This is a genomic window from Pseudomonas sp. zfem004 (assembly GCF_032621715.1).
GTDB classification, from domain to species: Bacteria; Pseudomonadota; Gammaproteobacteria; order Pseudomonadales; family Pseudomonadaceae; genus Aquipseudomonas; species Aquipseudomonas sichuanensis.
In genome coordinates this window covers 1-112251 of record NZ_JAVYJF010000009.1, presented here as the reverse complement: position 1 = coordinate 112251, position 112251 = coordinate 1, and the positions used below count along the sequence as shown (strand labels likewise).

The following is a 112251-nucleotide window of genomic DNA, read 5'->3' as shown; positions in this document are numbered from 1 at the left end:
ATCTATGAAGGTTTCGATACCGGGGATGCAGCGCGCAGCCAGGAACGCCTGGGTCGAGGGCCAGTGATAGGGCGGCTGGTAGCGCAGCCAGAGCAGGTGCACACCGCCCGGGCGCAGGGCGCGGCGGACGGCGTGGAGGGAGCAAAGGCGGGTCATGGGGCAATGCCAGTTGAGCCAATTGGGGTCGCTACGCGACCCTTCGCGGGTAAACCCGCTCCCACAAGTACAGCGCTCGATTCAGACTTTGCGCGATCCTGTGGGAGCGGGTTTACCCGCGAAGGGCTGCAAAGCAGCCCCAACTAACTGACTGGCATTAACCCAAAGGTCGCCTTTTTCACATCGACAAGGCTTAGAAGTCGTCTTCGACTTCGCCGTCCTTGACCTTGAACTCACGGTTCTGCAGGTAGGCGTTGCGGATGAAGATGTACTTGTCACCCTGAATCAGCTTCTCGGCAGGCAACAGGCTGGCGCGGGTATCGATCACGTCCAGCGCGAAGATCGAGTTGCGCGTCGGCACGTGGTCGATATAGCGGTAGGGTTCGGTGTAGGTGTCCGGGTACTTGGCCAGGCCGTCACGCACGGTGCTTGGGCCGAGCAGCGGGATGACCACGTAGGGGCCGCTGGGCACGCCCCAGTAACCGAGGGTCTGGCCGAAGTCTTCGTCGCTGCGCTGCAGGCCCATCTTGGTGCCGACATCGAAGAAGCCGCCCAGGCCGAAGGTGGTGTTGACGATCAAACGAGCCGTGTCGATGCCCGCCGCACGCGGCTTGAGTTGCAGCACGTTGTTGGCCAGGTTGGTCACATCACCCAGGTTGCGGAAGATGTTGTGGATGCCATCTTCGAGGAACTGCGGGGTGACGGCCTGGTAACCCTGGGCCAGGGGCTTGAGGGCGTAGGTATCCAGCACATCGTTGAACTTGAAGATCGGTCGGTTGACCGTCTCCCACGGGTCGTCCTCGGTGGCCGCCTGGGTGGCTGCCACGGGCGCCAGCAACAGGCTGGCGCAGACACAGGCCTGGGTGAGTCGCTCGATCACTCCGGCACCGATCCTACGCATAGATGTTTCTCCATCGGATTTCACGGCGGCAACGGCCCTCGGCGCGCTGCGAACAAGGCGCCAGTATAATGGCTCGCTGGCTGATAAACAGCTTTACATATATTTGCTCAACATTTTGTGAACAACTGTTGCAGTCATCGCACGGTAACAAACGCCCGATAGCCTGCAGGGTATTTCAGGGAAGTTGCCATGCAAGACGCACCCGCCTTTACTGCCGTGCTGTTCGGCCTGCGTGGCTGCCTGGTCCAGGCCAGCAACGGCAGCCCCCTGCCCGCCCCCGGCGCCCTGGCCTTGCTGGCCAGTCTGCGCGCCCGGCAAGTGCCCTGCATCTGGCTCGACGAGGTCAGCCCCAGCGCGAGCAAACAGCTGACCCGCGTACTCCCTGACTGGCTGCCGGGCCTGCCCGGCAACGGCTGCAAATGGCCGGCGCCCGATGCCTGCTGGCACGCCCTGATGGCCCTCGAAAGCCAGCGACTGGACGGCTGCGTGCTGATCAGTGGCGAACCGCTGCTGCTGCAGTCGGGCCTGAACGCCGGGTTGTGGACCGTCGGCCTGGCCGCCTGCAGCCCGTCCTGCGACCAGGCCTCAAGCCAGTGGCAGGCCATGACCCAACAGGAGCAGGAGCGTGCCCGCGGCAAGGCCACGCTCGAGCTGTTCGGCCTGGGCGTGCATTCGGTCATCGACCATCTGGAGTCCCTCGACACCTGCCTGTCGGACATCGCCCTACGCCGACACAAGGGCGAGAAGCCCTGACACATCCGCGTTGATACGGGTCATGCAAAGCACCGGCAGGTGGATTACGCTAGAGGTCAGGCACGAACCTTTACCATTGCGCCGAGGTCCATGCCTTGCCAAGCCATTGATGGAGAACGAACAATGCCTGCCCGCGAACTGCAAGAGCGCCTCAACAGCCTGCGCGAGCAACTGGACCGCAACGTGCCGCTTTCGGAAGAAGAGCTGGCCAACCTGCATGAAGAAGCCCGGCAGATCGAGGCTCAACTGAAACTCGAGGAAGCCACGCCGGACAACAACTTGGTGGATGGCGTGAACCTCGCCATCGAGCGCTTCGAGGCCGACCATCCCGACCTGACCGCCACCTTGCGCAGCATCGTCAATTCGTTGCACAGCATGGGGATCTGACCCCTCAAATCGATCGGGGCTGCGTTGCAGCCCATCGCGGGCAAGCCCGCTCCCACAGGTACAGCGCAGGCCGTGAAGGTGCGCGATACATGTGGGAGCGGGCTTGCCCGCGATGGGCCGCAGCGCGGCCCCGATTTACTGACGAACCAAGCGCAGGTTCTGCGGGCTGATCGCCCGCGTGCTGCGGTAAGGGTTGATGTCCAGCCCACCCCGGCGCACATACCGCGCATACACGGTCAGGTGCTCCGGCTGCAGCAGCTTCTTCAAATCCAGGTAGATGCGCTCCACGCACTGCTCATGGAAATCGGCATGCTGGCGGAAGCTGATCAGATAGGTCAGCAAGCTGGCGTGATCCAGCGCCCGCCCCTTGTACTCCACCACCACACTGCCCCAGTCCGGCTGGCCGGTCACCGGGCAGTTGGACTTGAGCAGGTGGCTGTGCACGGTCTCTTCCACCACACGCTCTGCGGAGCAGCGCAGCAACTCGGGCTGTGGCTGTTCGTAGTTGCTGATGGTGATATCCAGCGCATCGATGCATTGGCCCGGCAAGGCGGTCACACCTTGCGCTTCGACCTCGGCCAGGGTGCGCACCTTGACCAGCACCGGCTTGCCGGCGGCACCGGACAGGTCTTTCTCAAGGCAGGCCTGCAGCTCGGCCAGCGACGCGAACACGGTCTGGTTCAGCGAGTTGAGGTACAGCTTGAACGACTTCGATTCGATGATGTTCGGCGAGTCGCAGGGAATGGCGAACTCGGCGATGGCCACCACCGGTTTGCCCGACGGCAGCAGCCAGGACAGCTCGAAGCAGTTCCAGAAATCCACGCCCTGCCACGGCAGGGCGTCGCCGCTGACACCAAGCTCGGCCCACTTGGCCAGGCGCGGAATGGGGAACAGCAGCTCGGGGGTGTAGGTGGCGATGTATTCGCTGGACTTGCCCAGCGGGGAGTGTTCGGCAGCGGGATGCATGGAAACTGACCTGAAGGTTCGAAAATGCCCCTAGTCTACCGGTTTTACACCCCGCCTTGGAGCGCAAGCTACTCGATGGTCAACGGGCCGACCATGCCGGCCTGGTAGTGCCCAGGTACGTTGCAGGCGAACTCGATGGGCGCCGAGCTGCGGAAGGTCCAGGTCAGCTCGGCGCGCTGGCCGGGCTGCACCAGCACGGTGTTGCCGCCGCCGTGCACGTGGCCGCCCTGGCTCATCTGGCCGTGGTCCATCTGGCCATGGTCCATGCCCTCGTGGTTCATGCCGGCGGTGAAGATCTTGCCCTGCATCGCCACCATTTCTTTCTGGTGCTCGGCATGCATGGCCTTGTCACCCAGGTTGAACTCGTGGGGCAGCTTGCCTTCGTTGATCAGTACGAAACGTACCGTTTCACCGGCCTTGACCTTGAGGCTCTTGGGCTCGAAGGCGATGTCCTTGAGCACGACCTCGACGGTACGGGTGGCCTTGGCTGCCGGCGCCGGTTCGCCGAAGGCAAAGTGCTGTGCTTCGTCGGCGAAGGTGGGCAGGCTGACCAGCGCAAGGGCGGCGGTGATGAACAGGTGCTTCATGTTAACTCCGGTAACTGCAGCGAGAATGAGGCCATTTTGGAAAGCGCCGGCTGGCAGCTGGCTGACAGGAAGATTACAACTTTGTCAGCTTGGGCGAGGCAGCGGATCGTCACGTATGATTTCGAGCACTGTCTTTGTGGGAGCGGGTTTACCCGCGAATGCTGCAGTGAATGCACCGACGCATTCGCGGGTAAACCCGCTCCCACAGGGCCCGAGAGACCCTTCAGAACTGTGGACACCCATGAAACTACTGATCGTCGAAGACCAGGCCAAGACCGGCCAATACCTGGCCCAGGGCCTGAGCGAGGCCGGTTTCAACACCGAGCTGGCCGGTGACGGCGACACTGGCCAGCACCTGGCGCTGACCGGCGACCACGATCTGCTGATCCTCGACGTGATGCTGCCCGGGCGCAATGGCTGGCAGATACTCCAGGCGGTGCGCCAGGCGGGCCTGGCCACCCCGGTGCTGTTCCTCACCGCCCGCGATGCCGTCGAAGACCGCGTGCACGGCCTGGAGCTGGGCGCCGACGATTACCTGGTCAAGCCGTTCGCCTTCTCCGAGCTGCTGGCCCGCGTGCGCAGCCTGCTGCGCCGCGGCGCCAGCGCCAGCCAGGACACCTGCCTGATGCTCGCCGACCTGCGCCTGGACCTGATCCGCCGCCGCGCCGAACGCTCGGGCCAACGCATCGACCTGACAGCCAAGGAGTTCGCCCTGCTCGAACTGCTGCTGCGCCGCCAGGGCGAGGTGCTGCCCAAGTCGCTGATCGCATCCCAGGTGTGGGACATGAATTTCGACAGCGACACCAATGTCATCGAAGTGGCCATCCGCCGCCTGCGTCTGAAGATCGACGACAGCCACGCCACCAAGCTGATCCACACCGTGCGCGGCATGGGATATGTGCTCGAAGAGCGCCAGGACTGATGCGCCGCCTGTCCCTCGGCGGCCGCCTGGCCCTGCTGTTCGCCGCCTGCACCGCCAGCGTCTCGCTGGGCGCCGGGCTGTTGTTCAGCCGCGCCAGCGAACAGCACTTCGTCGAACTCGACCAGCAGTTGCTCAGCGGCCGGCTATCATTGATGCGCAGCCTGCTCGAGGGTGTGGCCACGCCTGAGCAGCTGCGCTCACGCCTGCCCCTGTTGCGCGACGAACTGAGCCACCAGTCCGAGCTGGCCCTGCGTTTGCGGGGCGCCGACGGCACAACCTGGTTCGACAGCCGTCCCGGCCTGCCGGACGAACCGCGCGACGCGGGCCTTGCGACCCTGCATACCAGCGGCATCGACTACCGCAGCCTGAGCACCGCGCTGGCAGACCACCAGCCAAGCGCCCCGCAGCTAACCCTTTTCCTCGATATCACCCATCACCAACACTTCCTGCAGAGCATGCAGCGCCTGATCTGGCTCACCGTCGGCCTGTCCGCGCTGGCCACCGCGCTGCTCGGCGCCTGGGCCGCGCGCCGCGGGCTCAAGCCGCTGCGGCAGATGGGCAAGGTGGCCGCCAGCGTCAACGCCCGCTCACTGACCACGCGCCTGCCGCTGGCGCAGTTGCCCGAAGAGCTGGCCGAGCTGGGCGCCACGGTCAACGCCATGCTGCAGCGTCTGGATGACGCCTTCCAGCGCCTGTCGGCGTTCTCTGCCGACATCGCCCACGAGCTGCGTACGCCGCTGTCCAACCTGCTCACCCACACCCAGGTCACCCTCACCCGCCCGCGCAGCCTCGAGGAATACCGCGAAGCGTTGCACGGCAATCTGGAAGAGCTGCAGTGGATGGCCCAGCTGGTCAACGACATGCTCTACCTGGCCAAGGCCGACCACGGCCTGCTGATGCCCAGCCGCCAGCCACTGGACCTGGCGGCGGAGGTGGATGCATTGCTGGAGTACTACGCGCCGCTGGCCGAAGACGCCGAGGTGCGGCTGCTGCGCGAGGGGGCGGCGCACACCGAAGGTGACCGGCACATGCTGCGCCGGGCCCTGTCCAACCTGCTGGACAACGCCCTGCGCTTCACCCCTGCCGCAGGCGAGATCCGCGTGACGCTGGAGCCCGGGCTGCGCATCTTGGTGGCCAATCAGGGGCCGGCAATTGCGCCAGCCTTGCTGGAGCGGTTGTTCGACCGTTTCTATCGGGCAGACCCGGCCCGCCAGGAAGGCAGCAGCGAGCATGCAGGGTTGGGCTTGGCGATCACCCGCTCGATCGTGCAGGCGCATGGGGGAAGCATCAGGGCAGAGTGCGCGGATGGTTGGACGCGGTTTGTGATCGAGCTACCTGACAGACCGTGAACCGGGGCTGCTTTGCAGCCCATCGCGGGGCAAGCCCGCTCCCACAGGACTCGCGCAAGCCTGCCTTTGTGGGAGCGGGCTTGCCCCGCGATGACAACTTGAAGCCTTACTCGTAGCGCAACGCCATCGCCGGCTCGATCTGCGAGGCGCGATACGCCGGGTAGATCGTCGCCAGGAAGCTCATCACCAGCCCCGCCGTGCAAATCAGCGCCACATCGCCCCACTGCAGCTCGGACGGCAGGCTGCTGATGAAGTAGATGTCGGAGGTGAAGATGTGTTGGCCACTGACCCGCTCCAGCCAACCGACCACCGCGCTGACGTTCAACGCCAGGGCCACCCCGAGCACACCACCGAGCAAGGTGCCGACGATGCCGATCAGGCTGCCCTGGACCATGAAGGTGCCCATGATCTGCGCAGGGGTGGCGCCGATGGTGCGCAGGATGGCGATGTCCGCGCCCTTGTCGTTCACCACCATCACCAGGGTGGCGATGATGTTGAATGCCGCCACCGCGATGATCATCATCAGCAGCAGGCCGATCATGGTCTTTTCCATTTTCATGGCGCTGAACAGACTGCCCTGGGTGTGCGACCAGTCATCGGCGCGGTAAGCATCACCAAGGCCTGCGGCAATCGCCTTGGACACCTGCGGCGCGGCATACAGGTCATGCAGCTTGAGGCGCACGCCCTGCACCTGGCCCGGGGCCCAGCGCTGCATCTCGCCGGCGTCGGCGATGTGGATGTAGGCCTGGGAGCCATCCAGTTCGGCGCCCACCTTGAAGATGCCGACCACGGTCAGACGCTGCATGCGTGGGGTGATGCCGCCCGGTTCCTTGCTGACTTCGGGGACGATCAAGGTCAGCTTGTCACCGGTGTTGAGGCGAAAGCGCCGGGCCGTCAGCTCGCCGATGACCACGCCGTAGTCACCCGGCTGCAACGCCTCAAGGCTGCCCTGGACGATATGCTGGGTGACGATGGAGACCTTGCCTTCCTCGGCCGGGTCGATACCGGCAACCTGGATCGGCTGCATCGCCCCCCGGTACGACAGCATGCCTTCCATTTCGGTGATAGGCGCGGCGGCCATCACCGCCGGGTTGGCTTCGGCGCTGCCGGCGACCTTGCGCCAGTCATCCAGCGGCTGCACCCCCAGGATGGCGGCATGCGGCACCAGGCCAAGCACGCGCGAGCTCATCTCGCGCTGGAAGCCGTTCATCACCGACAACACCGTGATCATTGCCAGCACGCCAAGCGACAGCCCGATCATCGAGGTCATGGAGATGAACGAGATGAAGTGGTTGCGACGCTTGGCACGGGTGTAGCGAGCACCGATGAACAAGGACAAGGGTCTGAACATGAACCGGGTTACCCAATATAAATGTGAACCGGGGCGCCTCAGGGCGCCCCGCGCAGGCGATTCAGATCGCCACCAGGCGCCCGTCTTCCAGGCTCAGCACGCGATCCATCTGGCGCGCCAGGTTGAGGTCGTGGGTCACCACCAAAAATGCGGTCTGCGACTGCGTGGACAGCTCGCGCATCAGTTCCTGGATACCCACGGCGGTATGGTGGTCGAGGTTGCCGGTCGGCTCGTCGAGCATCACCAGGCCCGGGCGGTTGACCAGGGCGCGGGCGATCGCCACACGCTGGCGCTCACCGCCGGACAATTCGGCCGGCTTGTGATTCAGGCGATGGCCCAGGCCGACGCGCTTGAGCAGTGCTTCAGCACGCTCGCGGGCCTCGGCGATCGGCGTCTTGCCGATCAGCAGCGGCATGCAGGCGTTCTCCAGCGCGGTGAACTCTGCCAGCAGGTGGTGGAACTGGTAGACGAAGCCCAGCGCGCGGTTGCGCAGCAGCCCGCGGGCACGCTCGCCGAGGGCCGAGAGCTCTTCACCAGCCAGCCAGACACTGCCCTGGGTCGGGGTGTCGAGGCCGCCCAGCAGGTTGAGCAAGGTACTCTTGCCCGAGCCCGAACTGCCGACAATGGCTACCCGTTCACCCGGGTGCAGCTCAAGGTTCAAGCCGGACAGCACCTGGACCGACTCCGGGCCCTCGTCGTAGCTCTTGCCCAGGTTGCGGCAACTCAACACGGCTTTATCACTCATGCGCGACTCACTCATAACGTAGCGCCTCTGCAGGCTGGGTGCGCGAGGCACGCCAGGCCGGGTACAGGGTGGCGAAGAAACTCAGGACCAATGCCGCACCGCAGACCATCCACACATCCTGTGCCTGGAGCTGCGAAGGCAGGTAATCGATGAAGTACACGTCGGCATTGAGGAACTTGTGCCCGATCAGCGTCTCGATGCCGGCGATCGCCGCACTGACGTTGAGCGCGCCGAGGATGCCGACGACCGCGCCGATCAAGGTACCTACCACACCGATCACCGTGCCCTGGACCATGAAGATGGCCATGATCTGGCCCGGCGTCGCGCCCAGGGTACGCAGGATGGCGATGTCGCCGCGCTTGTCGTTGACCACCATCACCAGGGTGGAAATGATGTTGAACGCCGCCACCGCCACGATCAGCAGCAACAACAGGCCGATCATGGATTTCTCCATGCGGATGGCCTGGTAGAGGTTGCCGTGGGTGCGGGTCCAGTCACGCGGGTAGAACTCCTGTTCGCCCAGCTGCTGGGCGATGGCCCAGGCGGCACGTGGGGCCTGGAACAGGTCGTCGAACTTGAGGCGAATGCCCTGGACCTGGTCGGGTTTCCAGCGGTGCAGGCGCGACAGGTCGGTAATGTTGGTGAGGCCGAGATAACCGTCGATCTCGCCGGCGCCGACGTGGAAGATGCCGACCACGGTGAAGCGCTTCATGCGCGGGAACATGCCCGCTGGCGTGACGCTGACTTCGGGGGCGACGAAGGTCAGCTTGTCGCCGATGCCGACGCCGAGCTTCTGCGCGGCCTTGTCGCCGATCATGATGCCCCACTCGCCCGGTGCCAGCTTGTCGAGGCCACCATCGAGCACGAACTTGTCGATGATCGACACTTCACGCTCGTGCGCCGGGTCCACGCCATTGAGCAGCACTTTCTGCACCTTGCCTTCATGCGTCAGCAGGCCCTGCATCTGGGTGAACGGCGCAACCGCCAACACCTGCGGATTCTGCTTTACTTTGGAGGCAAGGCCCTGCCAGTCGTCGAGCGGCTGGCCGGTCTCCAGCGTGGCATGGGGGATCATCCCCAGCACGCGGGTACGCATCTCGTGATCGAAGCCGTTCATGACCGACAACACCACGATCATCACCACCACGCCCAGGGCGAGGCCGATCATCGAAGTGAGTGAAATGAACGAGACAAAGTGATTGCGACGTTTGGCACGGGTGTAACGCGTACCAATGAATACGAAAAGAGGTCTGAACATGTCGGGGCTTGTTCGGATGAAAGGGAACGTCCTTGTGGCGATGCGCCTACGGCGGCTTTACACTCGGACCACCGCCGTAACCTTGGGTTCGCCATGACGACATTAGACGAAGAAGATCGCCGCGAATACTACCGCATCGAAGATCGGATCGCACTTCAAATCAGCCCCCTCAGCGCGGCCGAAGCCCTTGAGACAGAACTGTTGCAGGATGATTCAGAGCTGTTCAACCTGCTCAGCGAACTGCACTTGTCCGACTTCGAGTCGCAGCACCTGCTGCGCCAGCTGAGCGAAAAGGACCGTACCCTCGCCGCCTTCCTGCGCGCCCAGAACAAACGCCTCGACCTGCTCAGCGCCGTGGTCGCGCAAACCCTGCTCGGCGAAGTCGGCCAACCGCAGCCGGTGATCATTTCCGAAGGCGGCATCGAGTTCGCCCAGCGCCAACAGATCAGCGCCGGCACGCGGGTGAAAGTGAAGATGGTGCTGATGCCGCGCGCCCATGGTTTGCTCCTGCGTGGCCGCGTCACCCATTGCGACCCGCGCCCCGATGGCAGCTTCGAGGTGGGCACCGAATTCATCGACATGACCGACGCCCAACGCCAGCTGCTGGCGCGCTACATCCTGCAGCGCCAGCAACAGCAACGGCGCCAGGCACTGGAACAGAACAACCCCGCCTCCTGAGCCATCTTCTCTCTGATTTGAAGGAACGAACGTGACCCTGATCTATGGCCATCGCGGCGCCAAGGGCGAAGCCCCCGAGAACACCCTGACCAGCTTCCGCCAATGCCTGTCCCACGGCGTGAACCGCTGTGAACTCGACCTGCACCTGTCGGCCGACAACGAACTGATGGTGATCCACGACCCTACGCTCAAGCGCACCACTGGCCGGCGCGGCAAGGTGGTCGAGCACGCGGCTGCCGACCTGGTCACCTACGACGCGCGCCAGGGCGGCCCGGGCCATGTGCAGCCTTGCACCATCCCGCGCCTGGAAGAGCTGTTCGAGAAATGCCCGTTCGAGCATTGGCAACTTGAAGTGAAGAGCGCCTCGCGCACCCGCGCCGCCACCACCGTGCTGGCGATTCGCGAACTGGCCCAGCAGCATGGCCTGCTGGACAAGGTCACCATCACCTCGAGCTCACGGGAAGTGCTGGGCGCCGCCCAGGAACTGGTGCCCGACGTGAAGCGCGGCCTGGTGGCCGAATACGCCTGGCTCGACCCGCTGAAGGTCGCACAGAACTACGGTTGCGAGATGCTGGCGTTGAACTGGACGCTGTGCACCCCCGAGCGCCTGATCAAGGCACAGCGCCAGGGTTTGCACGTGTCGGTGTGGACGGTCAACGAACCGGCACTGATGCGCCGGCTCGCTGATTTTGGCGTGGACAGCCTGATTACAGACTTTCCCGGTTTGGCCAAGACCACCCTCGGGTAGGGCTGAAATCGGTCTCCCCGACCGGCTCAGGCCACCGGCCGGAGCCGCTCAAAAAAGCCGGTTCAGGCCGTCGTAGGCAGCTACCCGATAGGCTTCGGCCATGGTCGGGTAGTTGAAGGTGGTGTTGACGAAGTACTTCAGATTGTTCTGCTCACCCGGCTGGTTCATGATCGCCTGGCCGATGTGGACGATTTCCGAAGCCTGGTAGCCGAAGCAGTGCACGCCGAGGATTTCCAGGGTTTCGCGGTGGAACAGGATCTTCAGCATGCCTTGCGGCTCACCGGCGATCTGCGCGCGTGCCATGCTCTTGAAGAAAGCCTTGCCCACTTCGTACGGCACCTTGGCCTGGGTCAGCTCCTGCTCGTTCTTGCCGATCGAGCTGATCTCCGGAATGGTATAGATGCCGGTAGGCACGTCATCGACGAAGCGCCAGCTGCCGTTGTCGACGATGCTGCCAGCGGCGGAGCGGCCCTGGTCGTGGGCGGCACTGGCCAGGCTCGGCCAGCCGATCACGTCGCCGGCGCCGTAGATGTTCGGCACGCTGGTGCGGTAGCTCTTGTCGACTTCGATCTGGCCACGGCTGTTGACCTTGATACCGATGTTCTCCAGGCCCAGCTTGTCGGTGTTGCCGGTACGGCCGTTGCACCACAGCAAGGCGTCGGCCTTGATCTTCTTGCCCGACTTCAGGTGCAGGATCACCCCGTTGTCCAGCCCTTCGACCCGGTCGTACTCCTCGTTGTGGCGTACGGTGATGTTGTTGTTGCTGAAGTGGTAGCTCAGCGCCTGGGAGATTTCCGAATCGAGGAAGCTCAGCAGTTGGCCACGGTTGTCGACCAGCTCCACCAGCACGCCCAGGCCGCTGAAGATCGAGGCGTATTCGCAACCGATCACCCCGGCACCGTAGACGATCAGCTTGCGCGGGGTGTGGCTGAGGCTGAGGATGGTGTCGCTGTCGTAGACGCGCGGGTGGTGGAAGTCGATGTCGGCCGGGCGGTAGGGGCGCGAGCCGGTGGCGATGATGATCTGCTTGGCGTTGAGCTTCTCGACCACACCGTTGGGGCAGACCACTTCGACGGTTTGCTCGTCGGCGAAGCTGCCGGTGCCGGTGAACACGTCGACGCGGTTACGGGCGTAGTAGCCGGTACGCGAAGCGACCTGCTTGCTGATCACCTTCTCGGCGCTCTTGAGCACGTCGGGGAACGAGAACCAGCGCGGTTCGCCGATGGCGCGGAACATCGGGTTGGTGTTGAACTGCATGATCTGCCGCACGGAGTGACGCAGCGCCTTGGACGGGATGGTGCCCAGGTGGGTGCAGTTGCCGCCGACCTGGCGACGGCTGTCGACCATGGCCACCTTGCGCCCTGCTTTGGCGGCGTTCATTGCCGCGCCTTCTCCGGCCGGGCCGGAACCCAACACCACTACGTCGTAGTTGTAGACAGCCATGCGTACTCCTTCAGAACTGGCCCGCCGGCCGGCTGGCCGCGGGGCGCGATCATGTCGCCTTAGCGCCATGAGAAAATTCGGGTGCAGTCTAATCAAGCGTGAACGCCGCGCACATTAACCCTTGGTCGCGTCGTAGGCCACTTTTGCCTGCACTACATGTGGTTTCACCGAATCCATGGTGGCGATCATCCGTGGCTTGCCTTTCATTCGCCTTTCAGCGCCCGCTCGAACGCCGGGGTGGAACGGGAGACGAAGCCACCTTCGGCCCGAGTCACCAGCACCGCGGCGATACCTTGGGCAATGGCGAAGTCCCAGCCCTGCTGCGGCCCCAGGATCAACAACAGGGTCGAGTAGCCGTCGGCCAGCAAGGCCGAAGCGTCAAGCACGGTCACCGAGGCCAGGTCATGTTCGACCGGGCGCCCGAGGCGGGCATCGAAGGTGTGCGAAAAGCGCTGGCCATTGTCCTCGAAATACTGCCGATAGTCACCCGAGGTCGACACCGCCAGCCCTTGCACGGCAATGACCTGGCGGGCGACCTGACGATCTTCGCGGGGCAGCTCCAGGGCCACCCGCCAGGGGCTGCCATCGGGCTTGCGGCCCACGGCCTTGAGCTCGCCGGTGGCCTCGGCGAGGAAGCTGTCGATGCCCATCTTTTGCAGGTGCGCGGCGATCAGGTCGACCGCATGGCCGGCGGCGATGCTGTTGAAGTCCAGCTCGATCGGCGCGTCCTTGCACAGGTTTTCGCCCTCGATGCGCAAGTGGCGGTAGCCGACCCGCTGACGGGCCAGGGCCAGCGCCTGGGCGTCGGGCACCTTGAGTTGGCGGGCTTGCGGGCCGAAACCCCAGAGGTCCAGCAGCGGCTCGACGGTGAGGTCGAAGGCGCCCTGGCTCTGCTCGGCCAGATGCTGGCCGAAGGTGACCAGTTCGAGCATGTCGGCATCGACGGGCAGGCACTGGTTGGCCGGCAGCTGGTTGAAGCGGCTGACGGTGGAGTCACCGCGGTAGGTGGAGTAATGCGCGTCGATGGACTGCAGGATGTTTTCGACGGCCGCCTGCACCCGCTCCGGCGCCGGGCCGCCGGCCTGGCGCACGTACTGGATGCTGTAGCTGCTGCCCATGGTCGGGCCGCCGAAGCGTTCGAGGGTGGGGCCCTGTTCGCAGCCAGCCAGGAGCATCAGGATGGACAAGAGTGCTGCGCGCAAATTCAAGTTCTCGACGGATTGCACTGGCCTCTTCGCGGGTAAACCCGCTCCCACAGGTTTGCCGTCACTTCAGCCTTACGGTATCCCTGTGGGAGCGGGTTTACCCGCGAAGAGGCCAGCATGGACGACACAATACCCGGCCAAAAAAAACGGGAACCCGAAGGTTCCCGTTTTTTCAACGCATTACAAGCGGATCAGCGTGGAAACGCTGGCGGGTTCACACCGGCCATGTCTTCCATCACACGAACCACCTGGCAGCTGTAGCCGAACTCGTTGTCGTACCAGACGTACAGGACAACGCGGTTGTCGCTGCAGATGGTCGCTTCAGCGTCGACCACACCGGCGTGGCGCGAACCGACGAAGTCGGTGGAAACCACTTCCTGGGAGCTCACGTAGTCGATCTGCTTGTGCAGCTCGGAGTGCATGGCGGTCTGGCGCAGGTACTCGTTGAGTTCCTCGCGGCTGGTGGCCTTCTCAAGGTTCAGGTTGAGGATGGCCATCGACACGTTTGGCGTCGGAACGCGGATCGCGTTGCCGGTCAGCTTGCCCTTGAGCACTGGCAGTGCCTTGGCGGCTGCGGTGGCGGCACCGGTTTCGGTGATGACCATGTTCAGCGGCGCGGCACGGCCACGACGGCTGCCCTTGTGGAAGTTGTCGATCAGGTTCTGGTCGTTGGTGAACGAGTGAACGGTTTCGACGTGGCCGTTGACGATGCCGTACTGGTCGTTGATGGCCTTGAGCACCGGCACGATGGCGTTGGTGGTGCAGGAAGCAGCGGAGATGATCTTGTCATCGGCGCTGATGTCGCCATGGTTGATGCCGTGCACGATGTTCTTCAGCGCGCCCTTGCCCGGTGCGGTGAGGATCACGCGGGCAGCGCCCGGGCAGGCCAGGTGCTGGCCCAGGCCGTCGGCGTCACGCCATACGCCGGTGTTGTCGACGATCAGCGCATCCTTGATGCCGTACTGGGTGTAGTCGACTTCGCTCGGGCTCTTGGCGTAGATCACCTGGATCAGGTTGCCGTTGGCGGTGATGGTGTTGTTGGCTTCGTCGATGGTGATGGTGCCATCGAACGGGCCGTGCACCGAGTCACGACGCAGCAGGCTGGCGCGCTTGACCAGGTCGTTTTCGGCACCCTTGCGCACGACGATGGCGCGCAGGCGCAGGCCGTCGCCACCACCGGTCTTTTCGATCAGGATCCGCGCCAGCAGGCGGCCGATACGGCCGAAGCCGTACAGCACGACGTCGGTGCCCTTGCGTGCGGAGGCGTTCTGCTGACCGACCACATCGGCCAGCTCTTCACGCACGAACTGCTCGGCAGTGCGGCCATTGCCTTCCTGCTTGAACTTGTTGGCCAGCTTGCCCAGGTCAACCGAAGCGGCGCCCAGTTTCAGCTCGCTCATGGCCTTGAGCAGGGGGAATGTCTCGTGGACGGACAGTTCGGTTTCGTCGGTCTGACGGTGACGCGCAAAGCGGTGGGCCTTGAGAATCGAGATAACCGAACGGTTGATCAGGCTGCGGCCATAGATCGAGCTCACCACATTGTTGTTGCGGTAGAGCTGACCGATAAGCGGGATCATCGCTTCAGCCAGGGCTTCACGATCGATCCACTCACCAAGACACTGGTCGGGCTTCTGAGTCACGGTAACCTTCCACATGTAGGGGAACAAAAAAGGGGCTACATTATGACGCCCCGCGGCGTATCGGGCAATGAGCGCCTGTCGCCGGCCACAAGCCCCGTCGCCACGCCCTTTCGAGCCTGACAGCGCGCCCGCTCACCGGTACAATCGACCTCTTTGCCGCAACGCTTGGAGTCCGATCTCCCGTGTCAGTTCTGCGCCTACCGCAAATGTCGGCCACGGCCGGCAAACACACCTGGGGCAACCTGCCCGGTGCCGCCTTGAGCCTGGCCATCGCCGAAGCCGCCAGCAGTGCCGGCCGCTTCACCTTGCTGCTGACCGCCGACAGCCAGGCCGCCGATCGCCTGGAGCAGGAGCTGCGCTTCTTTGCCCCGGACCTGCCGGTGCTGCCCTTCCCCGACTGGGAAACGCTGCCCTACGACCTGTTCTCGCCGCACCAGGACATCATCTCGCAGCGCATCGCCAGCCTGTACCGGCTGCCGGAGCTGGACCACGGCATCCTGGTGGTGCCGGTGACCACCGCCCTGCACCGCCTGGCCCCCACGCGCTTCTTGCTGGGCAGCAGCCTGGTGCTGGACGTGGGCCAGAAGATCGACGTCGAGCAGATGCGCACGCGCCTCGAGGCCAGCGGCTACCGCTGCGTCGACACGGTCTACGAGCATGGCGAGTTCGCCGTGCGCGGGGCGCTGATCGACCTGTTCCCCATGGGCAGCAAGCAGCCGTACCGCATCGACCTGTTCGATGACGAGATCGAGACACTGCGCACCTTCGACCCGGAGACCCAGCGCTCGATCGACAAGGTCGACTCGGTACGCCTGCTGCCGGCCCGCGAGTTCCCCATGCACAAGGACGAGGTGACCCGCTTCAAGGCCCGCTTCCGCGAGCGCTTCGATGTGGACTTCCGGCGCAGCGCGATCTTCCAGGACCTGACCAGCGGCATCATCCCGGCCGGCATCGAGTACTACCTGCCGCTGTTCTTCGAAGAAACCTCTACCCTGTTCGACTACCTGCCGGCGGACACCCAGGTGTTCTCCCTGCCGGGCGTGGAGCAGGCCGCCGAACACTTCTGGAGCGACGTACGCGGGCGCTATGAAGAGCGCCGCGGCGACCTCAGCCGCCCGCTGCTGCCGCCGGCCGAGCTGTTCATGCCGGTCGAGGACTGCTTCGCCAAGCTCAAGCAGTGGCCCCGCGTGGTGGTCAGCACCGATGACCTCGAGGCCGGCGTGGGCCGCGAGCGCTTCCCGGCACGCGCCCTGCCCAACCTGGCCATCGAGGCCAAGGCCAACCAGCCGCTGGCGGCGCTGTCGAACTTCCTCGAGCAGTTCCCGGGCCGCGTGCTGTTCACCGCCGAGTCCGCCGGCCGGCGCGAAGTGCTGCTGGAGCTGCTCGAACGCCTGAAGCTGCGCCCGCAGACCGTCGAGGGCTGGGCCGACTTCATCACCGGCAGCGAGCGCCTGGCGATCACCATCGCCCCGCTCGACGACGGTCTGCTGCTGGACGACCCGGCCGTTGCCCTGGTGGCCGAAAGCCCCTTGTTCGGCCAGCGCGTGATGCAGCGCCGGCGCCGCGACAAACGCGGCGAGGCAGCCAACGACGCGGTGATCAAGAACCTTACCGAGCTGCGCGAAGGCGCGCCGGTGGTGCACATCGACCATGGCGTGGGCCGCTACCTGGGCCTGGCCACGCTGGAAATCGACAGCCAGGCCGCCGAGTTCCTCACCCTTGAATACGCCGAAGGCGCCAAGCTTTACGTGCCGGTGGCCAACCTGCACCTGATCGCCCGCTACACCGGCAGCGACGACGCCCTGGCACCGCTGCACCGGCTGGGTTCGGAAGCCTGGCAGAAGGCCAAGCGCAAAGCCGCCGAACAGGTGCGCGACGTCGCCGCCGAACTGCTCGACATCTATGCCCGCCGCGCCGCGCGCAAAGGCTACGCCTTCGCCGACCCGGCCGCCGACTACGCCACCTTCAGTGCCGGCTTCCCGTTCGAGGAAACCCCCGACCAGCAGAACGCCATCGAAGCCGTGCGCGAGGACATGCTCGCCGCCAAGCCGATGGACCGCCTGGTGTGCGGCGATGTCGGCTTCGGCAAGACCGAAGTGGCCATGCGCGCGGCGTTCATCGCCGTGCACAGCGGCCGCCAGGTGGCGGTGCTGGTGCCGACCACCCTGCTCGCCCAGCAGCACTACAACAGCTTCCGTGACCGCTTCGCCGACTGGCCGGTGACGGTCGAGGTGATGAGCCGCTTCAAGTCGGCCAAGGAGGTCAGCGCCGCTGCCGCCGACCTCGCCGAAGGCAAGATCGACATCCTCATCGGCACCCACAAGCTTTTGCAGGACGATGTGCGCTTCAAGGACCTGGGCCTGGCGATCATCGACGAGGAACACCGTTTCGGCGTGCGCCAGAAAGAGCAGCTCAAGGCCCTGCGCAGCGAAGTGGACATCCTCACCCTGACCGCCACGCCGATCCCGCGAACGCTGAACATGGCGGTGTCGGGCATGCGCGACCTGTCGATCATCGCCACCCCGCCGGCGCGTCGCCTGTCGGTACGCACCTTCGTCATGGAGCAGAACAAGAGCACGGTCAAGGAAGCGCTGCTGCGTGAGCTGCTGCGCGGCGGCCAGGTGTACTACCTGCACAACGACGTGAAGACCATCGAGAAGTGCGCCGCCGAACTGGCCGAGCTGGTCCCGGAAGCACGCATCGGCATCGGCCACGGGCAGATGCGCGAGCGCGAGCTCGAACAGGTGATGAGCGACTTCTACCACAAGCGTTTCAACGTGCTGATCGCCTCGACCATCATCGAAACCGGTATCGACGTGCCCAGCGCCAACACCATCGTCATCGAGCGCGCCGACAAGTTCGGCCTGGCGCAGTTGCACCAGCTGCGCGGCCGGGTTGGCCGCAGCCACCACCAGGCCTACGCCTACCTGCTGACGCCGCCGCGCCAGCAGATCAGCGCCGATGCCGAAAAGCGCCTGGAAGCCATCGCCAACACCCAGGACCTGGGTGCCGGCTTCGTCCTGGCCACCAACGACCTGGAGATCCGCGGCGCCGGCGAGCTGCTCGGCGACGGCCAGAGCGGGCAGATCCAGGCGGTCGGTTTCACCCTGTACATGGAAATGCTCGAGCGCGCGGTCAAGGCCATCCGCAAGGGCAACCAGCCGAACCTCGAGCAACCGCTTGGCGGCGGCCCGGAGATCAACCTGCGCCTGCCGGCGCTGATCCCCGAGGACTACCTGCCGGATGTGCATGCGCGCCTGATCCTCTACAAACGCATCGCCTCGGCGGCGGACGAGGAAGGCCTCAAGGACCTGCAGGTCGAGATGATCGACCGCTTCGGCCTGCTGCCCGAGCCGAGCAAGAACCTTATGCGCCTGACCCTGCTCAAGCTGCAGGCGGAAAAGCTCGGCATCAAGAAAGTCGATGCCGGCCCCAATGGCGGCAAGCTCGAGTTCGAGGCGCAAACCCCGGTCGACCCGCTGACCCTGATCAAGCTGATCCAGGGCCAGCCCAAACGCTACAAGTTCGAAGGTGCAACCCAGTTCCGCTTCATGGTGCCGATGGAACGCCCCGAAGAACGCTTCAATACTCTGGAGGCGCTGTTCGAGCGCCTGACCCCACAGCCAAACTAAGGAAGTTCCATGCGTGCCATCCGTTGCCTGACCCTGCTGCTGGCGTTGTTCGCCCCGACCGCCTTCGCCGCCGGCCCCTATCAGGTGGAAATGATCCTGGTGCGGCAGAACGCCGTGCCGGCGATCACCAGCCCGTTCGCCCCGGAAGACTGGAGCGCCGGCGCGCCCCGCCTGGAAAAAGCCGCCGAGCGCCCGGCCGGCCTGGGTGACGAAATCACCCGCCTGCAGGCCACCGCCGACTACACCGTGCTGTTGCACAAAGCCTGGCAGCAGGACGGCGAGACCATTGCCCTGAGCGCCGGCAACGAGCAGTTCGGCCACTTCCCCATCGAAGGCAACCTGAGCATCAAGGAAGATCGCTTCATCGCCGTCGACGCCAACTTCTGGGTCAACCAGCTCGACAGCAATGGCAGCGTGCTGCAGAGCGAACAGCTCAAGCAGAGCAACAGCAACATGAAGGCTGGCCAGCTGACCTTCCTCGACGGCGGCCACCTGGCCGTGCTGATCAAGGTATCGCCTGCCGGCATGCGCAAGATGCCGCTGCCGGACCCGGAGATGATGGAGCAGTGAGGTGAGCGAAAGCGATGCGCAGTTCCTCGTCCGTAATCACGACGGCTGGACGTTCGCGTTCGACCGCGGGGCACTGCAGCGCGGCCTGAAGTATGCCGAAGAGGGCAGAAGCGAGATCGTGTCGATCCTCGACATGACCATCCGCGCCGAATGCCATGGCTCCGCTGGCCGCGTCTATTACCAGCGGATCACGCTGGACATGACCGAAGACGGCCTGACGTGTGACGGTACCTGTTCATGCCCGGTAGGCGGGAACTGCAAGCACTGTGCAGCGGCCTTGTTCGTCCTTGGACGCGGCGCCGAGCATGTCGAAGGTGACCAAGTACTCCCGGCGGCCCACTCGCCAGCCGCGGCGCACTCGCTGGACTTGCCGCCCGAGCTTGCGCACTGGGTGGAGGCGCTCGAGGTACCGGCGACGCCCGCCAGCGAGCCGGCCAAGCGCAAGGGCCCAGCGCTCTACTACCTGCTGGATATCGATCACGGCCGGTGCATGCTCAGCGTGTTCAAGGGCACGCGCCAGGCCGACGGCACCTTGAAACTGACACGCCCCGGCTCGATGTCGGAGCTGATCTATTACACACCGCGCTATGTGACTGACGAAGACCTGCGCACGCTGCGCCTGATCGATGCCATGAGCAAGGATTACGCCCTGCCCATTGCCCGCCTGGAAGGCAAGAAAGGTGCGGACCTTTATGAGTACGCGCTGGCAACCGGCCGGCTGCTGTACAGCGAACAGCAGACCCCGCTCGCCCCAGGGCCCGACCTGCATGCCGATTTTCGCTGGGTGCGGCTGGACAATGGCAGCTACCGCGGCGCCTGGCACCATGAAGACAAGGCGCACTGGCTGGCATTGCCACTGGAACCGCTTTTCTACGTAGACCCGCAAACGGGACAGACCGGCAAACTGCTGCATGATCTCGACCCGTTCATCGCCAGCCAGCTGGCCAGCGCCCCCACGGTCCCGGAACACCTGATCGTGCCCCTGAGCCACCGCCTGAACGCCCTGAATCGCCAGGTACCGACGCCCACGACGGTGCGCAGTGAGCAGATCGAGGACATCCAGCCCACGGCGCGCCTGACCCTCGGCAGCCTCGAATACAGCGCCTACACACCCAAGACCGGGCGCATGCAGCGGCAGATGCAGCACCGCGCCGCGCTGTCGTTCGATTACGATGGCCTACGCACCAGCGGCAACGACAGCAAGCCGCTGACCCGCCTGGTCGACAGCACCAGCCAGCGTATCCGCCGCCAGCCCCAGGCCGAGCAGGCGCTGCGCAATGCGTTGCGCGATGCCGGCTTCAAACCCGCCACCCGCCAGAGCAAAGCGCTGCCCGACAGCGCCGGCGAGATGTATCAGCTGGCCGATGACGAAGCCTGGCTGCGCTTTGCCCGCGAGGGCCTGCCGCGCCTGCGCGAAGCCGGCTGGGCAGTGGATGTGCACCGCGATTTCGCCTTCAATTTGCACGAGGTCGACGACTGGTACGCCACCATCGACGAAGCGCCGGGCCATGAATGGTTCGATCTGGAACTGGGTATCGTGGTCGAGGGCCAGCGCCACAGCCTGCTGCCGATCGTCCTGCAGTTGCTGCGCAGCAGCCCGGAACTGCTGCGCGCCAGCGAGCTGGCACGGCGCAGCGACGACGAACACCTGCTGATCGACCTCAACCGCGCCCGCCACGACAGCCCTGCCCTGCGCGTCGCCCTGCCCTACGGGCGCATCAAGGCGGTGATGGGCACCCTCGGCGAGCTGTACCTGCACGAAGACGCCGTAGGCCCGAGCCTGCGCCTGGAGCGCGCCGACGCCGCGCGCCTGAACGACATCGAACACCTGCCCCTGCTCTGGGAAGGTGGCGCCCAGGTGCGCGACCTGGGCCGGCGCCTGCGCGACGCCCGCGACCTGCAGGTGCAAGCACCCAAAGGCCTCAATGCCACCCTGCGCCCCTATCAGCAGCAAGGCCTGAACTGGCTGCAAGCCCAGCGCGAGATGGGCACCGGCGCCATCCTCGGCGACGACATGGGCCTGGGCAAAACCCTGCAGACGCTTGCCCACCTGCTGCTGGAGAAAGAGGCCGGGCGCCTGACGCAACCAGCCCTGGCGGTGATGCCCACCAGCCTGGTGCCCAACTGGCTCGACGAAGCCCAGCGTTTCGCCCCCGAGCTACGTGTGCTGGCCCTGCACGGCCCAGGCCGCAACAAACATTTCCCCACATTGGGCGACTACGACCTGGTGCTGACCACCTACGCGCTGGTACCCCGCGACCTTGAACACCTCAAGCCGCAGCCCTGGCACCTGCTGGTACTGGACGAGGCGCAGAACATCAAGAGCAGCACCAGCAAGGCTGCCCAGGCCGTGCGCGAGCTGCAGGCCACCCAGCGGCTGTGCCTCACCGGCACGCCCATGGAAAACAACCTGGGTGAGCTGTGGTCGCTGTTCCATTTCCTGATGCCCGGTTGGCTGGGCGACAGCAAGCGCTTTACCCAGGACTACCGCACCCCGATCGAACGCCACGGCGACACCGAGCGCATGGCCCACCTGGCCAGCCGCATCCGCCCATTCCTGCTGCGCCGCACCAAGGAACAAGTGGCCACCGAGCTGCCGGCCAAGACCGAGATGGTCCACTGGGTCGAGCTCAGCGACGCCCAGCGCGACACCTACGAGGCGGTAAGGGTGGCGATGGACAAGAAGGTCCGCGACGAGATCGCCCGCAATGGCGCGGCGCGCAGCCAGATCATCATCCTCGACGCCCTGCTCAAGCTGCGCCAGGTGTGCTGCGACCTGCGCCTGGTCCAGGGCACCGAAAGCAAGGGCAACTTCGCCGACAAGGGCAAGCTGGGCAGCCTGCTGGAGATGCTCGAGGAGCTGCTCAGCGAGGGGCGCAAGGTCCTGCTGTTCTCGCAGTTCACCTCGATGCTGGCGCTGATCGAGTTCGAGCTGGAGAAACGCGGCATCCGCTACAGCCTGCTGACCGGCGATACCCGCGATCGCCGCGCCCCGGTGCAGCAGTTCCAGAACGGCGACAGTGAGGTGTTCCTGATCAGCCTCAAGGCCGGCGGCACCGGCCTGAACCTGACCGCAGCCGATACCGTGATCCACTACGACCCGTGGTGGAATCCGGCCAGTGAAAACCAGGCCACCGACCGCGCCTATCGCATCGGCCAGGACAAGCCGGTGTTCGTGTTCAAGCTGATCACTCGGGGTACGGTTGAAGAGAAGATCCAGCAACTGCAGCAGGAGAAGGCAGCGCTGGCGGCCGGGCTGCTCGATGGTGGCCAGGCCGGGCAGTGGCGGTTGGGGGATGAGGAGATCGACGCGCTGTTCGCACCGCTGCCGGGCAAGCGCGGGCGTTAATCTGGGTTAGCCAGTGCCGGCCCTTCGCGGGGCAAGTCGCATCGGCGCACCGCCGCTCCCACAAGCCCTTGAGCTCGACACTGTCCCCGTGGGAGCGGCGGTGCGCCGATGCGACTTGCCCCGCGATAAGGCCGGCGAGGTCAATCGACCAGTTGTGCCTCTTTCAACGCACCCAGCGCCTCCAGCCAACGCGGCTGCTGGCGGTAATCGGTGCATGCGAAGCCCTGCCCGCGCATGCGCGCGATGCGCGGCGACGGCTTGACCTTCATGCGCTGCGCTGCGCTCAGGGCCAGCTCCGCCGCCGCCCGGTCGTTGCACACCAAGCCCATGTCGCAACCGGCGCTCAAAGCCGCTTCGATACGGCTAGCGGCATCGCCCACCACATGAGCGCCCGCCATCGACAGGTCATCGCTGAAGATCACCCCATCGAAGCCCATCTCGCCACGCAGGATGTCCTGCAACCAGCGGCGCGAGAAGCCAGCCGGCTGGTTGTCTACCTGCGGGTAGATGACGTGGGCCGGCATCACTGCCGCCAACTGGCCGCTGAGGCGGCTGAACGGCACCAGGTCTGCGGCGCGCAGTTGCTCCAGGCTGCGCTCATCGACCGGGATGGCAACGTGGGAGTCGGCCTCGGCCCAGCCGTGCCCGGGGAAGTGCTTGCCGCAGGCAGCCATGCCGGCGGCATTCATGCCACGGATGAAGGCCCCGGCCAATTGCGTGGCACGCTCGGGGTTACCTTCAAAGGCCCGGCTGCCCACTACGGCGCTGCGCTGATGGTCGAGGTCGAGCACCGGCGCGAAGCTCAGGTCCAGGCCAACCGCCAGGACTTCAGTCGCCATCAACCAGCCGCATTGCTCGGCCAGGTACTCGACGTTGTCGTTGTCGGCGATCGCGCGCATGGCCGGCAGGCGCACGAAACCTTGGCGCAGACGCTGCACCCGGCCGCCTTCCTGGTCCACTGCAAGGATGAGTTCGGGGCGCACGGCACGGATCGACGCGCACAGCTCGCGCACCTGGCGCGGGCTGTCGATATTGCGGGCGAAGATGATCAAGCCGGCCACTTCGGGCTGGCGCAGCAGATGGCGGTCTTCGGCGGTCAGCCATTTGCCGGCGATATCTACCATCAGAGAGCCTTGCAGGCTGGCGGTCATAGCGAGTCCTTCATTGAAGATTCAGGGAGGCCCAGTACGGGCAAGCGGCCTCGTCTATCCGTACCGGGCAATGGGCGGGTACGCGATCGAACAAGGCAAGCAAATCGTCGTTGCGCAGGCGTACACAGCCATGGGACAGCGGAGTGCCCATAGGTTCAGTGTCGGGTGTGCCATGCAGGTAGATGTAACGCTGGAAGGTATCGACCGGACCCAGCCGGTTGTAACCCGGTTCGCAGCCGCTGAGCCAGAGGATGCGCGTGAGGATCCAGTCTCGATCGGGAAACTGCGCTTGCAGCGCCGGCGACCAGACTTCACCCGTCCAGCGCCGGCTGCTGAGCACCGCGCCCTCCGGCAAGCCGCTGCCAATCTTGGCGCGCACCTGATGCAGGCCACGCGGCGTGCACCCGGAGCCTCTGCGCTCTCCTGCGCCATTGAGCGCCGTGGAAATCGGCAGGCGCAGTTGCAATACGCCATGGGCGAAGCCATAGAGGCATTGATCAGCGAGGGAAATGTGCAGGAAATCGAGGTCGGGCATGGCGCTAGCTTATCTGAAGCGCCCTGCTCCGCCCAGTGTGTCAGGCCTTGGCCGGGGCGCTGGTTTTGCTGCGTGGGCGCAGCTGTGCGGCAGCCATGGCCTCGTCGGTGACGCCCGTGTCGGCGCGCATGCCGGCTGCCAGGAACGGCACCATCAGGCGCATCACCTGCTCGATCGAGGTATTGATGCCGAAGTCGGTCTCGGCGATGGCGCGCAGGGCCTTGATCCCGGACATGCTGAACGCCGCAGCACCCAGCATGAAATGCACACGCCAGAACAACTCCAGCGGAGGAATGCGCGGGGCCGCCTCGTTGACCAGCAGCATGTAGCGGCGGAACACCTTGCCGTACATGTCTTCCAGGTAGCGCCGCAGGTGCCCCTGGCTCTGGCTGAACGCCAGGCCCAGCAGGCGCATGAAGATGGACAGGTCGTTGTTGCTGCGCGGCTGTACCGCCAGGGCCTGCTCGACCAGCATCTCCAGCAGCTCTTCAAGCGAAGCCTTGTGCTCGGGGCGCGCCTGGTGGCGCTCCAGCTCACGTTCGAGGCTGGCGCAGAACGGCCCGAGGAACCGCGAGAAAACCGCCTGGATCAGGGCCTTCTTCGAACCGAAGTGATAGTTCACCGCCGCCAGGTTGACCCCTGCCTTGCTGGTAATCAGCCGCAATGAGGTTTCCGCGAACCCGCGTTCCGCGAACAGCTGCTCCGCCGCATCGAGGATGCGTTCAACGGTTTCCGATTGGGCCATGACTACTCCGCCTGACAAACAGTTGTTTGAAACATACGTTTCAGGCCTGCTGATGTCAAGGCTCGGTGACCGGGCAGTCGCCATTTAAAAGCGCCAAGGCACAAGCTGCAAGCGCCAAGATGCGCGGGGCTTTTGATCTTTCTTGCTGCTTGCAGCTTGCAGCTGGCAACCCACTGTATATAATCCCAGTCACTGTATAAAAAGACAGAGTCCTCGCCCATGCTGAAACTGACGCCACGCCAAGCCGAGATCCTGGCTTTCATCAAACGCTGCCTCGAAGACAACGGCTTCCCTCCGACCCGCGCCGAGATCGCTCAGGAACTGGGCTTCAAATCGCCCAATGCGGCCGAGGAACATCTCAAGGCACTGGCACGCAAGGGCGCCATCGAGATGACCCCAGGCGCCTCGCGCGGCATCCGCATCCCCGGCCTGGAAGCCAAGGCCGAAGAGAACGGCCTGCCAATCATTGGCCGAGTCGCCGCAGGTGCGCCGATCCTCGCTGAACAGCACATCGAAGATTCCTGCAGCATCAACCCTGCATTCTTCCACCCCCGCGCCGATTACCTGCTGCGCGTGCACGGCATGAGCATGAAGGACATCGGCATCTTCGACGGCGACCTGCTCGCCGTGCATACCACCCGCGAGGCCCGCAACGGCCAGGTGGTGGTCGCGCGCATCGGTGACGAAGTAACCGTCAAACGCTTCCAGCGTGAAGGCAGCAAGGTCTGGCTGATTGCTGAAAACCCGGAATTCGCCCCTATCGAAGTTGACCTGAAAGAACAGGAACTGGTGATTGAGGGCTTGAGCGTCGGCGTCCTGCGCCGCTGATCGAGGAGGCGTCATGCAGCCGTTCACCACTGCACCGCAACAAGTCCAGTTGCCACTGTTCGAGGCATTTTTCGCCAATCCGGTCTTGCCAGGTTTCAAGGCCCGCGAGCAGCCGCGCAAAAGCCACCAGCCCGAGCTGTTCAGCGAACTGGCTCTGCGCGGCGCCCCCGGCCATTGCCAAAGCCTGTTGGCGCCTGTCTTGCGCGAGCTCAGCGAAGAAGACGACAGCCGCTGGCTCACCCTGATCGCCCCGCCCGCCAGCCTCACGCAGGCATGGTTGCGCGATGCCGGCCTCAACCGCGAACGCATCCTGCTGCTTCAGCCAGGCAGCAACCAGAACGCCCTGCAGCTGGCTTGCGAAGCATTGCGCCTGGGCCACAGCCATACCGTCGTCAGCTGGCTGGGTAGCGTGAGCAACAGCGCTCGGCAACAGCTGCTGCGCGCCGCCGCCAGCGGAAAAGCACAAAGCCTGAACATCCGCCTTGGCTGATGTTCAGGCTTTGCCTGTCATCTGTTTGTAGCCGTGAACCTCTAGCGTGGCTCAGTGAAGGACTCGTGGCCCTTCATCACGCTCGAAATCGCCCTCTACCAAGCGACCGGCCATTTGCACACCGACACTGAGCATGGCCTTGGCCACTTCCACATGCTGTCCTTGCAGGAATGCCTTGGCATCCTCGGAGAAATCCAGGGTTACCAGGGAACCTTCATCCTCGGCGCGGCGCAGCTCGATCCGGCCATCAGGCAACTCGACAATTTCTAGAAAGGACGTTGACATACTTGGGGCCTGCTTTTCACGAAAGGCCGATAGTGTATCAGCCATGATTGCTGTCAGCACTCACTCAGCGCGTCGCGGAATCGTCTCACCAAGCCCTTCAAGTTCTTGCGCCACTCTTCAAGCTCTTCTTGCGAGAGCTCTAGCGGCTCGGCCTCATCCAGATTGACCGCCTGGATCAACGGCTGGGTAACGTCGGTTTTCGCGCTTTTCTTCGCGACCGGCGGTCGGAACAAATCGGCATAAGCTGCAAGCAGTCGAGCCAGCCAGGTTTCCGGCTGCCGTGCCAGTTCCAGCATCTCTGCCATCTCCGGAATTGCCACGCTCTGCAGCACCTCATCGTTGAGCAGCAGCTCGGCCCGTGCCGCAGCCGCCTGTGGTAGGCGGTAGTAACCCGCGATCTCGTGGCACAACCCCAGCAACGCGCCATACAGGTGGAACAACGCCGCCTCGCGTTCGGCCTGGACCAAGCCCTGGGCGTTCATGGCACCGCTTGTGGTGGCCTTGGCCATGGACTCCAGCGCAAGGCCGGCAAAGAACAGTTTCTGATTGGTGCGGGTGTAGAGTTCCTGGGCCATTTTCGATGACCTCCCATGGGCAGCAAGGCGATGCTGCAGTGTCGGGGATTGGCAAGCATTACCGCAAGCACAAACGATCGCGGGGCAAGCCCGCCCCCACCAAGCAGTGGGAGCGGGCTTGCCCCGCGATTAGGCTGCGCTCAGATCAGCGCTTGTCTTCGACCTTCCATGCCTTGCCGTCGTAGAACGCCTTCCAGCCAGTCGGCTTACCGTCGACTTCAGACTGAACGTACTGCTCCTTGGTCTTGCGGCTGTAACGGATCACTGCCGGGCGGCCTTCGGGGTCTTTTTGCGGCGCTTCGCAGAGGAAGTGGTATTTCGGATCGATCTCGTGCTTGTGCGGCACGATTTCCAGCACCAGCGGCGCACGGGTTTCGCGGTTCTTGGGGAACTGGCTGGCGGCCAGGAACAGACCCGAGGCACCGTCACGCAGCACGTAGGTGTCGTCGACCTTCTCGCACTTGAGCTCGGGCATGTCCACCTTGTCCATCTTCGGCGGCGCCGCCTCGCCGCTCTTGAGCAGCTTGCGGGTGTTCTTGCACGTTGCGTTGGTGCAACCGAAGAACTTGCCGAAACGGCCGGTCTTGAGCTGCATCTCGCTGCCGCACTTGTCGCATTCCAGGCTCGGCCCTTCGTAACCCTTGATGCGGTAGCTGCCCTCTTCGATCTCGTAGCCGACGCAATCCGGGTTGTTGCCACAGATGTGCAGCTTGCGCTTCTCGTCGAGCAGGTAGGCGTCCATCGCGGTCGAGCAGATAGGGCAGCGATGCTTGCCACGCAATACCAGAGACTCGGACTCACCTTCGTCGTCGGCAGCGATCTCGTCGCCTGGCACCAGGTTCACCGTGGCCTTGCAACGCTCTTTGGGTGGCAGGCTATAGCCCGAGCAACCCAGGAACACGCCGGTGGAAGCGGTACGGATCATCATCGGCCGCCCGCATTCCTTGCACTCGATATTGGTTGGGGTCGGCTGGTTGGCACGCATGCCATGCTCGCTGGACTCGGCGGTCTGCAGCTTCTTGCTGAAGTCACCGTAGAACTCGTCCAGCACGTTCTTCCAGTCACGCTCGCCCTGGGCCACGTCGTCGAGGTTTTCTTCCATGCCTGCGGTGAAGCCGTAGTCCATCAGGTTGGAGAAACTCTCCGACAGGCGCTCAGTGACGATGTCGCCCATCTTCTCGGAGTAGAAGCGGCGGTTGTGCAAGGTCACATAACCGCGATCCTGAATGGTCGAAATGATCGCGGCATAGGTCGATGGTCGGCCGATACCACGCTTTTCCATTTCCTTGACCAGGCTGGCTTCGGTGAAGCGCGCCGGTGGCTTGGTGAAGTGCTGGCTAGGGTCGATCTGGATCAGCTTGAGCGCTTCGCCCTGCGCCATATCTGGCAGCACGTCGTCTTCGCCTGGCTTGCTCTGCTGCGGCAAGACGCGGGTGTAACCGTCAAACTTGAGGATGCGGCCTTTGGCACGCAGCTCGAAATCGCCAGCCGCCACGGTAACGCTGGTGGACAGGTACTGCGCCGGCGGCATCTGGCAGGCCAGGAACTGGCGCCAGATCAGTTCGTACAGGCGCTCGGCATCACGCTCCATGCCGGTGAGCTTGGTCGGGTGGGTGTTGACGTCGGACGGGCGAATCGCCTCGTGCGCTTCCTGGGCCCCTTCCTTGCTGCCGTAGACGATGGGCGCGGCCGGCAGGTACTGCTTGCCGAACTCTTTCTCGATGTAGCTGCGCGCCATTTCCACGGCATCGACCGACAGGTTGGTCGAGTCGGTACGCATGTAAGTGATGTAACCGGCTTCATACAGACGCTGGGCCATCATCATGGTTTTCTTCACCCCATAGCCCAGGCGGTTGCTCGCGGCTTGCTGCAGGGTGGAGGTGATGAACGGTGCCGAGGGCTTGCTGCTGGTCGGCCGGTCTTCGCGCTTGCTGACGCTGTAGCTCGACGCCTTGAGCTTCTCCAGGGCGGCCATGGCCTGGGCTTCGTTGAGCGGCTTGAAGGCTTCGCCCTTCTCGCGCGCCACTTCGAAGCGCACCTTGGCGTTCTTGGCGGTGCCCAGGTCGGCGTGGACTTCCCAGTACTCTTCCGGATTGAAGGCGCGGATCTCGCGCTCACGCTCGACGACCAGCTTCACCGCCACCGACTGCACACGGCCAGCGGACAGGCCACGGGCGATCTTGGCCCACAGCAACGGCGAAACCATGTAACCCACCACGCGATCGAGGAAGCGACGCGCCTGCTGGGCATTGACCCGAGCGATGTCGAGTTCGCCCGGCTGCGAGAACGCTTCCTGGATGGCTTTCTTGGTAATTTCGTTGAACACCACACGCTTGTAGCGGGTGTCATCACCACCGATTGCTTCGCGCAGGTGCCAGGCAATGGCTTCCCCCTCGCGATCCAAGTCGGTTGCGAGATAGATGGTGTCGGCATCCTTGGCCAGGCGGCGCAGCTCTTCGATCACCTTCTCCTTGCCGGGAAGGATCTCGTACTTGGCTTTCCAGCCGGCCTCAGGGTCGACGCCCATGCGCGCCACCAGCGTGCGGCGGGCCTTTTCCTTGGGCGACAGTGCCGGCGCCTCAGCTGCGGCCTTGCCACGCTTGGCCGCCGGCTCCTTGCTCGCACTGGCGGAACCGCTGGTGGGGAGGTCGCGGATATGGCCGATACTCGACTTCACCACGTACTGGTTGCCCAGATACTTGTTGATGGTCTTGGCCTTGGCCGGGGATTCCACAATGACCAGCGATTTGCCCATGGATCGGAGTATTCCTGAATCTGAAGATGAAAAACGCGTCAGGTGCCGGACGCGGCACCGCTATATATAGTGGCAAAACAGTGAGGTCAAGCGCGAACGCTCAGTCGCCGGCCTTGGCCAACAACCCGGACAGCCCTTCTTCGGCCTCGACCAAAGCAAAGCGTGGCACCTGCTCGCCGTCAACCTCGACCGACTCCAGGAACATCGAAAGCGGCCTCACCCACAGGCCGAATTCGCCGTACAGGGCCTGGTAGAACACCACCCACTCCTCGGTCTCGGAGTGGCGCGCAGCGCCGAACACACGATACTCGGGGCCCTTGTAGTGCCGGTACACACCGGGTTGTATCTGCATGTCGCCCTGCCTCTTGAACAAATCCTGTAAAAAACAAAAACCGGGGCACAGGGCCCCGGTTGCTACCTTGCGACGCGATCAGACGCGTTCGAAGACAGTGGTGATGCCTTGACCCAGGCCGACGCACATGGTCGCCACGCCGAGCGTGCCGCCATTCTGCTTCATGACGTTGAGCAGGGTGCCGGAAATTCGCGCACCCGAGCAACCGAACGGGTGGCCCAAAGCGATGGCGCCGCCGTGCAGGTTAACCTTCTCATCCATCTTGTCGAGCACTTTCAGATCTTTCAGCACCGGCAGGGCCTGTGCAGCGAAGGCTTCGTTGAGCTCGATGAAGTCGATGTCAGCCATGCTCAGGCCGGCGCGCTTGAGGGCTTTCTGCGTCGAAGGCACCGGGCCGTAACCCATGATGGCCGGGTCCACGCCCGCCACCGCCATCGAGCGGATCACCGCCAGCGGCTGGATGCCCAGGTCCATGGCGCGCTGGCCGGACATGACGATCATGCACGAAGCGCCGTCGGTGATCTGCGACGAAGTACCGGCGGTAACGGTGCCCCCTTTCGGGTTGAAGGCCGGCTTGAGCGATGCCAGGCCTTCGAGGGTGGTTTCCGGGCGAATGGTCTCGTCGAAGTCGAAGACCTTCAGGAAGCCGTTCTCGTCATAGCCCTGCATCGGGATGATCTCGTCCTTGAACTTGCCTTCCACCGTCGCCTTGTGGGCGAGCTGGTGCGAACGCAGGCCGAACAGGTCCTGCTGCTCGCGGCTGATGCCGTGCATCTTGCCCAGCATCTCGGCGGTCAGGCCCATCATCCCGGAGGCCTTGGCGGCGTGCAGGGACATGTGCGGGTTCGGGTCCACGCCGTGCATCATGCTCACGTGGCCCATGTGCTCGACACCGCCGATGACGAACACGTCACCGTTGCCGGTCATGATCGCCTGGGCGGCGGTATGCAGCGCGCTCATCGACGAGCCGCACAGGCGGCTAACGGTTTGCGCGGCAGAAGTGTGCGGGATCTGGGTCATCAGCGACGCCATGCGCGCGATGTTCCAGCCCTGCTCCAGGGTCTGATTGACGCAGCCCCAGATCACGTCCTCGACTTCTTTCGGATCGACCTTGTCGTTGCGCTCCAGCAGCTTGCTGATCAGGTGCGCGGACATGTCTTCGGCACGGGTGTTGCGGTGCATGCCACCCTTGGAGCGGCCCATCGGCGTGCGACCGAAGTCAACAATCACCACGTCTCTTGGATTCAGGCTCATATCAGTATTCTCGCTCTAGCTCGTTGGGCGCTCAGTTGAAGAAGCGCTGGCCGCTCTTGGCCATTTCGCGCAGCTTCGCAGTGGGGTGGTACAGCGGCCCCAGGTCGGCGTACTTGTCGGCCAGCGCGACGAACTCGGCGACCCCGATCGAATCGATGTAGCGCAGCGCGCCACCGCGGAAGGGAGGGAAACCGATGCCGTAGACCAGGCCCATGTCGGCTTCGGCGGCGGTTTCGACGATGCCGTCTTCCAGGCAGCGCACGGTCTCCAGGCACAGCGGGACCATCATCCAGTTGATGATGTCTTCGTCGGTGACCTCACGCTGTTCGAAGACGATCGGCTTGAGTACGTCGAGCACCTCGGCATCGAAGACTTTCTTCGGCTTGCCGCGCTTGTCGGTCTCGTAGGCGTAGAAGCCCTTGCCGTTCTTCTGGCCCAGGCGGTTGGCCTCGTACAGCGCGTCGACGGCAGAGCGACGATCGTCCTTCATGCGGTCCGGGAAGCCCTCAGCCATCACGTCACGGCCATGGTGGCCGGTGTCGATGCCGACCACGTCCATCAGGTAGGCCGGACCCATCGGCCAGCCGAACTTTTCCATGACCTTGTCGATGCGCACGAAGTCGACACCGGCGCTGACCAGCTTGGCGAAGCCACCGAAGTACGGGAACAGCACGCGGTTGACCAGGAAGCCCGGGCAGTCGTTGACCACGATCGGGTTCTTGCCCATTTTCTTGGCGTAGGCCACGGTGGTGGCAACGGCCACTTCACTGGACTTCTCGCCACGGATGACTTCGACCAGCGGCATCATGTGCACCGGGTTGAAGAAGTGCATGCCGACGAAGTTCTCGGGGCGCTTGAGTGCCTTGGCCAGCAGGTTGATCGAGATGGTCGAGGTGTTGGAGGCCAGAATGGCGTCCTCTTTCACCTGCCCTTCCACCTCGGCCAGGACCGCTTGCTTGACCTTCGGGTTCTCGACCACGGCCTCGACCACGATATCGACGTTGGCGAAATCGCCATACGACAGGGTCGGGCGAATGGCGTTGAGCGCTTCGGCCATCTTCGCAGGGGTCAGGCGGCCTTTCTCGACGCGCTTGCCGAGCAGCTTGGACGCCTCGTTCAGGCCCAGCTGGATGGCTTCCTCGCGGATGTCCTTCATCAGGATCGGCGTGCCCTTGACGGCCGACTGATAGGCGATGCCGCCGCCCATGATGCCGGCGCCGAGCACGGCGGCCTGCTTCACGTCGTGGGCGATCTCGTCATGGGCCTTGGCCTTGCGCTTGAGCTCCTGGTCGTTCAGGAACAGGCCGATCAGGCTCTCGGCAACCGAGGTCTTGGCCAGCTTGGCGAAGCCTGCGGCCTCGACTTCCAGCGCCTTGTCACGGCCGAAGTTGGCGGCCTTCTGGATGCTCTTGATGGCTTCGACCGGCGCCGGGTAGTTCGGGCCGGCCTGGCCTGCTACGAAGCCCTTGGCAGTCTCGAAGGCCATCATCTGTTCGATGGCGTTGAGCTTGAGCTTCTCGAGCTTGGGCTGGCGCTTGGCCTTGTAGTCCAGCTCGCCACTGATGGCGCGCTTGATCAGGTCCAGGGCACCCGCCTGCAGCAGCTCAGGGGTAACCACGGCATCGACGGCGCCGACTTTCAGGGCGTCTTCGGCACGGTTTTCCTTGCCCGAGGCGATCCACTCGATGGCGTTGTCCGAGCCAACCAGGCGCGGCAGGCGCACGGTACCGCCAAAGCCTGGGTAGATGCCCAGCTTGACTTCCGGCAGGCCGATCTTGGCAGTGCTGGACATGATCCGGTAATCGGCGGCCAGGCACATCTCCAGGCCACCGCCCAGGGCGATGCCGTTGATGGCGGCGACCGTCGGCACTTCGAGGTCTTCGAAGGCGTTGAAGATACGGTTGGCTTCCAGGTTGCCGGCAACCAGCTCGGCCTCGGGCAGCTTGAAGTTATCGACAAACTCGGTGATGTCGGCGCCGACGATGAACACGTCCTTGCCACTGCTGACGATCACGCCCTTGACCGAAGCGTCGGCCTTGATGGCGTCGACGGCCTCGCGCAGCTCGTTCAGAGTGAGGCGGTTGAACTTGTTGACGGACTCACCCTTGAGGTCGAACTTCAGTTCGACGATGCCGCTTTCAAGAGCCTTAACCGTGATGGCTTTACCTTCGTAAATCATCAACTGATCTCCACGATATGGAAGCTGAACTGTACACGCCGATCGCTGGCGCAAGAGCCGGTCTGCCGGTGTCTTGCCGCAGGCACACCCGTCGGCGCGCTAATCGGGTTCTGTAAGAGCGATCTGACATACAAACGCTCAATTCATACGCCCGTTTGATTTGGGTGTGCACACATTCTCCGAAAAGATCGGCGTTGTCAAATGCTCTCAAGCACCTTGAAAACGCGACTTTCCAGTCATTTTGTACGCTGCAGGCATGAAGCATGATGACAGTGATCGCCGACCATTCATGTCAGCGATAAACCATGGGCAAGCGCTGACGGCCGCATTTTGTTAAACACGCTCGCCAACACTGGCTACACTGGCAGGTGTTCAACGTGTTCCCGGCCTGCCTGGCCTTTTCTGCGCAGCAGAACGCAAAGCGGCGCGCAGGAGCCTTTCGGTTCCTGCGCGCCGCTTTGTCGTTGTGCAATGGAAGTCAGGCGAGGGTTTCAAGCGTCGCGGCAATATCCTGCAAAACAGATTCATCGCCGCGCTCCCCCCAGAACAGGGCGATCATCCGGGTATCGGCCTCGGCCTTGTAGACGCTCTCGGGCAAGCGCCCAAAGGCCTCGAGCAACCGCGGATCCTCGCAGGGTTCGCGGTAGCGGTCCCACCACACACCCGGGCTGACCTGCCAGTAGCACCAGCTGTCATCACGCCCCTTGCGCCGTGCCCGGTGGTACTGCGGGCAAGGGCTGGGCGGCTGTTTTTCCAACCAGTGCGGCCAGTCCTGCGGCGCCAGGTGCATGGCCAGGCCCATGCGCCGCCCCTCCAGGCGCAGATTCATCTGCCGGCTCTGCTTGCGCGAGGGGCGCAACCAGGCGAGCGGGCTGAGAATCAGTGCAAGGATTGACACCACCAGCCATACCGTCATATCTGTAGACCTTATAAAGCGTTGCAAATGAGCGGGTTACTCATGCTTCACGGACGACCCGCGCGAAAGCGACCATACTTCTTCTATCGCGATTGTCAGGAGTACAGCTCATGTCCTACGAACATCTTCTGGTCGCCGTCGACCTGACCGAAGAATGCGACCCGGTGATCAAGCGCGCCAAAGCGATCGCCCTGGGCAGCGGCGCGAAGGTCTCCCTGGTGCATATCGTCGAGCCCATGGCCATGGCCTTTGGCGGTGACGTGCCGATGGACCTCTCGCAGCTGCAGCAGCAACAGTTCGATCAGGCCAAGGAACGCATGGACCGCCTGTTCAACAAGTACCCGGACATCAACCGCGGCGATTCACACCTGGTTTATGGCCAGCCGCGCCAGGAAATTCACCAATTGGCGAAAGACCAGAAGTGCGACTTGATCGTGGTCGGCAGCCATGGCCGGCATGGCCTGGCACTGCTGCTGGGCAGCACCGCCAACGATGTGCTGCATGGCGCGCCGTGCGACGTATTGGCAGTACGCCTGCTGAAAAAAACCGAGTGATGCCTTGATCGCGGGGCAAGTCGGAGCGGCGATCCGACTTGCCCCGCGATGATGTCAGCCTTCCAGCTCAGCCCAGCGCTCTACCAGCGCATCCAGCTCACCCTGCAGCTTCTCGATCTTGGCCAGCACCGCCGAAGTCTCGGCAATCGGCCGCTGATAGAAGCCCGCAGCGTTCACTTCTTCCTGCGCCTGGGCCATGCGCTGCTCCACCTCGTCGATTTGCCCTGGCAGCATCTCCAGCTCACGCTGCAGCTTGTAGCTGAGTTTTTTCTTCGACGCGTCGGGGGCCGCAGCAACCGGTGCGGGGGCCACCGGCTCCGCCACCTTCTCGACCACCGCACTGTTGAGCTCGGACTTGCCACCCTTGCTTTCGGTCACGCCCAGCAGCTTCGGCGAACCACCCTGGCGAATCCAGTCTTCGTAGCCGCCCACGTACTCGCGCACGCGCCCTTCACCTTCGAACACCAGGGTGCTGGTGACCACGTTATCGAGGAAAGCCCGGTCGTGGCTGACCATCAGTACCGTGCCTTTGTAGTTCGACAGCACCTCTTCGAGCAGCTCGAGGGTTTCCACGTCCAGGTCGTTGGTCGGTTCGTCCAGCACCAGCAGGTTGGCTGGCTTGCTGAACAGCTTGGCCAGCAGCAGGCGGGCACGCTCACCACCGGACAAGGCCTTGACCGGGGTACGGGCACGCTGGGGGCTGAACAGGAAATCGCCGAGGTAGCTCAGCACATGACGGCTCTGGCCATCGATTTCGATGAAGTCGCGGCCTTCGGCCAGGTTATCGATAACGGTCTTCTCCAGATCCAGCTGGTGACGCATCTGGTCGAAGTAGGCCACTTCCAGCTTGGTGCCGATCTCGACCTTGCCCGCTGTCGGCTGCAGATCACCCAACATCAGCTTGAGCAACGTGGTCTTGCCCGTGCCGTTGGCGCCGAGCAGGCCGATACGGTCCTGGCGCTGCAGCACCATGGAGAAGTCCTTGACCAGCTTCGGCCCGCCCTGGTGCGCGAAGCTGACGTCTTCGAGCAACATCACTTGCTTGCCGGACTTGTCCGCCACTTCGATCTGGATGTTCGCCTTGCCCTGACGCTCGCGGCGCTCGCCACGCTCCACACGCAGCGCCTTGAGTGCGCGCACGCGGCCTTCGTTACGGGTACGCCGGGCCTTGATGCCCTGGCGGATCCACACCTCTTCCTGGGCCAGGCGCTTGTCGAACAGCGCGTTGGCGGTCGCCTCGGCAGCCAGTTCGGCCTCCTTGTGCACCAGGAAGCTGGCGTAGTCGCCGTTCCAGTCGATCAGGCCGCCACGATCCAGCTCCAGGATGCGCGTCGCCAGGTTCTGCAGGAATGAACGGTCGTGGGTGATGAACAGCACCGCACCGTTGAAGCTGTTCAAGGCCTCTTCCAGCCAGGCGATGGCGCCGATGTCCAGGTGGTTGGTGGGCTCGTCGAGCAGCAGCAGGTCCGGTTCGGACACCAGCGCCTGGGCCAGCAGCACACGGCGGCGCCAGCCACCGGACAACTCGGCCAGGGTTTTGTCGGCCGGCAGTTGCAGGCGGCTGAGGGTGCTTTCGACCACCTGCTGCAGGCGCCAGCCATCACGCGCTTCCAGCTCGTGCTGAACGTGCATCAGCTTGTCCAGGTCTTCGGCAGTGTGGATGTTCAGGCTCAAGTGGTGGTACTCGGCCAGCAGCTCACCCACGCCATCCAGGCCAGCGGCCACCACGTCGAACACCGTGCGCTCGTCGGCCACCGGCAGTTCCTGCGGCAGTTCACCGATCTTGAGGCCCGGGGCACGCCAGATATCACCATCGTCGGCCTTCTGCTCGCCCTTGATCAGGCGCAGCATGCTCGACTTGCCTGTACCGTTGCGGCCGATGATGCACACCCGCTCACCACGGGCGATCTGCCAGGAAACCTTGTCCAGCAACGGCATGGCGCCGAATGCGAGGGACACATCGCTGAATTTGAGCAGGGTCATGATCATCTCCAAAAACCGGGCGCGCATTCTACCCGACTTGCCTGCGCACGGCATTAAAACCGCGTTGCCAGCAGCATCGCGTCGGATAACAACTCGATACAAGCACAGTGCTTTCACCGGCCCACGGCAAACGGCTAAGCTAGGCAGTAATACCCAACAGTGCTGGCTCCGCCGTCACTCTCTATGGTTCAACTGCCCGGACGTATCATGCGCAGCCGCCTGTTACAAATTGCTTCCTGCCTATTGCTCACCGCAACCGCTGCGAGTGCCGCACAGGCCGCCGACCTCACCCAGCAGCGCCAGTACTACGACGAAGCCAAGCGCGCCCTGGCCAAAGGCGACAAGGGCCCCTACCTGCGCTACGCGCAAGCCCTGCGCGACTACCCGCTGACGCCCTACCTGACCTATGACGAGCTCACTGCCCGGCTCAAAAGCGCCAGCAACGAGGAAATCGAAGGTTTCCTCGCAGCCCACGGCGACCTGCCCCAGGCCAACTGGATGAAACTGCGCTGGTTGCGCTGGCTGGCCGAACGCGGCGAATGGAACACCTTCGTCAAATACTACGACCCCAAGCTCAACTTCACCGAGCTGGACTGCCTCAACGGCCAGTACCAGCTGAGCCACGGCCAGCGCGCCCAGGGCTTCGCTACGGCAGACAAGCTATGGAACGTCGGCAAATCGCAACCGGAGGCCTGCGACACGCTGTTCGCCATGTGGGCGGCCGAAGGGCAACTGACCGAGGCCAAACGCTGGCAGCGCGCCAAACTGGCGGCTCAGGCGCGCAACTATGGGCTGGCCAACAACCTGGTGAAAACTCTCACCACCCTGGCGCCCCAGGGCAAGCTGCTGATCGATGTGGCGCAGAAGCCCGAACTGCTCAACCAGCCTTCGCGCTTCACCCCGGTCAACGAAGCCATGTCCGACGTGGTCAGCCTCGGCCTGCGCCGCCTGGCACGCCAGGATCCTGAGCAAGCCATGGCGCTGCTCGATGACTACGCCCAGCGCATGCACTTCTCCCGCGACGAAAAGGTCGCCATCGCCCGCGAAATCGGCCTCACGCTTGCACGTCGCTATGACCCGCGCGCGCTGGACCTCATGACCCGTTACGACCCCGAACTGCGCGACAACACCGTCAGCGAGTGGCGCATGCGTCTGCTGCTGCGCCTGGGCCGCTGGGAAGATGCCTATGAGCTGAGCAAACGCCTGCCGCAGGACCTGGCCAGCAGCAACCGCTGGAAGTACTGGCAAGCCCGCAGCCTGGAACTGGCGCAACCCAACAACCCGCAGATCCCGCTGCTGTACAAGACCGTGGCCCGCGAGCGTGACTTCTATGGCTTCCTCGCCGCCGACCGGGCACAGACCGCCTACCAGTTGAACAACAAGCCATTGCTGCTCAGCCAGCAGGTGATCAACAAGGTACGCAATACCCCCGGCGTGCGCCGTGCCCTGGAGTTCCATGCCCGCGGCCAGATCGTCGAAGGCCGGCGCGAGTGGTACCACGTCAGCCGCCACTTCAGCCGTGACGAAATGGTCGCCCAGGCGCGCCTCGCCTATGACATGCGCTGGTACTTCCCGGCCATTCGCACCATCAGCCAGGCTCAGTACTGGGACGACCTGGACATCCGCTTCCCCATGGCCCACCGCGACACCCTGGTACGCGAAGCCAAGGTGCGCGGCCTGCACTCGAGCTGGGTGTTCGCCATCACCCGCCAGGAAAGCGCATTCATGGAAGATGCTCGTTCCAGCGTTGGCGCCAGCGGCCTGATGCAACTGATGCCCGCCACCGCCAAGGAGACCGCGCGCAAGTTCAGCATCCCGCTGGCCTCCCCGGCCCAGGTGCTCAACCCGGACAAGAACATCCAGCTCGGCGCCGCCTACCTGAGCCAGGTCCACAGCCAGTTCAACGGCAACCGCGTGCTGGCCTCGGCCGCCTACAACGCCGGCCCCGGCCGCGTACGGCAATGGCTCAAGGGTGCCAAGCACCTGAGCTTCGACGTGTGGGTCGAGTCGATTCCGTTCGACGAGACACGCCAGTACGTACAGAACGTACTGTCGTATTCGGTGATCTACGGGCAAAAGCTCAATTCGCCGCAACCGCTGGTGGATTGGCATGAGCGGTATTTCGACGATATGTGATCGGAGCTCTGTCGCGGGGCAAGCCCGCTCCCCCGCCACCACATGTATCTTGTGGCGTGGGAGCGGGCTTGCCCCGCGATGAAACTATTCGAGAACCTCGACGCTCATCCCCACCTTCAGCTCCCCCGCGCCATCCACCGCCATGTTCTGGCCGAACAGCACATCCCCTTCTTTCTCACGGAACGTCTTGAGCGTGGTCAGCGGTTCACGGTCAGGGCTGCGCTCGCCCGTGGCGGGGTCGAGTGTGGTGAGGATGCAACGCACGCTGGGCTTGAGCACTCGAAAGGTCATGTCGCCAATACGGATGCGCTTCCAGCGGTCTTCGGCAAATGCCTCGGCGCCCTCGACCACCAGGTTCGGGCGAAAACGCAGCATCTCCATGGGGCGCCCGACGCGTGCGCTCAGCTCGTCCAGGGAAGCCTGGCCGATCAGTAACAACGGAAAACCATCAGGGAACGCGGCGCGGTCGCTGTTCAGGCCATAACCGCTGGGCAGGTACCTCGCCCGCTGATCAGGGCAATGCACCAGCCGCACCGGCTTGCCCAACAGCTCGCTGAGCCACGCCGCTGCCGCATCCCCCGCATCGGGCACGCGCAGGGTGTCACGCCAGATGGTGACACCACGCAACTCATCGTCTGCAGGTGGCACTGGCACATCCAATGCAGCCCGTCCGGGCGCGGTGAGCAGCAATTGGCCATTCGCGCCGTAGTCGGCAGTGATCTGCCCGAGCGCGGGCCACGCCCGCTGCGTGAGGAAACGACCGTTCTCGGCCTCCACCACCAGCCAGCGCCGATCACCGTCCAGGCCCAGGTAATCGACCGGCGAGCGCTGCAGGCTCTGCGCCTGCGTCGACTTCACCGGATAGCGATACAACGCACTCAGAATCATCCCTGCCTCACCCTGTGCCAGTAAAAGCCCAAGCTTATACCGGACACAGGTGCAGCAGGTATCAGGCCGAAGCGGTATCCAGGCTCAGGCGCTGACGCACCACATCCACCAGGCGGTCAGGCTGGAACTTGGAGAGGAAGTTGTCGCAACCGACCTTCTTCACCATCGACTCGTTGAAGCTGCCCGACAGCGAGGTGTGCAGCACCACGTACAAGCTCCTCAGGCGTGGATCGTTGCGAATCTCGGTGGTCAGTCGGTAGCCGTCCATCTCGGGCATTTCCGCATCGGTGAAGATCATCAGCAGCTTCTCGCAGACATCCTCCCCGGCATCGGCCCAACCCTTGAGCAGGCGCAGCGCCTTAAGGCCATCACTGGCCACGTGCAGCTTCACGCCCAACTGGGACAAGGTATCGCGCAACTGCGCCAGGGCCACGGTGGAGTCATCCACCAGCAGCACTTCACGACCACGGGCACGAGCCAGCACCGGGTCTTCGAGTTTGTCGCGGGACACTTTGGCGCTATAGGGCACGATCTCGGCCAGCACCTTTTCCACGTCGATGATTTCCACCAACTGCTCTTCGACCTTGGTGATCGCCGTCAGGTAGTGCTGGCGGCCAGCGCTGGTCGGCGGCGGCATGATCGCCTCCCAGTTCATGTTGACGATGCGGTCGACCCCGCCCACCAGGAAGGCCTGCACCGAACGGTTGTACTCGGTGACGATGATGGTGCTGCCCGGCCCCGGCTGCAGTGGCCGCATGCCGATGGCCTGGGACAGGTCGATCACCGGCAGCGTCTGCCCACGCAGGTTGACCACGCCACAGACGAATGAATGGCGCTGCGGCATCAGCGTCAACTTGGGCAGTTGCAGCACTTCCTGCACCTTGAACACGTTGATGGCGAACAGTTGCCGGCCAGCCAGACGGAACATGAGAATTTCCAGGCGGTTCTCACCCACCAGTTGCGTACGTTGGTCTACCGTGTCGAGAATGCCGGCCATTTGAACAACCCCCTGGCTTGTGTCGGGAAAAGTGATTGCATTCGCCCTGTATCGGCGGGTTGCCGCGTAGCTTGACCCCAAGCGGAAAAAGCTGCGAACAACGATTGATATCACTTTACCATCATGCTTTACTGCCGCCACGCCCCACTGCAAGACAACCCCGCAACGAAGCATTCGCCCATATCTTCATCAGGGAAACCCCTACCCGCAATCGGGTGCAACCTGATGTTCGCAATATCCTTTAGCCATTAATGTGACGCCATTCTCAATGCATGAATGGAGTCAGGCTTTTGCTCGCGATCGTCCAGGTATGGCCCACCCCTGCTCTAGCCCTGCACGCTGGAGTGACCTGATGGATAACGCACCGCTGCCCAGCAGCGTCCTGCAGGGCTTCCTGCTGGATGCGCAAACCCTGCTGAGCAAGGCACAGGAATGCCTGCAGCACCTCGAATTGATCGGCAACGACCCCGACGCCTGCCACTGCCTTGACGAAAGCCTTGACCTGCTGGCACTGCGCGCCGACACCCTTGGCCTGCTTGAAGTGGCGCACTACACCCGCACCCTGCAACAGCTGCTCGCCCCTGCCTGCCGGCAGCGACACCTGCAGGGCAAGTCATTGCCGGCACTGGCAGCGTGCCTGACCCTGCTGGCGTGGCAATTGGAGCTGGTCGACCCGCTCACCGGCCGCCTGGGCCTGGACAGCGAAGAACAACATCTGCTGCTGAACGAACTGGCCAGTGCACTTGGGCAACCGTGCGTGCCCGGCCTGGGCAGCGACGCCAACTGCACGTCGGCGCATGCCGACCTGTAATGTTAAAACCGCCACGACCGACAACTAACAGGCTGCTCTTGCGTTGCAACTAAGCGAGACCATCGTCCAACTTGCAAAGTTGCACAAGTTGCCCAGAATCTGCACGTCAGGGTTTACCTTAGTTGCACTTACCCCCTCGCCCTCGCACAGCGGCTGCGGCACTGTGCCAGCCTGCGGATTGCACGGATACTTCGCAATAGCCAGTGAATTCTGAGCTTTCAAGCAGTTGCACCCCCGCGACCAAAGCAAACCGAAGTGTTAACATGCGTGCATTCGAACGCGTGCTCCGTCGATACCGGGCATTTGCATTCGAGCCCGATGCTTACTTGAAAACGGGACGCCAAACCTCTGGCCAAACCTGTGTAACGCCTCCAACAGCAATAATTTATTGGCATCCCTCCCTATGTTCCCAGGCTTGACGTTTTTCCAGCGCTGCCGCTCTAGCATCGCCCTGCTGCGTTGGGCAACCGCGCTGTTGTGCCTGGCCTCACTGGCAGCCAACCTGCTTTTCTACTGGCAAGCGCAACCATTGCCCGGCAGCCTGCTGCTAGTACAGGTACTGGCGATGCTCGGCGTTGCCTGGCAATTGCGCCACGGCGCGCATTCGATCAGCTTGCGCCCGGCGGAGCTTGCCGACCGCATGCTCAAAGTGCAGGAGAGCGAGCGCCAGCACCTGAGCCGAGAACTGCACGACGATATCGGCCAGTTGTTGACCGCTGCCAAGCTGCAGCTCGACTGGCTGCAACGCCGGATCCCCGAGCAGTTGCAGGCCCAGTGCACGACCCTGCGCAGTACCCTGGACCATACCTTGAGCAACGTTCGCGACCTGTCCGCCCTCCTCAACCCGCGGCAACTGGCTAGCCTGGGGCTTGAGGCCAGCCTGCGCGCGCACCTGCAGAGCACCTTGCACAGCAGCGACCTGCACTGGAGCCTGGACTGCCACCAGCGCCTGGGCGGCATCAGCGAGGAGGTCTCCATGGCGGCATTCCGCATCACCCAGGAAGCGGTCACCAACGTGCTGCGCCATGCCAACGCCCGCAACCTGCTGATTCGCCTGCAACGCACACCGCCAGGCCTTGCCCTGTCGATTCAGGACGATGGCTGCGGCTTCGTGCCCGCCCAATACCCGGCCGAGGCTGGCCAACGCGGCATGGCTGGCATGCAGGAGCGGGCCACCGCCCTGCAAGGCAGCCTGACCGTCAACAGCCAGCCAGGCCAAGGCTGCCAGATCGACGCCCTGTTCCCGTGGCCGCCACGCAGCCAGGAACGAGCCAGGACCTCCCCCCATCATGACGTGTAGATTGCTGCTGGTAGACGACCATTCGCTGATTCGCGCCGGTGTGCGCGCCCTGGTATCGGACCTGCCCGACTACCTGGTGGTCGGCGAAGTCGAGGATGGCGGCCAGTTGCTGGAGCAGGTCCAGCGACTGGCGCCGGACATTGTCCTGCTGGACATATCCATGCGCTCGACCAGCGGTCTGGACGCGCTTGCGCAGCTACGCGCAAACGGTTGCGATTGCAAGGTACTGATGCTGTCCATGCACACCGACCCCGACCTGATCATGCGCGCCCTTGAAAGCGGCGCCCATGGCTACCTGCTCAAGGACACCAGCGCCACCGAGCTGGAACAGGCCCTCGCCGCACTGCGCAACAACGAGCGTTATCTGAGCCCGGCCATCGCCCATACCGTGATCAACCAGGCGCTGCTGCGCGCTCAGAGCGGCAAGCCACCCAGCGAAGAGCGCCACAACCTGACCGCTCGCCAGCTGGAGATCCTGCGCCTGATCGTGCGCGGCAAATCTACCCGCGAGATCGCCAATGGCCTGGGGTTGTCGATCAAGACCGTGGAAACCCACCGTTCGCAAATCATGAAACGTCTGCAGATCTACGACGTGGCAGGCCTGGTGCTGTTCGCCGTGCGCGAAAAGATCATCAGCCTGGACGACTGAGCAACGGCGAATCCGCCGGCAGATGCAGGCGCAGTGCCCGGGGCACGGCCTCGAAACGCAGGCTGTCGGCCTGCAGCGGCTCGCCGTCGAGATTGATGTCCAGGCCTTGTGCACACTTGATCTCCACCCATGGCAGCCGCGCCCGCACGAACAGTTCCTCCCCCGCCAGCAGACCACGCAAAGCCCCCACCATTTCCTGCGGCGCCGGCAGGATACCGATGTCCAGCAGGCCATCGTCAGCCTTGGCGTCCGGGCAGAGCACATGCCCGCCACCAGCCTGGCGCCCGTTGCCGATGCCCAGCGCCAGCAGCTCGCCCTGCCACTCGAAACCCGGCCCGTGCAAGCTGACCGAGGCGGCCTGCAACTCACTGAAGCGCGACAGGCCGGTGAACAGGTAGGCCGCCGCCCCCAGCACTTTCTTGAGGTCCTCCGAGGTATTGGCGGTGACCTGGCTGCCAAAGCCGCCGGTCGCCATGTTGAGGAACAACTGGTCGCCCACCTGACCCAAATCAATCGACTGCGCCGGCGCGTCCAGCAGCGCAAGTGCCGCCGCCGGCTCCAGCGGCACGCCGGCGGCCCTGGCGAAGTCATTGGCCGTACCAAGGGGTAGCAACGCCAGGTTTGGCCGAGTGTCGGCGGCTCCCTGCGCCACAGCCTCGGCCACGTCACGCAAGGTGCCATCACCCCCCCCTGCCACCACCAGCGGATAGCCAGCAGCCTGCGCCTCCTCGACCAGGCGCCGGGCGTCGCCGGCCTCCCAGGTGAGGCGCACGTCAAGTTGCCAGCCGCGCTCACGCAGTTGGCCCACGGCCTCGCGCACCTCGTCGTTGGTCGCCTGCTTGCCATGCAGGATCAGCAATGCCTTGCGCTCGTTCATCGTTGTTCTCCATGGAAAAGCCCTACCGCAATCTCGACCACCATCAACCTGAGATTGCTCCCTGAGTTAAGCGATTAAAGCTGACTTCACACAATTGACATTGAAAGCCCAAGCATACGGGCGCATGATTCGACAAATATTTGGCCATCAATGACAACACAAACAACGAAAGTCATTTTATTGACTTTTTGCCGCCAGATGCCTGACAGGTCGTGATTTCCGTTCGCTGCGCTGCCACACAGCGCCCTGAGTAGAGGCTATGACTATGTGCGTTCTGACCCCTTTTATCGTCGCTGGCGGTGCTGGCACACGATTGTGGTCGGCTTCCCGTGAAGCCATGCCCAAACCCGGCGTCTTCAACCTGGTGATGTTCGAAGTGCAGAGCGGCGAGCACCTGGGCGAGGACGGCATCGTACGCTTTACTGATATCTATGGACGCGCCCCGGCAGTCGCCATCGGTTGACTGCCAGCGGGCGCGTCTTGGCTTCCAGGGCCGATAACCGGCCACGCAACGAGGAATCCGGCTCATGCGCATACTCTGGACCCTGCCCTACCTGCCCTGGCCAACCACCAGCGGCAGCAAGACCCGGCAATATCACCTGCTGCGCCAACTGGCGCAGCGTGGTCACCGGATCACCTTGCTGGTGCAGTCCAAGGTGCCGCTGGGCGATGCCGCGCGCGAGGCCCTGGAGCCCTTGCTCGAACGCCTGATCGTGCTGCCCCGGCGCCCGCTGCACAGCCCACTGAACCTGCTGGCCTCACCGATCATCGACTACCCCATGCGAGCGATCGTCAATGGCCTGGCACCGTGCCTGCGGCATCGCTTCGAGCAGTTGCTGGACGAACCCTGGGATGTCATCCAGGTCGAGCACAGCTACGGTTTCCAGCCCTTCGAAAAGGCCCTGCAGGCCCGTGGCCTGCCCTTCATGCTCAGCGAACATTTCCTTGAATCGGTGATGGGCGGCGCCTGCCACGACCGCCTGCCGCTGTGGCTGCGCCCCTTCAATGCCTTCGACCGCTGGCGCTATCGCCGCTGGGAGCAGCGCGTGCTGCGTCAACCCAGCGAAGTGGTGGCGGTCAGTAACCACGATGCCGAACTGATCGAGCAGATCAGCGGGCGAGCGGTCAACGTGGTGGTCAATGGTGTCGATTGCGACTACTTCGAAGCTGTCCGGCCGTGCCCCCACAGTCAGCGCCTGCTATTCGTCGGCAACTTCGAGTACGGGGCGAACCTCGAGGCCATCGAGTGGGCCCTGGAAGAAATCCTGCCACAGGTGTGGATGAGCAATCCGGCCGTACGCCTGGCCATTGCCGGGCATGCGCTGCCGGCCAGCTGGAAACTGCATTGGAACGACCCGCGCATCGAGTGGGTCGGCTACCGCCCCGACCTGCGCGAAGTGCAACGGCGCTCGGCGCTGTTCTTCGCACCGCTGCGCTATGCCGGCGGCTCAAAGGTGAAAATCCTCGAAGCGATGGCCGCGGGCCTGCCGGTGATCAGCACCGGCAAGGGCGTTTCGGGGCTGGCGGCCAACAATGGCGAGCACTATCTGGGCAGCGACGACAGCGGCCAGTTGGCCTTGTTGATCACCCAACTGCTCAACCAACCCTGGCGCATGGCCCAACTGGGTGAAGCCGGCCGCCAGTTCGCCCGCCAGCGCCACGACTGGAGTGTCGCGGCGCAACAGCTGGAAAGCGTGCACATTCGCCTGACCCAGCTGGCCCCTGCGGGCGCATCGCCCAGCGGTGAAGTGCTAGCCGAGTAGCTCACTGAAGGGAATGAACGGCACCAGCTCGCCTTGGCGCGGCGTGCTGCCCTCACGCACCTCCACCACCCCTTCGGCCCAGGCAGCGCTGCGCAGCACCCCGGAGCTCTGGTTCTTGTAGATGCGTACCTGGCCGTCTTCGATGCGCGCCCTCAGGTATTCCCGACGATTGCCCGGCTTGGGCCAGTCGAAACCCGCTGGCACGCTGAAGCGCAGCGGTGCGACATCGGCCACGCCCTGACGGCGCAGCAGGTACGGACGGGCCAGCAGGCCGAACGTGACCAGGGTCGAAGCGGGATTGCCCGGCAGGCCGATCACCGGTACGCCCTGGTAGTGACCGAAGGTCAGGGGCTTGCCCGGCTTGATCGCCAGCTTCCACAACACCAGCTCACCGGCTTCGCGCAGGGCCAGGCCAAGGTAGTCGGCCTCACCCACCGACACGCCGCCGGTGGACAGGATCAGGTCGACATTGCCCAGACCGGCCAGGCATTGGCGGGTGCGCTCAAGGTCGTCAGCCAGAATGCCGGCATCCACCACTTCACAACCCAGGCGCTGCAACCAGCTGACCAGCAAGCGCCGATTGCTGTTGTAGATCTGCCCCGGGCCCAGCGGCAAGCCGGGCTCGACCAGTTCGTCGCCGGTGGACAGCACCGCCACCCTGGGCCGGCGCACCACGTCGAGGCGAGCAAAACCCAGGGTCGCCGCCAGGCCCAACTGGATCGGCCCCAGACGTGTGCCGGCGCTCATCACCGGCTCGCCGACACGGGTCTCCTGGCCTTTGGGGCGCACGTTCTGGTCGATGGCCAGCGGTTCGAGGAAGCGCACCCGGCCATCCTCCAGCACTTCGGCGTTTTCCTGCATCTCGACGCAATCGGCCCCTTCAGGCAATGGCGCACCGGTGAAGATCCGCGCACAGGTGCCTGGCTGCAGGGGCTGCGGTGCGTGGCCAGCGAAAATGCGCTGGCTCACTGGCAGCGCCTCACCCTGCCAATCGGCCAGGCGCAGCGCATAGCCATCCATGGCACTGTTGGGCCAGGGCGGCAGGTCGAGCTGGGCTACCAGCTCACGCGCCAGCACGCGGCCTTCGGCCTCGGCCAGCGCCACTTCTTCGGTGTCACCGATCGGCGCGGCCTCGGCCAGCGCCAGCAGGCGTTCGAGGGCTTCTTCCACCGGCATCAACGGCCGGACGGGCGCAGCCTCAACCACGGCTGTCACAGGCCGCTGCCTGTTTCAGGTGAGGGACGAAGTTGCAGGGGCGATGGCGGGCGTCGAGCTGCTCGGCGAGGATGCCATCCCAGCCGGTGCGCACGGCATTGGTCGAACCCGGCAGGCAGCACACCAGGGTGCCATTGGCCAGGCCCGCCAAGGCCCGGGACTGCACGGTCGAGGTGCCGATATCGGCCACCGAGATCTGCCGGAACAGCTCGCCGAAACCCTCGACCTGCTTGTCCAGCAGGCAGGCCACGGCTTCAGGGGTGCTGTCACGGCCGGTGAAACCGGTACCGCCGGTGATCAACACCACCTGCACCTGCTCATCGGCGATCCAGGTCGCGACCTGGGCGCGGATCTTGTACAGGTCATCCTTGAGCAGCACCCGGGCGGCGAGCTGATGCCCGGCCGCCGTGAGGCGATCGACGAACAGCTGGCCGGAGGTGTCGGTATCGAAGGTACGGGTGTCGCTGACCGTCAGTACAGCGATGTTCAACGGCACGAAGGGGGTATCTGCCTTGGCTTTCATGGGGGTCCGTCGCAGGGAAACTGGGATGTGCGCTGTTATATCACAGGCCGGCCGAGCGCTGCCCCGCCGTTGCTCCCGGTCAATGCCCTGGCCTGAGCGCTATGCTGCACTGGACAAGGAACTTGCGTAGGCGCCCTGCGTCATAACGTCATCAAGCACACTCGAACCAGGAGAAACACGATGATCCAACGGACCCTTCCCGCTTTCCTGCTTGCCCTGGGCCTGGGCGCCCTCGCCGGCTGCGCCTCGCCAGCCGTCATTACCCTGAACGATGGCCGCGAGATCCAGGCGGTGGATACCCCGAGCTATGACGAAGACTCCGGCTTCTACGAATTCGAACAGCTCGACGGCAAGCGCACGCGCATCAACAAAGACCAGATCCGCACGGTCAAAGAGCTCTGATCCAGCCCCTGCATTTCGACGCAACTCCTTTTTGCAACAAGGGGTTGCGTTGAAAAAAACGATGCAGTAGCATTTTGGCCATCGGAGTGTAGCGCAGCCAGGTAGCGCGTCTCGTTCGGGACGAGAAGGCCGCAGGTTCGAATCCTGTCTCTCCGACCAAATCCCCGAAAAGCCCGCCAAGTGCGGGCTTTTTTGTGCCCGAATCGCATCGCGGGGCAAGCCCGCTCCCACCGTGGGAGCGGGCTTGCCCCGCGATTGGCGATTACCTAGCCGACACCGCCGTATCCGGCATCACCGGCACATGCAGCAGTTGCAGCCGTGCACTGCTCCATTCGCGGGTCTTGTTGGTCAGCGCCAGGTCGTTGTTCAGCTTCTGGCCGTAGGTCGGCACGATCGCTTTCAGCTTGGCCTGCCATTCAGGGCTCTTGATGCGGTCCTTGAAGGTCTTCTCCAGCACCGTCAGCATGATCGGCGCGGCGGTCGAGGCGCCGGGCGACGCGCCCAGCAGCGCGGCGATGCTGCCGTCCTCGGCGGCCACCACCTCGGTGCCGAACTGCAGGATACCGCCGTGCACAGGGTCCTTCTTGATCACCTGCACCCGCTGGCCGGCCTGCAGCAGCTTCCAGTCCTCGTTCCTGGCGTTGGGGAAATACTCGCGCAGGGCCGCCATGCGGTCATCGAAGCTCAACATCAGCTGGCCCATCAGGTAGGTGCTCAGGTCGATGTTGTCGATACCGGCATGCAGCATGGGGCTGACGTTGTGGCTAGTCAGCGAGGCGAACATGTCCAGCAGCGAGCCGTGCTTCAGGTACTTGGTGGAGAAGGTCGCGAACGGACCGAACAGCAGCACCTGCTTGCCATCGATCATCCGGGTGTCGAGGTGCGGCACCGACATCGGTGGCGCACCGACCGACGCCTTGCCGTACAGCTTGGCCTGGTGCCGGGCGACCGTGTCGGGGTTGTCGGTCATCAGGAACTGGCCACCCACCGGGAAACCGGCATAGCCGTCGGCTTCCGGGATGCCGGATTTCTGCAGCAGCTTGAGTGCACCGCCCCCGGCGCCGATGAACACGAACTTGGCCTTGACGCTGGTCTGCGCGCCGCCGTTGGCCAGGTCGGCCACCACCACGTTCCAGCTGCCGTCTTCATTGCGCACGATGTCGCGCACCTCATGGCCCAGGTGCAGTTGGACATTGGGGTTGCGGGTCATCGATGCGAACAGCTGGCGGGTGATCTCGCCGAAGTTCACATCGGTACCGATGGCCATGCGCGTGGCCGCGACTTTCTGCCCCGGGTCACGCCCTTCCATCACCAGCGGCGCCCACTGGCGGATCTGCTCGCGGTCTTCGGAGATCTGCATGCCGCGGAACAGCGAGCTGTGCTGCAGCGCCGCCACGCGCTTGTGCAGGAAAGCGATGTTCTCCTCACCCCAGACGAAGCTCATGTGCGGCACATTGGTGATGAACGAAGGCGGGTTGCTCAGCACGCCCTGTTCGACCTGGTAGGCCCAGAACTGCTTGGACACCTCGAACTGCTCGTTGACGTTGACCGCCTTGCTGATGTCGATGCTGCCGTCCTTGCCTTCGCTGGTGTAGTTCAGCTCGCAAAAGGCAGAGTGACCGGTACCGGCGTTGTTCCAGGCGTTGGAGCTTTCTTCGGCGACCTGCTCCATGCGCTCGTAGACGTCGACCTTCCAGCCCGGCTCAAGCTCGGTGAGGTAGGTCCCCAGGCTCGCACTCATGATGCCGCCGCCGATCAGCAGCACATCGACGGTCTTTTGTGGCTCCGCAGGCTTGGAGCAACCGATGACGCCCAGGCACAGGAGCGTCAGCAGGATTTTCTTCATTGGATCTATCCGGTTGTGATGTAAGCGCGGCCTCGATAGCGAAGAGCGTGCCAACCGGTTGTAAGCCAGATTTCATGGGGGGCGGCATCAGGCCGCATGGCGACAAACCGCCACGGACAGGGGGAAGATCGCGCCCGGATGGCGGATTTCCCCCGCGATGGCACCCTCAGGCGGTCAGGCGCGAGGTGACCTCGCCCAACTGCCCCGACAACCCGTGCAATCGTTGCCCGGCCTGCTCGGTATGCTGCACCGCCTGTTGGTTGGCCGTGGCGATACGGGTGATCTCGATCAGGTTGCGCGAGATATCTTCGGCAACGCTGGTCTGCTCCTCGGCCGCCGTGGCGATCTGCCGGTTCATGTCGCGGATCGCCTCCACCGCCAGGGTGATGCGCTGCAGCATCTGCCCGGCCTGCTGCACCTGTTCGGCGCCCTCTTCACTGCGCTGCTGGCCACTCTCGATGGCCTTGACCGCCTCTACCGCGCCCGACTGCACCGCTTCGATGATCTGGTGGATTTCGGCGATCGACGCCGCCGTGCGCTGGGCCAGGCTGCGCACCTCGTCCGCCACTACCGCAAAGCCACGCCCGGCCTCGCCGGCACGCGCCGCCTCGATGGCCGCGTTAAGCGCCAACAGGTTGGTCTGCTCGGCAATGCCGCGGATCACCTCGAGCACCTTGCCGATGCGCGTGCTGTCGTTCTCCAGATGGCGAATCACCGCAGCCGTGCCGGCGATCTCGCGGTTGACCAGGCCGATGATATCGATGGTCTGCTGCATCACCTGCTCACCGGCCTGGGCGCTGTGGTCGGCGTCGTCCGCCGCGCGGGCCGCCTCGGCGGCATGGCGCGCGACTTCCTGGGCGGTGGCGGACATCTCGTGCATGGCGGTGGCGACCTGGTCGGTGCGCTGGAACTGGTCATGGGTGCCGCTGGCCATGTCGCCGGCGATGTTGCGCAGCTGGCCGCTGGCGCTCTCCAGCTCTTCGGCATTGTCCTTGAGGCGGCCGACGGTGTCGGCAAGGAAGTCGCGCAGGGTGTTGGCGGCACGCGCCAGTCGCCCCAGCTCGTCCTCGCGACGGCTGTCGACCCGCGCACCGAAGCGGCCCTGGCTGAGCTGGGCGACATAGTCGATCAACTGGCGAATCGGCTCGACCAGGCTGCGGTTGATCAGCCACAGGCTCAGCAGCCCGACCAGCACGGCCGACGCCAACATCACCAGCACGCCGAGCCATACGGTGCGCTCGGCGTCGGCATTGATTTCGGCCGCACGGCCACGGGCGTCACTGCGCAACTGCTCGACCAGCGCGCTCATCTGGTCGCTGGTGGCGCGATCCACGCCCTTGACCGCCACATCGCCGGCCACCGGATCACCGCCGGCGGCGAGGAAGGCCTGGCGACCCTGCTCATAAGCCACACCCAACTGCCGGTGGCTGGCCTTGAGCTGTTCCAGGCGCGCCTTGAGCGCCGGATCGCTGCTGTCGATCAGTTGGCCGAGCAGAGCCTGAACCTGCTGCTCACGGGCCTGGAACTGCTGCCAGTACTTGTCCAGCTCGGCCGGCTGGCGGCCGCGCAGCAGCACGTTCTTCCACTCCTGCACCTGGATCTTGAACTGCAGGTTGGCTTCATCGATCAACTGCGAGGCCTGCAAGGGCCCATCCACCAGCTGGGCATAGCCACGCACGCTAGACGACAGGAACTGGAAGCACACCAGGGCGATCAGCAACATCGCCGCCAGGCTGCCGCCGAGCAGGGTGAGAATTTGCACTCTGAGGGATTTACGCAACATCGTGGATCTCGGAACAAGGAGGTAAGGAAGCGGACACGACAGCGCCGCCGACTAAAGACATCCTTGTCCTCGTTCGCAGGCCAAAAAAAAGCTGCCATCGATCGATAGCAGCCAGGTCGAGCACATACGCAACAGCTGAGCCAGATACTCTCAGGCAATTGCTACAGAATTGTTACAAACTCGCGACAGCCTCAGCCATTGTTGAACTGCAGCGCCGCCAGGCGCGCATACAGCGGGCTTTCTTCCACCAGCTGGCGGTGCGTGCCTACCGCCACCAGACGCCCCTGGTCGATCACCGCGATGCGGTCGGCATGCTGCACCGTGGCCAGGCGGTGGGCGATCACCAGCGTGGTGCGCCCGGCCATCAGCTGCGGCAACGCTTGCTGAATCAAGTGCTCGCTCTGGGCATCGAGGGCACTGGTGGCCTCGTCCAGCAGCAGGATCGGCGCATCCACCAGCAGCGCCCGGGCAATCGCCAGGCGCTGGCGCTGGCCGCCGGACAACCCAATGCCACCCTCCCCCAGCCGGGTCTGGTAACCCTGCGGCAACTGGGCGATGAATTCGTCGGCATGGGCGCTGCGCGCCGCCGCCTCGACCTCGGCCTGGCTGGCCTCGGGGCGGCCATAACGGATGTTGGCCTCGACCGTGCCGCGGAACAACGCCGGTTGCTGGGCCACCAGGGCGAACTGGCGGCGCAGCTCGGCCACCTCCAGGCCGGTGATCGGCTGGCCATCGAGCAGGATGCTGCCGCCCTGGGGGTCGTAGAAGCGCAGCAACAGGTCGAACAGGGTCGACTTGCCGGCACCCGACGGCCCGACCAACGCGACCGTCTGGCCGGGCTGCACCTGCAGGCTCAGGCCGTCGATGGCGGCCACCGCCGGGCGCGACGGGTAGGCGAAGCGCACTTCGCGCAGCTCGATGGCGCCACTGGCGCGCCCACCGGCCAGGCTGACGGCCTGGCGCGGCGCCAGGATCGCACTCTGCGCCGCCAGCAGCTCGGCAATACGCTCGGCGGCACCCGCTGCCCGCTGCAGTTCGCCGATCACCTCGCTCAAGGTGCCGAAGGCACTGCCGACGATCAGGCTGTAGAACACGAAGGCCGCCAGTTCCCCGCCGGAGATGCGCCCGGCGATCACATCCATGCCCCCCACCCAGAGCATCACCCCCACCGCCCCCAGCACCAGCACGATCACCAGGGTGATCAGCCAGGCACGCTGGGCGATGCGCCGTCGCGCCACGCCGAACGCCGCTTCCACGGTCTCGGCGAACAGCATGCGGTCACGGGCTTCGTGGTTGTAGGCCTGCACGGTCTTGATCTGCCCGAGGCTCTCGGCGACATAGCTGCCGACATCGGCGACCCGGTCCTGGCTTTGCCGCGACAGGCTGCGCACCCGCCGGCCGAACAACAGGATCGGCGCCAGCACCAGCGGCAAGGCCAACACCACGATGCTGGTGAGCTTGGGGTTGGTGACGAACAGCAGAATCACCCCGCCCACCACCATCAGGGCATTGCGCAGGAACATCGACAAGGACGAGCCGATCACCGACTGCAGCAAGGTGGTATCGGCGGTCAGCCGCGACTGGATCTCCGAGCTGCGGTTGTCCTCGAAGAACCCCGGGTGCAGCCCCAGCAGATGATCGAACACCGCCCGACGGATGTCGGCGACGCAGCGTTCACCGATCCATGACACCAGATAGAAGCGGGCGAAAGTCCCCACGGCCAGGGCCAGCACCAACAGCAGGAACAGGCCGATGGTCTGGTTGAGCTGGTGCATGGAGCCGGTCATGAAGCCCTGGTCCACCAGCAAGCGAATGCCCTGGCCCATGGACAGGGTGATGCCGGCGGTGACCACCAGCGCCAGCAAGGCCAGCAGGGCCTGGCGGCGGTAAGGGCGCAGGAACTGCCAGCCCAGGTGCAGGGCACGACGCTGGCGGGAAGAAATCGGTTCAGGCATGGCGAGCATGTTCGGCAGGAAGATGGGCCAAGCCTACCACTCGTCCACCTCGCAGGAACTGATCCACCTCTGAAGGCCTCGCATCAGACATAACGGACGGCGTGGGCAAAAAGGCCTTATGCCCTGCCTATCACCTTTCGTTCTAAGGTGCCGCTGGAGCTTTGCCACGCTTTCTGTTGGACTGGCTCTGTCATGCCTCGCCAGCTGTCACAGGCCAGTCATGGCAACGCGGTACGTTTGAGCTTGAACCTGAAGAGGAGACAGGACATGAGCTTGCAGCACGGTAATGAGACGCCCAAGACCCCGAAGCATCCGCAACCTCAGGCCTGCGGTTCGATCATCGATGGCCAGGGCCGCGAAGTGCCGATCACCGAGCAGATGATCCAGAAAGCCTGCAAGGACCTGGAAGAAAGCCGGGTCAAGAAAGTCGGCAAAGAATAAAACAAGAATTCCTTCGAACCCGGCGCACGCGCCGGGTTTTTATTTGCCGGTCAGGCTGTCAAACCAGCACCGCGCCCAACGCACTCACCACCTGCGCCAACTGCGGTGCCTCGCCCCGCAGGCGCACCGCCAACCCTTCGATCTCGCGCCGCACCGGATACTGCTTGCGCAGCAGGTCGAAGGCCGCACGCTGCTCGGCAGGGTCGTCGCTCAGGCTGCGACGGAAATCGGCATCGTCACGGCGCGGGTCGTACACCGCCCGGCACAGGGTGGCCAGCGCCCAGGCCGGCTCGGCGCCGGCATCCAGCTCGATCTGCGCCAGCGCAGGTGCCGGCAGCAGGTCCGCCAGTCGTACCTGCTCGGGCTCACCCTGCGCGCGACAGAATGCCTGGTAGATCTGCGCCGTACCGCGCTGCTTGCCGTCCAGGCTGTAGCCGGCGATATGCGGGGTGGCCAGGGTGCACAGGTCGGCCAGTTGCAGGTCCACCTGCGGCTCGCCTTCCCACACGTCGAGCACTGCGTGCAGGTCTTCGCGATCCAGCAGCAGCTCGCGCAGCGCAGCATTGTCCACCACCGGGCCACGGCTGGCATTGATCAGCCAGGCGCCGGGGCGCAGGCGCGCCAGGTGCGCTTCATCGAGCAGGTGCCAGGTCGAGTGTTCACCACCACGCTGCAGCGGCGTGTGCAGGCTGATCACGTCGCACTGCTCGACGATGGTCGCAAGGTCGACGAAATCGCCCCCCTCGCGGGCCTGGCGCAGCGGGTCGCACACCAGCACCTTCCAGCCCAGGCCATGCAGTACACGCACCAGGCGCCCGCCGACTTCGCCGGCACCAACCACGCCATAGACCCGCTTGCCCAGCTCGACACCCTCGAGTTCGGCCAGGGTCAGCAAGCTGCCCAGCACATAATCGACCACGCCACGGGCGTTGCAACCCGGGGCGCTGCTCCAGTGGATGCCGGCTTGGGCGAAGTAGTCGAGGGCGAGGTGATCGGTACCGATGGTGCAGGTGCCCACGAAGCGCACCTTGCTGCCTTCAAGCAGTTGCCGGTCGACGCGGGTCACCGAGCGCACCAGCAGCACGTCGGCGTCCTTCACGCAGGCGGCATCGATGGCCCGGCCGGGGTAGCGGCGGATCTCGCCGAAACCGGCAAAGAAGGCATCGAGCAGCGGGATGTTTTCGTCGGCAACTATCAGCATGGCGCTCTCCTGTCAGGGGAGCGCAGTGTAGCCTGATCGCGCCGGCCTCAGTCGGCCTTCTTGCGGATCCAGTACAGGAAGGTGCCGGCCTCTTCCTGCTGGCCGACCAGTTCGTGGCCGAGGAAGTTGCAGAACTTGGGGATGTCGCGGCGGGTCGAGGGGTCGGTGGCGATCACCTTGAGCAGGCCGCCGGCGGCCAGGTTGCGCACATGCTGGTGCAACATCATCACCGGCTCCGGGCAGTTCAGGCCGGTGGCGTCGAGGATGGCGTCGGGGGTGAAATCGGTCATGAAAGGCTCCGCGAAATGATCGTCATTGTGGCGCATCCGGCGAGGTGCTCCAAGGGGCTGGCAAGTCACAGCGGCCTGTAGGAGCGGCCTTGCGCCGCGAACGGGCCGCAGCGCGGCTCCAGGATTTCAGCGTGAACGCAAAAATCGCCGGGGCTGCTCTGCAGCCCTTTCGCGACACAAGGCCGCTCCTACAATGGCCGGGCAAACCCGCTTAACGCGGTTTCAGATCCAGCCGGCGCAGGTGGCAGGTCACTTCCTCGCGGTCGTGGTACAGCTGCTTGCAGGCGATCGACACCTTGACCTTGCGCGCCTTGAAGCCTTCCTCGATGCGGTCGAGCAACTTGCGTACCTCGGCGTGACGCTGCTTCATCGGCAGCTTGAGGTTGACCACCGCCTCGCGGCACAGCCCCTCGCCCAGCCAGGTCTCGATCAGCGACGCGGTGCGTGCCGGCTTCTCGACGATGTCGCAGACCATCCAGTCAACGGTCTGTTTCGGCTTCCAGGTAAAGCCGTCGGCCATCAGGTGCGTGACCAGCCCGGTGTCCATCAGGCTCTCGGCCATCGGCCCGTTGTCGATGGCGGTGACCAGCATGCCGCGCTTGACCAGCTGGTAGGTCCAGCCACCGGGCGCAGCCCCCAGATCGACACCGGTCATGTCGTCGTTCAGGCGCTGGTCCCACTGCTCGCGCGGGATGAACTGGTGCCAGGCTTCTTCCAGCTTGAGGGTCGAACGGCTGGGCGCTTCCCGTGGGAACTTAAGGCGAGGGATGCCCATTGGCCACAGCGCCTGGTTACCCGCTTCGGCCTGGCCCAGGAATACCCGCCGGCCACTGATGAAGGTCAACAGCAGGCGCGGACGCTGCGCGTCGTCGACCAGCCGCCCGGCCTTCTCCAGGGCCTTGCGCAACGGCACTTCGAACTTGCGGCAGAAGGTCGACAGCTCCTTGCCGTCGTTGGTGTCGAGCACCTCCAGCCACAGGCTGCCGAACACCGGCAGCTCGGTCAGGTGCTCGAGCAGCACGCTGATGCGGTCGCTCTCGGGCAACTCGATGTAGCTGCCGCGCGCCCACTGGCGCGGGAAGATCAGCTGGTCGAAACGCATTTCACGCATCAGCCGCGCGGCACCGTCGGGCTCGCTGCAGACGAATTCGGCGCAGGCACTGTTTGGCTTGCCTTTGGCATAGCCGGCCACGCCCAGGTGGGCGGCGTGTTCGCTGATTTCGGCGCAGACCTCGCCCTCGAAGCCGGGCCGGCAATGCATGAACAGGGTATTCATCTCTAACTCCACATCACTGGCGCAGGCGGCGCCAGCCTTGACCCGGCGCAACACAAGGTGCGCCCGGGCGGCGAATGATAAAGGAAGATCGGAACCCGCGACACGCCCCACCGGTCCAGAAAAGGGTCGGGCCCGGCAAACGGGGCTAACCTGACTGTTCAGCCAGGTCCGTGCCGTGCGGACCGATTCACAGCGGTGACACTGGCGATCCTTTGGCAGTCGCCGGGCACCGGAGCACAAGGAGTTGTCAATGCCCTCGCTCGATAGCCTGAAAACCCTCAAGTCGCTGAAGGTGGCCGACCACACCTACCACTATTTCAGCCTCGCCGAAGCCGCCCGCCAGCTGGGCGACCTGCAACATCTGCCGATGTCGCTGAAAGTGCTGCTGGAAAACCTGCTGCGCTGGGAGGACGGCAAGACCGTCACCGGCGACGATCTGCACGCCTTGGCCGAGTGGCTCAAGGATCGCCGCTCGGACCGCGAGATCCAGTACCGCCCGGCGCGGGTACTGATGCAGGACTTCACCGGTGTGCCAGCCGTGGTCGACCTGGCGGCCATGCGCGCGGCCATGCACAAGGCCGGTGGCGACCCGCAGCGCATCAATCCGCTGTCGCCGGTGGACCTGGTGATCGACCACTCGGTGATGGTCGACCGATACGCCAGCCCCGCCGCTTTCGCCCAGAACGTCGACATCGAGATGCAGCGCAATGGCGAGCGCTACGCGTTCCTGCGCTGGGGCCAGAACGCCTTCGACAATTTCCGCGTGGTGCCGCCGGGCACCGGTATCTGCCACCAGGTCAACCTGGAATACCTCGGGCGCACGGTCTGGACCCGCGACGAGGACGGGCGCACCTACGCCTTCCCCGACACCCTGGTCGGCACCGACTCGCACACCACCATGATCAACGGCCTGGGCGTGCTCGGCTGGGGCGTGGGCGGCATCGAAGCCGAGGCGGCGATGCTCGGCCAGCCGGTGTCGATGCTGATCCCCGAGGTGATCGGCTTCAAGCTCACCGGCAAGCTGCGCGAGGGCATCACCGCCACCGACCTGGTGCTGACCGTGACGCAGATGCTGCGCAAGAAAGGTGTGGTGGGCAAATTCGTCGAGTTTTACGGCGACGGCCTGGCCGACCTGCCACTGGCCGACCGCGCCACGATCGCCAACATGGCCCCGGAATACGGCGCCACCTGCGGCTTCTTCCCGGTCGACCAGGTGACCCTCGACTACCTGCGCCTGTCGGGCCGCCCGGAGCAGGCGGTGCAACTGGTCGAGGCCTATTGCAAGGCCCAGGGCCTGTGGCGCCTGCCCGGCCAGGAACCGCTGTTCAGCGACAGCCTGGCGCTGGACATGCACGAGGTCGAAGCCAGCCTGGCCGGCCCCAAGCGCCCGCAGGACCGGGTCGCCCTGAATCAGGTTCGCCAGGCCTTCGACCACTTCATCGAACTGCAACCCAAGCCACTGGCCAAGGACGTCGGTCGCCTGGAAAGCGAAGGCGGTGGCGGCGTGGCCGTGGGCAATGCCGACCAGGCAGGCGAAATCGATTACAAGCATGCCGGCCAGACCCACACCCTGCGTGACGGCGCGGTGGTGATCGCCGCCATCACCTCGTGCACCAACACCTCCAACCCGAGCGTGATGATGGCTGCCGGGCTGGTGGCAAAAAAAGCCGTGGAAAAGGGCCTGCAGCGCAAGCCCTGGGTCAAGAGTTCGCTGGCCCCCGGCTCCAAGGTGGTCACCGACTACTACAAGGCCGCCGGCCTGACCCCTTACCTGGACCAGCTGGGCTTCGACCTGGTGGGCTATGGCTGCACCACCTGCATCGGCAACTCCGGGCCCCTCGACGAGGCCATCGAACAGGCCATCGGCAGCGCCGACCTGACGGTCGCCTCGGTGCTGTCGGGCAACCGCAACTTCGAGGGCCGGGTGCATCCGCTGGTGAAAACCAACTGGCTGGCCTCGCCACCGCTGGTGGTGGCCTACGCCCTGGCCGGCAGCGTGCGCCTGGACCTGAGCCAGGATGCCCTGGGCACCGGCAAGGATGGCCAACCGGTCTATCTGCGCGATATCTGGCCCAGCCAGCAGGAGATTGCCGAAGCGGTCAGCAACGTCGACACGCGCATGTTCCACAAGGAGTACGCCGAAGTGTTCGCCGGTGACGCCCAGTGGCAGGCCATCGAGGTACCCCAGGCGGCCACCTATGTCTGGCAGGACGATTCCACCTACATCCAGCACCCGCCGTTCTTCGACGACATTGGCGGCCCGCTGCCGCAGATTACCGATGTGCAAGGGGCGCGCATCCTCGCCCTGCTTGGCGACTCGGTGACCACCGACCATATTTCTCCGGCCGGCAACATCAAGGCCGAAAGCCCCGCCGGGCGCTACCTGCGCGACAAGGGTGTGGAGCCGCGCGACTTTAACTCCTATGGCTCGCGCCGCGGCAACCACGAAGTGATGATGCGCGGCACCTTCGCCAATATCCGCATCCGCAACGAAATGCTCGGTGGAGAGGAAGGCGGCAATACCCTGCATGTGCCGAGTGGCGAAAAGCTGTCGATCTATGACGCCGCCATGCGCTACCAGCAGGAAGGTACGCCGCTGGTGGTGATCGCCGGTCAGGAATACGGCACCGGCTCCAGCCGCGACTGGGCGGCCAAGGGCACCAACCTGCTGGGGGTGAAGGCCGTGCTGGCGGAAAGCTTCGAGCGCATCCACCGCTCCAACCTGGTGGGCATGGGCGTGTTGCCGCTGCAGTTCAAGGCCGGTGACGACCGTAAGCGCCTGGGGCTGACCGGCAAGGAGCGCATCGATGTGCTAGGGCTGAGTAACGCGCAGATCCGCCCGGGGATGAGCCTGCCAGTGCGTATTACCCGTGAGGATGGGCAACAGCAGCAGATCGAGGTGCTGTGCCGGATCGACACGCTCAATGAGGTGGAGTACTTCAAATCGGGGGGCATCCTGCACTATGTGCTGCGGCAACTGATTGCGGGGTGATCATGGCCAGGGGCCATTTATTGGCTCCTGATCAGGTGTCCTGTAGGGCGCGAGCGCAGTCGAAGCAGTTCCGGACTCGCTACCACAAGGATTTTGCATGTCGTTGCCCCACTGGATCGCGCTGGGCCTGCTGGCCCTCGGCTACTGCTTCGCACTGGCCCACGGCAGCCTCGGCCTGGCTGCCCTGCCCAGCCTGCTCGCCCTGCTGTGCATCGCCCTGCTGGTAGGGCGCAGGGTGCGCTGGCAACAGACCCTCGGCCACCTGCTGTTCATCGGCATGGCGGCGGCACTGGCCCTGCATTGGCTGCCGGGCTTCAATGGCGCCAAGGTCATCGACAAGGCCGTCTTCAGCCAAGGCGCGGTGCCGTTCTCGATGTACCTGAACCTGGACAAGCCGCTGATCGGCCTGTGGTTGCTGCTGGCCTGTCCGTGGCTGGTGGTGCTGCGCGGGCGCGGGCTGGCGCTGAGCCTGCTCGCCATACTGCCACTGACCCTGCTCGCCTGCCTGGGCGGCGCCTGGGCCCTGGGGCTGGTGGCCTGGGCCCCGAAATGGCCGGACCAGGCCTGGCTGTGGCTGTTGAACAACCTGCTGCTGGTCAGCCTGACCGAAGAACTGCTGTTTCGCGGTTACATCCAGGGCGGCCTGCAACGTCTGTTCAGGCATGACGGCCTGGCGTTGCTGGTTGCGGCGCTGCTGTTCGGCCTGGCGCACCTGGGGGGCGGCTGGCAGTGGTTCTACCTGGCGACCCTGGCAGGGGTGGGTTACGGCCTGGCGTACCGCCATGGCGGGCTGGTGGCTGCGGTAGCCTGCCATGCCTGCGTCAACCTGGCGCACTTCGCGGGCTTCAGTTATCCGATGCTGGCACTTGGCTGAGCAATCGGTCATGATCCGACCTGATCGTCATAAACCATAAATAAAGCTGCAATATTGACGGCAACGTACGCGAACGCGTGGGCTTAAAGCACAACTGCGATGTTCATCCGTTGCCCCAGATCAATGCCAGTTAAATATTCATTCAATAAAACCAGCGGCTTGCCGATACCTGTCGAAAGCCTTGCGGATTGAACAGCCAATGCGTAACAACCAGCCGATTACCCAGAGAGAACGGACTTTCCCTGCCCAACAGCGGTTGATCTCCACGACCAATGCCAAAGGCGTGATCACCTACTGCAACGATGCCTTCGTCGAGATCAGCGGTTTCTCCCGCGAGGAACTCATGGGCGCGGCGCACAACCTGGTGCGTCACCCCGACGTACCGCCTGCGGTGTTTGCCCATATGTGGCAGACCCTCAAGCAAGGCCTGCCATGGATGGGCATCGTCAAGAACCGTTGCAAGTCCGGCGACCACTATTGGGTCAACGCCTACGTCACCCCTGTGTTCGAGAAAAACCAGGTGGTGGGCTATGAATCGGTGCGGGTCAAACCCACCGCCGAGCAGATCCGCCGCGCCGAAGCCTTGTACCAGCGCATCAACCAGGGCAAGTCGGCGATCCCGCGCCGCGACCAGTGGCTGCCGGTGCTGCAGGACTGGCTGCCGTTCATCCTGATCAGCCAGGTCGGCTTCCTGATCGGCAACTGGCTCGGCCACTCCTGGGGCTTCGCCCTGGCCGCCGGCCTGTCGGTGCCGCTGGGCCTGCTCGGCCTGAGCTGGCAGCAGCGCGGCCTCAAGCGCCTGCTGCGCCTGGCCGAACAGAGCACGTCCGACCCGCTGATCGCGCAGATGTACACCGACAGCCGCGGCGTCCAGGCGCGCCTGGAAATGGCCATGCTCAGCCAGGACGCGCGGATGAAGACCTGCCTGACCCGCCTGCAGGACAGCGCCGAACAGCTCAGCGACCAGGCCCGCCAGTCCGACACCCTGGCCCACCAGAGCTCGTCGGGCCTGGAGCGCCAGCGCGTGGAAACCGAGCAGGTGGCCGCCGCCGTCAACCAGATGGCCGCCACTACCCAGGAAGTGGCCAACCACGTTCAGCGCACCGCCGATGCCACCCAGGAAGCCAACCGCCTGACCAGCCAGGGCCGCAACATTGCCGGCGAAACCCGTGACGCCATCGAACGCCTGTCGGCTGCCGTGGGCGAAACTGGCCTGACCGTGACGCAACTGGCCAAGGACAGCGACGAGATCGGTGGCGTGGTCGATGTGATCAAGGGCATTGCCGACCAGACCAACCTGCTGGCGCTCAACGCCGCCATCGAAGCAGCCCGTGCCGGTGAGATGGGCCGCGGTTTTGCCGTGGTTGCCGACGAGGTTCGCCAGCTGGCCCAGCGCACCGCCGAGTCCACCGGGCAGATCCACGGCCTGATCGCCAAGCTGCAGCAAACCGCCAACAACGCGGTGCAGACCATGGAAACCGGCCACCGCCAGGCCCAGGAGGGTGTCGAGCGGGTCATGCAAGCCGACGAGGCGCTGGTGGGCATCAGCGAAGCGGTCGCCAACATCACCGACATGGCCACCCAGATCGCCGCCGCCACCGAAGAGCAGACCGCGGTGGCCGAAGAGATCAGCCGCAACATCAGCACCATTGCCGACCTGGCCGACCAGACCGCCGGCCAGGCCCAGCGCTCGGCGCTGCTCAGCGAAGAGCTGACCAGCACCGCTGGCACGCAGTACTCGCTGGTGGAGCGCTTCAACCGCTAAAGCCTGAAAGAACCATCGCGGGGCAAGCCCGCTCCCACGAATCCTGTGCAGAGTGCCAGATTTGTGGGAGCGGGCTTGCCCCGCGATGCTTTTACCAGTCGAGCGTCAACCGACTCTCGAAATACCGCTCCTGCCCTGTCAACGGATCCTCGAAGCGCAGGCTCTGGGCCAGTAGCTTCAATGGCCGCTCATAGTCATCCTGTTCATCGACCAGCTGCGGATAGAACGGGTCGTTGCAGATCCCCGCCCCCAGCGCTGCCATGTGCACCCGCAACTGATGGGTCTTGCCCGTCACCGGCGACAGGCCATAGCGCCACAACCCACCGTTCTTTTCCAGCACACAGGCATGGGTTTCGCTGTTATCGGCCCCCTGCACTTCATGCATGCGGAAGAACGGCTCGCCATGCACCAGGCGGCTGCAACGCACCAACGGGAAATCATGCTGCGGCAGCGCAGCGGCGATGGCCTGGTAGTGCTTGTCGATGCGCCGCTCGGGGAACAACCGCTGATAGGCACCGCGGGTTTGCGGGTTGGCCGAGAACAACACCAGCCCTGCGGTGTGGCGGTCGATGCGGTGCAGGGGCACCAGGTGCGGGTTGTCCAGCCGGCGAATCAAACGGCGTAGCAGGGTCTGCTCGACATACTCGCCAGTGGGCGTCACGGGCAGGAAATGCGGCTTGTCCGCCACCACCAGATGCTCGTCCATGTGCAGGATCTGCTCCTGTACCGGGATTGGCTTCTCGTTGGGTACTTCACGAAAGTAATGCAGGCGCATGCCCTGGCGGTAGGCAAGGTCGGCGGCAATCGCCTGACCTTGTGCGTCCAGCACCCGCCCCCGGGCGAAACGGTCCAGCCACTGCTCACGGTCGATGCCCTTGAAGTGATCGCACAGGCAATCGAGCACTGTCGCCCAGCGCCCGGGCGGCAGGCATACCGTGCTGGCTTGCAGGTGGGCAGGGTTGAAAGGCGTGGTCATCGTCGGGCTCTGCTGATCGGAGCCGGGCATTATCCCCCAGCCTGCGCGGCGCAACCAGCCTCGCCGGCCGGCTCGCAGCGCGCCTTGAGCCAGCGCAGCACCTGCACCGCATCCCAGCGACCGGGGTCGAACAAGGCGTAGCTAAGGCCCTGGTAGCCAACCACGTCCAGCGGCCGGTGAAAGCCGGCGCGCTGGAACAATGCCTCGATCTCGGCGAAACAGGTATTGAAATGGACCTTGCCGAACGGCGTCTGCTCATCGGTGACGATGCCGTCGAGGCGCAGTTCCAGCACGGCGTCGCACACACGCTCCGGGGCCATGTGGTTGATGCTGTACTTGAGTTGCTCGACATTGAGCATGGCTTCACCTCGATACTGTATTTATATACAGCATACGGAGCGGGCCACGCCGTCGTCAATGCGCGCCTCAGCGCAGGAAGGCCACCACCTGCTCGGCATCGAAGGGCCAGTTCAGCTCGGCCCCGGTGTCACAACGGCGCAATACCGGGATAGTCAGGCTGTAGCGCTCGAACTGCGCCTCGTCGTCGGCAATATCGACCAGTTCGACCAGCAAGCCATGCTCGACGAACGGCATCAACATGGCCTCGGCCACTTCACACAGATGGCACCCAAGGGTGCCGAACAGCTGGCATTCAGGGAGCATGGGGCAAACCCGGAAATCGCAGTTGAGGGATGCTTATTCTAGGTCCGTGCTTGCCATCGCGCACCTGCGCCGGATCAATCCTGGCTGGTGGCGCCAATGCGGTGCAGCGACAGGTCGGCGCCCTGGAACTCCTGTTCATGGCTCAGGCGCAGGCCGTGTACCGCCTTGATCAGGCCATACACGACAAAACCACCGGCCAGCGCTACCAGTACACCAGCCAAGCTGCCAAGCAACTGGCTGACCAGGCTTACGCCCCCCAGGCCACCCAGCGCCGCCTGGCCGAACACGCCACAGGCGATACCGCCCCACACCCCGCACACACCGTGCAGCGGCCAGACACCGAGCACATCGTCGATCTTCCAACGGTTCTGCGCCGCGGTGAAGCACCAGACGAACAGGCCGCCGGCGATCAGGCCGGTGGCCAGCGCGCCGATCGGGTGCATCAGGTCAGAACCGGCGCAGACCGCCACCAAGCCTGCCAGCGGGCCGTTATGCAGGAAGCCGGGGTCGTTGCGCCCGGCCACCAGCGCCGACACGGTGCCGCCAACCATGGCCATCAGCGAGTTGATCGCCACCAGGCCGCTCACCCCTTGCAGTGTCTGCGCGCTCATCACGTTGAAGCCGAACCAGCCGATGATCAGGATCCACGAGCCCAGTGCCAGGAACGGAATGCTCGACGGCGCGAACGCCACCAGCCGGCCATCGCGATAACGGCCACGGCGTGCGCCCAGCAGGATCACCGCCGCCAGCGCCAGCCAGCCGCCCATGGCATGCACCACCACGGAGCCGGCAAAGTCATGGAAGGGTGCACCGAAACGGGCCTGCAGCCAGGCCTGCCAGCCGAAGTTGCCATTCCACACAACCCCCTCGAAGAAGGGGTAGATGAACGCCACGATCAGCGCCGTGGCGCACAACTGCGGGACGAACCGCGCACGCTCGGCGATGCCGCCGGAGATGATCGCCGGGATTGCAGCAGCGAATGTCAGCAGGAAGAAGCACTTGACCAGCGCATAGCCATGATCGTTGGCCAGCACGGCCGCGGGCTGGAAGAAGGTCACGCCGTAGGCGATCCAGTAACCGATGAAGAAGTACGCCAGCGCCGAGATGGCGAAGTCGCTGAGGATCTTCGACAGGGCGTTGACCTGGTTCTTGTGGCGCACGGTACCGACTTCGAGAAAGGCGAAGCCGGCGTGCATGGCCAGCACCAGGATGGCGCCCATGAGGATGAACAGGGTGTTGGAGCCATGGACCAGGGAGTCCATCGCGCTGTGCATGTTTTCCATGTAGAGGCAGGCCTGCAAAAAGGCACCAGGACAGTTCAAGAACCGGCATCCCTGCACCGAATCGGTGCCAGGCGCCTGCCCCACTTCTGTGAGCGGGTGAACGCCTGCGTGGTTTTTTCTTGGGTTTGTCGTGGATTGGGTTAAGGTTTAGCGTCATCCGCAGGGCGGTTGCACGGTTTCGGCGCGCACGCTTGCGAGCGCGCCTCGAACATAAGCAAGCGCTGTACCAGCACATCGTGCTGAACCTTCCGCGCCCGCCATCACTCGAAATAGCCACACACATCCACAGGGAGAGGCCCACATGGCCAGCAAATCGGCAAAGACTGCTCAAGACATACTGATGGCTGACTTCCAGGCCTTGGTCCGCGACACCGAGAAGCTGCTCGCCGACACCGCCAACCTGGCCGGCGACCAGGCCGACGAGCTGCGCGAACAGATCCACGAGCGCCTGACCCAGGCCCGTGAAACCCTGCAACTGACCCAGGACTCGGTACGCCAGCGCGGTCAGGCAGCCCTGGGCAGCGCCGAGCAATATGTGCAGGAGAACCCTTGGCAGGCCATCGGTATCGCTGCCGGCGTCGGCCTGCTGATCGGCCTGCTGGCCAAGCGCTGAGGAGCCGCCATGGACAACGACGCCATCGGCGCCGGCGCGTCCGGCAGGCGCCTGGGCGCCGCGATGCTGGGCCTGCTGCACAGCCACATCGAGCTGTTCGGCATCGAGCTGCAGGAGCAGAAGGGGCGTACCCTGCGCCTGCTGCTGTTCGCCGGCCTGGCGCTGGTGTTCGCCCTGCTGCTGCTCACCGCCCTGTCCGGGCTGGTACTGGTGCTGCTGTGGGACAGCTATCGGCTGGCCGGGATCATCGGCCTGTGCCTGTTCTACGGCATCGCCGCGCTGTACTGCGGCCTGCGCCTGAAAGCGGCGGTATTCGATGAATCCTCGCCGTTCAGCGCCACGCTCGAAGAACTGGCCAAGGACCGGGAGCGCCTGCTGCCATGAACCTGCCCGAAATGCCAAACACCCGTAACCCGCGCGAGCTGCGCAAGGCGCTGCTGCGCCTGCGCATGGAGATGCACCGCCAGCAGATCAGCCACGAAACCACCCAGGTGCTCGAACCGGTTCGCCGCCTGCGCGGCATGGGCAGCTCGTTCGGCGAGGGCCTGGGGGTCAAGCACGGCTCGCTGTGGGGGCTGGGCGCCATCGTCGCGCTGGGCTTTCTCACTGGCAAAGGCGTGCGCAGCGGCAACCTCCGTCGCCTGCTGCAGCTGGGCACCAGCCTGGCGCCGCTGATCCGCCTGTTTCTGAGCGGCGGTCGGCGCACCTGAACGTCGTGCGCGCCCTTGCCAGGGCGCGCCAGACGCAGGAAGCTATGCCGATTCAACGACCGGAGATCGAGCCTTGGACTGGCACACCCTGCTGACCCGCGAACGCCTGGGCAAAGCCCTCTACAGCCCTGAAGAGCTCGGCCGCAGCCCCTTCCACAAGGACCACGACCGCATCATCTTTTCCGGCGCCTTCCGCCGCCTGGGGCGCAAGACCCAGGTACATCCGGTCACCAGCAACGATCATATCCACACCCGCCTCACCCATTCGCTGGAAGTCAGCTGCGTTGGCCGCTCGCTGGGCATGCGCGTTGGCGAAACCCTGCGCGGTGCCCTGCCCGACTGGTGCGAGCCCAGCGACCTGGGGATGATCGTGCAGTCGGCCTGCCTGGCCCACGACATCGGCAACCCACCCTTCGGCCACTCCGGCGAAGACGCCATCCGCCACTGGTTCCAGCAGGCCGCCGGGCGCGGCTGGCTGGACGACATGAGCGACGACCAACGCGCCGACTTCCTCAACTTCGAGGGCAACGCGCAAGGCTTTCGTGTGCTCACCCAGCTCGAATACCACCAGTTCGACGGTGGCACGCGCCTGACCTACGCGACGCTGGGCACCTACCTCAAGTACCCCTGGACCTCGCGCCATGCCGACGCGCAGGGCTACAAGAAGCACAAGTTCGGTTGCTACCAGAGCGAGCTGCCCCTGCTCGAGCAGATCGCCGGCAAGCTGGGCCTGCCGCAGCTCGAACACCAACGCTGGGCCCGGCACCCGCTGGTCTACCTGATGGAGGCCGCCGACGACATCTGCTACGCCCTGATCGACCTCGAAGACGGCCTGGAGATGGACCTGCTGCAGTACGCCGAAGTCGAAGCGCTGCTGCTCGACCTGGTCGGCGATGACCTGCCGGAAACCTACCGCCAGCTCGGCCCCAACGAATCCCGCCGGCGCAAGCTGGCAATCCTGCGCGGCAAAGCCATCGAACACTTGACCAACGCCGCCGCGCAAGCCTTCGTCGAACAGCAAGACGCCCTGCTCGCCGGCCGCCTGCCCGGCGATCTGGTCGAGCACATGCACGGCCCGGCCCAGCGCTGCGTGCTGCAGGCCAAGGACATGGCACGCAAGAAGATCTTCCAGGACAAGCGCAAGACCCTGCATGAAATCGGCGCCTACACCACCCTGGAGATCCTCCTCAATACCTTCTGCGGCGCGGCGCTGGAGCAGCATGGCGGGCGTACGCCGTCGTTCAAGAGCCGGCGCGTGCTGGACTTGATCGGCAACAACGCGCCCAATCCACATGGCTCGCTGCATGGCGCCTTCCTGCGCATGATCGATTTCATCGCCGGCATGACCGACAGCTATGCCAGTGAAATGGCCTGCGAGATGACCGGGCGCACCAGCCCAACTTGAGCCAGGGCGGTGACGGTAGTGTGGTTATTGCCTTCACCGCCTAACTTGTAAGACTCTTCCCACAAAAACTAAGAACTTTAAACATTAACTCACGAGGTAACTAAGAAAACGTCAAAAATCAATAAAACCGCCTAAAAATCCACAATCTTCGTAGCACACACACGCTCTCGCCGTAAGGAATTTCCTATATACATAAATTAGCCTGAGCATCCCTGCCCGCCATCATTCAACTGAGCTAATGTGCCGACTGCTTTCGCCTCGCCGCATGGAGTGTTGAATATGCAAACAGTCTTTATCGTCGACGATCATCCCGTTATCCGCCTGGCTATCCGGATGTTGCTGGAGAACCAGGGTTACAACGTCCTGGGCGAATCTGACAATGGTGTCGATGCCATGCAGATGATTCGTGAATGCCGCCCCGAGCTGGTCATCCTCGACATCAGCATCCCCAAGCTCGACGGCCTCGAGATGCTGTCGCGCTTCCAGTCCATGGCCATTCCGCTCAAAGTCCTGGTACTGACCGCACAATCACCCGCGCTGTTCGCGATTCGCTGCATGCACTCCGGCGCCGCGGGCTACGTCTGCAAGCAGGAAGACCTGGGCGAACTGCTCAGCGCCATCAAGGCGGTACTGTCCGGCTATAACTACTTCCCCAGCCAGGCACTCAACGCTGCGCAAAAAAACTGCAACAAAGAACTGGAGTTGTTCCGCCAGGTCAATGACCGCGAACTGATGGTGCTGCAACTCTTCGCTCAAGGCCGTAGCAACAAGGAAATCGCCAAGGGCATGTTTCTCAGCAACAAGACGGTCAGCACCTACAAGAAACGCCTTATGCACAAATTGCAGGCCAGCACCCTGGTGGAGCTGATCGACGTCGCCAAACGCAACGCGCTGGTCTGAGGTCGTGATGTGGAAGTACCTCGGTATATCGCTGCTGTGCCTGAGCCTGGGCGCCCCCATGCCGACTGTCTGCGCGAACATCGACGTAGGTAAAAGCTACGCCCTGCTCAGCCGCTCGGCACCGACCCCGATCCACCCCGCCCTGACCCTGGAGCAACGCAACTGGCTAGCCACCCGCCATGAACTGGTACTCGGCACTTCCGCACCTGACTACCCACCATTCGACATTGCCAGCGGAGGGCGCGAATACCAGGGCTTGACCGCCGACTACGCAGGCCTGATCGGCAATGCCTTGGGCCTGTCAGTGCGGGTGCAACGCTTTCCCAGCCGGCCAGCGGCAGTCGCGGCGCTCAAGAGCGGGCGCATTGATCTGCTCGGTAGCGCCAATGGCTATGAAGCCACCACCCAGGGGCTGGCGCTCTCACGCCCCTACGCCATCGACCAACCCGTGCTGGTAACCCGGGAAGACGAAACCCGCGCCCTGGACACCGGCCTGGACGGCATGCGCCTGAGCATGCTCTATCACTACCTGCCGCCCGAAGAGATCCGCGCCAACTACCCCCAGGCCGAGCTGCTGACCTTCGAGTCCTCCACCCAGGCGCTCAATGCCGTGGCCTTCGAGCAGGCCGACGTGTTCATCGGCGACACGGTCTCCACGCACTACCTGATCAGCCAGGGGCACCTGCCGCGCCTGCGCATGGCCAACTTCGGCAAGCATGAGGCCGTGGGTTTCAGTTTTGCCATGCGTGACGATGACCCGATGCTGCTGACCCTGGTCAACGCCGCCCTCGACGCCCAGTCGAGCGCCACCCGCAACGATATCTTCAAGCGCTGGAGTGCCAGCAGCGGCAGCCTGTTGACTGATCGCAAGCTGCAGCTGTCGACACGGGAAGAAAACTGGCTGCGCAATCACCCGGTGATGCGGGTCGTGGTCAACGACACCGCAGCCCCGCTGTCCTTCCTCGACGGCAACGGCCGGCTACGCGGCATCGTCGCCGACCTGCTCGAACTCATCCGCTTGCGCACCGGCTTGCGCTTCGACATTGGCCGCGCCAGTGGCGATGGCGACATGATCGATCAGCTTGAGTCCGGCCGCACCGACATCATCGCCACGCACTCCACCGACACCCGCCCAGGCAACCCGCTGCAACTCAGCAGGCCCTACCTGGAAAGCGCCTACGTGCTGGTCAGTCGCAACGGCAAGCACCAGCCTGTCAATCTGAAGCAGCTCAAGGGCAAGCGGGTCGCGGTACCCCGTGACAGCAGCGTGGCCGCACTGCTCAATGCCAAGCACCCATTGATTCATCAGGTAGCCACCGACAGCACCTACTACTCCCTGGCCCTGCTGGGCAGCGGCACCGTGGATGCCGCGATCGCCACACTGATCGACGCCAACCACATGCTGGCCAGCAACAACGACCTGGTGATCCGCACCACTGTCGGCACCGAGCCTGCGACCTTCTCGCTGGCCACCCTGCCCCAGGCCAGCGAACTGGCTTCGATCCTCGACAAGGCGCTGCTGAGCATCACTCCGGAGGAGCTGGGGGTGATCAACAGTCGCTGGCGGGATCACGGCGCTGCCGACGATGCCTATTGGCGCAATTACCGCAGGGTGATCCTGCAGGTGGTCGCGGTCATCGGTGTGCTGCTGGTACTGGCACTGGTGTGGAATGCCCGGCTGCGCCGCCAGATCAAACAGCGTCAACGCGCCGAGCGGGCGCTCAACGACCAGCTGGAGTTCATGGGCGCCTTGCTCAATGGCACGCCACACCCCATGTACGTGCGTGACCGCGAAGGGCGCCTGCAAAGTTGCAACGACAGCTACCTGCAAGCGGTCGGCGCCAGTCTCGAGCAGATCATAGGCAAGCGCTTGCAGGACACCTGTTGCAGCGACTGCGACTACACCCGGCAGATCCAGGACGATTACCGACGCGTGATGGAGCAAGGCAAACCCTTGATCCTCGATCGCCCTCTGCGGCTGAGGGACAAGGATCTGACCATCTACCATTGGATCCTCCCCTACCGCGACTCGCTGGGAGAAATGCAGGGCATCATCGGCGGCTGGATCGACATCAGCGAACGCCGCAACCTGGTCCAGGACCTGCGACTGGCCAAGCAACAGGCCGATGACGCCAACCGCGCCAAGAGCACTTTCCTCGCCACCATCAGCCACGAAATCCGCACCCCGATGAACGCCTTGATCGGCATGCTCGAACTCGCCTCGCGGCGTGCCGAACAGGGCCAACTGGACCGCCCGGCCCTGGAGATTGCCCATCACTCGGCCAGGGATCTGCTGGGGTTGATCGGCGATATCCTCGACATCGCGCGGATCGAGTCGGGCCATTTGTCCCTGGCCCCAGAACCAGTGGAGCTGGCAGCGCTGGTCGAGTCCGTCGGACGTGTATTCGACGGACTGGCCCGACAAAAAGGCCTGGCGCTCGAAGTGGCGATCGCCGCCGAGGCGCGCTGCCATGCGCTGCTCGACCCGCTGCGGTTCAAACAGGTGCTGTCGAACCTGGTGAGCAACGCGATCAAGTTCACCGAACAGGGCCAGGTGAGCATCAGCGTCAAACTCTGCAGCAGTGGCGAGCCACTGACCCAGACCCTGGACATGGAAGTCCGCGACACCGGCATCGGCATCCACGAGCAGGAACTCGAGCAGCTGTTCACCCCTTTTGTGCAGGCCAACCCCTACAGCGACGGCGCTCGGGCCGGCACCGGCCTTGGGCTGGTGATAAGCCGAAGCCTGTGCGCAATGATGGGCGGCGAACTGACCCTGCAGAGCCTGCATGGCGTAGGTACACGGGTAAGGCTGCGCATGCCCTTGCAGTGCGTTGCCCCGGTCGAGCCGAGGCCCCAGGACGCGAGCGACATCGAGCGCCCGGATCCACGACTGAGGATCCTGGTGATCGACGATCACCCGGCCAACCTGTTGCTGATAGCACAACAGTTGAACTACCTGGGCTTGCGCCAGGACAGCGCCCGCGATGGCCGCGAAGGATTGCGCAAATGGCGCGAAGGCTGTTTCGACGTACTCATCGTTGACTGCAACATGCCGCAGATGAACGGCTACGAACTGGCCAGGACCGTGCGCGCAGAGGAACGCCTGCACGGCAGGCCACGCTGCACCCTGATCGGCTATACCGCCAACGCCCAACCCGAAGTGCGCCAGCAGTGCCTGGATGCGGGGATGGACGACTGCCTGCTCAAACCCATCGGCTTGCAGGTGCTCAGCCAGCGGCTGGCGTCCATTGCCCGTAACACCAGGCCGTGCAAGGAAGGCTGCGACGAGTGCGGTCATCGCTTCCATCTGCAGGGCCTGAGCGCCATTGTCGGCGACAGCGCCAGTGACCGCGACCGCCTCCTCGGCACCTTGCACCTGAGCCTGCAACAGGACCTGGGCATCCTGATGACCATCGACCCGCAGCAGGACGCCGATGCGCTTGCCGCGCAGGCGCACAAGATCCTCAGCGCGGCGCGAATGCTGGATGCCAGGTCGTTGATTCAGGCGTGTGAACTACTGGGAGAGCCCGGGTTGCCCCTGGCAGAGATGAAACTGTACCGTCAGGCACTGGCACGGCACATGCGCCGTGTGGAGAAAGCCCTGGCCCGGCAGTTGGGCCGCCAGGCCGAGCCAAGGTGAAGCGGCGCCCGCTCGGGCACCGCCGCCACGGATCAGGAAGCCGGGTTGATCGGCTTTTCCGGATACCAGGCGTCCAGCAGTGGGCTGACTTCGATGTTGGTCAGTTCGCTGCGGCCTTTGAGCCAGGCTTCGACAGCAGCGCGCTGCGCTTCTTCCACCGAGCCACGGGTAGCCTTGCAGACCAGGCCGAAGTCATCGCCGCCGACATAATCCAGGCCGTTGGCGTCCATGGCTTCAGTCAGGAAGGCGTCGAGGAAGGCATCGATGGCTTCATCGGACAGGTCTTCCTTGAAGCCCAGGTTCAGTTCGAAACCCAGCTCCTGGAATTCATCCACGCACAGTTTCTTGCGCAGGCGACGGGAACGGTTGGTAGCCATGAAACAATCCTCTCAAGTATTAACGCGCGGCACTTTACCAGTTTCCGGCGAGCTGCGGCGCATTTGTGTCGAACGGGGCGCATACAACGTGCGCTTGGGGCATAATGCGCACTCGTTTACGTGCTGGGGCCATCATTCTTACAGCCCCATGTTCTTTTTCCCTCGCCTGCAGGGTTCATCTATCCATGATCAAGACGTTCCGCCCACTATTGCTCGCCGGCCTGCTCCTGCCACTCGCCCTGCCCAGCCAGGCCGCCGCCGTCAACACCAGCTTGCCGGCCAAGGTGCAGCAGGCCCTCAAGACCAACAAGCTGCAAGACTCCGCCCTGTCCCTGGTGATGCTGCCGCTCAATGGCCCCGGCACCGCGACCGTGTTCAACGCCGACGTTTCGGTGAACCCGGCCTCGACCATGAAACTGGTCACCACCTATGCCGCGCTCGAGCTGCTGGGCCCCACCTTCCAGTGGAAGACCGAGTTCTACACCGACGGTACCCTGAGCAACGGTGTGCTTAACGGCAACCTCTACCTCAAGGGCGGTGGCGACCCCAAGCTGAACATGGAAAAGCTCTGGCTGCTGATGCGCGACCTGCGCGCCAACGGCGTGCGCACCGTGACCGGCGACCTGGTCCTGGACCGCAGCCATTTCGTGCAGCCCAACCTGCCACAGTTCAATGACGACGGCGGCGACGACAACAAGCCGTTCCTGGTCAAGCCCGATTCGCTGCTGGTCAATCTCAAGGCGCTGCGCTTCGTCGCCCGCAACGACGGTGGCAAGGTCACGGTGGCGGTCGAGCCGCCGATCGCCAGCATCCGCATCGACAACCAGGTCAAGGCCGTGGCGGGCAAGCAGTGCACTGGCGAAGTGCGCTACAACCCGGTGACCCAGGCCGACGGCGTCAGCGTGACGGTCAGCGGCCAACTGGCTGAAGGCTGCAACTCGCAGACTTACCTGTCGCTGCTGGACCACCCGACCTATGCCGCCGGCGCCGTGCGGGCCATCTGGAACGAGCTGGGCGGCAGCATCCAGGGCAGCGACCGCATCGAGAACGTGCCCAAGAGCGCCCGCCTGCTGGCCCGGGCCTTCTCGCCGGACCTGGTCGAAGTGATCCGCGACATCAACAAGTACAGCAACAACACCATGGCCCAGCAGCTGTTCCTCAGCCTCGGCGCGCAGTTCCGCACCGACGCCGATGGTGACGATGCCCGTGCCGCCCAGCGCGTGGTGCGTCAGTGGCTGGCGAAGAAAGGCATCACTGCGCCGCACCTGGTGATGGAGAACGGTTCGGGCCTGTCCCGCGCGGAACGGGTCAGCACCCGCGAGATGGCCGCACTGCTGCAGGCTGCCTGGAACAGCCCGTACGCCGCCGAGTTCATAAGCTCGATGCCACTGGTGGGCATGGATGGCACCATGCGCAAGCGCCTCAAGCGCACGGCCATGAGCGGTGAGGCCCACATCAAGACCGGCACCCTCAATACCGTCCGCGCGATCGCTGGCTTCAGCCGCGACAGCAATGGCAACACCTGGGCGGTCGCAGCCATCCTCAACGACCCCAAACCCTGGGGCGCTTCGCAGGTGCTGGACCAGGTACTGCTTGACCTCTACCGGCAACCGAAGCTGGCCAATGGGACGGCGGGCATCGCGCCCTGATGTCGGCCTGAACGGGCTGTACGAGCAAACGACAAAGGGGCGCATGGCGCCCCTTTGTCGTATCTGCCTGCGTTTAAATCATCGCAAGCTGCGCCCCCACAGTTAGAACGCTTGGTGTCAAAGCGCGCGTACCCTGTGGGAGCGGCGGTTCGCCGCTGCGATTTACCCGCGAACACCGGCAGAGCCGGTGCCATCCAACGCGCCGCCTGCTTCGCGGTGGTCCGGCACTCCGGTAAACCCGCTCCCACAGGAATTGCACCGCTCCTACAAACAGGCAAAAAAAAGCCCGCCAGTGTGAGAGCGGGCAAGGACCTACGAAGATTCTTCTAGCGACCAACTAGCTTCCACGATAGGTCGAGTAGCTGTACGGCGAGATCAGCAGCGGCACATGGTAGTGCTCTTGCTGCTCGTCGATACCAAAGCGCAGCACGACAACGTCAAGGAACGCCGCAGCCGGCAGTTGCACGCCGCGAGCGCGGTAATAATCGCCAGCGCTGAACTGCAGCTGGTAAACGCCGGTACGGTAGTCGTCACCCTGCAACAGCGGCGCATCGACGCGGCCATCGCTGTTGGTCAGCACGGTGTTGATCAACTCCAGCTGCTGGCCTTCGACACGGTACAACTCAACCTTGATCGAGCTGCCCGGGCAGCCATGCGCGGCGTCCAGTACGTGTGTGGTCAAACGTCCCATTTGCTTGTCGCCTCTTGTCGTATGCGTGGGCAAAAAATACACGGCATGCACCGGGCACGGGGGCCAGCGGTGTGCGGGAATGACGCCATTAAGACAGTTTCTCAAAAAATTGTACACAATTTTTTAAACCCTTCTTGCAGCTCGCCCGCTCACCCCTGAAAACAGGCCACCAATCGCAAAGACAGGCAGCAAGCAGGCATCACCGTCATTAGCTGACCAATCAGGCAGGTTTCTTGCAAGCCGTTTCAGGGCGACAAATGGGAAGAAATGCGGAAAAACAGGCTTACAAAGTATTTAAGAAGTTGTATACAATCAGCCCATCCGGTGGTGCGACATCCCGACGCGGCCCGCCCACCACCCGCACTAACGTACAAGAAGGAAGACTGCAGTGAGCGCTGACTACCCTCGCGACCTGATCGGTTACGGCAACAACCCACCTCATCCGCAATGGCCGGGGAATGCCCGCATTGCACTGTCCTTCGTGCTCAATTACGAAGAAGGTGGCGAGCGCAACATCCTGCACGGCGACAAAGAGTCCGAGGCTTTCCTGTCTGAAATGGTTGCCGCCCAGCCATTGCAGGGCCAACGCAACATGAGCATGGAATCGCTCTACGAATACGGCAGCCGCGCCGGTGTATGGCGCCTGCTCAAGCTGTTCAAGGATAGCGGCGTGCCGCTGACCATCTTCGCCGTGGCCATGGCCGCCCAGCGCCACCCCGACGTGATCCGCGCCATGGCCGAGGCCGGCCACGAGATCTGCAGCCACGGCTACCGCTGGATCGACTACCAGAACATGGAAGAAGCGCAAGAGCGCGAGCACATGCTCGAAGCCATCCGCATCCTCACCGAACTGACCGGCGAGCGCCCGGTGGGCTGGTACACCGGCCGCACCGGCCCGAACACCCGGCGCCTGGTGATGGAGGAAGGCGGCTTCCTCTACGACAGCGACACCTACGACGACGACCTGCCCTACTGGGAACCGAACAACCCGACCGGCAAGCCGCACCTGGTGATCCCCTACACCCTGGACACCAACGACATGCGCTTCACCCAGGTACAGGGTTTCAACTGCGGCGAGCAGTTCTTCCAGTACCTCAAGGACGCCTTTGACGTGCTCTACGCCGAAGGCGCCGAAGCCCCGAAAATGCTCTCCATCGGCCTGCACTGCCGCCTGGTCGGCCGCCCGGCGCGGCTGGCCGCGCTCAAGCGCTTCGTCGATTACGCCAAGAGCCATGAGCAGGTCTGGTTCGCCCGTCGCGTGGACATCGCCCGCCACTGGCACGCCACCCACCCGTACAAGAAAGAGAACGCCTGATGACCGCCTTCAACACCCTCAAACCGTCCAGCCTGGACCGCGCCGCCTTCGTCGAAGCCTTTGCCGACATCTACGAGCACTCGCCGTGGGTCGCCGAAAAAGCCTACGACCTCGGCCAACTGGCTGAACTGGACGAGATCGAAGCGCTGCATCAGCGCATGAGCGACATCCTGCTCAGCGCCAACCACAGCGACCAGTTGGCCCTGATCAACGCTCACCCGGACCTGGCCGGCAAAGCCGCCGTACAGGGCGAGTTGACCGAATCGAGCACCAACGAGCAGGCCGGTGCCGGTATCCACCAGTGCACCGCCGAGGAGTTCGCCCGTTTCACCGAACTGAACGACGCCTACAAAGCCAAGTTCCAGTTCCCGTTCATCATGGCGGTCAAGGGCAGCAACCGGCACCAGATCCTCGCCTCCTTCGAAAAGCGCATCCACAACGACAAGGATGCCGAGTTCAAGGAAGCCCTGGCGCAGATCAACCTGATCGCCCTGTTCCGCCTGCTGCAGCTTTGAGGATTGAGCCCAGGCCCGGCCCGAGTGCGTGACGCGTCCGTACCCAGGGCCAGGCCTGAAAAGCTAGTCCACCCAAATCAAGAACAACGAACATAGAAGAGATAACCGCATGCGCACCCTGATGATCGAGCCCCTGACCAAAGAAGCCTTTGCCCCGTTCGGTGATGTGATCGAAACCGATGGCAGCGACCACTTCATGATCAACAACGGCTCGACCATGCGCTTCCACAAGCTCGCCACGGTCGAGACCGCCGAGCCTGAGGACAAGGCGATCATCAGCATCTTCCGCGCCGACGCGCTGGAAATGCCGCTGACCGTGCGCATGCTGGAACGCCATCCGCTGGGCAGCCAGGCTTTCATCCCGCTGCTCGGCAACCCCTTTCTGATCGTGGTCGCGCCAGTTGGCGATGCACCTGTATCAGGCTTGGTCCGCGCCTTCCGCAGTAACGGCAGGCAGGGCATCAATTACCATCGCGGCGTTTGGCACCACCCGGTGCTTACGATCGAAAAGCGGGATGATTTCCTGGTGGTTGATCGCAGTGGTTCTGGCAACAACTGCGATGAGCATTACTTCCCCGAGGAACAGATGTTGATCCTCAATCCCCACCAATAAGAAAGGGTCGGTCATCGATGTGGTGACCGGCGAGAGGTAACTACTGTGGAAGCACACCTTCACGAATGGCTGAACCTGAGCATTCGCTGGGTTCACATGATCACCGGCGTCGCCTGGATCGGTGCATCGTTCTACTTCGTCTGGCTGGAGAACCACCTGAACCGAAGCAACCCGCGCGATGGGTTGTCGGGTGACCTTTGGGCCATCCACGGTGGCGGTATCTACCACCTGGAAAAATACAAGCTCGCGCCACCGAAAATGCCCGAGAACCTGCACTGGTTCAAATGGGAAGCCTACTTCACCTGGATGTCCGGGATCGCCTTGCTGTGCGTGGTGTTCTACTGGAACCCGGCCCTGTACCTGCTGGCACCCGGCAGCACCCTGAGCGGTGCCGAGGGCGTGGCCATCGGTATCGGTTCGCTGATCGCCGGCTGGTTCGTCTACGACTTCCTCTGCGACTCGCCCCTGGGCAAGAAACCGGCCCTGCTGGGTGGCGTGCTGTTCGTGCTGATCATCGCCGCATGCTGGGGCTTCAGCCTGGTATTCAGCGGCCGCGGCGCTTACCTGCACACCGGCGCGATCATCGGCACCATCATGGTCGGTAACGTGTTCCGCATCATCATGCCGGCCCAGCGCCAGCTGGTGGCGGCCATCGAGAACAACCAGACCCCCGATCCGGTACTGCCGGCCAAGGGCCTGCTGCGCTCGCGCCACAACAACTACTTCACCCTGCCGGTGCTGTTCATCATGATCAGCAACCACTTCCCGAGCACCTACGGCAGCCAGTACAACTGGCTGATCCTGGCCGGGATCGCGGTGGCCGCGGTACTGATCCGTCACTACTTCAACACCCGCCACGACAGCAACAAGTACGCCTGGACCCTGCCTGTCGGCGCCCTGGCGATGATCTGCCTGGCCTACGTGACCGGCCCCAAGCCGCTGCCGACTGCCCCTGAGCAGGCTGCTGCGAAGGTCGAGTACCAGCCGTTGCCAGCCACGGCCGTGGGTGGCAAGACCGCCGCCGAGCTTCGCGCCGAGGAGGCTGCCAAGCCTGCCGAAGCACCTGCTGCTCAAGCCCCGGCAACCGCCCAGGCCGCCACCGGTGGTTTCGACAAGATCCACACCGTCATCCAGGAACGCTGCACCGTGTGCCACTCGTCCAAACCGACCAGCCCACTGTTCAGCGCCGCCCCTGCCGGCGTGATGTTCGACACCCCGCAGCAGATCCAGGCCCAGGCCGCGCGCATCCAGGCGCAGGCCGTCGCCAGCCAGATCATGCCGCTGGGCAACATCACTCAGATGACCGTTGAAGAGCGCAAGCTGGTCGGCGACTGGATCGCCAAAGGCGCCCAGGTCAACTGACTGGATACGCCCACTCACTCTCGTGGGAGCGGGCTTGCCCCGCGATGAGGCCGGTACTGCCGGCCTCTGTTTCACCTTCAAAGCAACAAGCAAGCATCGAGCGTGCGTCTTCACCCGGGAACCACAGCCTCCTCAACCAGGCCTGCCAGGTGAAGCCGCCCGCTTGGATCCGAGAATAAAAACAAAACTCGAGGTGCTGCATGTCCGAGTCACCCAAGGCGTACATTCCTGTTGCGCCGCCACGACAGCCCCTGCCCCTGTTCCAGCTGATCCTGGTGGGTTTGCAACACGTTCTGCTGATGTACGGTGGCGCCATTGCCGTGCCGCTGATCATCGGCCAGGCCGCCGGCCTGTCCCGCGAGGAAGTCGCCTTCCTGATCAACGCCGACCTGCTGGTCGCCGGCGTTGCCACCATCATCCAATCCTTCGGTATCGGCCCGGTCGGCATCCGCATGCCGGTCATGATGGGCGCCAGCTTCGCCGCCGTCGGCAGCATGGTGGCCATGGCCGGCATGCCCGGCGTCGGTTTGCAGGGGATCTTCGGCGCGACCATCGCCGCCGGTTTCTTCGGCATGCTGATCGCGCCATTCATGTCCAAGGTCGTGCGTTTCTTCCCTCCCCTGGTAACCGGCACGGTCATCACCTCCATCGGCCTCTCGCTGTTCCCGGTGGCGGTCAACTGGGCCGGTGGTGGCCATGAGGCCGAGACCTTCGGCTCGCCGATCTACCTGATGGTCGCCGGCCTGGTGCTGGCGGTGATCCTGCTGATCAATCGCTTCATGCGCGGTTTCTGGGTCAACGTTTCGGTACTGGTGGGCATGGGCCTGGGCTACGTGCTCGCCGGTTCCATCGGCATGGTCGACCTGTCCGGCCTGAACGAGGCGCCTTGGCTGCAGGTGGTCACCCCCCTGCACTTCGGCATGCCGACCTTCAGCCTGGCGCCGATCCTGTCGATGTGCCTGGTGGTGGTGATCATCTTCGTCGAGTCCACCGGCATGTTCCTGGCCCTGGGCAAGGTCACCGACCGTGAAGTTACCCCAGGGATGCTGCGCCGCGGCCTGCTGTGCGACGCCGGGGCATCGTTCATCGCCGGGTTCTTCAACACCTTCACCCACTCCTCGTTCGCCCAGAACATCGGCCTGGTGCAGATGACCGGAGTGCGCTGCCGCTACGTAACGGTGATGGCAGGCGGCTTGCTGATCCTGCTCAGCCTGCTGCCCAAGGCGGCCTTCCTGATCGCCTCGATCCCGCCTGCAGTACTGGGCGGCGCGTCCATCGCCATGTTCGGCATGGTCACCGCCACCGGGATCAAGATCCTCCAGGAAGCGGACATCTCCGACCGTCGCAACCAGTTGCTGGTTGCGGTCAGCGTCGGCTTCGGCCTGATCCCCGTGGTCCGCCCGGAGTTCTTCGCACAGATGCCGCAGTGGATGGAACCCATCACCCACAGTGGCATCGCCATGGCCACCCTCAGCGCCCTGGTGCTGAACCTGCTGTTCAACATCCTCGGTGGCGCCGAACGCGCCGCGCACAACGACGCCTGCCACCAGCATTGAGGACCAGGGGCGGCAGCGTTTGCCGCCCCGCTTTACCACCTGCAGTAACCGCATCACCGTCGGCCCGCCGGAATGGGCCGTCCGGGGCGCCTGCGCGCCGAAAAAACCGCCAACAAAAACAATAAGTCCGGGAAACACAACATGAAGCGCATCACTTCCTCGCTGTTGCTGGGCAGCAGCCTGCTGGCCACCCTCCCTTCCCACGCCGGCGAATGGCTGCAGTGGCACGGCGAAAGCCTGACCTACCTGTATGGCAAGGATTTCAAGGTCAACCCCGATATCCAGCAGACCATCACCTTCGAGCACGCCAACAAGTGGAAGTACGGCGACACCTTCCTGTTCGTCGACAAGATCTTCTACAACGGCAAGCCCGACCCGAGCAAAGGCGTGACCACCTACTACGGCGAGTTCAGCCCGCGCCTGTCGTTCGGCAAGATCCTCGACCGCAACCTGAGCTTCGGCCCGGTCAAGGACGTGCTGCTGGCCATGACCTACGAACGCGGCGAAGGCGACAACGAGGCCTACCTGATCGGCCCCGGCTTCGACCTGAACATTCCCGGCTTCAACTACTTCACCCTGAACTTCTACCTGCGCAACACCGAAGGCAGCCGCCCGGGCGACAACGTCTGGCAGATCACCCCCGGTTGGTCCTACACCATTCCCGTGGGCCGCTCCGACATCCTGATCGACGGCTACATGGACTGGGTCACCGACAACGACCAGACCCGCCGTGGCACCTACCACTCCAACCTGCACTTCAACCCACAGGTCAAATACGACCTGGGCAAGGCCCTGAACCTGGGCGCCAAGCAGCTTTACGTGGGCTTCGAGTACAGCTACTGGAAGGACAAATACGGCATCGACAGCCGCGGCAACCTGGAAAGCAATCAGAGCGTCGCCAGCGCTCTCATCAAAGTGCATTTCTGATAACCTGACCAAACGCACAACTTTGTAACACGGTGCTCCAGGACGGAGCACTTGAGGACCGGCGCGCAAGCCAGTAATCTGCGCGCCCCCTCGATCGGGGCAGGAAGGATCCTGCCCACGTTTGCTGACCGCTCAGTCAATGAATTCGGGCGGTTGGTCAACGTGTTGCCAGCCTGAAAGAACCATGTTCATCCGTTCAGCAAGACGTCGAGCAGGATGGTTGTGGCCAACCCGGAAAAGTTGGCGCAGCTCTTGCCAAACAGCTGTGGCCAATCGAAAAAAGCTGACTCAAAAGACAAAAAACGGCGCCCGAGCGCTGACAACAGATCCAATCAAGGGAGCGACACACGCAATGCGCATCATCAATAGCCTGATCCTCGCCGGCGGCCTGCTGGCCTGTGGCGCCAGCCAAGCCGGTGACCTGCTGCAGTGGCAGAACAACAGCCTGACCTACCTGTGGGGCAAGAACTTCAAGGTCAACCCCGAAATCCAGCAGACGGTGACCTTCGAGCACGCCGACGGCTGGAAATACGGCGACAACTTCTTCTTCCTCGACAAGATCTTCTACCAGGGCAAGAAGGACGCCAGTAACGGCCCGAACACCTACTACGGCGAGTTCAGCCCACGCCTGTCGTTCGGCAAGATCTTCGACCAGAAGATCGAGTTCGGTCCGGTCAAGGACGTGCTGCTGGCCATGACCTACGAGTTCGGCGAGGGTGACACCGAGTCCTACCTGATCGGCCCAGGCTTCGACCTGGCCATCCCAGGCTTCGACTACTTCCAGCTGAACTTCTACCAGCGCACCACCGACGGCAGCCGCCCGGGCGACAACGTGTGGCAGATCACCCCGGTGTGGTCGTACACCATTCCGGTCGGCGATTCCGACGTGCTGATCGACGGCTTCATGGATTGGGTGGTGGACAACGACGAGAACCGTCGCGGCACCTACCAGGCCAACCTGCACTTCAACCCGCAGATCAAGTACGACCTGGGTAAAGCGCTGCACCTGGGTGAGAAGCAGCTGTACGTCGGTATCGAGTACGACTACTGGAAGAACAAGTACGGCATCAAGGACAGCGACGCCTTCACCACTGATCAGAACACCATGAGCTTCCTGGTCAAGGTTCACTTCTGATCTGAAGCCAGTGCATAACCTGTAGGAGCGGCCTCGTGCCGCGAAAGGGCTGCGCAGCAGCCCCGGTGATTTTGCATGATGTCGAGATCCTGGGGCCGCTTCGCGCCCCTATCGCGACACAAGGCCGCTCCTACAGGCGAACCGGGGCAAGCCCCGACCAGGCGCTTCAGTTTGCCGGCTTTACCGCCCGCCACACCTTGCTCACGACAGCAACCACCGCCAGCACCACCGCCCCGGCGACGACCCCCGCCGCTCCATTGAGCAAAGCCCCGGTCAATGCCCCGCCCCGCCCTTCGCTGAACGCCTCGATGGCGTGATGCAGCGGTGCAATGCCGTGCACCAGGATGCCGCCACCGACCAGGAACATCGCCGCAGTACCAATCACCGACAGGCTCTTCATCAGGTATGGCGCCGCACGCAGGATGCCGTTGCCGACGGCCCGGGTGACGCTTGAGGCCTTCTTGCTCATCCATAGGCCGAGGTCATCGAGCTTGACGATGCCGCCCACCAGGCCATACACACCCACGGTCATGACAATGGCGATGCCCGACAGCACGATGATCTGCTGAGTCAGCGGCGCATCGGCGACGGTACCCAGGGTGATGGCGATGATCTCGGCGGAGAGAATGAAATCGGTGCGCACCGCGCCCTTGATCTTGTCTTTCTCGAATGCCACCAGGTCGACATTGGCATCGGCGACGGCTTCTTTACGCGCCTCATGCTGCGCCTCGTCCTCTTCCTTGCTGTGCAGGAACTTGTGCGCCAGCTTCTCGAACCCCTCGAAGCACAGGTAGGCGCCACCGACCATCAGCAGCGGCGTCACCGCCCACGGGATGAACGCGCTGATCAACAGCGCCGCCGGCACCAGGATCGCCTTGTTGACCATCGAGCCCTTGGCCACCGCCCACACCACCGGGATCTCGCGCTCGGCGCGCACGCCGGAAACCTGCTGGGCATTGAGCGCCAGGTCGTCACCGAGCACGCCGGCGGTCTTTTTCGCCGCGACCTTGGTCATCAGCGAGACATCGTCGAGTACCGTGGCGATGTCGTCGATCAGTACCAGTAGACTGCTTCCTGCCATGTTTGCCTGTATCCCATGTTTTGAGTGCTGCGGATTCTAGCCGAAAGTCGCTGCCTTGAGCGCCCGTCGGGGCGGGTGCTACCATGCCGGACCCCTCACGGAGGGGGCCATACACGAGGAAGACCCCCGACAATGAGCACCATTCGCGAGCGCAACAAGGAACTGATCCTGCGCGCGGCCAGTGAAGAATTCGCCGACAAGGGCTTCGCCGCCACCAAGACCAGCGATATCGCGGCCAAGGCCGGCCTGCCCAAGCCGAACGTGTACTACTACTTCAAGTCGAAGGAAAACCTCTACCGCGAGGTGCTCGAGAGCATCATCGCGCCGATCATGCAGGCTTCAACGCCGTTCAGCGCCGATGGCGACCCCAAGGAAGTGCTGAGCGCCTATATCCGCTCGAAGATCCTCATCTCCCGCGACCTGCCCCACGCCTCGAAAGTGTTCGCCAGCGAGATCATGCACGGCGCGCCGCACCTGTCGCCACGCCAGGTCGAGCAGCTCAACGAGCAGGCCCGGCACAACATCGAGTGCATCCAGCGCTGGATCGACCGCGGGCAGATCGCCCACGTCGACCCGCACCACCTGATGTTCAGCATCTGGGCGGCGACGCAGACCTACGCGGATTTCGACTGGCAGATTGCCGTGGTGACGGGGAAGGCCAAATTGGCCGACAGTGACTACGATGCGGCGGCGGAGACCATCATTCGCCTGGTATTGAAGGGCTGCGAGCCCGAGGCGGCCTGAACCAACGCAATCGCGGGGCAAGCCCGCTCCCACGATCTGAACTGCCCTAAGCAGTAGGGAAAAGTCCAGATGATCGTGGGAGCGGGCTTGCCCCGCGATAGTTTTAAACCCTGATCAGGCAGCCACCCCCGCATCCGCCGTCAGCCCCGCCGCCTCGATCGCACTGATCGCACACTGCTCGTCGATATCCGACGTATCCCCGCTGATCCCTACCGCACCCAGCACCTTGCCGTCCTGATCGCGAATCAGCACGCCACCGGGCACCGGCACCACCGGCCGCTCACCCAAGCCATTGAGCGCGGCATAGAACGCCGGCCGCTGCTGCGAATCCAGCGCCAGCAGGCGCGAGCCCTTGCCCAGGGCCACTGCGCCCCAGGCCTTGCCGATGGCCACGTCCGGGCGCAGCAGGCTGGCACCATCCTCCCGTTGCAGCGCCAGCAGGTGCCCGCCGGCATCCAGCACCGCCACGGTCAGTGGCGCTGCGTTGATCTTGCGGCCTGCAGCAAGCGCGGCGTTTACCACGCCGACGGCGACTTTAAGGGTCAATGCGTTCATGAAAAGGTCCTCTTCTTGTTGTGAGAAGCCCTGAGGGCAGTTGAAAACCGATGAGAGAATAGAACACAACAGAGATATGTTTTGTATACAATAATTTGACGCAATCGTACCGACTGCGACGAAATGCCGCTTTTCACGGCCCCGAGAGCCAATCAAAGCCTGCCGACGAAAATGGATTGACCTTTGGGTCGAAGCGTGAATACACTCTGTCGCAAAGCAAGTTGTATACAATTACAAAATCGATGAGGCACAAACCATGAGCAAAATGAGAGCAATCGATGCAGCCGTTCTGGTCATGCGCCGTGAAGGTGTAGATACCGCGTTCGGCATTCCTGGCGCCGCGATCAACCCGCTTTACTCGGCCCTGAAAAAAGTCGGTGGCATCGATCACGTCCTCGCTCGCCACGTCGAAGGTGCCTCGCACATGGCCGAGGGCTACACCCGCGCCAACCCGGGCAACATCGGCGTATGCATCGGCACCTCCGGCCCTGCCGGCACCGACATGGTCACCGGCCTGTACAGTGCGTCGGCCGACTCCATCCCGATCCTGTGCATCACCGGCCAGGCTCCGCGTGCCCGCCTGCACAAGGAAGACTTCCAGGCCGTCGACATCACCAGCATCGTCAAGCCGGTGACCAAGTGGGCGACCACCGTGCTGGAGCCAGGCCAGGTGCCTTACGCGTTCCAGAAGGCCTTCTATGAAATGCGCACCGGCCGCCCAGGCCCTGTGCTGATCGACCTGCCGTTCGACGTGCAGATGGCCGAGATCGAATTCGACATCGACGCCTACGAGCCGCTGCCGGTCAACAAGCCGTCCGCCACCCGCGTACAGGCCGAGAAAGCCCTGGCCCTGCTCAATGACGCCGAGCGCCCACTGCTGGTAGCCGGCGGCGGCATCATCAACGCCGACGCCAGCGACAAGCTGGTCGAGTTCGCCGAACTGACCGGCGTACCGGTAGTCCCGACCCTGATGGGCTGGGGCACCATCCCTGACGACCACGCACTGATGGTCGGCATGGTCGGCCTGCAGACCTCGCACCGCTACGGCAACGCGACCATGCTCAAATCCGACCTGGTGTTCGGTATCGGCAACCGCTGGGCCAACCGCCACACCGGCTCCGTCGACGTCTACACCGAAGGCCGCAAGTTCGTGCACGTGGACATCGAGCCGACCCAGATCGGCCGCGTGTTCACCCCGGACCTGGGTATCGTCTCCGATGCCGGCAAGGCGCTGGACGTGTTCCTCGAAGTGGCCCGCGAGTGGAAAGCCGCCGGCAAGCTGAAGTGCCGCAAGGCCTGGCTGGAAGACTGCCAGCAGCGCAAGGCGACCCTGCAGCGCAAGACCAACTTCGACAACGTCCCGGTCAAGCCACAGCGCGTGTACCAGGAAATGAACGAAGTGTTCGGCAAGGACACCACCTACGTCAGCACCATCGGCCTGTCGCAGATCGCCGGCGCGCAGTTCCTGCACGTGTACAAGCCACGCCACTGGATCAACTGCGGCCAGGCCGGCCCGCTGGGCTGGACCATCCCTGCCGCCCTGGGCGTGGTCAAGGCCGACCCGAAACGCAAGGTCGTCGCGCTGTCCGGTGACTACGACTTCCAGTTCATGATCGAAGAGCTGGCAGTGGGTGCGCAGTTCAATCTGCCGTACGTCCACGTGCTGGTGAACAACGCCTACCTCGGCCTGATCCGCCAGGCGCAGCGTGGCTTCGACATGGATTACTGTGTACAACTGGCGTTCGAGAACATCAACGCCACCGACGCCGCCACCTACGGTGTCGACCACGTCGCCGTGGTCGAAGGCCTGGGCTGCAAGGCCATCCGCGTGTTCGAACCGGCCGAGATCGCCCCTGCCCTGCTCAAGGCGCAGAAGATGGCCGAAGAGTTCCGCGTACCGGTCGTGGTCGAAGTGATCCTCGAGCGTGTCACCAACATTTCCATGGGCACCGAGATCAACGCGGTCAACGAGTTCGAAGACCTCGCCCTGGTCGGCAACGACGCGCCAACCGCCATCTCGATGCTCGACTGATTGCCTGACGCCCCCGCGCACCGGCGTGCCGGGGGCCCTCATTGCAAGGAGACAACCATGCCTCGCTTCGCTGCCAACCTGTCCATGCTGTTCACCGAACAGGACTTCCTGGCCCGCTTCAAGGCCGCCGCCGATGCTGGCTTCAGCGGTGTCGAATACCTCTTCCCGTATGACTTCAGCGCCGCCGAGATCAAGCAGCAGCTCGATGCCCACGGCCTGACCCAGGTGCTGTTCAACCTGCCGGCCGGCGACTGGGCCAAGGGTGAGCGCGGCATCACCTGCCACCCGGACCGCGTCGAAGAGTTCCGCGCCGGCGTCGACAAGGCCATCGAATACGCCAAGGTGCTGGGCAACACCCAGGTCAACGCCCTGGCCGGCATCCGCCCGCAAGGCCCGGATTGCGCCACCGTTCGCAAGACCTTCGTGGAAAACCTGCGCTACGCCGCCGACAAGCTCAAGGCCGCCGGGATCCGCCTGGTCATGGAAATGATCAACACCCGCGACATCCCCGGTTTCTACCTGAACACCACCCAGCAGGCCCTGGAAATCCAGGCCGAAGTGGGCAGCGACAACCTGTTCCTGCAGTACGACATCTACCACATGCAGATCATGGAAGGTGACCTGGCCCGTACCCTGGAAGCCAACCTGCCGCTGATCAACCACGTGCAGCTGGCCGACAACCCGGGCCGCCACGAGCCGGGCACCGGCGAGATCAACTACCGCTTCCTGTTCGAGCACCTGGACCGCATCGGCTACCAGGGCTGGGTGGGCGCGGAGTACAAGCCCAAGACCACCACCGAGGCGGGCCTGGGCTGGCTGAAGACTCACAACGCTATCTGAACAGCTGAATAAAACGAAACCCGTGGGAGCGGGCTTGCCCCGCGATTGCGATGCTGGCCTTGATGCCGCCATCGCGGGGCAAGCCCGCTCCCACAGGGTCCGCACACAAATACAAGAGGCACATTCTCATGGCTAAAATCGGTTTCATCGGCACCGGCATCATGGGCAACCCCATGGCCCAGAACCTGCAAAAAGCAGGTCACAGCATCTTCGTATCGACCCACCACGACGCAGCTCCTGCCAACCTGATCGCCGCCGGCGGCGTGGCCCTGGCCAACCCCAAGGAAGTGGCCCAGGAAGCTGAATTCATCATCGTCATGGTGCCCGACACCCCGCAGGTCGAAAGCGTCCTGTTCGGTGAAAACGGCGTTGCCGAAGGTGTCGGCCCGAACAAAGTCGTGATCGACATGAGCTCGATCTCGCCGACCGCCACCAAGGCCTTCGCCGAGAAGATCAAGGCCACCGGCGCCGCCTACCTGGACGCCCCGGTGTCCGGCGGTGAAGTCGGCGCCAAGGCCGCCACCCTGAGCATCATGGTCGGCGGCTGCCCGAAAGCCTTCGAACGCGCCCTGCCGCTGTTCGAAGCCATGGGCAAGAACATCACCCGCGTCGGCGGCAACGGTGACGGCCAGACCGCCAAGGTCGCCAACCAGATCATCGTCGCCCTGAACATCCAGGCCGTTGCCGAAGCGCTGCTGTTCGCTGCCAAGAACGGCGCGGACCCAGCCAAGGTGCGTGAGGCCCTGATGGGCGGCTTCGCCTCCTCGAAGATCCTCGAAGTACACGCCGAGCGCATGATCAAAGGCACCTTCGACCCAGGCTTCCGCATCAACCTGCACCAGAAGGACCTGAACCTGGCCCTGCAAGGCGCCAAGGAGCTGGGCATCAACCTGCCCAACACCTCCAATGCCCAGCAAGTGTTCAACACCTGCCAGGCCCTGGGCGGCGGCAACTGGGACCACTCGGCGCTGATCAAAGGCCTGGAGCACATGGCCAACTTCTCGATCCGCGACGACAAGTGATTTGAATCCGGGGGCTGCTGCGCAGCCCTTTCGCGACACAAGGCCGCTCCTATAGGCGGTACGCAATCCCCTGTAGGAGCGGCCTTGTGTCGCGATAGGGGCGCAAAGCGCCCCCTAGATCTCAGATTCAACACCGATGAACCTGCAACCACAGGCTCACCTGGTGACCCCGAGCAACACCCGCCCCTGGTTCGGCCTGCACGGAGGCAGTTCCAGGGGCGTTTTTGATTCTGCAGAACAACAATAATCTGGGAGCCTGCCATGTCGGTCGATCCACAAAACCTCCTGCGCGAACTGTTCGACACAGCCATCGCCGCCGCCCACCCCCGTCAGGTCCTCGAACCCTACCTGCCCGCCGACCGCAGCGGCCGGGTCATCGTCATCGGTGCAGGCAAAGCCGCCGCCGCCATGGCCGAAGTGGTCGAAAAGAGCTGGCAGGGCGAAGTTTCCGGCCTGGTCGTCACCCGCTACGGCCACGGCGCCAACTGCCAGAAGATCGAAGTGGTCGAAGCCGCCCACCCGGTCCCCGACGCCGCCGGCCTGGCCGTGGCCAAGCGCGTGCTCGAGCTGGTCAGCAACCTCACCGAAGACGACCGCGTCATCTTCCTGCTCTCCGGCGGCGGCTCGGCCCTGCTGGCCCTGCCCGCCGAAGGCCTGACCCTGGCCGACAAGCAGCAGATCAACAAGGCGCTGCTCAAGTCCGGCGCCGCCATCGACGAGATGAACTGCGTGCGCAAGCACCTCTCGGCGATCAAGGGCGGCCGTCTGGCCAAGGCCTGCTGGCCGGCCACCGTCTACACCTACGCGATTTCCGACGTACCGGGCGACCTGGCCACGGTCATCGCCTCCGGCCCTACCGTGGCCGACCCGAGCACCTCGGCCGATGCCCTGGCGATCCTCAAGCGCTACAACATCGAAGCGCCCAAGGCCGTCATCGACTGGCTCAACAACCCGGCCTCCGAAACCGTCAAGGCCGACGATCCGGCCCTGGCCCGCAGCCACTTCCAGCTGATCGCCAAACCCCAGCAGTCGCTGGAAGCCGCCGCCGTGAAGGCCCGCCAGGCCGGTTTCAGCCCGCTGATCCTCGGCGACCTGGAAGGCGAATCGCGGGAAGTGGCCAAGGTCCACGCCGGCATCGCCCGGCAGATCGTCCTGCATGGCCAGCCGCTGAAGGCGCCCTGCGTGATCCTCTCCGGCGGCGAGACCACCGTCACCGTGCGCGGCAACGGCCGCGGCGGGCGCAACGCCGAGTTCCTGCTCAGCCTCACCGAAAACCTCAAGGGCCTGCCGGGCGTGTACGCCCTGGCCGGTGACACCGACGGCATCGACGGCTCGGAAGAGAACGCCGGCGCCTTCATGACCCCGGCCAGCTACGCCCGCGCCGAGGCCCTGGGCCTGTCGGCCAGCGATGAGCTGGACAACAACAACGGCTACGGCTATTTCGCCGCCCTCGATGCGCTGATCGTCACCGAGCCGACCCGCACCAACGTCAACGACTTCCGCGCCATCCTGATCCTCGAGACCCCGCAATCATGACGCCTGATAAAAAAGTAAAAATCCTCGCCACCCTCGGGCCTGCGATCAAAGGCATCGATGACATCCGCCAGCTGGTCGAAGCCGGGGTGAACATCTTCCGCCTCAACTTCAGCCACGGCGAACACGCCGACCACGCCCTGCGCTACCAGTGGATTCGCGAAGTCGAGCAGCAGCTCAACTACCCGCTGGGCATCCTCATGGACCTGCAAGGCCCGAAACTGCGCGTTGGCCGCTTCGCCGACGGCAAGGTGCAACTGCAGCGTGGCCAGGCCCTGCGCCTGGACCTGGACAAGACCCCGGGCGACAGCCGCCGGGTCAACCTGCCGCACCCGGAGATCATCGCCGCGCTGGAGCCCGGCATGGACCTGCTGCTCGATGACGGCAAGCTGCGCCTGCGGGTGACCGCCAAGCACAGCGATGCCATCGACACCGAAGTGCTGGCCGGCGGCGAGCTGTCCGACCGCAAGGGCGTCAACGTGCCGCAAGCCGTGCTCGACCTGTCCCCGCTCACCGAGAAAGACCGCCGCGACCTTACCTTCGGCCTGGAGCTGGGCGTGGACTGGGTGGCCCTGTCGTTCGTGCAGCGCCCGCAAGACATCGTCGAGGCGCGCCAGCTGATCGACGACCGCGCCTACCTGATGGCCAAGATCGAGAAGCCTTCGGCGGTCGAGCAGTTGCAGGCCATCGCCGAGCTGTCCGACGCGATCATGGTCGCCCGTGGCGACCTGGGCGTGGAAGTGCCGGCCGAGAGCGTGCCGCAGATCCAGAAGCAGATCATCAACACCTGCCGCCAGCTGGGCAAACCGGTGGTGGTGGCCACGCAGATGCTCGAATCGATGCGCTTCTCCCCTGCCCCGACCCGCGCCGAAGTCACCGACGTGGCCAACGCCGTGGCCGAGGGTGCTGACGCGGTGATGCTGTCGGCCGAGACCGCCTCGGGTGACTACCCGCTGGAAGCGGTGCAGATGATGAGCAAGATCATCCGCCAGGTTGAAAACGGCCCGGACTACCAGGCCCAGCTCGATGTGGGCCGGCCCAAGGCCGAGGCCACCGTGTCGGATGCCATCAGCTGCGCGATCCGCCGTATCAGCGGCATTTTGCCGGTGGCGGTGCTGGTCAACTACAGCGAGTCGGGCAACTCGACCCTGCGCGCCGCCCGCGAGCGGCCACGGGCGCCGATCCTCAACCTGACGCCCAACCTCAACACCGCACGGCGCCTGAGCGTGGCCTGGGGTGTGCACTCGGTGGTCAACGACCGCCTGCGCCAGGTCGACGAGGTGGTTTCCACCGCGCTGGAGATCGCCCAGGCACAAGGCATGGCCAGCCGCGGCGACACGCTGCTGATCACCGCCGGTGTGCCTTTCGGCAAGCCAGGTTCGACTAATACGCTGCGGATCGAGACGCTGGTGTAACCCCGTGGGAGCGGGCTTGTCGGGACGCCGCACCGCCCGCGATGGCGCCAGCAGGCATGGCATTGATGCCTGTGCTGACGCCATCGCGGGTCAAGCCCGCTCCCACGCTACCCGTTGCTGACCCAAGACATTGCGGAAAACCGAGGCCCAAAGAGGCCCACCGCTGACCACTCACCTTGCTGACTGCCCATGTACACCAAAAATTTCGTCAACCCGTGCCCTGACTGGGCCACGGCGCTGCTCAACGGTTTCAGCCAGGTGCTGTTGCTGCGCAACCCCCTGTGCGGCCTGTGCTGCCTGCTGGCCATCCTGCTGACCGCCCCTTCGCTGGTCGGCGGCGCCCTGCTCGGCGCCCTCGCCGGCCTGCTCACCGCCCAACGTCGCGGCTATGACCGTGCCGACCGCCAGGCCGGGCTGTACTGCTACAACGGCGTGCTGATCGGCATCCTGATCAGCGCCGTGCTGCCCTGGTCGGCCATCCTGCCGCCGCTGATCATCGCCGCCGGGGGGCTGTCGAGCATGCTCACCCATCAATGGCGCAAGCGCGGCGGCAAGTTGCTGGTGGCCTACACCGCGCCTTTCGTGCTGCTTGGATGGGCCGCGCTGCTGCTGGCCGCCCCCACCGCCAACAGCTACGTCGAGGCCGACCCGCTGTATGCCATGCTGCGCGGCATCGGGCAGATCTTTCTGCTCGACAAGCCGATGGCCGGGTTGCTGATCGTCATCGGGATGTACTTTGCCAATCCCTATGCAGCCACCTGGGCGGTGATTGGCGCAACGATCGGTGGCGGTGTCGCGCTGCTGGCTGGCGAGGCGCAAGGGGCCTGGCTCGGACTGTACGGCTTCAACGCGGCATTGGCTGCGCTGGCCTTCAGCCGTCAGGGCGAGCGCCCTTGGATGACGTTGCTGGCCATCGCCCTGGCGCTGTTGCTGCAACCGCTGTTCAACCTGCTGCCGATCGCCGGGCTGACCGCGCCGTTCGTGGTCGCCTGCTGGCTGATGCACCTGGGCAGCCACCTGGCGCAGCTCAACCAACGCCGCAACGCGCCCCGCTTGCACAGCTGATACCCAGCCCCTAGGCTCTGCCCATTTGCACAATGGAACGCGCCCATGGAAAACCCAGCAAGCCTGCGCGAGCGGCTTTACATCATCGTCTTCCAGACCGACACCGTCGCCGGCCGGCGTTTCGACAAAGCCCTGCTGCTGATCATCCTCGCCAGCCTGGTCACGGTGATCCTCGACAGCATCGACGAAGTACACCAGGGCTACGCCGGCCTGCTGGCCGCCATCGAGTGGGGTTTCACGGCGATCTTCCTCGCCGAATACATCACCCGCCTGTACTGCTCGCCCAAACCGCTGCGCTACGCCTTCAGCTTCTATGGGCTGGTGGACCTGCTGGCGATCGTGCCGGGGATCATCGCCCTGTACTACAGCGACGCCCAGTACCTGCTGATCATCCGCGTCATCCGTATGCTGCGGATCTTCCGCGTGCTCAAGCTCAGCCCCTACCTCAAGCAGGCCCACTACCTGCTGGCGGCGCTGCAGGGCAGCAAGCAGAAGATCATCGTGTTCCTGGTCAGCGTGTCGACCCTGGTCACCGTGTTCGGCACCCTGATGTACGTGATCGAAGGACCTGAGCATGGCTTTACCAGCATCCCCAAGGGTATCTACTGGGCCATCGTCACCCTTACCACCGTGGGCTTCGGCGATATCGTGCCCAAGACCCCGCTGGGGCAGGTGCTGTCGTCACTGGTGATGATCACCGGTTACTCGATCATCGCCGTGCCCACCGGCATCTTCACCGCCGAACTGGCCAACGCGCTGCGTGGGGAACAGTTGCAGCACGACTGCCCGACCTGCGCCAAGAACCACCATGAACATGGTGCGGCCTTCTGTTCGCGGTGTGGCAATGCGTTGTTTACCAAACATTGAGGCCGTCTGTACCGGCCCCGTGGGAGCGGGCTTGCCCCGCGATAGGGCCGGTACAGGCAACGGCATAACCAAAGCTGTTTTTGTTCTTTAGCCCGCACAGGGCCACCCGCTATAGTCGCAGGCACTCTGCCACTCTCCTTTCAATAACAAGGACGCAACGTGAAAAAACTCTTCAGCGCCTCGCTGCTCGCCGCAGGCCTTGCCCTTGGCAACCTGGCCCAGGCCGCCCCGACCCTGCTCAACGTTTCCTATGACGTGATGCGTGACTTCTACAAGGACTACAACCCGGCCTTCCAGAAGCACTGGGAAGCCGAGCACAAAGAGAAGGTCAACCTGCAGATGTCCTTCGGCGGTTCGAGCAAGCAGGCCCGCGCCGTGATCGACGGCCTGCCGGCCGATGTCATCACCATGAACATGGCCACCGACATCAATGCCCTGGCCGACAACGGCAAGCTGGTACCGGACAACTGGGTGACCCGCCTGCCGAACAACAGCGCGCCGTTCACCTCTGCCACCGTGTTCATCGTGCGCAAGGGCAACCCGAAAGCGCTGAAGGACTGGCCCGACCTGCTCAAGGACGGCGTGCAAGTGATCGTGCCCAACCCCAAGACCTCGGGTAACGGCCGCTACACCTACCTGTCGGCCTGGGGCTATGTGCTCAAGCAAGGCGGCGACGAAACCAAGGCTCGCGACTTCGTCGGCAAGCTGTTCAAGCAGGCGCCGGTGCTCGATACCGGTGGCCGCGCCGCCACCACCACCTTCATGACCAACCAGATCGGCGACGTGCTGGTGACCTTCGAGAACGAAGCCGAAATGATCGCCCGCGAGTTCGGCCGCGACCAGTTCGAAGTGGTCTACCCAAGCGTGTCGGCCGAAGCCGAGCCGCCGGTGAGCGTGGTCGACAAGGTGGTGGCCAAGAAAGGCACCCAGGCCGTGGCCGAGGAATACCTGAAGTACCTGTGGTCGCCCGAAGCCCAGGAAATCGCCGCCAACAACTACCTGCGCCCGCGTGACGCCAAAGTACTGGCCAAATACACCGACCGCTTCCCGAAAGTCGACTTCCTCTCGGTGGAGAAGACCTTCGGTGACTGGCGCACCGTGCAGAAGACCCACTTCAACGACGGTGGCGTGTTCGACCAGATCTATACCAACAAGTAGTAATTGATTTAGGCAGGTCCGGCCCCTTCGCGGGTAAACCCGCTCCCACAGGAATCGCTACAGGTCTGAATACTGTAGGGTCCCTGTGGGAGCGGGTTTACCCGCGAAGAGCCCGGCAAAGTCAACATCACACCTGGCGGAATACCAGGGCCTTCAACCCACCCTCCGGATCCGCATCGGGAAACTCCGGCGGGTTCTCCAACCGCTCGACAAACTCAAGCCCCGACGCATGCTCAGCCATGCCATCAATCAGAAACTGCGACTCGATCCCCGGGTCGTTGACACACGCCAGCACCGTTGCGCCTGCATTCAACAACTCCGGCAAGCGGCGCAGGATCTTCCCGTAGTCCTGGGTCAGCACGAAGCTGCCACGCTGGAAGGTCGGCGGGTCGATGATGATCAGATCGTACGGCCCGTACTTGCGCACCTTACCCCACGACTTGAACAGCTCATGCCCCAGGTAGGCAACGCGCGATGCGTCATGGCCATTGAGCCGGTGGTTGTCACGCCCACGGGACAGCGCCGACTTGGCCATGTCCAGGTTGACCACCTGCTCGGCGCCCCCGGCAATCGCCGCCACCGAAAAGCCGCAGGTATAGGCGAACAGGTTGAGCACCCGCTTGCCGGCCGCCTGCTCGCGCACCCAGCGCCGGCCGTAGCGCATGTCGAGGAACAGGCCATTGTTCTGTCGCACGCCCAGGTCGAGCAGGTACTTCAGGCCATCCTCGGTAACTTCGCGCTGCTGGCAGGGTTCACCGAGCAGCCACTGGCCTGGGCTGTCGGGCAGGTAGCGGTGCTGCAACAGCATGGCCTGGCCGGTCCACTGCGGGCGTTCGGCCAGGCTGCGCAGCATCGCTTCGAGTTCAGCCAACTGGCCCTCGGGTGGTTCACGAAACAGTGCGACCGACAAAACCCCGTCGAGCCAGTCGACGGTGATCTGCTCCAGCCCCGGCCAGCAGCGCCCGCGGCCATGGAACAGACGGCGGGTCTCGGTCGGGGCGGGATCGAGGGCGGCGAGCAGGTGCTGCTCGAGGGTGGCGATGGCTGGGCTCATATCGGTCTTGATCGGGCAAAAGCGCCATTCTACCCGCTCAGCCGCGGGTCATGCCGCCATCGATGAACGGGATGCGTGGGTTGCCCGCATTTTTGTCGCTTTTTCGCCCGTGCCGTGCCGGCGATAGTGCAGCCACCCCCACTGAACACGGATCACTGTCATGCCAACGCTCAAGATCGAATTCTTCCACGACGTCGTCTGCGCCTGGTGCTTCGTCCTCGCCCCGCGCCTGAAGCTGCTGCAGGAGGAACTGAACCTGGATATCCAGCACCGCAGCTTCATCCTCCAGACCAGCCGCGCGGCAATGATCGAACGCTTCGGCTCGATGCCCGAAGCCAAGCACACCATACTCGGCCACTGGCAGTCGTGCGCCCATGCCGAGGACGTCAAGCGCATCAATATCGAAGGCATGCGCCAGCAGGGTTTCGAATACCCCACCGGCCTGCTCGCCGGCCTGGCCTGCCAGGCTGCCAAGGCGCTGGAAGGCAACCCCGGCCACGAGCGCCTGTTCGACCGCCTGCAGGAGGCCCACCTGGTGCACAACCGCAACATCGGTGACCAGGCCACGGTGCTGGCCGTGGCGGCCGAGGCCGGTTTCGAGCCCGAAGCGTTCGCCGCAGCGCTGCAACAGCAAGCACCGCAATTGCTCGAACAGGACCTGGCCCTGGGACGGCGCCTGAACGTCAGCTCGGTGCCTAGCCTGTTGATCGACGGCCGCTTCCTGATCTGCGGCGCCCTGACCTTCGAGCAGCTGCGCCGGACCATCACCCTGGCCCGGGCCGACCTGAGTGCTCACTCCGAGGTACAGGCTACGCCGTAAGCACTGTCGGGGTTCCATGACCGGCATTGCTCGCACAACAACTGCGCCAGCAGCTTCACCTCGGGGTTGTGCCGATAGGCCTCCGGGTATCCCAGGTACAGCGGCACCTCGCGCTCACGCTGGTGCTGCAGGGCGACCCGGCTCAGGCGCTCGTCCCTGAGCCCGTCGCGCACCCGGTGCTGGGGCAGCCAGGCAAAGCCCAGGCCGCGCTCGACGAAGCTTTCGGCGGCCGCCAGGCTGCTCACCGTCCAGCGCTGGGAAGTCCCTAGCCAGCCGCTGTTCTGCGAATGGCGCGTGCCGGAGTCGCGAATCACCACCTGCCGGTAAGGCTTCATGTCGTCCAGGCTCAACTCGCCCTGTAGCTGGCTCAACGGATGGCCAGTACCGACCACGCAAACCAGCGAGACATTGAGCAGCAGCACCTGCACGCAACCGGGCGGCAGGCTGCTGGCGATGGCCAGCTCGACCTTGCCATCCTCCAGCAGCTCGCGGCCACCCGACAGCGCGGTTTCGTACAAGCGGATGCGGTGGTCCGGGTAGTGCCCGGCAAAATCCAGCAACGCCTGCTGCAGGGCATCAAGGGGGAAGAGTACATCCACCGCCAGCGCCTGCTCGGTAAACAGGCCCGGCTGGTACTGGTTGGCCAGGCGTTCGAGCTTCTGCGCCGCCCCAAGCAGGTGCTTGGCCTGGGGCAACAACGCCTGGCCCAGTGGCGTCAGCACGGCCTTGCGGCCCTCGATGACAAACAGCTCCTGCCCCAGCAACTGCTCCATGCGGCCGACCGCATGGCTGACCGCCGACTGCGACTTGTACAGGTGCTCGCCGGCCTGCTGGAAACCGCCGCATTCGACGGTGCTGACGAACGCGCGCCACTGTTCGAGACTGATCCTGGAAAACACCCCACCCTCCGACTCATCCTTGTCAAACGGCGTTGTACCACAAGCGCTGCCCTATTCCGAACGCGTCACCCCGCGCACCCGCGCCGGCCGGAACCACCAGCCCTGTTGCATCCCCGCCGCCGCCAGCAGGATCAGCGCCACCCCCAGCCATTGCAACGGCGCCAGTCGATGACCGAAGGCCACCCAGTCCACCAGGATCGCCGCGATCGGGTAGATGAACGACAGTGCGCCGGTCAGCGCGGTGGGCAGGCGCTGGATGGCGCTGTACAGCAGCACGTACATCAGCCCGGTATGGACGATGCCCAAGGTCACCAGGCTGCCCAATGCCGGCCACTCACCCGGCAGGCCGCCGAGCTTCACCCACGGCGCCAGCAGCATCACCCCGGTGCTCACCTGGATCAGCGCGATCAGGTGCGGCGGCGTGCCGGTCAGGCGCTTGATGATCAGTGCCGCCAGCGCATAGAGGAACGCGGCACCCAGCGCCAGGCCGATGCCCAGCAAGTACTCGCTGCCGCTGGCTTGCCCGGCGCCATGGGCACTGACGATGGCCAGCATGCCGACGAAGGCCACGCCCAGCCAGGTCAGCTTGGCCAGGGTGATCTTCTCGCCGAGAAACAGCGCCGCCAGCCCCACCAGCATGAACGGCTGGACGTTGTATACCGCCGTGCCGATGGCGATCGATGCCCGCGAGTAAGAGGCGAACAGCAGCACCCAGTTGCCGACGATCGCCACCCCGCTGAGCACCGCCAGCAGGAAAGTGGCACGGGTCAGCACGCCGGGCTTGAGAAAGCCCATGGCCGCGCAGATCAGCAGCAAGGTGCCGGCGCCGAACACGCAGCGCCAGAACACCACCTCCAGCACCGGCTGCCCGGACACCAGCACGAACCAGCCGATGGTCCCGGAGATCAGCATGGCGGCGACCATTTCCAGGGAGCCACGGCGTAGCGAATTGTCCATCTCACACCTCCTGTACACGATGGCCACAGTATGCGCGGGGTGTCGATGGACCTTCCAGCGGATAGCGAAGGCAGATTTACCCATTCGCCTTTACTATCAAGGCCAATCACCGGAATTGCCTAACGAGATAGCCATGACTGACGACATCGACCAGCTGTTGATCAACGCCCTGATGGAGGACTCCCGCCGCTCGCTCAAGGCCCTGGCGCAGATCAGCGGGCTGTCCGCGCCCAGCGTCAGCGAGCGCCTGCGCCGCCTGGAGGAGCGTGGCGTGCTGCGTGGGTATACGGTGGAGGTGGATCCACGCTGCTTTGGTTACCAGTTGCAGGCCATCGTGCGCGTGCGCCCATTGCCGGGGAAATTGCAGGAGGTTGAGCGGCAGATCGTCGCCATTCCCGAGTTCACCGAGTGCGACAAGGTCATTGGTGAGGACTGCTTCATCGCCCGCCTGCATGTGCGTTCGATGGAGCAGTTGGACACCCTGCTCGACCTGCTCAATGTGCTGGCCGAGACTAATACCGCGATCATCAAGAAGACCCCGGTGAAGCGCAGGCTGCCGCCGATGGCTTGACGGTTGACGCCCGGCCGCCGCGCAGGGCTTGAGACATGCAGCAAGGCGGACAGCGATGCAATCACAGGAGTGACTGGCCCGAAACAGATGTGGGAGCTGGCTTGCCAGCGATGCGCCGCGCGGGCGGCGCTCGATCTTGTAGGCGCTACAAGAACATCGCCAGGCACCTGGTGGCCTTCGCCCAATCTCCCGGCATGCACCTTGTGGCCATTACCCAATCCTGATTACCCAGGGCCAGCGGTGTGACGCCCAAGGGCCTGTCTTGATATCGCATGTGGGCCACCAGGTGTTCGCCGATGTTCCTGCAGCGCCTATTAGATCGAGCGCCGCCCGCGCGGCGCTTCGCGGGTAAACCCGCTCCCACAGTTTATTTCGGGCCAGTCTTTCCTGTGCAATCACCTGGTCCGCCTTGTTGGCATGGCGCGATATCTCTGTGCGCGCTGAAATGCTCCTACGAAGACCGGCCAGTATCCATGCAACATCTGCAACACCTGACTTCGCTAACTTTTACGAAAAATCGGATTAAGGCCCTTACTTGTAGTCCATTTCCCAAACATACTCTTGCCGCCTTTTTTCCGTTGCGGTCGCCTTGGTAGGTCCCTAGTCTCGGCGAGTCGTTGCACATCAACGACACAGCTTTGACAGGCTGTGACGGTAAATAGCGTGCGGTTTGCCGTTATGGCGGCTGTACGTGCGGGCACGTTCGCGTGCGCCGGAACTTTGCTATTTCCGCCGGTCTGTCAACCCACGTACAGCTGCCACCCTTCTGTTTGACAGCAGGCAGGTGGTCGCACCTGAAAGGTAAATAGCTATGTTGAAGATCGTCCCCGATCCACCCCACAACCATCACTCCCTCGAAGACACCCTGATCCAGGCCACGGAGTACGCCCTGTGCGCGCAGGCTGTTGCGCATCAGGCCATTTCGGTCCAGCAGTCCAAGTCGCCCACGTCGTTTCTGATCATGGCGTTGATGCATGAGATCGAGGCGCTGCGGGTGCTGCTTGAGTCGGCGTTGATTCAGGTGCAGATGCCGCAGATGGAGCGTCGGGCGTTCCACTAGGCCGTAGGTCTTGTGTCGCCTGGGCTGGCGCCATCGCGGGGCAAGTCGCATCGGCGCACCGCCGCTCCCACACAACCCCGAGTCCGCAGGGTAATGCCTGCATCCGTGGGAGCGGCGGTGCGCCGATGCGACTTGACCCGCGATAGGGCCCGCCCAGGCACCGATCATTTCAGGGAGAGTGAGCAATGAACACAGACGACACCACGCCCCGCACCACTGCGGGCAAAACCAAGTTCTACCAAGGCGAAGGCATGACCGCCCCGCTGTTCTGCATCGAGCCCGGCATCCCCTGCCAGCATGCGCGGGACCAGGCTTCGGAGCTGATGGGTTGCGTGCGCGACCTGACCATCACCGGAATCATGGAAGAGAAGCCGCAACTGCTGTGGGCATCGTATTACCTGAGCGCGCTGGCCAAGGCGCTGATGGATGACGCGGAGCTTGGGATGAAGCACTGAGGGTTGGATTGCCTGTGAGACAGGCGCAGCGGCATCCGCGCGCACAGAGATATCGCGCCATGCCAACAAGGCGGACAGCGATGACCTCACAGGAATGACTGGCCCGAAATAGATGTGGGAGCGGGTTTACCCGCGAAGCGCCGCGCGGGCGGCGCTCGATCTCATAGGCGCTACAAAAACATCGCCAGGCACCTGGTGTGTCTTCACCCAATCTCCCGCCATGCGCCTGGTGGCCGTTGCCCGATCCTGATTACCCAGGGCTAGCGGTGTGACGCCCAGAAGCCTGTCTTGAAATCGCATGTGGGCCACCAGGTGCTCGCCGATGTTCCTTCTGCGCCTATCAGATCGAGCGCCGCCCGCGCGGCGCTTCGCGGGTAAACCCGCTCCCACAGTTTGTTTCGGGCCAGTCTTTCCTGTGCCATCACCTGGTCTGCCTTGTTGGTACGACGCGACATCTCTGTGCGCGCCGAATGAGCCGGCTTGCCGGCGAAGAACCCTGGCGATTTTTTGTACACATAAATGTCACCTTAAGTGCCATTTTTGTGTGCACTTTTGCGAAGCAGCGCCCCATTAGGTTACACACTACGACCATCTAATTTTGACCAATTGATCAACTAATACGCATCTTAAAAAATTTAAACTGTTCATTCGGTCAACTTATAAATCCATAATTTCAGTTACTTATATTTAAACTAGTCAAATTCAAAATGATGGCCACCTGAAACTTGGATTCACCCTGGCATAGAACTGGCTTTTGTGTGTTCGTGTTTTGTATACAACTTAAACAAAACATAAATACACAAGAACCCGCAGCGTCGCCCCGAACCGCGACCGCCGCGCCCAGAACCCAGTGATGCCAACGCCTGCACCGACGAGATGGCGAGCCCGTGCGCCAGCGCCCGCTCATCGCAGTCACACGCATCAGGAGCCGCCGGAATGAGTAGCAGCCTCCCCCTTGCCCCTGAACTTTCCGTTGCCAGCACCAGCCCCGTCTCAACCACCCTCGACGGCCACCCGGCCGACCTCGAACTGAGCCCGCGCCTGCATAACCGCGACCTCGCCCCGACCAAAGCCGAAGGCCGCCGCTGGGGCGGCTACAGCATCTTCGCGCTGTGGACCAACGATGTGCACAACATCGCCAACTACTCCTTCGCCATGGGGCTGTTCGCCCTTGGCCTGGGCGGCTGGCAGATCCTCCTGTCACTGGCGATCGGCGCGGCGCTGGTGTACTTCTTCATGAACCTGTCCGGCTACATGGGCCAGAAAACCGGCGTGCCGTTCCCGGTGATCAGCCGCATCGCCTTCGGTATCCACGGCGCGCAGATCCCGGCGCTGATCCGCGCGGTCATCGCCATCGCCTGGTTCGGTATCCAGACCTACCTCGCTTCGGTGGTGCTGCGGGTGCTGCTCACGGCGGTCTGGCCGCAAGTGGCCGCCTACGACCATGACAGCATCCTTGGCCTGTCGAGCCTGGGCTGGGTGTGCTTCGTGGCGATCTGGCTGGTGCAGCTGGTGATCCTCGCCTACGGCATGGAGATGGTGCGCCGCTACGAGGCCTTCGCCGGCCCGGTGATCCTGCTGACCGTGGCCTGCCTTGCGGTGTTCATGTACTTCAAGGCCGACGCGCGCATCGCCTGGTCGGTTGCCGAACCGCTCACCGGCTATGAGATGTGGCGCAACATCTTTGCCGGCGGCGCGCTGTGGCTGGCGATCTACGGCACCCTGGTGCTGAACTTCTGTGACTTCGCGCGCAGCTCGCCGTGCCGCAAGACCATCCGCGTCGGCAACTTCTGGGGCCTGCCGGTGAACATCCTGGTGTTCGCCGCCATCACCGTGGTGCTGTGCGGCGCGCAGTTCCAGATCAACGGCCAGATCATCGACAGCCCGACGCAGATCGTCGCCAGCATCCCCAACACCCTGTTCCTGGTGCTGGGCTGCATGGCCTTCCTGATCGTCACCGTGGCAGTGAACATCATGGCCAACTTCGTCGCCCCGGCCTTCGTGCTCAGCAACCTGGCGCCACGCCACCTGAACTTCCGCCGTGCCGGCCTGATCAGCGCCACCCTGGCGGTGCTGATCCTGCCGTGGAACCTGTACAACAGCCCGCTGGTGATCGTGTACTTCCTGTCGGGCCTGGGCGCCCTGCTCGGCCCACTGTACGGCGTGATCATGGCCGACTACTGGCTGCTGCGTAAGGGCCGCATCAACGTGCCCGAGCTGTACAGCGAGAACCCCGCCGGCGCCTACCACTACACCAAGGGCATCAACCTGCGCGCCCTCGCCGCGTTCATCCCCGCCGCGCTCTTGGCCATCGTCCTGGCCCTGGTGCCCAACTTCCACAGCGTCGCGCCGTTCTCCTGGCTGATCGGGGCCGGCATCGCCGCCGCCCTGTACCTGCTGATCGCGCCGCGCCACGCCCAGTACCACGACGTCAGCGGCGAGTGCATCGCCGTCGACCACAGCAGCCACTGATTTCAGGGAGATCCGTCATGCGTATTCTGATCGCCAACGTCAACACTACCGCAGCCATCACCGAGGCCATCGCCGAGCAGGCGCGCAGCGTCGCCGCGCCGGGCACCGAGATCGTCGGCCTGACGCCCTGGTTCGGTGCCGAATCGGTGGAAGGCAATTTCGAGAGTTACCTGGCCGCCATCGCCGTGATGGACCGGGTGCTGGCCTATGACCAGCCCTACGACGCCGTCATCCAGGCCGGTTACGGCGAACATGGCCGCGAAGGCCTGCAGGAGTTGCTCAACGTACCGGTGGTGGACATCACCGACGCCGCCGCCAGCACGGCGATGTACCTGGGCCACGCCTACTCCGTGGTGACGACCCTGGACCGCACCGTGCCGTTGATCGAGGACCGTCTGAAACTGTCAGGTCTTTACGACCGCTGTGCCTCGGTGCGTGCCAGCGGGCTGGCTGTACTGGAGCTGGAGGCCGACCCAAGGCGGGCCGTTGCAGCCATCGTCGAGCAGGCCGAGCGCGCCGTGCAGGAGGACAAGGCCGAGGTGATCTGCCTGGGTTGTGGCGGCATGGCCGGGCTCGACGAAGAAATTCGCCAGCGTACCGGGGTGCCGGTAGTGGATGGTGTGAGCGCGGCGGTGACCATCGCCGAATCGCTGGTGCGCCTGGGCTTGAGCACTTCCAAGGTGCGCACCTATGCCACGCCGCGGGTGAAGAAGGTGGTGGGCTGGCCGATGCGCTTCGGCCGTTGAGCGGCCTGTAGGGCCCTATCGCGGGGCAAGCCCGCTCCCACGCCTCTGATTTGGGACTGCCCCCAAAAAGTTGGACACCAATCCAACCCTTGAGGGCAGTTCATTTCGTGGGAGCGGGCTTGCCCCGCGATGGGGCTGGCAAAGTCACCCCATCATCCTGGCCAACCGCTCGCCACTGCCGCAGGCCAGGGTGAACCCCAACGCCCCATGCCCCAGGTTCAACCACAGGTTGCGATAATTCGTCGCCCCGATGATCGGCACCCCGGTCGGCGTCGCCGGCCGCATCCCCGCCCACTCCACCGCCTGGCCATAATCGGCCGCCCCAGGCAGTGTCTCCCCCGCCAGCCGGCGCATGCTGCGCAGCCTGCCGGCATCCACCGTTTCGTCATAGCCGACGATGTCCACCATCGCCGCCACCCGCAGTTGCTGGCCCAGCCGCGCATAGACGATCTTGCGCTCGTAATCGGTCAGGCTTACGTCAGGCGCCCGATGGGCCTCGGTGACGGGCGCGGTCAGGCTGTAGCCCTTGAGTGGATAAACCGGCAGGTTCAGGCCGGGCAACGCCAGGCTGGCGCTGCGATGCCCAGCGCACAGCACCAGGCGTTGTACATCCAATTGGCGATCAGCGAGCGCCAGCGCCACCACCTCGTCCTTGCGCCGGATCAACCGAGTCACCGCCTGACCCAGGTGCAGCTGGCATTGCCCCGACGCCTCCAGCCGCTCGGCCAGGCGCAGGCAGAAGCGGTGGCAATCGGCGACTTCCTCGTCCGGGGTGAACACACCGCCGATAAAAGGCGCCTCGGCCAATGCCGGGTCGAGCAGGCGCAATTGCCCAGCATCCAGTACCTGCTGATTGAGTGGATCGAGCAACTGTTCACGCCCATGCGCGAACGCCTGCCGGGTACGAAAGGCGACCAGTTTGCCGTTGCGCCGCCAGGCAAAATCCACCAGGCCGTCCTCCTCGCGCCAGCGCGCCAGCACCGCCTGGCTCTCAAGGGCCAGGCTCAGCAACTGGGCAGCATTGCGCCGATTGACCCCGGTGCGGCAGGCCATGACGAAGGCCGCTAGCCAGCGCCACTGGGCCGGGTCCAGGCGCAGGCGCAAGCGCAAGGGCGAGTCGCCCTGCAACAACCAGCCGAGCGCCTGCCAGGGCACCCCGGCATCGGCCAACGGCGCCACATAGCGGTACGACAGCTGCCCGCCATTGGCGAAACTGGTGGCACTGGCCAGGCTGTCACGGGCTTCGACCAGGTCGACCGAGTAGCCCTCGCGCACCAGCGCATAGGCGGTCGCCAGGCCAACTACCCCTCCTCCAATCACCGTTACCCGCTGGCTCATCCGTACATCCCTGTGCATGGGTTCAGCGCAAGACAGTAACAGCAGCTCAGGTCGGGCAGCCAGACGCACCGTTGTCCAGGCCCTGGCGCACATTACGGCTGAGCAGGCTGGCCTTGCCGTCGTGCCAGGTCAGGGTGAGTACATACAGGGTGTCGAAGTCATCACCGCTCCAGTCCTGGGTGATTACCCGATCCTCACCCAGGGCCTTGCCGGCCACGGCATTGATCAAGTCCGGTAGATAACCATGGGACCAGGCGGTATAGACCGTGGCATTGCGGTACTTGTCGCGCAGCAGTTCCCTGGCCAGGCCATCGGTGTCGTTGGCGCCGTAGTCGATGTTCACCGGCAGGCCCAGGCGAATGGCACTGGGGGTGATGGTCATCAGTGGGCGGATGTAGCTGTAGCTCTGGTCCTGGCTGCCTTCCTCGACATGCCGCGAGGGGTTGGCGGCGAACACGTAGTCGGCCTTGCCGAAACGCTCCGGCAGCAAGGTGGCCAGGTCGATGGCACGGTTGAGCCCCTGGCAGTTCAACTGGCCCAGGCCTTCACCAGGCTTTTCGGCGTGGCGCAGGAAAACCAGGGTCTGGGTGCCATCCACCGGCCGCGCCCGGCTTTCGACCACATCCATTGCCAAGGGCACGGCCGCAGCGGTGAGCAGCAGGCTCAGCAGCAGGTGACGACGACGGCGAACGAAGGGGAGCAGTTTCATCTACGGCAGGCTCTTGTGGCAGAAGGTATCGAGGCTCGCCACATAGCCTGCCGTCGATGCCGCAGGCGCCCTTGCAGTGGATGCCATCCTTGGCCGCGCGTGAGGGTCAGAGTGCCCTCGCCCCGTTTGGTTCCTCCCTGCGTACAACTACCGTTCCGTGGCCAGAGACCACGTTAGTAGCGGACTGTTGCCAAATGATGTCCCGTGCCTCAATCGTCCCGGGTCAGCACTTCGAGCAGTTCGATCTCGAAGGTCAGGTCGGAATTCGGCGGGATCGCGCCCACGCTGCGCTCGCCATAGCCCAGGTGTGCCGGCACCAGCAGCTTGCGCTTGCCGCCCACGCGCATGCCCATCAGGCCCTGGTCCCAGCCCTTGATCACCCGGCCGGTGCCGATCACGCACTGGAACGGCTTGCCGCGTGTCCAAGACGAATCGAACTCGCTGCCGTCGGCCAGCGTGCCCCGGTACTGGGTAGTGATCAGCGCGCCCTTGACCACGGCCTTGCCGTCGCCTTCCTGTAGATCGATGACTTGCAGCTCACTGCTCATGGCAGGTTCCTCGAAGCGGTTTTTCGTGGCCGCCCTTTTCGCAGGAATGCGCAGGTTTGGCAAGGCAGCTTGCCTCAGGTCGGGGCGAACTGCTCGAAGACCTGCTGGCCGGTGAGGTCCTTGGTTTCGTTCTTGAAGCAGTACCAGGCGGGTTTTTCGTCGATGAAGATCTGCTCGGTGAAGGTCCAGTTTTCTTCACCATCGAGCAGGCCGACTGGCACGACGTACAGCTGGCTTTCTTTCAAGCGGTAGAACAGGTGCGTGCCGCATTGGCCGCAGAAGCCGCGCTCGGCCCATGGGGATGAGTCGTAGACGCTGGGTGCCGGGCCTTCGAACTGCGGGGGGTTGGCGCACTGCACCGCCAGTAGCGGGCCTCCGGTCCATTTGCGGCACATGCTGCAGTGGCAGGCGCCGACGTGGGTGTGATCGAGGGTCACTTTCAGGCGTGTGGCGCCGCAGAGGCAGGTGCCTTGTTTTTCCAATGGCATGATCGAAGCTCCGTGCTGTTTGGGGGGGATTGCAGTATAGGCTGGGGGCTGCGAAGTGTTCGCCGATAGAGTTGCAGCGCCTGTGAGATCGAGCGCCGCGCGGGCGGCGCTCGATCTCACAGGCGCAGATAATCTATCGGCGAACACCTAGAGGCCCTGACACACCCCAAGATTTTACCTACCGATGCAAAACCGAGCCTTAAAGCAATCTCAACCGCGAACCGGCGTCAACACTGCCTCACCCGCAAAAAACGCCTGCAAATTACGCAGCACCAGGTTCACGGTATCGCGCGCCGCCTCCGGCGACTGCCCGGCAACATGCGGGGTAAGCACGGTATTGGCCAGCGCCTTGAGCGCATCAGGTACCGCAGGCTCGTCATCGAACACATCTAGCGCGGCGCCCGCGATCAGGCCTTGCTGCAGGGCTGTGACCAGCGCCTGCGTGTCCACCACGCTGGCACGGGCGATATTCACCAGATACCCCTCGGCGCCCAAGGCCTCAAGCACCTGGCCATCGACCAGATGGCGCGTGCCGTTACCACCGGGCGTAGCAACCACCAAAATATCCACCGCATCGGCCAGGTGCAGCGGGCTGTCGTACCAGGTGTAGGGCACATCGCTGCGCGGGGTGCGGCTGTGATAGCTGACGTTCATGTCGAAGCCCAGGGCGGCGCGCCGGGCGATGGCCTGGCCGACCGCGCCAAGGCCGATGATGCCCAGGCGCTTGCCACTCACCGAGGGGCTGATCACCCGGTTCCATTCACCGCGACGGGTGCTGGCATCAGCCCGCGGGATGTCGCGCAGCAGCGCCAGCAGCAGGGCCAGGGTGTGGTCGGCGACTGCGCCGGCATTGGCGCCGGCGCCATTGGTCACGGTGATGCCGCGCGCGGCGGCGGCGGCCAGGTCGACCTGCTCGTAGCCGGCGCCGATCACGCAGATGATCTGCAGCTTCACCAGCTGTTCGATTTCAGCGGCAGTCAGGCCCAGCGGGCCACGGGTGAGCACGGCATCGATATTGCCGGCGTGCCGGGCGATGGCATCGGCGCGCAGTTGCGGCGAGGGTGCGCGGATCAGGCGGTAGCCGGCCTGTTCCAATAGCGGCAGGTAGTCATCGACGGTTTCCACCAACACCAGGACTGTCTTGCTCATGCCACCCTCCCATTGAATGCGAAGGGGCAGTATGCCAGTTGTTGGCGCTGCCGGCCCTATCGTGGGGCAAGCCCGCTCCCACGCACATGGCGGCGTGGGAGCGGGCTTGCCCCGCGATCAGACCACGGCAGTTATTGCCCGAACGCCCTGCCCAACCCGCCCGGCACGCCACTGCTGTCAGTGTCCTGCCACGGCCCATTGGGGCTCAGCGACCAGCTCCAGCCGTTGTTCCAGCGGTAATAGGTGCGCTGGCGGTAAAAGGTGTTGGGCTGCTTTTCCAGCACATAGACACCCAGCTTCGGGTCCCAGTGGCTGGCGCCACCGGGTGGCGGGGCAAAACTGGCAGAGGTGCGCGGCATTGGCTTGGGCGTCGCTGCCGGGCCGCTGGGTGCGGGTTTGCTGCCTGGCAGCGGCTTGACCGCCGGCCCCTGGTGCGGCGGCGGTGTGGTCTGGATCGGCGGCAGCGGCTCGCGTTCGCCCGGCTGATGCACCGTACACGCGGAAAGACCCAGGGCCAGGGTAATCAGGGTCAGGCGGACGGTGCTGTTCATGGGGCTGCTCTCTTATGAATCGGGGCTGTCGATGGTCAGGTGCTGGGTGGCCTGGGTGCCACTGGCCAGCGGGGCGCTCTGGCCTTTCCACTCACCGTGGGTCGGCTGGCCTGCACGGGAGACACGGGCAACCAGTTGGACTTCAGCGTAGTCCGACAGTTTCATCTGCGGCATCATCGCGTCGGCGTCCGACAGTTCCACCTCGATCGGCAGCTGCGCCACGGTCACCCGCTTGGCCGCCAGGGGCATAGGCGGGCCATTGCTGGCGCGGGCGAAGATGAACACGGTGTCGTCCGGGCGGACCTTGTCCTTGAGCGCCGCGGCCAGCTCTACCCGCACTTTCAGACGTGCGCTTTGCTCGACCTTGCCGCCGCCAGCCTTGAGTTTGTCTGCGGCGCGGTCGATGCCGCCCTGCAGCGCGGCACGCGAGGCATCGCCCTCGGGCAGTTGCGCCAGCAGGCGCTGCCAGAAGCCGATGGCCTCCTGGTAACGCTGCCCCTCGAACGCGGCAATACCGCGCAGGCCAAGGCTGGTGACTTCCTGCGGGTCGGCCTTCAAGGCCTCCTCGGTCAGTGCTTGCAGCTGCGGGCTCCACTGCTTGTCGGCGGCGAAGTACAGCGCCTGGGCCCATTGCCCGAGCAGTTCCGGCTGGCGCCCGGCCAGGGCCACGGCGCGCTCGAAGGCCTTGGCGGCATCCGCCGGGCGCTGATCGGCCATATAGGTGCGGCCCAGGATGTACAGGGCTTCGGCCGAGTCCGGCTGGGCCTGTACCGCCCGTTCCAGGCGCGAGGTCATTTCCTGCATGGATTGCGGCGCCTTGGCGAACTCCTGGGTCAGCTCGACCTTGTCGGCGGCGCCGAAGTGCAGGTACAGCCCCAGTGCCATGGCGGGCACCAGTACCGCCGCCAGCAGCGGGATGGCCTTGCCCAGGTGGCCCTGGCGGGCGGCGCCGTCGCGCTCGGTGTCGGCCAGCAGCTCGCGGGCCGCTTCGTCGCGGCCCTTGGCCAGCTGTTCGGCGTCGAGCACCCCGGCCTGCTGCTGGGCAGCCAGCTCGGCGACGCGTTCTTCGAACAGCGCCACGTTGAGTGCGGTACGGTCCTGCTCGGCCTGCTGGCGACGGCGGCCACGCAGGATCGGGAGCAGCAGAAATGCCAGGGCGGCGAGCAGCAGCAGGCCCGCGCTAAGCCAGAATTCAGTCATGGGTACGGTCTTTTTCCAGCAGTTTGGCGAGACGCTCGCGTTCGTCGGCAGACAATTCGGCGGGGCCGGCTGCGGCCTGGCCACGGCGCCAGCGCACGATCAGCGCCAGCACCACGAAACCACCGGCCAGCAGGATGCCTGGGCCGAACCAGAGCAGGAAGGTGCGCCCACTGAGCGCCGGCTTGTAGCGCACGAAGTCGCCATAGCGATCGACCATGAAGTCGATGATCTGCTGATTGCTCTTGTTCTCGCCAAGCATGCGGAAGATCTCGCGGCGCAGGTCGGCGGCGATCGGCGCGTTGGAGTCGGCGATGTCCTGGTTCTGGCACTTGGGGCAGCGCAGCTCCTTGGTCAACTGCTGGTAGCGTTCACGCTCGGCTTCGTCGCGAAACTGGTAAGTGTCGATGGCCGCCCGGGCGGCGCCGGCCAGGCTCAAGCCGAGCACGGCGGCGGCTAACCAACGCTTCATGGCCTGGCCTCATCGACCAGGCCCTGGTACAGCGGCGCCAGCTGCTCGCGCCACACCGTGGCATCCACCACGCCGACGTGCTTGTAGCGGATGATGCCCTTGGCATCGACCAGGAAGGTTTCCGGCGCGCCGTACACGCCCAGGTCCAGGCCCAGCGAGCCTTGTGGGTCGGCGATATTGAGCTGGTAAGGGTTGTGGAACTCGGCCAGCCATTTCAACGCGGCGGCGCTGTCGTCCTTGTAGTTGACCCCGTGGATCACCACGCCCTGTTGGGCCAACTGGTTGAGGTACGGGTGCTCGACCTTGCACGACGGGCACCAGGTGCCCCACACGTTGACCAGCGCCGGGCGGCCGAGCAGGTCGGCCTGGGTCAGCGTGCGGTCACCCTGCACGGTGCCCAGCGAGAAGGCCGGGAACGGTTTGCCGATCATGGCCGAGGGCAGCTCGTCGGGCTTGAGGAACAGCCCTTTGTAAAGAAAGACCGCCACCAGCAGGAATACCGCCAGTGGCACCACCATGATCCAACGCTTCATGCAGTCGCTCCAGACACGCCCAGGGCCTCACGCACCCGGGTCTTGACCTTGACGCGGTAGCGTCGGTCGAAGGCCGCCAGCAAGCCGCCCAGGCCAGTCAGCAGACCGCCCAGCCAGATCCAGCGGACATAGGGTTTGATATGCACCCGCACCGCCCAGGCACCGTTTTCCAGCGGCTCGCCCAGGGCGACATACAGGTCGCGGGTAAAGCCTGCGTCGATGCCAGCCTCGGTCATCATCGACTGCTGCACGGTGTACAGGCGTTTTTCCGGGTGCAGCACCGAGACTTCCCGGCCCTCGCGGGAAACCCGCACAGTGCCCTTGTCGGATATGAAGTTCGGGCCCTCAAAGTGCTTGGCGC

105 protein-coding genes, 1 tRNA gene and 1 pseudogene (1 of these 107 only partly in view) are annotated in these 112251 nt (G+C 64.1%); 53 read left to right on the top strand and 54 right to left on the bottom strand.

The genetic code is table 11. From position 1 onward, the window contains the following. Positions 1-156, bottom strand: the 5' end (the start) of a protein-coding gene (locus tag RTH46_RS12060; RefSeq protein ID WP_316905764.1) for a DNA-3-methyladenine glycosylase family protein. It extends 777 nt beyond the left edge of the window; 156 of the gene's 933 nt are visible here — the first part of the coding sequence; it begins with the start codon at positions 154-156; its stop codon lies beyond the left edge, outside the window. Between the two features lie 193 nt (positions 157-349). After that, positions 350-1057 carry a VacJ family lipoprotein gene (locus RTH46_RS12055; RefSeq protein ID WP_110993522.1) on the bottom strand — a complete coding sequence of 236 codons (708 nt, stop codon included), beginning with the start codon at positions 1055-1057 and terminating at the stop codon, positions 350-352. A 189-nt stretch (positions 1058-1246) separates the two neighbouring features. Between RTH46_RS12055 and RTH46_RS12050 the strand changes: the two genes are divergently transcribed. Both RTH46_RS12050 and RTH46_RS12045 read left to right on the top strand, forming a co-directional pair. Next, positions 1247-1810 (top strand): phosphonoacetaldehyde phosphonohydrolase-related protein, encoded by a 564-nt coding sequence (locus RTH46_RS12050; protein WP_153785114.1) that lies wholly within the window; start codon positions 1247-1249, stop codon positions 1808-1810. Positions 1811-1933: 123 nt separating this feature from the next. Continuing rightward, positions 1934-2197, top strand: coding sequence for a DUF4404 family protein (locus tag RTH46_RS12045; RefSeq protein WP_153785115.1), 264 nt, complete (start codon positions 1934-1936; stop codon positions 2195-2197). Between the two features lie 135 nt (positions 2198-2332). On the opposite strand, the gene queF is transcribed toward RTH46_RS12045, so the two are convergent. Together queF and RTH46_RS12035 are read right to left on the bottom strand one after the other, a co-directional pair. Beyond that, on the bottom strand, positions 2333-3163 hold the full coding sequence (gene queF, locus RTH46_RS12040; RefSeq protein WP_153785116.1) for an NADPH-dependent 7-cyano-7-deazaguanine reductase QueF: 831 nt from the start codon (positions 3161-3163) through the stop codon (positions 2333-2335). A 68-nt stretch (positions 3164-3231) separates the two neighbouring features. After that, positions 3232-3750 (bottom strand): cupredoxin family protein, encoded by a 519-nt coding sequence (locus RTH46_RS12035; protein WP_316905763.1) that lies wholly within the window; start codon positions 3748-3750, stop codon positions 3232-3234. A gap of 241 nt (positions 3751-3991) precedes the next feature. Here RTH46_RS12035 and RTH46_RS12030 point away from each other — a divergent pair, with 241 nt between their 5' ends. Both RTH46_RS12030 and RTH46_RS12025 read left to right on the top strand, forming a co-directional pair. Then, entirely contained in the window at positions 3992-4672 is a 681-nt protein-coding gene (locus tag RTH46_RS12030) for a heavy metal response regulator transcription factor (RefSeq protein ID WP_125463384.1), read from the top strand. Next, on the top strand, positions 4669-6021 hold the full coding sequence (locus RTH46_RS12025) for a heavy metal sensor histidine kinase (RefSeq protein WP_153785183.1): 1353 nt from the start codon (positions 4669-4671) through the stop codon (positions 6019-6021). The genes RTH46_RS12030 and RTH46_RS12025 overlap by 4 nt, the downstream gene beginning before the upstream one ends. A 106-nt stretch (positions 6022-6127) precedes the next feature. On the opposite strand, the gene RTH46_RS12020 is transcribed toward RTH46_RS12025, so the two are convergent. The 3 genes from RTH46_RS12020 to RTH46_RS12010 form a co-directional block, all read right to left on the bottom strand. Continuing rightward, positions 6128-7372, bottom strand: a complete 1245-nt coding sequence (locus tag RTH46_RS12020) for a lipoprotein-releasing ABC transporter permease subunit (RefSeq protein WP_279845337.1) — start codon at positions 7370-7372, stop codon at positions 6128-6130. A gap of 61 nt (positions 7373-7433) precedes the next feature. Beyond that, complete coding sequence (gene lolD / locus RTH46_RS12015) at positions 7434-8117, bottom strand: lipoprotein-releasing ABC transporter ATP-binding protein LolD (RefSeq protein ID WP_316905761.1); 684 nt, start codon at positions 8115-8117, stop codon at positions 7434-7436. Positions 8118-8124: 7 nt separating this feature from the next. Then, a complete protein-coding gene (locus RTH46_RS12010; protein ID WP_316905760.1) occupies positions 8125-9375 on the bottom strand; it encodes a lipoprotein-releasing ABC transporter permease subunit in 1251 nt (416 codons plus the stop codon). 93 nt (positions 9376-9468) lie between these two features. On the opposite strand from RTH46_RS12010, the gene RTH46_RS12005 reads away from it, so the two are divergent. Next, complete coding sequence (locus tag RTH46_RS12005; protein WP_125858002.1) at positions 9469-10053, top strand: PilZ domain-containing protein; 585 nt, start codon at positions 9469-9471, stop codon at positions 10051-10053. Positions 10054-10084: 31 nt separating this feature from the next. After that, complete coding sequence (locus tag RTH46_RS12000; protein ID WP_153785120.1) at positions 10085-10801, top strand: glycerophosphodiester phosphodiesterase; 717 nt, start codon at positions 10085-10087, stop codon at positions 10799-10801. 48 nt (positions 10802-10849) lie between these two features. Here the strand turns inward: RTH46_RS12000 and sthA are convergent, their stop codons facing one another. The 3 genes from sthA to RTH46_RS11985 form a co-directional block, all read right to left on the bottom strand. Next, complete coding sequence (sthA, locus tag RTH46_RS11995; protein WP_110993534.1) at positions 10850-12244, bottom strand: Si-specific NAD(P)(+) transhydrogenase; 1395 nt, start codon at positions 12242-12244, stop codon at positions 10850-10852. Between the two features lie 203 nt (positions 12245-12447). Next, entirely contained in the window at positions 12448-13446 is a 999-nt protein-coding gene (locus RTH46_RS11990; RefSeq protein WP_153785121.1) for an FAD:protein FMN transferase, read from the bottom strand. Positions 13447-13640: 194 nt separating this feature from the next. Continuing rightward, entirely contained in the window at positions 13641-15104 is a 1464-nt protein-coding gene (locus tag RTH46_RS11985) for a glyceraldehyde-3-phosphate dehydrogenase (RefSeq protein WP_279845341.1), read from the bottom strand. Between the two features lie 167 nt (positions 15105-15271). On the opposite strand from RTH46_RS11985, the gene mfd reads away from it, so the two are divergent. Genes mfd through RTH46_RS11970 form a run of 3 tightly spaced genes read left to right on the top strand, consistent with a single transcriptional unit; the run spans position 15272 to position 22640 of the window. Next, the gene (gene mfd, locus RTH46_RS11980; protein ID WP_153785122.1) at positions 15272-18721 is read left to right on the top strand and encodes a transcription-repair coupling factor; all 3450 of its coding nucleotides are present in this window, start codon (positions 15272-15274) and stop codon (positions 18719-18721) included. 9 nt (positions 18722-18730) lie between these two features. Next, positions 18731-19291, top strand: a complete 561-nt coding sequence (locus RTH46_RS11975) for a CsiV family protein (RefSeq protein ID WP_153785123.1) — start codon at positions 18731-18733, stop codon at positions 19289-19291. Between the two features lies 1 nt (position 19292). Beyond that, the gene (locus tag RTH46_RS11970; RefSeq protein ID WP_153785124.1) at positions 19293-22640 is read left to right on the top strand and encodes a DEAD/DEAH box helicase; all 3348 of its coding nucleotides are present in this window, start codon (positions 19293-19295) and stop codon (positions 22638-22640) included. Positions 22641-22780: 140 nt separating this feature from the next. On the opposite strand, the gene nagZ is transcribed toward RTH46_RS11970, so the two are convergent. From nagZ to RTH46_RS11955, 3 genes are read right to left on the bottom strand one after another with little or no spacing between them, the layout of a single operon-like run. Continuing rightward, positions 22781-23779 carry a beta-N-acetylhexosaminidase gene (nagZ, locus tag RTH46_RS11965; RefSeq protein ID WP_316905818.1) on the bottom strand — a complete coding sequence of 333 codons (999 nt, stop codon included), beginning with the start codon at positions 23777-23779 and terminating at the stop codon, positions 22781-22783. 22 nt (positions 23780-23801) lie between these two features. Next, positions 23802-24326, bottom strand: coding sequence for a L,D-transpeptidase (locus RTH46_RS11960; RefSeq protein ID WP_153785126.1), 525 nt, complete (start codon positions 24324-24326; stop codon positions 23802-23804). A 40-nt stretch (positions 24327-24366) separates the two neighbouring features. Next, entirely contained in the window at positions 24367-25071 is a 705-nt protein-coding gene (locus RTH46_RS11955; RefSeq protein WP_153785127.1) for a TetR/AcrR family transcriptional regulator, read from the bottom strand. Positions 25072-25290: 219 nt separating this feature from the next. Between RTH46_RS11955 and lexA the strand changes: the two genes are divergently transcribed. Together lexA and sulA are read left to right on the top strand one after the other, a co-directional pair. Further along, entirely contained in the window at positions 25291-25899 is a 609-nt protein-coding gene (gene lexA / locus RTH46_RS11950) for a transcriptional repressor LexA (RefSeq protein WP_153785128.1), read from the top strand. A 13-nt stretch (positions 25900-25912) separates the two neighbouring features. After that, a complete protein-coding gene (gene sulA, locus RTH46_RS11945; RefSeq protein ID WP_153785129.1) occupies positions 25913-26389 on the top strand; it encodes an SOS-induced cell division inhibitor SulA in 477 nt (158 codons plus the stop codon). Positions 26390-26440: 51 nt separating this feature from the next. Here the strand turns inward: sulA and RTH46_RS11940 are convergent, their stop codons facing one another. The 7 genes from RTH46_RS11940 to RTH46_RS11910 form a co-directional block, all read right to left on the bottom strand. Further along, complete coding sequence (locus RTH46_RS11940) at positions 26441-26674, bottom strand: hypothetical protein (protein WP_043215749.1); 234 nt, start codon at positions 26672-26674, stop codon at positions 26441-26443. 53 nt (positions 26675-26727) lie between these two features. After that, on the bottom strand, positions 26728-27249 hold the full coding sequence (locus tag RTH46_RS11935; protein WP_153785130.1) for a DUF6586 family protein: 522 nt from the start codon (positions 27247-27249) through the stop codon (positions 26728-26730). A 145-nt stretch (positions 27250-27394) separates the two neighbouring features. After that, positions 27395-30004 carry a type I DNA topoisomerase gene (topA, locus tag RTH46_RS11930; protein ID WP_279845347.1) on the bottom strand — a complete coding sequence of 870 codons (2610 nt, stop codon included), beginning with the start codon at positions 30002-30004 and terminating at the stop codon, positions 27395-27397. 100 nt (positions 30005-30104) lie between these two features. Next, a complete protein-coding gene (locus RTH46_RS11925) occupies positions 30105-30356 on the bottom strand; it encodes a DUF1653 domain-containing protein (RefSeq protein ID WP_110993547.1) in 252 nt (83 codons plus the stop codon). Between the two features lie 78 nt (positions 30357-30434). Beyond that, positions 30435-31610 carry an acetyl-CoA C-acyltransferase FadA gene (gene fadA / locus RTH46_RS11920; RefSeq protein WP_110993548.1) on the bottom strand — a complete coding sequence of 392 codons (1176 nt, stop codon included), beginning with the start codon at positions 31608-31610 and terminating at the stop codon, positions 30435-30437. 31 nt (positions 31611-31641) lie between these two features. Further along, on the bottom strand, positions 31642-33789 hold the full coding sequence (fadB, locus tag RTH46_RS11915; protein ID WP_316905758.1) for a fatty acid oxidation complex subunit alpha FadB: 2148 nt from the start codon (positions 33787-33789) through the stop codon (positions 31642-31644). Between the two features lie 478 nt (positions 33790-34267). Beyond that, positions 34268-34705 carry a hypothetical protein gene (locus RTH46_RS11910; protein ID WP_153785133.1) on the bottom strand — a complete coding sequence of 146 codons (438 nt, stop codon included), beginning with the start codon at positions 34703-34705 and terminating at the stop codon, positions 34268-34270. A 110-nt stretch (positions 34706-34815) separates the two neighbouring features. Between RTH46_RS11910 and RTH46_RS11905 the strand changes: the two genes are divergently transcribed. Next, positions 34816-35259, top strand: coding sequence for a universal stress protein (locus RTH46_RS11905; RefSeq protein ID WP_279845350.1), 444 nt, complete (start codon positions 34816-34818; stop codon positions 35257-35259). Positions 35260-35313: 54 nt separating this feature from the next. On the opposite strand, the gene RTH46_RS11900 is transcribed toward RTH46_RS11905, so the two are convergent. After that, positions 35314-37242, bottom strand: coding sequence for an ATP-binding cassette domain-containing protein (locus RTH46_RS11900; protein WP_153785135.1), 1929 nt, complete (start codon positions 37240-37242; stop codon positions 35314-35316). Positions 37243-37449: 207 nt separating this feature from the next. Here RTH46_RS11900 and RTH46_RS11895 point away from each other — a divergent pair, with 207 nt between their 5' ends. Beyond that, positions 37450-39378, top strand: a complete 1929-nt coding sequence (locus RTH46_RS11895; RefSeq protein WP_153785136.1) for a transglycosylase SLT domain-containing protein — start codon at positions 37450-37452, stop codon at positions 39376-39378. Positions 39379-39462: 84 nt separating this feature from the next. On the opposite strand, the gene RTH46_RS11890 is transcribed toward RTH46_RS11895, so the two are convergent. Both RTH46_RS11890 and RTH46_RS11885 read right to left on the bottom strand, forming a co-directional pair. After that, complete coding sequence (locus tag RTH46_RS11890) at positions 39463-40266, bottom strand: MOSC domain-containing protein (protein WP_153785137.1); 804 nt, start codon at positions 40264-40266, stop codon at positions 39463-39465. A gap of 61 nt (positions 40267-40327) precedes the next feature. After that, positions 40328-41263 carry a chemotaxis protein CheV gene (locus RTH46_RS11885; RefSeq protein ID WP_153785138.1) on the bottom strand — a complete coding sequence of 312 codons (936 nt, stop codon included), beginning with the start codon at positions 41261-41263 and terminating at the stop codon, positions 40328-40330. Between the two features lie 352 nt (positions 41264-41615). Here RTH46_RS11885 and RTH46_RS11880 point away from each other — a divergent pair, with 352 nt between their 5' ends. From RTH46_RS11880 to RTH46_RS11870, 3 genes are all read left to right on the top strand, one after another. Beyond that, positions 41616-42074, top strand: a complete 459-nt coding sequence (locus tag RTH46_RS11880) for a histidine kinase (protein WP_316905757.1) — start codon at positions 41616-41618, stop codon at positions 42072-42074. Positions 42075-42477: 403 nt separating this feature from the next. Further along, entirely contained in the window at positions 42478-43374 is an 897-nt protein-coding gene (locus tag RTH46_RS11875; protein ID WP_153785140.1) for a sensor histidine kinase, read from the top strand. After that, a complete protein-coding gene (locus RTH46_RS11870) occupies positions 43364-44023 on the top strand; it encodes a response regulator (protein ID WP_153785141.1) in 660 nt (219 codons plus the stop codon). The genes RTH46_RS11875 and RTH46_RS11870 overlap by 11 nt, the downstream gene beginning before the upstream one ends. Here the strand turns inward: RTH46_RS11870 and yegS are convergent. After that, positions 44007-44900: a lipid kinase YegS gene (gene yegS, locus RTH46_RS11865; protein ID WP_316905756.1), complete on the bottom strand. Its 894-nt coding sequence runs from the start codon at positions 44898-44900 to the stop codon at positions 44007-44009. The two genes, RTH46_RS11870 and yegS, sit on opposite strands and share 17 nt — an antisense overlap. 259 nt (positions 44901-45159) lie before the next feature. On the opposite strand from yegS, the gene RTH46_RS26290 reads away from it, so the two are divergent. Then, on the top strand, positions 45160-45363 hold the full coding sequence (locus RTH46_RS26290; protein ID WP_410478565.1) for a hypothetical protein: 204 nt from the start codon (positions 45160-45162) through the stop codon (positions 45361-45363). Between the two features lie 64 nt (positions 45364-45427). Beyond that, the gene (locus RTH46_RS11855; protein ID WP_153785143.1) at positions 45428-46663 is read left to right on the top strand and encodes a glycosyltransferase family 4 protein; all 1236 of its coding nucleotides are present in this window, start codon (positions 45428-45430) and stop codon (positions 46661-46663) included. Here the strand turns inward: RTH46_RS11855 and glp are convergent. Together glp and moaB are read right to left on the bottom strand one after the other, a co-directional pair. Then, a complete protein-coding gene (glp, locus tag RTH46_RS11850) occupies positions 46652-47839 on the bottom strand; it encodes a gephyrin-like molybdotransferase Glp (RefSeq protein WP_178125740.1) in 1188 nt (395 codons plus the stop codon). The genes RTH46_RS11855 and glp overlap by 12 nt on opposite strands. A gap of 22 nt (positions 47840-47861) precedes the next feature. Further along, positions 47862-48401, bottom strand: a complete 540-nt coding sequence (gene moaB, locus RTH46_RS11845; RefSeq protein ID WP_153785145.1) for a molybdenum cofactor biosynthesis protein B — start codon at positions 48399-48401, stop codon at positions 47862-47864. Between the two features lie 180 nt (positions 48402-48581). Here moaB and RTH46_RS11840 point away from each other — a divergent pair, with 180 nt between their 5' ends. Both RTH46_RS11840 and RTH46_RS11835 read left to right on the top strand, forming a co-directional pair. Next, the gene (locus RTH46_RS11840; RefSeq protein ID WP_110993561.1) at positions 48582-48803 is read left to right on the top strand and encodes a YgdI/YgdR family lipoprotein; all 222 of its coding nucleotides are present in this window, start codon (positions 48582-48584) and stop codon (positions 48801-48803) included. 82 nt (positions 48804-48885) lie between these two features. Beyond that, a tRNA-Pro gene (locus RTH46_RS11835) sits at positions 48886-48962 on the top strand. A gap of 103 nt (positions 48963-49065) precedes the next feature. Here the strand turns inward: RTH46_RS11835 and mqo are convergent. The 4 genes and pseudogenes from mqo to RTH46_RS11820 form a co-directional block, all read right to left on the bottom strand. Further along, positions 49066-50649, bottom strand: coding sequence for a malate dehydrogenase (quinone) (mqo, locus tag RTH46_RS11830; RefSeq protein ID WP_153785146.1), 1584 nt, complete (start codon positions 50647-50649; stop codon positions 49066-49068). 166 nt (positions 50650-50815) lie between these two features. Further along, positions 50816-51520, bottom strand: coding sequence for a methyl-accepting chemotaxis protein (locus RTH46_RS26285; RefSeq protein WP_374045882.1), 705 nt, complete (start codon positions 51518-51520; stop codon positions 50816-50818). A 228-nt stretch (positions 51521-51748) separates the two neighbouring features. Continuing rightward, positions 51749-51859 (bottom strand): annotated as a pseudogene (locus RTH46_RS26280) (hypothetical protein); the annotation flags it as partial. Positions 51860-52623: 764 nt separating this feature from the next. Then, complete coding sequence (locus RTH46_RS11820) at positions 52624-54387, bottom strand: ABC transporter transmembrane domain-containing protein (RefSeq protein ID WP_316905755.1); 1764 nt, start codon at positions 54385-54387, stop codon at positions 52624-52626. Positions 54388-54654: 267 nt separating this feature from the next. On the opposite strand from RTH46_RS11820, the gene RTH46_RS11815 reads away from it, so the two are divergent. Next, positions 54655-54828, top strand: coding sequence for a PA1571 family protein (locus tag RTH46_RS11815; RefSeq protein WP_178125738.1), 174 nt, complete (start codon positions 54655-54657; stop codon positions 54826-54828). Positions 54829-54886: 58 nt separating this feature from the next. Here the strand turns inward: RTH46_RS11815 and pdxB are convergent, their stop codons facing one another. The 3 genes from pdxB to rlmM all read right to left on the bottom strand — a co-directional run bounded on the left by pdxB (position 54887) and on the right by rlmM (position 57595). After that, positions 54887-56029, bottom strand: a complete 1143-nt coding sequence (pdxB, locus tag RTH46_RS11810; RefSeq protein WP_153785149.1) for a 4-phosphoerythronate dehydrogenase PdxB — start codon at positions 56027-56029, stop codon at positions 54887-54889. Positions 56030-56076: 47 nt separating this feature from the next. Next, positions 56077-56319: a sulfurtransferase TusA gene (tusA, locus tag RTH46_RS11805; RefSeq protein WP_153785150.1), complete on the bottom strand. Its 243-nt coding sequence runs from the start codon at positions 56317-56319 to the stop codon at positions 56077-56079. Between the two features lie 211 nt (positions 56320-56530). Further along, the gene (rlmM, locus tag RTH46_RS11800; protein WP_316905754.1) at positions 56531-57595 is read right to left on the bottom strand and encodes a 23S rRNA (cytidine(2498)-2'-O)-methyltransferase RlmM; all 1065 of its coding nucleotides are present in this window, start codon (positions 57593-57595) and stop codon (positions 56531-56533) included. A gap of 250 nt (positions 57596-57845) precedes the next feature. On the opposite strand from rlmM, the gene acnA reads away from it, so the two are divergent. The 3 genes from acnA (at position 57846) to RTH46_RS11785 (ending at position 63226) form a co-directional block, all read left to right on the top strand. Further along, positions 57846-60587 carry an aconitate hydratase AcnA gene (gene acnA, locus RTH46_RS11795; RefSeq protein WP_316905753.1) on the top strand — a complete coding sequence of 914 codons (2742 nt, stop codon included), beginning with the start codon at positions 57846-57848 and terminating at the stop codon, positions 60585-60587. 97 nt (positions 60588-60684) lie between these two features. Further along, positions 60685-61461 (top strand): CPBP family intramembrane glutamic endopeptidase, encoded by a 777-nt coding sequence (locus tag RTH46_RS11790; RefSeq protein WP_316905752.1) that lies wholly within the window; start codon positions 60685-60687, stop codon positions 61459-61461. A 199-nt stretch (positions 61462-61660) separates the two neighbouring features. Next, complete coding sequence (locus RTH46_RS11785) at positions 61661-63226, top strand: methyl-accepting chemotaxis protein (RefSeq protein ID WP_153785154.1); 1566 nt, start codon at positions 61661-61663, stop codon at positions 63224-63226. Positions 63227-63317: 91 nt separating this feature from the next. On the opposite strand, the gene RTH46_RS11780 is transcribed toward RTH46_RS11785, so the two are convergent. The 4 genes from RTH46_RS11780 to RTH46_RS11765 all read right to left on the bottom strand — a co-directional run bounded on the left by RTH46_RS11780 (position 63318) and on the right by RTH46_RS11765 (position 66148). After that, positions 63318-64202: a pseudouridine synthase gene (locus tag RTH46_RS11780; RefSeq protein ID WP_153785155.1), complete on the bottom strand. Its 885-nt coding sequence runs from the start codon at positions 64200-64202 to the stop codon at positions 63318-63320. A gap of 29 nt (positions 64203-64231) precedes the next feature. Then, a complete protein-coding gene (locus RTH46_RS11775) occupies positions 64232-64561 on the bottom strand; it encodes a transcriptional regulator (RefSeq protein ID WP_110993572.1) in 330 nt (109 codons plus the stop codon). 67 nt (positions 64562-64628) lie between these two features. Beyond that, positions 64629-64865, bottom strand: coding sequence for a glutaredoxin family protein (locus RTH46_RS11770; RefSeq protein ID WP_153785156.1), 237 nt, complete (start codon positions 64863-64865; stop codon positions 64629-64631). Between the two features lie 74 nt (positions 64866-64939). Further along, entirely contained in the window at positions 64940-66148 is a 1209-nt protein-coding gene (locus tag RTH46_RS11765; RefSeq protein ID WP_125857981.1) for an ammonium transporter, read from the bottom strand. 301 nt (positions 66149-66449) lie between these two features. Here RTH46_RS11765 and RTH46_RS11760 point away from each other — a divergent pair, with 301 nt between their 5' ends. The 6 genes from RTH46_RS11760 to RTH46_RS11735 all read left to right on the top strand — a co-directional run bounded on the left by RTH46_RS11760 (position 66450) and on the right by RTH46_RS11735 (position 73419). Beyond that, positions 66450-66761 (top strand): YqjD family protein, encoded by a 312-nt coding sequence (locus tag RTH46_RS11760; RefSeq protein WP_153785158.1) that lies wholly within the window; start codon positions 66450-66452, stop codon positions 66759-66761. A 9-nt stretch (positions 66762-66770) separates the two neighbouring features. After that, entirely contained in the window at positions 66771-67145 is a 375-nt protein-coding gene (locus RTH46_RS11755; RefSeq protein WP_110993575.1) for a phage holin family protein, read from the top strand. Continuing rightward, positions 67142-67471, top strand: coding sequence for a hypothetical protein (locus RTH46_RS11750; protein ID WP_153785159.1), 330 nt, complete (start codon positions 67142-67144; stop codon positions 67469-67471). Before RTH46_RS11755 ends, RTH46_RS11750 begins: the two co-directional genes overlap by 4 nt. A gap of 73 nt (positions 67472-67544) precedes the next feature. Next, on the top strand, positions 67545-68876 hold the full coding sequence (locus RTH46_RS11745) for a deoxyguanosinetriphosphate triphosphohydrolase (protein WP_153785160.1): 1332 nt from the start codon (positions 67545-67547) through the stop codon (positions 68874-68876). Between the two features lie 279 nt (positions 68877-69155). Next, positions 69156-69776, top strand: a complete 621-nt coding sequence (locus RTH46_RS11740; protein ID WP_153785161.1) for a response regulator transcription factor — start codon at positions 69156-69158, stop codon at positions 69774-69776. A gap of 58 nt (positions 69777-69834) precedes the next feature. Then, positions 69835-73419, top strand: coding sequence for a transporter substrate-binding domain-containing protein (locus RTH46_RS11735; RefSeq protein WP_316905817.1), 3585 nt, complete (start codon positions 69835-69837; stop codon positions 73417-73419). A gap of 32 nt (positions 73420-73451) precedes the next feature. Here the strand turns inward: RTH46_RS11735 and RTH46_RS11730 are convergent, their stop codons facing one another. Next, a complete protein-coding gene (locus tag RTH46_RS11730) occupies positions 73452-73796 on the bottom strand; it encodes a YggL family protein (protein WP_110993580.1) in 345 nt (114 codons plus the stop codon). A 185-nt stretch (positions 73797-73981) separates the two neighbouring features. On the opposite strand from RTH46_RS11730, the gene dacB reads away from it, so the two are divergent. Next, positions 73982-75445, top strand: coding sequence for a D-alanyl-D-alanine carboxypeptidase/D-alanyl-D-alanine-endopeptidase (gene dacB, locus RTH46_RS11725; protein WP_153785163.1), 1464 nt, complete (start codon positions 73982-73984; stop codon positions 75443-75445). A 337-nt stretch (positions 75446-75782) separates the two neighbouring features. Here dacB and uraH read toward each other — a convergent pair whose 3' ends face one another. Then, the gene (uraH, locus tag RTH46_RS11720; RefSeq protein ID WP_110993583.1) at positions 75783-76136 is read right to left on the bottom strand and encodes a hydroxyisourate hydrolase; all 354 of its coding nucleotides are present in this window, start codon (positions 76134-76136) and stop codon (positions 75783-75785) included. Positions 76137-76524: 388 nt separating this feature from the next. Between uraH and puuE the strand changes: the two genes are divergently transcribed. From puuE to RTH46_RS11685, 7 genes are all read left to right on the top strand, one after another. Beyond that, positions 76525-77451 (top strand): allantoinase PuuE, encoded by a 927-nt coding sequence (gene puuE / locus RTH46_RS11715; RefSeq protein ID WP_125463336.1) that lies wholly within the window; start codon positions 76525-76527, stop codon positions 77449-77451. Continuing rightward, positions 77451-77966 (top strand): 2-oxo-4-hydroxy-4-carboxy-5-ureidoimidazoline decarboxylase, encoded by a 516-nt coding sequence (uraD, locus tag RTH46_RS11710; protein WP_153785164.1) that lies wholly within the window; start codon positions 77451-77453, stop codon positions 77964-77966. The genes puuE and uraD overlap by 1 nt, the downstream gene beginning before the upstream one ends. Positions 77967-78075: 109 nt before the next feature. Beyond that, positions 78076-78579 carry an ureidoglycolate lyase gene (locus RTH46_RS11705; protein WP_046856488.1) on the top strand — a complete coding sequence of 168 codons (504 nt, stop codon included), beginning with the start codon at positions 78076-78078 and terminating at the stop codon, positions 78577-78579. A gap of 45 nt (positions 78580-78624) precedes the next feature. Beyond that, positions 78625-79941, top strand: a complete 1317-nt coding sequence (locus tag RTH46_RS11700) for a urate hydroxylase PuuD (protein WP_153785165.1) — start codon at positions 78625-78627, stop codon at positions 79939-79941. Positions 79942-80141: 200 nt separating this feature from the next. Beyond that, positions 80142-81497 carry a nucleobase:cation symporter-2 family protein gene (locus RTH46_RS11695; protein WP_153785166.1) on the top strand — a complete coding sequence of 452 codons (1356 nt, stop codon included), beginning with the start codon at positions 80142-80144 and terminating at the stop codon, positions 81495-81497. Between the two features lie 141 nt (positions 81498-81638). Next, entirely contained in the window at positions 81639-82424 is a 786-nt protein-coding gene (locus RTH46_RS11690; RefSeq protein WP_125463333.1) for an outer membrane protein OmpK, read from the top strand. A gap of 352 nt (positions 82425-82776) precedes the next feature. Beyond that, entirely contained in the window at positions 82777-83559 is a 783-nt protein-coding gene (locus RTH46_RS11685; RefSeq protein ID WP_153785167.1) for an outer membrane protein OmpK, read from the top strand. Positions 83560-83725: 166 nt separating this feature from the next. Here the strand turns inward: RTH46_RS11685 and RTH46_RS11680 are convergent, their stop codons facing one another. Further along, positions 83726-84640, bottom strand: a complete 915-nt coding sequence (locus RTH46_RS11680; RefSeq protein ID WP_316905750.1) for a DUF808 domain-containing protein — start codon at positions 84638-84640, stop codon at positions 83726-83728. Positions 84641-84772: 132 nt separating this feature from the next. Between RTH46_RS11680 and RTH46_RS11675 the strand changes: the two genes are divergently transcribed. Continuing rightward, positions 84773-85384, top strand: coding sequence for a TetR/AcrR family transcriptional regulator (locus tag RTH46_RS11675; RefSeq protein ID WP_110993592.1), 612 nt, complete (start codon positions 84773-84775; stop codon positions 85382-85384). A gap of 114 nt (positions 85385-85498) precedes the next feature. Here RTH46_RS11675 and RTH46_RS11670 read toward each other — a convergent pair whose 3' ends face one another. After that, positions 85499-85939 (bottom strand): GlcG/HbpS family heme-binding protein, encoded by a 441-nt coding sequence (locus tag RTH46_RS11670; RefSeq protein ID WP_153785169.1) that lies wholly within the window; start codon positions 85937-85939, stop codon positions 85499-85501. A gap of 256 nt (positions 85940-86195) precedes the next feature. Here RTH46_RS11670 and gcl point away from each other — a divergent pair, with 256 nt between their 5' ends. From gcl to RTH46_RS11630, 8 genes are all read left to right on the top strand, one after another. Next, a complete protein-coding gene (gene gcl / locus RTH46_RS11665) occupies positions 86196-87971 on the top strand; it encodes a glyoxylate carboligase (protein WP_153785170.1) in 1776 nt (591 codons plus the stop codon). Positions 87972-88028: 57 nt separating this feature from the next. After that, complete coding sequence (gene hyi, locus RTH46_RS11660; protein ID WP_110993595.1) at positions 88029-88811, top strand: hydroxypyruvate isomerase; 783 nt, start codon at positions 88029-88031, stop codon at positions 88809-88811. A gap of 128 nt (positions 88812-88939) precedes the next feature. Continuing rightward, the gene (locus RTH46_RS11655) at positions 88940-89833 is read left to right on the top strand and encodes a 2-hydroxy-3-oxopropionate reductase (protein ID WP_023631172.1); all 894 of its coding nucleotides are present in this window, start codon (positions 88940-88942) and stop codon (positions 89831-89833) included. A gap of 261 nt (positions 89834-90094) precedes the next feature. Then, positions 90095-91369, top strand: a complete 1275-nt coding sequence (locus tag RTH46_RS11650; protein WP_316905749.1) for a glycerate kinase — start codon at positions 90095-90097, stop codon at positions 91367-91369. Next, complete coding sequence (gene pyk / locus RTH46_RS11645; RefSeq protein ID WP_316905748.1) at positions 91366-92781, top strand: pyruvate kinase; 1416 nt, start codon at positions 91366-91368, stop codon at positions 92779-92781. The genes RTH46_RS11650 and pyk overlap by 4 nt, the downstream gene beginning before the upstream one ends. A 189-nt stretch (positions 92782-92970) precedes the next feature. Next, positions 92971-93846 (top strand): urea transporter, encoded by an 876-nt coding sequence (locus RTH46_RS11640; protein ID WP_153785174.1) that lies wholly within the window; start codon positions 92971-92973, stop codon positions 93844-93846. A gap of 45 nt (positions 93847-93891) precedes the next feature. After that, a complete protein-coding gene (locus RTH46_RS11635) occupies positions 93892-94713 on the top strand; it encodes an ion transporter (protein WP_153785175.1) in 822 nt (273 codons plus the stop codon). Between the two features lie 159 nt (positions 94714-94872). Beyond that, the gene (locus RTH46_RS11630; RefSeq protein ID WP_316905747.1) at positions 94873-95871 is read left to right on the top strand and encodes a sulfate ABC transporter substrate-binding protein; all 999 of its coding nucleotides are present in this window, start codon (positions 94873-94875) and stop codon (positions 95869-95871) included. Positions 95872-95998: 127 nt separating this feature from the next. Here the strand turns inward: RTH46_RS11630 and RTH46_RS11625 are convergent, their stop codons facing one another. Next, positions 95999-96925 carry a class I SAM-dependent methyltransferase gene (locus RTH46_RS11625; protein WP_316905746.1) on the bottom strand — a complete coding sequence of 309 codons (927 nt, stop codon included), beginning with the start codon at positions 96923-96925 and terminating at the stop codon, positions 95999-96001. Positions 96926-97085: 160 nt separating this feature from the next. On the opposite strand from RTH46_RS11625, the gene RTH46_RS11620 reads away from it, so the two are divergent. Next, complete coding sequence (locus RTH46_RS11620) at positions 97086-97745, top strand: DsbA family protein (RefSeq protein WP_316905745.1); 660 nt, start codon at positions 97086-97088, stop codon at positions 97743-97745. Here the strand turns inward: RTH46_RS11620 and RTH46_RS11615 are convergent. After that, the gene (locus RTH46_RS11615; protein WP_153785179.1) at positions 97718-98644 is read right to left on the bottom strand and encodes a LysR family transcriptional regulator; all 927 of its coding nucleotides are present in this window, start codon (positions 98642-98644) and stop codon (positions 97718-97720) included. The two genes, RTH46_RS11620 and RTH46_RS11615, sit on opposite strands and share 28 nt — an antisense overlap. A gap of 51 nt (positions 98645-98695) precedes the next feature. Then, the gene (locus RTH46_RS11610; RefSeq protein ID WP_153785180.1) at positions 98696-99601 is read right to left on the bottom strand and encodes a DMT family transporter; all 906 of its coding nucleotides are present in this window, start codon (positions 99599-99601) and stop codon (positions 98696-98698) included. A 133-nt stretch (positions 99602-99734) separates the two neighbouring features. Between RTH46_RS11610 and RTH46_RS11605 the strand changes: the two genes are divergently transcribed. From RTH46_RS11605 to RTH46_RS11585, 5 genes are all read left to right on the top strand, one after another. After that, the gene (locus RTH46_RS11605; protein ID WP_153785181.1) at positions 99735-100172 is read left to right on the top strand and encodes an Lrp/AsnC family transcriptional regulator; all 438 of its coding nucleotides are present in this window, start codon (positions 99735-99737) and stop codon (positions 100170-100172) included. A gap of 811 nt (positions 100173-100983) precedes the next feature. After that, positions 100984-101232: a hypothetical protein gene (locus tag RTH46_RS11600; RefSeq protein WP_316905744.1), complete on the top strand. Its 249-nt coding sequence runs from the start codon at positions 100984-100986 to the stop codon at positions 101230-101232. A gap of 185 nt (positions 101233-101417) precedes the next feature. Further along, the gene (locus RTH46_RS11595; RefSeq protein ID WP_110995301.1) at positions 101418-101687 is read left to right on the top strand and encodes a DUF3077 domain-containing protein; all 270 of its coding nucleotides are present in this window, start codon (positions 101418-101420) and stop codon (positions 101685-101687) included. Positions 101688-102623: 936 nt separating this feature from the next. Next, the gene (locus RTH46_RS11590; RefSeq protein ID WP_153789059.1) at positions 102624-104159 is read left to right on the top strand and encodes an NCS1 family nucleobase:cation symporter-1; all 1536 of its coding nucleotides are present in this window, start codon (positions 102624-102626) and stop codon (positions 104157-104159) included. A 17-nt stretch (positions 104160-104176) separates the two neighbouring features. After that, positions 104177-104905, top strand: a complete 729-nt coding sequence (locus RTH46_RS11585) for an aspartate/glutamate racemase family protein (protein ID WP_153789060.1) — start codon at positions 104177-104179, stop codon at positions 104903-104905. A 144-nt stretch (positions 104906-105049) separates the two neighbouring features. Here RTH46_RS11585 and RTH46_RS11580 read toward each other — a convergent pair whose 3' ends face one another. The 10 genes from RTH46_RS11580 to RTH46_RS11535 all read right to left on the bottom strand — a co-directional run. Beyond that, positions 105050-106243, bottom strand: coding sequence for a D-amino acid dehydrogenase (locus tag RTH46_RS11580; RefSeq protein WP_316905743.1), 1194 nt, complete (start codon positions 106241-106243; stop codon positions 105050-105052). Between the two features lie 46 nt (positions 106244-106289). Next, the gene (locus RTH46_RS11575) at positions 106290-106952 is read right to left on the bottom strand and encodes a histidine phosphatase family protein (RefSeq protein ID WP_153789062.1); all 663 of its coding nucleotides are present in this window, start codon (positions 106950-106952) and stop codon (positions 106290-106292) included. Positions 106953-107161: 209 nt separating this feature from the next. Next, entirely contained in the window at positions 107162-107500 is a 339-nt protein-coding gene (locus RTH46_RS11570; protein WP_125857958.1) for an FKBP-type peptidyl-prolyl cis-trans isomerase, read from the bottom strand. Positions 107501-107574: 74 nt separating this feature from the next. Further along, positions 107575-107988: a GFA family protein gene (locus RTH46_RS11565; protein ID WP_153789063.1), complete on the bottom strand. Its 414-nt coding sequence runs from the start codon at positions 107986-107988 to the stop codon at positions 107575-107577. A 210-nt stretch (positions 107989-108198) separates the two neighbouring features. Next, a complete protein-coding gene (locus tag RTH46_RS11560; protein WP_316905742.1) occupies positions 108199-109137 on the bottom strand; it encodes a 2-hydroxyacid dehydrogenase in 939 nt (312 codons plus the stop codon). Positions 109138-109268: 131 nt separating this feature from the next. Continuing rightward, entirely contained in the window at positions 109269-109688 is a 420-nt protein-coding gene (locus RTH46_RS11555; RefSeq protein ID WP_153789065.1) for a hypothetical protein, read from the bottom strand. 12 nt (positions 109689-109700) lie between these two features. Then, on the bottom strand, positions 109701-110888 hold the full coding sequence (gene ccmI, locus RTH46_RS11550; protein WP_316905741.1) for a c-type cytochrome biogenesis protein CcmI: 1188 nt from the start codon (positions 110886-110888) through the stop codon (positions 109701-109703). Continuing rightward, a complete protein-coding gene (locus tag RTH46_RS11545) occupies positions 110881-111357 on the bottom strand; it encodes a cytochrome c-type biogenesis protein (protein WP_316905740.1) in 477 nt (158 codons plus the stop codon). Before RTH46_RS11545 ends, ccmI begins: the two co-directional genes overlap by 8 nt. Then, positions 111354-111890 carry a DsbE family thiol:disulfide interchange protein gene (locus RTH46_RS11540; protein ID WP_153789067.1) on the bottom strand — a complete coding sequence of 179 codons (537 nt, stop codon included), beginning with the start codon at positions 111888-111890 and terminating at the stop codon, positions 111354-111356. Before RTH46_RS11540 ends, RTH46_RS11545 begins: the two co-directional genes overlap by 4 nt. After that, a partial coding sequence (locus RTH46_RS11535; RefSeq protein WP_316905739.1) for a cytochrome c-type biogenesis CcmF C-terminal domain-containing protein occupies positions 111887-112251 on the bottom strand: 365 nt, incomplete at its 5' end. The genes RTH46_RS11540 and RTH46_RS11535, both read right to left, overlap by 4 nt.

Coding starts and splice junctions, on each gene's coding strand:
- RTH46_RS12055 (WP_110993522.1), bottom strand. CDS start 1,057: ATGCGTAGGATCGGTGCCGGAGTGATCGAGCGACTCACCCAGGCCTGT.
- RTH46_RS12050 (WP_153785114.1), top strand. CDS start 1,247: ATGCAAGACGCACCCGCCTTTACTGCCGTGCTGTTCGGCCTGCGTGGC.
- RTH46_RS12045 (WP_153785115.1), top strand. CDS start 1,934: ATGCCTGCCCGCGAACTGCAAGAGCGCCTCAACAGCCTGCGCGAGCAA.
- queF (WP_153785116.1), bottom strand. CDS start 3,163: ATGCATCCCGCTGCCGAACACTCCCCGCTGGGCAAGTCCAGCGAATAC.
- RTH46_RS12035 (WP_316905763.1), bottom strand. CDS start 3,750: ATGAAGCACCTGTTCATCACCGCCGCCCTTGCGCTGGTCAGCCTGCCC.
- RTH46_RS12030 (WP_125463384.1), top strand. CDS start 3,992: ATGAAACTACTGATCGTCGAAGACCAGGCCAAGACCGGCCAATACCTG.
- RTH46_RS12020 (WP_279845337.1), bottom strand. CDS start 7,372: ATGTTCAGACCCTTGTCCTTGTTCATCGGTGCTCGCTACACCCGTGCC.
- lolD (WP_316905761.1), bottom strand. CDS start 8,117: ATGAGTGATAAAGCCGTGTTGAGTTGCCGCAACCTGGGCAAGAGCTAC.
- RTH46_RS12010 (WP_316905760.1), bottom strand. CDS start 9,375: ATGTTCAGACCTCTTTTCGTATTCATTGGTACGCGTTACACCCGTGCC.
- RTH46_RS12005 (WP_125858002.1), top strand. CDS start 9,469: ATGACGACATTAGACGAAGAAGATCGCCGCGAATACTACCGCATCGAA.
- sthA (WP_110993534.1), bottom strand. CDS start 12,244: ATGGCTGTCTACAACTACGACGTAGTGGTGTTGGGTTCCGGCCCGGCC.
- RTH46_RS11985 (WP_279845341.1), bottom strand. CDS start 15,104: ATGTGGAAGGTTACCGTGACTCAGAAGCCCGACCAGTGTCTTGGTGAG.
- RTH46_RS11975 (WP_153785123.1), top strand. CDS start 18,731: ATGCGTGCCATCCGTTGCCTGACCCTGCTGCTGGCGTTGTTCGCCCCG.
- RTH46_RS11960 (WP_153785126.1), bottom strand. CDS start 24,326: ATGCCCGACCTCGATTTCCTGCACATTTCCCTCGCTGATCAATGCCTC.
- RTH46_RS11955 (WP_153785127.1), bottom strand. CDS start 25,071: ATGGCCCAATCGGAAACCGTTGAACGCATCCTCGATGCGGCGGAGCAG.
- lexA (WP_153785128.1), top strand. CDS start 25,291: ATGCTGAAACTGACGCCACGCCAAGCCGAGATCCTGGCTTTCATCAAA.
- sulA (WP_153785129.1), top strand. CDS start 25,913: ATGCAGCCGTTCACCACTGCACCGCAACAAGTCCAGTTGCCACTGTTC.
- RTH46_RS11940 (WP_043215749.1), bottom strand. CDS start 26,674: ATGTCAACGTCCTTTCTAGAAATTGTCGAGTTGCCTGATGGCCGGATC.
- RTH46_RS11935 (WP_153785130.1), bottom strand. CDS start 27,249: ATGGCCCAGGAACTCTACACCCGCACCAATCAGAAACTGTTCTTTGCC.
- topA (WP_279845347.1), bottom strand. CDS start 30,004: ATGGGCAAATCGCTGGTCATTGTGGAATCCCCGGCCAAGGCCAAGACC.
- RTH46_RS11925 (WP_110993547.1), bottom strand. CDS start 30,356: ATGCAGATACAACCCGGTGTGTACCGGCACTACAAGGGCCCCGAGTAT.
- fadA (WP_110993548.1), bottom strand. CDS start 31,610: ATGAGCCTGAATCCAAGAGACGTGGTGATTGTTGACTTCGGTCGCACG.
- fadB (WP_316905758.1), bottom strand. CDS start 33,789: ATGATTTACGAAGGTAAAGCCATCACGGTTAAGGCTCTTGAAAGCGGC.
- RTH46_RS11910 (WP_153785133.1), bottom strand. CDS start 34,705: ATGACGGTATGGCTGGTGGTGTCAATCCTTGCACTGATTCTCAGCCCG.
- RTH46_RS11905 (WP_279845350.1), top strand. CDS start 34,816: ATGTCCTACGAACATCTTCTGGTCGCCGTCGACCTGACCGAAGAATGC.
- RTH46_RS11900 (WP_153785135.1), bottom strand. CDS start 37,242: ATGACCCTGCTCAAATTCAGCGATGTGTCCCTCGCATTCGGCGCCATG.
- RTH46_RS11895 (WP_153785136.1), top strand. CDS start 37,450: ATGCGCAGCCGCCTGTTACAAATTGCTTCCTGCCTATTGCTCACCGCA.
- RTH46_RS11890 (WP_153785137.1), bottom strand. CDS start 40,266: ATGATTCTGAGTGCGTTGTATCGCTATCCGGTGAAGTCGACGCAGGCG.
- RTH46_RS11885 (WP_153785138.1), bottom strand. CDS start 41,263: ATGGCCGGCATTCTCGACACGGTAGACCAACGTACGCAACTGGTGGGT.
- RTH46_RS11880 (WP_316905757.1), top strand. CDS start 41,616: ATGGATAACGCACCGCTGCCCAGCAGCGTCCTGCAGGGCTTCCTGCTG.
- RTH46_RS11875 (WP_153785140.1), top strand. CDS start 42,478: ATGTTCCCAGGCTTGACGTTTTTCCAGCGCTGCCGCTCTAGCATCGCC.
- RTH46_RS11870 (WP_153785141.1), top strand. CDS start 43,364: ATGACGTGTAGATTGCTGCTGGTAGACGACCATTCGCTGATTCGCGCC.
- yegS (WP_316905756.1), bottom strand. CDS start 44,900: ATGAACGAGCGCAAGGCATTGCTGATCCTGCATGGCAAGCAGGCGACC.
- RTH46_RS26290 (WP_410478565.1), top strand. CDS start 45,160: ATGACTATGTGCGTTCTGACCCCTTTTATCGTCGCTGGCGGTGCTGGC.
- RTH46_RS11855 (WP_153785143.1), top strand. CDS start 45,428: ATGCGCATACTCTGGACCCTGCCCTACCTGCCCTGGCCAACCACCAGC.
- glp (WP_178125740.1), bottom strand. CDS start 47,839: ATGCCGGTGGAAGAAGCCCTCGAACGCCTGCTGGCGCTGGCCGAGGCC.
- moaB (WP_153785145.1), bottom strand. CDS start 48,401: ATGAAAGCCAAGGCAGATACCCCCTTCGTGCCGTTGAACATCGCTGTA.
- RTH46_RS11840 (WP_110993561.1), top strand. CDS start 48,582: ATGATCCAACGGACCCTTCCCGCTTTCCTGCTTGCCCTGGGCCTGGGC.
- mqo (WP_153785146.1), bottom strand. CDS start 50,649: ATGAAGAAAATCCTGCTGACGCTCCTGTGCCTGGGCGTCATCGGTTGC.
- RTH46_RS26285 (WP_374045882.1), bottom strand. CDS start 51,520: ATGTCCGCCACCGCCCAGGAAGTCGCGCGCCATGCCGCCGAGGCGGCC.
- RTH46_RS11820 (WP_316905755.1), bottom strand. CDS start 54,387: ATGCCTGAACCGATTTCTTCCCGCCAGCGTCGTGCCCTGCACCTGGGC.
- RTH46_RS11815 (WP_178125738.1), top strand. CDS start 54,655: ATGAGCTTGCAGCACGGTAATGAGACGCCCAAGACCCCGAAGCATCCG.
- pdxB (WP_153785149.1), bottom strand. CDS start 56,029: ATGCTGATAGTTGCCGACGAAAACATCCCGCTGCTCGATGCCTTCTTT.
- tusA (WP_153785150.1), bottom strand. CDS start 56,319: ATGACCGATTTCACCCCCGACGCCATCCTCGACGCCACCGGCCTGAAC.
- rlmM (WP_316905754.1), bottom strand. CDS start 57,595: ATGAATACCCTGTTCATGCATTGCCGGCCCGGCTTCGAGGGCGAGGTC.
- acnA (WP_316905753.1), top strand. CDS start 57,846: ATGCCCTCGCTCGATAGCCTGAAAACCCTCAAGTCGCTGAAGGTGGCC.
- RTH46_RS11790 (WP_316905752.1), top strand. CDS start 60,685: ATGTCGTTGCCCCACTGGATCGCGCTGGGCCTGCTGGCCCTCGGCTAC.
- RTH46_RS11785 (WP_153785154.1), top strand. CDS start 61,661: ATGCGTAACAACCAGCCGATTACCCAGAGAGAACGGACTTTCCCTGCC.
- RTH46_RS11780 (WP_153785155.1), bottom strand. CDS start 64,202: ATGACCACGCCTTTCAACCCTGCCCACCTGCAAGCCAGCACGGTATGC.
- RTH46_RS11775 (WP_110993572.1), bottom strand. CDS start 64,561: ATGCTCAATGTCGAGCAACTCAAGTACAGCATCAACCACATGGCCCCG.
- RTH46_RS11770 (WP_153785156.1), bottom strand. CDS start 64,865: ATGCTCCCTGAATGCCAGCTGTTCGGCACCCTTGGGTGCCATCTGTGT.
- RTH46_RS11765 (WP_125857981.1), bottom strand. CDS start 66,148: ATGGAAAACATGCACAGCGCGATGGACTCCCTGGTCCATGGCTCCAAC.
- RTH46_RS11760 (WP_153785158.1), top strand. CDS start 66,450: ATGGCCAGCAAATCGGCAAAGACTGCTCAAGACATACTGATGGCTGAC.
- RTH46_RS11755 (WP_110993575.1), top strand. CDS start 66,771: ATGGACAACGACGCCATCGGCGCCGGCGCGTCCGGCAGGCGCCTGGGC.
- RTH46_RS11750 (WP_153785159.1), top strand. CDS start 67,142: ATGAACCTGCCCGAAATGCCAAACACCCGTAACCCGCGCGAGCTGCGC.
- RTH46_RS11740 (WP_153785161.1), top strand. CDS start 69,156: ATGCAAACAGTCTTTATCGTCGACGATCATCCCGTTATCCGCCTGGCT.
- RTH46_RS11735 (WP_316905817.1), top strand. CDS start 69,835: ATGCCGACTGTCTGCGCGAACATCGACGTAGGTAAAAGCTACGCCCTG.
- RTH46_RS11730 (WP_110993580.1), bottom strand. CDS start 73,796: ATGGCTACCAACCGTTCCCGTCGCCTGCGCAAGAAACTGTGCGTGGAT.
- dacB (WP_153785163.1), top strand. CDS start 73,982: ATGATCAAGACGTTCCGCCCACTATTGCTCGCCGGCCTGCTCCTGCCA.
- uraH (WP_110993583.1), bottom strand. CDS start 76,136: ATGGGACGTTTGACCACACACGTACTGGACGCCGCGCATGGCTGCCCG.
- uraD (WP_153785164.1), top strand. CDS start 77,451: ATGACCGCCTTCAACACCCTCAAACCGTCCAGCCTGGACCGCGCCGCC.
- RTH46_RS11705 (WP_046856488.1), top strand. CDS start 78,076: ATGCGCACCCTGATGATCGAGCCCCTGACCAAAGAAGCCTTTGCCCCG.
- RTH46_RS11695 (WP_153785166.1), top strand. CDS start 80,142: ATGTCCGAGTCACCCAAGGCGTACATTCCTGTTGCGCCGCCACGACAG.
- RTH46_RS11690 (WP_125463333.1), top strand. CDS start 81,639: ATGAAGCGCATCACTTCCTCGCTGTTGCTGGGCAGCAGCCTGCTGGCC.
- RTH46_RS11685 (WP_153785167.1), top strand. CDS start 82,777: ATGCGCATCATCAATAGCCTGATCCTCGCCGGCGGCCTGCTGGCCTGT.
- RTH46_RS11680 (WP_316905750.1), bottom strand. CDS start 84,640: ATGGCAGGAAGCAGTCTACTGGTACTGATCGACGACATCGCCACGGTA.
- RTH46_RS11675 (WP_110993592.1), top strand. CDS start 84,773: ATGAGCACCATTCGCGAGCGCAACAAGGAACTGATCCTGCGCGCGGCC.
- RTH46_RS11670 (WP_153785169.1), bottom strand. CDS start 85,939: ATGAACGCATTGACCCTTAAAGTCGCCGTCGGCGTGGTAAACGCCGCG.
- gcl (WP_153785170.1), top strand. CDS start 86,196: ATGAGCAAAATGAGAGCAATCGATGCAGCCGTTCTGGTCATGCGCCGT.
- hyi (WP_110993595.1), top strand. CDS start 88,029: ATGCCTCGCTTCGCTGCCAACCTGTCCATGCTGTTCACCGAACAGGAC.
- RTH46_RS11655 (WP_023631172.1), top strand. CDS start 88,940: ATGGCTAAAATCGGTTTCATCGGCACCGGCATCATGGGCAACCCCATG.
- RTH46_RS11650 (WP_316905749.1), top strand. CDS start 90,095: ATGTCGGTCGATCCACAAAACCTCCTGCGCGAACTGTTCGACACAGCC.
- pyk (WP_316905748.1), top strand. CDS start 91,366: ATGACGCCTGATAAAAAAGTAAAAATCCTCGCCACCCTCGGGCCTGCG.
- RTH46_RS11640 (WP_153785174.1), top strand. CDS start 92,971: ATGTACACCAAAAATTTCGTCAACCCGTGCCCTGACTGGGCCACGGCG.
- RTH46_RS11635 (WP_153785175.1), top strand. CDS start 93,892: ATGGAAAACCCAGCAAGCCTGCGCGAGCGGCTTTACATCATCGTCTTC.
- RTH46_RS11625 (WP_316905746.1), bottom strand. CDS start 96,925: ATGAGCCCAGCCATCGCCACCCTCGAGCAGCACCTGCTCGCCGCCCTC.
- RTH46_RS11620 (WP_316905745.1), top strand. CDS start 97,086: ATGCCAACGCTCAAGATCGAATTCTTCCACGACGTCGTCTGCGCCTGG.
- RTH46_RS11610 (WP_153785180.1), bottom strand. CDS start 99,601: ATGGACAATTCGCTACGCCGTGGCTCCCTGGAAATGGTCGCCGCCATG.
- RTH46_RS11605 (WP_153785181.1), top strand. CDS start 99,735: ATGACTGACGACATCGACCAGCTGTTGATCAACGCCCTGATGGAGGAC.
- RTH46_RS11600 (WP_316905744.1), top strand. CDS start 100,984: ATGTTGAAGATCGTCCCCGATCCACCCCACAACCATCACTCCCTCGAA.
- RTH46_RS11595 (WP_110995301.1), top strand. CDS start 101,418: ATGAACACAGACGACACCACGCCCCGCACCACTGCGGGCAAAACCAAG.
- RTH46_RS11590 (WP_153789059.1), top strand. CDS start 102,624: ATGAGTAGCAGCCTCCCCCTTGCCCCTGAACTTTCCGTTGCCAGCACC.
- RTH46_RS11585 (WP_153789060.1), top strand. CDS start 104,177: ATGCGTATTCTGATCGCCAACGTCAACACTACCGCAGCCATCACCGAG.
- RTH46_RS11580 (WP_316905743.1), bottom strand. CDS start 106,243: ATGAGCCAGCGGGTAACGGTGATTGGAGGAGGGGTAGTTGGCCTGGCG.
- RTH46_RS11575 (WP_153789062.1), bottom strand. CDS start 106,952: ATGAAACTGCTCCCCTTCGTTCGCCGTCGTCGTCACCTGCTGCTGAGC.
- RTH46_RS11570 (WP_125857958.1), bottom strand. CDS start 107,500: ATGAGCAGTGAGCTGCAAGTCATCGATCTACAGGAAGGCGACGGCAAG.
- RTH46_RS11565 (WP_153789063.1), bottom strand. CDS start 107,988: ATGCCATTGGAAAAACAAGGCACCTGCCTCTGCGGCGCCACACGCCTG.
- RTH46_RS11560 (WP_316905742.1), bottom strand. CDS start 109,137: ATGAGCAAGACAGTCCTGGTGTTGGTGGAAACCGTCGATGACTACCTG.
- RTH46_RS11555 (WP_153789065.1), bottom strand. CDS start 109,688: ATGAACAGCACCGTCCGCCTGACCCTGATTACCCTGGCCCTGGGTCTT.
- ccmI (WP_316905741.1), bottom strand. CDS start 110,888: ATGACTGAATTCTGGCTTAGCGCGGGCCTGCTGCTGCTCGCCGCCCTG.
- RTH46_RS11545 (WP_316905740.1), bottom strand. CDS start 111,357: ATGAAGCGTTGGTTAGCCGCCGCCGTGCTCGGCTTGAGCCTGGCCGGC.
- RTH46_RS11540 (WP_153789067.1), bottom strand. CDS start 111,890: ATGAAGCGTTGGATCATGGTGGTGCCACTGGCGGTATTCCTGCTGGTG.